Source organism: Streptomyces sp. NPDC001137 (assembly GCF_040298885.1).
Taxonomy (GTDB): domain Bacteria; phylum Actinomycetota; class Actinomycetes; order Streptomycetales; family Streptomycetaceae; genus Streptomyces.
The window spans coordinates 1-114,524 of sequence record NZ_JBEPBA010000013.1 but is presented as its reverse complement, the minus strand read 5'-3'; the positions used below and the strand labels follow the sequence as shown (position 1 = coordinate 114,524).

Genomic DNA, 114,524 nt, shown 5'->3' with positions numbered 1-114,524 from the left:
ACGGAGGTGTCGAAGGTGCTCGGCGCCACGGAGAAGGGGATCCGCAGCCGGGGGTCGTTGAAGCCGAAGGCCTTCGCCGCGGCCCCCATGCGCCGCACGCCCACATCCACCCCCAGCTTCGCGAACACCGTGTTGCAGGACCACGCGAAGGCCTCCCGCAGCGGGGCGTCCTCACAGCCGTCGCCCTCGTTCATCAGCAGGGTCGTGGTACCCGGCAGCCGGTACGGGTCCGGCGACTCGGTCGGCCGGTCGACGTCCAGGACGACACCGGCGTCCAGCGCGGCCGCCGCGGTGACCACCTTGAACGTCGAACCCGGCGGATAGGTCTGCCGCACCGCCCGGTTGAGCATCGGCTTGTCCGGATCCTCGTTCAGCCGGACCCAGGACCGCTCCGTCGCCGCGGCGTTCCCCGACAGCACGGCCGGGTCGTACGACGGACTCGACACCAGCGCCAGCACCCGCCCCGTCGCCGGCTCGATCGCCGCCACCGCGCCCCTGCGCCCGTCGAGCCCCACGTACGCCGCCCGCTGCGCCGCCGGGTTGAGCGTCGTCACGACGTTGCCGCCCCGGCCCAGGGCCCGCGTGAGGTCGCCCACCAGGGGGAACGGCGAGAGCATCGGGTCGGTGCCGGACAGCACCGAGTCCCCGGTGTGCTCCAGCAGCGTGGTGCCGTACACCTGCGAGGCGAAGCCGGTGACGGGCGCGTACAACGGGCCGTCCGTGTACGTCCGTTCGTAGCGGAGCTGCTCGCCGGAGTCCCGGGAGCCGGTGACGCTCCGCCCGCCGACCAGGATGTTGCCGCGCGGCCGCTCGTAACGGGCGATGGTGGCACGGCGGTTGGCGGGATTGGAGTCGAAGGACTCGGCGCTGAAGACCTGGATGCGCACGGCGTTGACGAGGAGCGCGACGAGCAGGAGGGCGCAGAAGAAGGCGGCGTGCCGGATGTGCTTCGCCATCAGGGCGCCACCTCCCCGTTGTACTGCCGCCGCGCCGAATGGCTCACCCGGATCAGCAGCGCCACGATCGCCCAGTTGGTGACCAGCGAGGAGCCGCCCTGCGCGAGGAACGGCATCGCCATGCCGGTCAGCGGGATCAGCCCGGTCACTCCGCCCGCGATCACGAACACCTGGAGCGCCACGATCGAGGCGAGCCCGACCGCCAGCAGCCGGCCGAAGGGGTCGCGCAGGGTGAGGCCGGCCCGGTAACCGCGCTCCACGAGGAGGCCGTAGAGGAGGAAGAGCGCGGACAGGCCGACCAGACCCAGTTCCTCCCCGGCCGTCGCGAGGATGAAGTCGGACTTCGTGGCGAAACCGATGAGGATCGCATGGCCGAGGCCGAGGCCGGTGCCGAGGACGCCGCCCGCCGCGAAGGCGAACAGCGACTGGGCGACCTGGCCCGGACCCTGCCCCGCCTCGATGGTCGCGAAGGGGTGCAGCCAGTCCTGGACCCGGCTGTTGACATGCGGTTCCAGCCAGCCGACGGCCACCGCGCCCGCGGCGGCCAGCAGCAGGCCGACCGCGATCCAGCCGATGCGCCCGGTGGCGACGTACAGCAGGACCACGAACAGACCGAAGAACAGCAGCGAGGTGCCGAGATCCCGCTCCAGCACCAGCACCCCCACGCTCACCAGCCAGATGGCGAGGATCGGCCCGAGCGCCCGGCCCTTGGGCAGCTGGACCTTCCTGAACCGCCAGACCTGACGCCCGGTGTACGCGAGCGCGCTGCGGTTGGCCGCCAGATACGCGGCGAAGAACACCGCGAGGAGCACCTTCGCGAACTCGCCCGGCTGGATGGAGAATCCCGCGATCCGCACCCAGATACGGGCGCCGTTCACGGCCGGGAAGAGGATCGGGAGCGCCAGCAGGAAGAGCGCGGCGACCACCCAGACGTACGCGTACCGCTGGAGCCACCGGTAGTCCCGCAGCATCAGCACCAGCGCGATGAACAGGGCCACGCCCAGCGTGGACCACACGAGTTGGGTGGGGGCGGCCTGGTCGTGGGGGGTCTCCAGGTCGAGCCGGTGGATGAGCACCAGGCCGATGCCGTTGAGCAGCACGCCGATGGGCAGCAGCAGCGGGTCGGCGTAGGGCGCCCGTATCCGCACCGCGCAGTGGGCGAGCAGCGCGAGCACGCCGAGCCCGGCGCCGTAACCGGCGGCGCCGGGCGGGACGGTGCCGTTCCTGGCCAGGCCCACGGCGCAGTAGCCGTACACGCAGAGCAGTACGGCGACGACGATGAGGGTGAGTTCGATGCCACGGCGCCGGGGCAGACGGGTCACGGGAGGAACGGGGGTGTCCGGGGTGTCCGCCTGTGCCACGGTGGGTCCGGCGTTGATCATGTCCGGAACCTACCCAAATAGTCGGTCTTGTGATCTCAGGGTGTCAGCACCAGCGCGGTTGTTCGTGGCTGATGACGTCGATGAAGCGGGCCGAGCCCCACGCCCAGGTGCCGTCCGGGAGGAGGTACCAGATGTTGTCGCCGTCGACGCTCTGGCCCGGGGTCTTGCAGAAGATCGAGACCCGCTCGCCCCGGTGCGCCACCCGGATCACCTGGCTGCCGCGGTTCGGCGCACTGCGCAGAAACAGCGTCTCCGCGGTGACGACGCCCCGCGCGAGCCGGTCGTGGTCGTGGTCGTGCTCGCCCCCCTGGCCGAAGCCGGGGTCCCCGCCACCGTCACCCCACTCGTCGTCCGCGAGGGCGGGGGAGACGGCTACGGAACTGACGAGGGCACAGGCGGCGGTGGCGGTGGCCAGGCGTATGAGGGTGGAGCGCAGGGACATGGGGGATACCTCCATGAACGGGGGCGAAGCTGACTATTCGCCACATTAGGAGGAGGGGGCGGGGGCCGCCTGTCCTGCTGGTCCATAGGAGCGCCCCCTTAGGGGCGCGGGGAACTGCGCGATCAACCCGAACGGACTCGCGCCCAACGAACCACCTGAAGTCCCGAGCTCCTAGTCCCCCAGACCCAGGGTCAAAATCGCAACCGCCCCGCCATCCACCGCATTGGCGAACTCCAGCCGCGCCCCCAACACCTCGGCCTGCCCGACCGCAATGGTCAACCCGAGCCCGTGCCCCTTGGCACCACCCTCCGTGCGGAACCGCTGCGGCCCGTGCTCCAGCAGATAGCCCGGGTACCCGTCCCCGTGATCCCGCACGGTCACCACCGCCCCGTCCACTGTCAGAGACACCGGCGCCCGCCCGTGCTTGTGCGCATTGGCGACCAGATTCCCCAGCACCCGCTCCAGCCGCCGCCGGTCCGTCTCCACGCGGGCGTCCCGCAGGACGACGACCTCCGTGTCGGTCCCCGACGCCCGCACCACCCGCATCGCCAGCGCGCCCAGCTCCTCCGCGTCCAGCTCCAGCTGCTCCCGCCCGGTGTCCAGCCGGGAGATCTCCAGCAGGTCCTCGGTGAGCGTGCGCAGCGCGGCCACCCGGTCCCGCACCAGCTCCGTGGGCCGGCTCGGCGGCAGCAGCTCGGCCGCCGCGTGCAGCCCGGTCAGCGGGGTGCGCAGCTCGTGCGCCACGTCCGCGGTGAACCGCTGCTCGCTCAGCAGCTTGCCCTGCAACGAGGCCGCCATCGAGTCCAGTGCGGCCGCGACGGCGGCCACCTCGTCCTGGGGGTGCGTCGGATCCTTCGTACGGGGGTCGTCGACGCGCGCGTCCAGGTCGCCGGCGCTGATCCGCCGGGCCACCTGCGCCGTGGCGTGCAGCCGCCGTGTCACCCGGGTCACCGCGAACGCGCCCACCAGCAGCGTCACCGTGATGGCCAGGCCCGACGACCACAGGATCGACTGGTCGAGCGCGGCGATCGTACGGGACTGCTGCGAGTAGTCGACCTCGACGGCGAGCGCCCTGTTCCGGTCCGCGGGGCCCGCCGCCCACATCGTGGGATGCCCGTGCTGCTCGGAGACCATCGTGCCGCGGTCCCCGTCCGCCGCCAGCTCCCGCAGCGCCCTCGGCAGCCCGGGGGGATCGACGCCCGCCCCGGGCAGCAGCGAGTCCCCGGCCTCGTACGCCTTCGTCGCGTCCGTCAGGCGCGACAGCGCGAGGTCGCGGGCCTGGCCGACGGTCTGGTTCGTCACCGACACATGCACGAGCACGCCGAGCAGCGCGGCGAGCGCACAGCACATCACGGCGATGAAGACGGCGGCCTTCAGGGCGAGCGTGCCCGCCCACTGGGGGAGCGCGAGCCTCCTCATGGGGTCGCCGAGGGGGAGGGGGAAGGGGAGGCGGAGCGCGATCCGGAGGGGCGCGTCAGACGCTCGCGCTTGCCGATGTGCAGCATCTCGTCGTGGGTCAGCAGCATCACGCGCTGGTTCGGGTCCCAGGTCCACTGGAAGCGGTACTCGTAGTCGGCGAGATCGGACGGCGCGTGGATGATGACGGAACGCCCGGCCAGTTCGACCCCGCTCACCGCGTCGTTGTTCGACATGACCTGGACCACCCGGCCCGCCTCGACGGTGTAGACGCGCACCGCCGTCTGGTTGCCGGGCAGCAGCCGGAAGCCCAGCGTGAGGTCGGGGCGCCCATCACCCGTGATGTCCCGGTAGTACGCCTTGAGCAGCGGACACTTCGGGTTCGCCGGCTGCTTGCCGCAGTAGGCCATACGGCGGGCCGTCTCGCGGTACGGCGCCTTGGAGCCGGAGTAGTCGTCCGGGTGCTGGGACATCTCGGCCCTGACGACGGCCGGCGGGTCCACCTTGCGGATGTCGCCGCCCGGAGCCGTGATGCCCTTCATGGCCTCGGCCTCGCCGTTGTCGTAGTCCCAGGCGGGACTGGCCGCCGGGCTCAGGCTCGGCCACAGCTTGTCCGGACTCGTCGCGGTCGGGGTCGACCCGGCGCCCTGCAGTCCGCCCGCGTCACCGCAGCCCGCCGCCAGCAGCGCGCAAAGGGCTGTGGCGAGGGCTGCACATGCGGCGCGAGTGCGGAGCACTGTACTCCTGTGGCTGAGAACGATCGGTGACCCGGTACACCCTATTCGTCCGGCGAAACGATTACCTCGCCACTCGGCTCCCTGGCGAAACGGCTGCTCGGCGACCTGATCGCCCGGCTACTCGGCGAGTTCCTCAAGCAGCCGTGCCGTGGACAACCCCGCCCGCAGATAGTCCACGAACAGTTCGTTGTGCAGCGCCCAGGGCGAGCGGCGGGACCGTATCAGCCGTATCGCCTCCTCGGTGGCGTGCCCCCGGCGGACCAGGGTGTGCGCGACGACCAGCCCCGAGCGGTTGTACCCGTGATAGCAGCGGACGAGGACCTTGCGGCCCCCGTCCAGTGCCTCGCCCGCGGCCTGCGCCAGGCGCATCACACCCGCGAGCTGGGTGCCGTCCAGCGGCCCGTCCGGTATCGCCCACACATGGTGCTCCACACCGGGGTCGGGGCCGTGCCCGGGCAGTCTCAAAAGAGTCTGTACGAGATCGAACTCGCCCCGCACGACGGCGAACTCCAGTTGCCCGGTGCGGCCCCTGAACTCGTGCCCGCCCATCCACAGTCCGGGCACTATCTCGCTCCACGGACTGTCCGGTGCCGGTACGTCGGGCTGCTTCCTGCGGGTACGCAATCACGCCTCCCCAAGCGCCGCTTCCGTGGAGCCCAACTCCTCTTCAAAGGTAGCCGGGTTCTTGCCCGGGGAGCACCCCGCCTGTTCCCATGGTCAAGGGGTGATGGCGCATGACCGGACTACGCGTCGTACCGTCCTGGCGGCACGGTCAGGAACGGCTCTACGTATGCCTCACGGACGGGCGGAACGTCGCCTGGTACGACAAGGAGGCCGCCAGGGTCAACCTGCTCAGCGAGGACGAGCGGGAGGGCGTGCTGCGGGCCCTGGGCCCCTTCCTCACCGGCCCGGTGACCGTCGGCCCGCCGCCGGTCCCGACCCCGGCCGAGCTGGCCCGGCTCTCCCTCCACCCGGACGACGACCTGGCGCCCAACCGCCCCGGCGAGGCGCTGCTGGTCGCCCTGGACCGGGAACCCGGCCCGCCGCACCGGCTGCGTCCGGACCCGCGCCGCCGGGCGCTGGCGGCGGAACAGGCGGTGGGCGAGGCCCTGGACCGCCTCGACGGGGCGGGCTGGCACGCCCTGCACTCGGTACCGCTGCCCGGCGGCGACCGCATCCACCACCTGGCGATCGGCCCGGGCGGACTGTTCGCCGTCCATACGGTGTACGCGCGTAAGCAGAAGGTGACGGTGGCCGACCCCATGGTCGCCCTGGGCCGCCGCGAGCCCCACCCGCTGCTGCGCCGCGTCCGAGCGGACGCCGACCGGGCGTCGCACGCGCTGACCGCCGAGGTCCACCCGGTCCTGGCCCTCGCGGAGCCCGCGGAGGTCACGGTCCCGGCTCCGCTCCGCGAGGTCCGGGTCCTCAAGGACACGGACATCGAGGGCCTGGCCCGCCTCGGCGGCGTCCTCAAGCCGGCGGACGTGGAGGCACTGCACGCGATGGCGCGGGACCGGGGGACGTGGACGCGGGTGTGACCCCCGGTCCGTGCGGCGTTTGAGGACGAGGCCGTCAGGCCGAAGGGGGGTCCGGGGGCGCAGCCCCCAGGGAGAGCGGGTTCAGGGCAGAGGCGCCGCACCGGCGGGGTCGAGCAACGGGGCGAGCAGATCGCCGTAGTCCTGAAGGCGGGGCGCAAGGTCAGGTGCCTGGAACGTGAGCTGCGCAGCTGACCTGCACTCCTCGACCTCGGTCCAGGTGACGGGCGCGGAGACGGTGGGCTCGGGGCGGGCGCGCAGGGTGTAGGGCGTGGCGGTGGTCTTCCGGGCGGCGTTCTGGCTCCAGTCGACGAAGACCTTGCCGGGTCTCAGGCTCCGGGTCATCCGGTGCAGGGCGAGCCGGGGCATGGCCCGCTCGGCCTCGACGGCGAGCTGCTTGGCGTACTCGCTCACCTGCTCGGACGGGGTGGGCCGTACCGCGGCGAGCAGGTGCAGCCCCTTGGAGCCGGAGGTCTTGGCGAAGGCGTCGATGCCGTCGGCCGCGAGCCGTTCCCGCAGCCAGAGGGCGATCTCACAGCAGTCGACGACGTTCGCGGGCGCCCCCGGATCGAGATCGAAGACGATCCGGTCGGCGACACCGGCGTCCTGGACGACCCACTGGGGCGTGTGGAACTCGGTGACGAGATTCGCGGCCCACATCAGGCTCGCCAGGTCCTGGACGAGCACCATCCGCGCCGGCCCCTCCATCCGCGGCACCTCGGCGGTGGTGACCCAGTCGGGCGTACCGGGGGGCACGTTCTTGGCGAAGAACACCTGTCCGTCCGGCCCGTCGGGATACCGCAGGAAGGAGACGGGCCGGTCGCGGAGATGGGGGAGCAGGTGGTCGGAGGTGGTGGCGTAGTAGTGCAGCACCTCGCCCTTGGTGAACCCGGTCGCGGGATACAGCACCTTTTCGAGGTTGCTGAGCGCGAGCCGTCGCCCCTCCACCTCTGTGATCGGCGTCATACGATGAGAATCTCACGCAGACTGCGATGAAACATTGCGAACTCCGTAAAGCGTTCAAAACAGACCGAAAGGGTGCTGCACGTGCGATCCATATGGAACGGCGCCATCTCGTTCGGCCTGGTCAGCATCCCGATCAAGCTGGTGAACGCCACCGAGAGCCACTCGATCTCCTTCCGCCAGATCCATGTGGAGGACGGCGGCCGCATCCGCTACCGCAAGGTCTGCGAACTGGAGGACAAGGAGGTGAGCGGGGCGGAGATCGGCAAGGGCTACGAGGACGCGGACGGCACGATCATCCCGATCACGGACGAGGACCTGGCCCATCTGCCGCTCCCCACGGCGAAGACGATCGAGATCGTGGCCTTCGTTCCCGCGGACAGCATCGACCCCCTCCAGATGGACGCGGCGTACTACCTCGCGGCGGGCGGCGCCCCGGCCGCGAAGCCGTACACCCTCCTGCGCGAGGCCCTCAAACGCAGCAACAAGGTGGCGATCGCCAAGTTCGCCCTGCGCGGCAGGGAACGGCTGGGCATGCTGCGGGTGGTGGAGGACGCCATCGCCATGCACGGCCTCCTGTGGCCGGACGAGGTCCGCGCCCCCGAGGGCGTGGCCCCCGACGCGAAGGTCAGCATCAACGACAAGGAACTCGATCTGGCGGACGCCCTGATGGACACCCTGGGCGGGATCGAGCTCGACGAACTCCACGACGAGTACCGCGAGGCGCTGGAGGAGGTCGTGGCGGCGAAGGCGGCCGGTGAGGCACCGCCGGAGGCCCCGGAACCGGCGGCGGGCGGCAAGGTGCTGGACCTCATGGCGGCGCTGGAGAAGAGCGTGAAGGCCGCCAAGGAGTCGCGCGGCGAGGAGGAGCCGGCAGACGTCAGACGCCTCCCGGCCCGAACGGCCCCGAAGCAGTCGGGTGGGAAGAAGTCGACGTCAACGGCCAAGAAGACGACCGCGAAGAAGACGACGGCATCGGCCTCGGCGAAGAAGTCGACGGCGAAGTCCACGCAGGCGACGAAGAAGACGGCGGCAAAGTCGACCACCGCGAAGAAGACGCCCGCGAAGAAGACGACGTCCCGCAAGCGCACGGCCTGACGCGGCGCGGTGAGGTCCGCTGGGGGATTGGTGGTCGACTCGCCCCATGCGGCAGAGACCTCCGCTAGCATGATCGTCCAAAATGATAGCTTTTGCGGGCGCTCAGCTGGGTGGGGATCGAGGTCACATGCACTTCTCGATAGACGAAGTTGTCGATGAGCTTGCCGTGGAGGGGTTTTCGTTCGACCGTGCATCCATCGAACTGGAGAGAATCATCCGAGGTGCGGATGATGATGAATTCTCTGCCTTGCTGGTGAGGGCCGGATGTATTCCGGAGCGGTACAGTCACGACTCCACCGAGGAAAAGCTGTACGCCAAGGCAATGGATTCGATCGTTGCCGAGTCCCTTCGTCGACTCGGGTATGAGGCCCAGGTCTCGCAGGAAAGAGCAAATTCGGCGGACGTGGTGGCATACGGGGGGCCGCCCGCACACTCTCTGGTCGCGGATGCCAAGGCCTTCAGGCTTTCTCGCACAGCCCTGAATCCCAAGGATTACAAGATCGAGGCCCTCAACGAGTGGCGGAACGGAGCCGATTACGCGATCCTGGTTGCCCCCATAGCGGGCTACCCGGAGGGTGAAAGCCGCCTTTATGAGGAGGCCGACAGATATCAGGTGACGCTACTCTCCTACTCGCATCTTGCCCTGATGATCGACTCGCGGTCGGGGCCGCCTCAGCTTCAGAGTATTTGGGAGCGTGGCGTCGAGCCCACATCATTCACCCGCAGCGCTCCGAAGTACTGGAGTGCACTGGACAGCGCATTGCGTGAGGCTCTGTCGTGGGACCGGGTGAATTGGGCGGAGGCGAGAAGGCAATACTTCGAAAGCCTTCTGCTCAATGCGGAGGAAGAACTCGCCTACTTCGATCAAGTGGCACGGAGAATTTCCGCCATGAGTCGTGAGGAGCTCGTCGACATTGCCGTGGACGCACTCAAGATCGACAGCAAAAGGCGCACCATCCTGGCGCGAGTGGCAAAAACCAGGGCCCTCATGAACGAGGTGGAAGTTCAAGAACGGTAACTGCCTCAGCGTGATGTGAAGCTGAAATCCGGGATGCTTTCGTAGATTTTATCGGCAATCTCGCGGCATGCGGAGTTCACCGTGTCCTGCCGGCTCAACATCTCCTCGGTGAACTGACTGAGCCGGGCCTCGACGGCGGATACGAAAGCCAGAGTCGCTGCCACATCATCCGGCCAGTCGGCTGCGGTCGCGCGTTCCAAGGCCGCCTTGATCAGCTTGTCGATATTGGGAGAATCGGGTACCAGACCCATCGCGCTCGCTGCCTCATGAGGCCTGGCGACCAGGACGAGAGAAGTGTTGATCGCGGCTGATTTCATCGAGCGAGGCCGGTGCGTTCGCTCGATCGTCATGGGCCATAGTTGCGTGATTTTCAGTCCTGCCCGCACATAAGCCGCGATCAGCGACGACCAGCCGCTGATGGAACTGTGCGCGTAGCAGACCGTGATCACGCCGTCGTGCTTGATGACGCGTCGCGATTCTCGCAGGACCTGCGCCATGCCTGTACTGAAGTAGTTCCAGGCTTCCCCGGGGCCTCCCTGGCGCCGGGGAGCCGCGGTGAGCTCCCTGGTCGAGTCGGTTCTCGGCTCGCTGAAGATCTCGGGAAATCCGCCGATCAACGCCATCCTTTTGAAGGAATAGATGCAGTCGGCGAGGATGCTGTAGTAGAGGTTGTCGTAGTACGGAGGGTCGGTGACCACAGCATCGAAGAAGGCGTCCGGGTAGGCCATGGAGCGGGAGTCGCCACGCGTGATCCTCTCCTCCTGGTCCGGCGGCATCGGGATCTGGTCCACGCCGGCAGCGATTCGCTCAAGTTTTCCATAGAGATTCGCCGGACCGCGCAACAGCGGATCGATCTCGACGAAGTCCCACAGCATGGGCATACCCGGGCCGGAGAGACCACGGCCTACCTGCTCATTCTGTGAGATCCACATGCACAGTCGGGAATTCCAGTCGGCCAGTTGGTCGATGAGACCTGAAAGGAAAGCCGCGATCGCTTTTGATTGAGGCTCTCCGTATGCTTCTTCCCAGATCTTCTGGCGCTCACTCAGGATCCTGCAGAGGCGGATGGTGACTGCGAGTTGCCGCTCCGTGAACAGGGAAGCAATGGTGTCATGACCGTACACGGTGGGATTCGTGATGCCCGACCAGGCTGGGATTTCGACGTCAGGAAGCTGCAGGTCGAGCGCAGCGCAGTCTTCCTTGATCATCCGCTCCGCGACACCATCGGCGATGTAGTGCTGCGGCTTCGTCGCGGGAAGGAAGTGCTTTCTCTTGTCGAGTTTTGTAACTGCCGTGAGCTTGTCGGCCGAAGCCGTTCGGATCAACTCGGCCGTTCGCTGTCTGTCGTATTCCTGCCCGCAGAAGAGGCACCGCAGAGAGTTTCGCCCGCTCCAGGCCGAGTGATCGGCTACTGCCCCAGAGGCCGATTCGACGACGTGCACATCGAATGACTTCGTCTCAAAATTCGGCTCCTGCACGACGGCTCGTTGCTTCCCGGCCTTCTTGGAAAGCCAGGGTCGCTTCTGGAGCGGCATCTCGTTACCGCAGCCGGTGCATGTGGCGGAACGGCTCCAGAAGTAGCAGATGATGTTTTCGGCGTCACGGGCCGGATACAGTTCACTGGTCTCAGCTTTTAGCTGGTCCAGGACCTGCATTCCCTCCAGCATCAGGAGATGCCGGAGCTGCCGGCCGGCGGACCTGCTGAGATCGAGGAGCGCCTTCGCCGTGAAATAAGCGAGCTCGTTGTTCTCCATCCCGTACATCTTGACGCCCAGGCGCGTACCGGCGAGGGGGAAGGTGGCGCCCCCCACGAACGGATCAAGTACCTTCGATTCCGCTGCCGTTCGAGCCGGGTCGAGAGAGGCGGAGATCAGCTCTCTTGCCGTGGAGAACGGGCGGCGAGCCCACCAGGTGAAGACGGTGTGGGGGGAAGAGGCGCGCTGGTACCTTTCGGAGGTGCCCGCTTCGGAGATCGACGCGACATCGAGATGCTGTTCAATCGGACGCTTCTGGATCTCCGACACTAATTCTCCTCAGGGCATTTTAATCAATGCAGTGTCTCATATTCCTGAAGGGGAGAGCATGCCGTCAAGGCGGGGAGCGGCTTTGGCCGGACCATAATCCGCGAGGCTCGCCCCGGCCTCAGCGGCAGGGGCGGCGCGCTCGGCGCTGTCGACCTGGCGCAGACACGCGAAGACCCCGCACTCAGCGAACTCGCTGGTGGCGGGGTCTTTAGGCACCTCTGAAAGGGTGCCCCCGGCAGGATTCGAACCTGCGCACACGGCTCCGGAGGCCGTTGCTCTATCCCCTGAGCTACGGGGGCGTGTCCGCTGCGCTGTGTGCGCGGCGACGGGTAGAACCCTACCAGTTCATCGGGGGTGTTCATGAACGGGTTTCCGGCGTCGCCCGGCGCGGCCGCGGAGGGCCGAGGGCGTCCCCCGCAAGGGCCGGAAGTGGGGAAAACCCGGACGCGGTGGCCGGTCCGCACCTACTCTCGAGTTGTGCCAGGCGCGTCGGGCCGGGTGCTTGTTGTGGACGACAACAAGGTCATCCGGCAGCTGATCAGGGTCAATCTCGAGCTGGAGGGTTTCGAGGTGGTGACCGCGGCTGACGGTGCCGAGTGTCTGGATGTCGTTCATCAGGTGCGGCCCGATGTCGTGACCCTCGATGTCGTCATGCCCCGGCTGGACGGGCTGCGGACCGCCTCCAGGCTCCGCTCCGATCCGCTGACCCGTGACCTTCCCCTCGTCATCGTCAGTGCGTGCACCACGTACGAGGTCGAGACCGGGCTCGACGTGGGGGTCGACGCCTTCCTGGCCAAGCCCTTCGAGCCTGCCGAACTCGTGCGCCTCGTGCAGCAGTTGATCGAGCGGAGGAGGAGTACGAGGGGCCGGGGAGAGGATGGTGGGTCCGGGCTCGGGAGTGTTCTCGGGTTCGGGGAGGCCGAGCGGGCCGGCCGCGCCGGCGGCTGACCGGGGCGGACGTCCGGCGTTCACCCGCCCGTCCACATCGCGGACCCTCGCCCAAATCGGCTCGCCCACCCACCCCCCTCCTCCCATACGCTGTTGCCGTGACCCCCGTCGAGCTCTCCCGCACCGTGCTGCGCGCGGTGCGTCGTGCTGTCGACGAGGGGGAGCTGAGCGTGGCCGTGCCGCAACGGGCCGTGGTGGTGCCGCCAGGTCCGGGTGGCTGTGGCGACTACGCCACCAACATCGCCCTGCAGCTCGCACGGCCCGCCGGACAGCCACCCCGGCGTGTTGCCGAGATCCTGCGGCAGCACCTCGCCCGGACGGACGGCGTCGCGGACGTCGTCGTCACCGGGCCCGGCTTCCTCAACATCAGTCTGCGGGAGGCGGCCGCATCCGCGGCCGCGCTGACGCGCGAGATCCTCCGGGACGGCACGGCGTACGGTCACACCGACGCCCTCGCCGGGCAGGTCGTCGAGTTGCGCATCGCGTACGACGTCCGGGCCGAGGTCGTCGCCGACGCCCTCGTGCGCATCGTCGGCTCCCAGGGCGGCCGCGTCGAGGTCGACCACCGCGAGCCGGTGAACCTCCGGCCGGTCCCGGCTCCCGACGATCCCGCCCTGCTGGGCCCCGACGCCGCCCGCTGGGCACTGCTGCACCCCGCCGCCCACGACCGGCCCCGTATCACCGCCGATCACCTGGTCCAGCGCGAGAGCAACCCTCTCTTCCGCGTCCGTTACGCCCACGCCCGCACCCGGGCCCTCAGCCGTAACGCCGCCGACCTGGGCTTCACCCCCGAGCCCGGAGACGTACAAGAGGACATGGCCGCCCTGCTCGCCGTCCTCGCCGACCACCCCCGCGTTCTCGCCCGTGCGGCTGCACAGCGCACGCCCGACAGTCTCGCCCGGCACCTCGTCACCGTCGCCGACGCCGTTCTCGCCGTCCTTCCGGTGGTGCTGCCGCGCGGCGACGAGAAACCCTCGGCCGCCCACCGTGCCCGGCTCGCGCTCGCCGAAGCCGCCGGGGCGGTGCTGGCCGGCGGCCTGTCCCTGCTCGGCATCGACGCACCCCAACACCTCTAGAGAGCCAGCGAAGAAGATGAGCCGTTCCGCACACCCCGCCGGGCCCCGTCACGCCGACGTCCTCCCCGAGGGCCACTACTCCGCCCCGCCCAGCGACCTCAACGTCCTCGACCCCAAGGTCTGGGCCCAGACGGTCACCCGTGACGAGGACGGGGTGGTCACCGTCGGCGGCATCGACGTGAAGACCATCGCCGAGCAGTACGGCACCCCCGCCTACGTCCTCGACGAGGCCGACTTCCGGGCCCGGGCGCGGGCCTGGCGCAGCGCCTTCGGAACCGACGCCGACGTCTTCTACGCCGGCAAGGCGTTCCTGTCGCGTGCCGTCGTGCGGTGGCTGCACGAGGAGGGGCTCAATCTGGACGTGTGCTCCGGGGGCGAGCTCGCCACCGCTCTCTCCGCCGGCATGCCCGCCGACCGCATCGCCTTCCACGGCAACAACAAGTCGGTGGAGGAGATCGAGCGGGCCGTCCGCGCCGGTGTCGGGCGGATCGTCCTCGACTCCTTCCAGGAAATCGTGCGCGTCGCCCACATCGCGCAGGAACTCGGCAAGCGGCAGCGGGTGCAGATTCGTATCACCGTGGGTGTGGAGGCGCACACCCACGAGTTCATCGCCACCGCGCACGAGGACCAGAAGTTCGGGATCCCGCTGGCCGGCGGGCAGGCCGCCGAGGCCGTGCGGCGGGCGCTTCAGCTCGACGGGCTCGAACTCATCGGGATCCACAGCCACATCGGGTCGCAGATCTTCGACATGTCCGGGTTCGAGGTCGCCGCGCACCGGGTGGTCGGGCTGCTCAAGGACATCCGTGACGAGCACGGCGTCGAGCTGCCCGAGATCGACCTCGGAGGCGGGCTCGGGATCGCGTACACGAGCGACGACGATCCCCGCGAGCCGCACGAGATCGCCAAGGCGCTCACCGAGATCGTCACGCGTGAGTGCGAGTCGGCCAGGCTGCGCACCCCGCGCATCTCCGTCGAGCCGGGACGGGCCATCGTCGGTCCGACGGCCTTCACGCTGTACGAGGTCGGCACCATCAAGCCCCTCGACAACCTCCGTACCTACGTCTCCGTCGACGGCGGTATGTCCGACAACATCCGCACCGCGCTGTACGACGCCGAGTACAGCGTCGCGCTCGTGTCGCGGACCTCCGACGCCGCACCCATGCTCGCCCGCGTCGTCGGCAAGCACTGCGAAAGCGGGGACATCGTGGTGAAGGACGCGTTCCTGCCCTCCGACCTGGCACCGGGTGACCTCGTCGCCGTGCCCGCCACGGGTGCGTACTGCCGGTCCATGGCCAGCAACTACAACCACGTGCTCCGGCCGCCCGTCGTCGCCGTGAACGACGGTGAGGCGCGGGTCATCGTCCGCCGCGAGACGGAAGAGGACCTTCTGCGTCTCGACGTCGGATGAGCCGGACGTCCGGGAAACTCCCGGCGGGGTGGAAGATCTCCTGTCTTCCACCCCCGTACAAATGAAATAGATGTCTCACGATCCGGACATAGGACAGAAACTCCCGTCCGGTGAGTGAGACTGGTCCAACCGTAGACGGTATGAGGAAACGAGGTCGGATGATGCGTACGCGTCCGCTGAAGGTGGCGCTGCTGGGCTGTGGGGTTGTCGGCTCAGAGGTGGCGCGCATCATGACGACGCACGCCGAAGACCTCGCCGCCAGGATCGGGGCGCCCGTCGAACTGGCCGGTGTGGCCGTGCGCCGGCCCGACCGGGTCCGTGAGGGCATCGACCCGAATCTCGTCACCACCGATGCCACCGCGCTCGTCAAACGCGGCGACATCGACGTCGTGGTCGAGGTCATCGGCGGCATCGAGCCGGCCCGCTCCCTCATCACCACCGCCTTCGAGCACGGCGCGTCCGTCGTCTCCGCCAACAAGGCGCTGCTCGCCCAGGACGGCGCCGCTCTGCACGCCGCCGCCGAGGAGCACGGCAAGGACCTCTACTACGAGGCCGCCGTCGCCGGCGCCATCCCGCTGATCCGCCCGCTGCGCGAGTCCCTCGCCGGCGACAAGGTCAACCGCGTGCTCGGTATCGTCAACGGCACCACCAACTTCATCCTCGACAAGATGGACAGCACGGGGGCCGGGTACCAGGAGGCGCTCGACGAGGCCACGGCGCTCGGTTACGCCGAGGCCGACCCCACCGCCGACGTCGAGGGCTTCGACGCCGCCGCGAAGGCCGCCATCCTCGCCGGTATCGCCTTCCACTCGCGGGTGCGGCTCGACGACGTCTACCGCGAGGGGATGACCGAGGTCACCGCGGCCGACTTCGCCTCGGCGAAGAACATGGGCTGCACCATCAAGCTCCTCGCCATCTGCGAGCGGGCCCAGGACGGCGGCTCGGTGTCCGCGCGCGTGCACCCCGCCATGATTCCGCTGAGCCACCCCCTCGCCTCCGTGCGCGGCGCGTACAACGCCGTGTTCGTCGAGTCCGACGCGAGCGGTCAGCTCATGTTCTACGGGCCCGGTGCCGGCGGTTCGCCGACCGCGTCCGCCGTGCTCGGCGACCTCGTCGCCGTCTGCCGCAACCGGCTCAGCGGGGCAACGGGGCCCGGCGAGTCGGCGTATGCCGCGCTGCCCGTGTCGGGCATGGGTGACGTCGTCACCCGCTATCACATCAGCCTCGACGTGGCGGACAAACCGGGTGTTCTCGCCCAGGTGGCGACCGTCTTCGCGGAGCACGGTGTGTCGATCGATACGGTTCGCCAGCAAGGCCGGCCAGAGGGGGACGGCGACGCATCGCTCGTCGTCGTCACCCACCGCGCGTCCGACGCCTCCCTCTCCGGGACCGTCGAGGCGCTGCGCAAGCTCGACACCGTGCGGGGTGTCGCCAGCATCATGCGGGTTGAAGGAGAGTAACCAGCAATGACCCACCAGTGGCGCGGAATCATCGAGGAGTACCGGGACAGACTGCCGGTGTCCGACACCACGCCGGTCGTGACGCTCCGCGAGGGCGGCACGCCCCTCGTGCCCGCGCAGGTGCTCTCCGAGCGCACGGGCTGCGAGGTCCACCTGAAGGTGGAGGGCGCGAACCCCACCGGGTCCTTCAAGGACCGCGGTATGACCATGGCCATCACGCGGGCCAAGGAGGAGGGCGCGAAGGCCGTGATCTGCGCCTCCACCGGCAACACGTCCGCGTCCGCGGCCGCGTACGCCGTGCGGGCCGGCATGGTTTCGGCCGTTCTCGTCCCGCAGGGCAAGATCGCCCTCGGCAAGATGGGACAGGCGCTCGTGCACGGCGCCAAGATCCTCCAGGTCGACGGCAACTTCGACGACTGCCTCACCCTGGCCCGCGCGCTGAGCGACAACTACCCCGTGGCGCTGGTGAATTCGGTCAACCCGGTGCGCATCGAGGGCCAGAAGACGGCCTCCTTCGAGATCGTCGACATGCTGGGCGACGCCCCGGACATCCATGTCCTCCCGGTCGGGAACGCGGGCAACATCACCGCGTACTGGAAGGGCTACAAGGAGTACGCCGCCGACGGCGTCGCCGCCCACACCCCCCGCATGTGGGGCTTCCAGGCCTCCGGTTCCGCCCCGATCGTGCGCGGCGAGATCGTCAAGGACCCCTCGACCATCGCCACCGCGATCCGCATCGGCAACCCCGCCTCCTGGCAGTACGCCCTGGCCGCGCGGGACGAGTCCGGCGGCTTCATCGACGAGGTGACGGACCGTGAGATCCTGCGCGCCTACCGGCTGTTGGCCGCTCAGGAGGGCGTCTTCGTCGAGCCGGCGTCCGCCGCGTCCGTCGCCGGTCTGCTGAAGGCCGCCGAGCAGGGCAAGGTCGACCCGGGCCAGAAGATCGTGTGCACGGTCACCGGAAACGGTCTGAAGGACCCCGACTGGGCCGTCGCCGGCGCCCCGCAGCCGGTCACCGTCCCGGTCGACGCGGTGACGGCGGCCGAGCGCCTCGGTCTGGCCTGACGTACGGCCTGACGTCCTGCCGGACGGGGAACTCCCTCCGAGGGGTGCACAGGGGGCTTACGGCACGCATCGTGCGCCTCCTGTGCGCCCTATGTCGCCACAGAAGCATCCTTCGATAGGCTGTACCGAACCCGCCCGCCGCATATGCCTCCGCCCATGGAGCGTCTGGACGGTGCCGCGCCGTCTCCGCGGCCTGAGGGTCTCCCCGTACGTAGCCGATGTCGTATCGAATGTTTTCGACCATCACGCAGCTCAAGGAGAGTCATCGAGAGATGGCCGGTCCCGCCTTCCGCGCCGCCGCCGTAAGGGTGCGCGTCCCCGCCACCAGCGCCAACCTCGGTCCGGGCTTCGACGCCCTCGGTCTGTCGCTGGGGCTCTACGACGACGTCGTCGTCAGGGTGGCCGACTCCGGGCTGCACATCGACATCGCGGGCGAGGGCAGCGAGACGCTGCCGCGTGACGAGAAACACCTTCTCGTACGTTCCCTGCGCACCGCCTTCGACCTGCTCGGCGGGCAGCCGCGCGGCCTCGAGATCGTCTGCGCCAACCGCATCCCGCACGGCCGTGGCCTGGGATCCTCCTCGGCCGCCATCTGCGCGGGCATCGTCGCCGCGCGCGCCGTGACCATAGGCGGGGAGTCGAAGCTGGACGACACGGCCCTGCTCGAGCTCGCGACCGAGATCGAGGGCCACCCCGACAACGTGGCGGCCTGTCTGCTCGGCGGCTTCACCCTCTCCTGGATGGAGGCGGGCGCCGCCCGCGCCATCAGGATGGATGCCGCCGATTCCATCGTTCCGGTGGTTTTCGTGCCCGGAAAGCCGGTCCTCACCGAGACCGCGCGCGGCCTGCTCCCGCGCACCGTGCCGCACGTCGACGCCGCCACCAACGCGGGCCGTGCCGCCCTGCTCGTCGAGGCCCTCACCAGGCGCCCCGAGCTGCTGCTGCCCGCCACCGAGGACCGCCTCCACCAGGAATACCGCGCGCCCGCCATGCCGGAGAGCGCCGCGCTGGTGGAGCGGCTGCGGGCCGACGGAGTCCCGGCAGTCATCTCGGGTGCGGGACCCACCGTGCTGGCGCTGGCCGACGCCGACAGCGCCGACAAGGTCGCCCATCTGGCAGGCGCGGGCTGGGCCGCGAACCGGCTCGAACTCGACGCCCAGGGAGCGAGCGTGCTGCCGCTCGCCACCCAGGGTGTTGATTAAAAAGCCTGCGGTTGCCGGATTTCGAGAGGGGGAATGTTTGTTGGATCCGGTAGTGTTAATCTCAAGTCTGCACCCGACCCCACCATGGCGAGGTGCTTCGTGTCCCCGTCCGGGACAGACATTCTTCCGGGAGCCTCCCAAGCCGCACTGTGTTCCGTACGACGTACGCGGGCAGTACCTCGTACGCGGGCACTGAGCGACTTGCCGGGCACGCTCCGGAATCGGTGCGACCAAGCCACGTGACACCGACACTCGGTGCCACGGCCACGGCTTTGGGAAGCGCCATCCCAGATATTGCCTCCGCCACCTTTGGCGGACCACCGCCCCGGCACGGTCCACACAGCAAGGACCGAAGCCGGAAGCACAACCGGTCGCCGAGCCAGACAGGCCGACGTCCGCTCCAGGGAAGGACCCTTCGTGAGCGACACCACCGATCTGATGGGCGCACGTGTCGAGGAGACCGCTGCCGCGCCCGCCACGGACGCCTCCGCGCCTGCCACCGGTGCAGGCTCCCGGCGGCGCCGCGGTACCGGCCTCGAGGGCATGGTGCTGGCCGAGCTGCAGCAGGTCGCATCCGGCCTCGGCATCAGGGGCACCGCGCGCATGCGCAAGAGCCAGCTGATCGAGGTCATCAAGGAGGCGCAGGCGGGCGGGGGTGCCGCCCCGGCGAAGGCTGCGTCTTCCCCCGCCGGGGACGCCACCGAGACCAAGCCCAAGCGCCGTGCCACCTCCAAGGCACGTACGGGCGAGGACGCCGCTCCCGCCGCCGAGAAGAAGGCGGCCGAGAAGGCCGTGGCCCGGCAGCAGATCGAGATCCCCGGCCAGCCGGCCAGCGAGGACGCCCCCGCCGAGCGGCGCCGTCGTCGCGCCACCGCCGAGGCGGGCAGCCCCGAGACGGTCGCCGCCGAGGCGAAGAGCGAGCCGAAGGCCGAGACGCCCGCCCCGCAGGCGCAGGGCGACGCCGGTGACGGCGAGGGCCGCCAGGGCCGCCGTGACCGCCGTGACCGCGACCGCGGAGGCCGGGACCGCTCGGGCCGCGGCAACAAGGGCGACGAGCAGCAGGGCGGCCAGGGCGGTGGCCAGCAGCGCCAGGACCGTCAGGACCGGGGGGACCGCCAGCAGGGCGGCGCCCGCCAGGACCGCCAGCAGCGTGACAACGGCCCGCAGGACGACGACGACTTCGAGGGCGGCCGCCGCGGCCGTCGGGGCCGTTACCGGGACCGCCGTGGCCGTCGTGGCCGTGACGAGATCGGCAGCGAGCCGCAGATCGGCGAGGACGACGTCCTGATCCCGGTCGCGGGCATCCTCGACATCCTGGACAACTACGCCTTCATCCGTACGTCGGGCTACCTGCCGGGCCCCAACGACGTGTACGTCTCCCTCGCCCAGGTCCGCAAGAACGGCCTGCGCAAGGGCGACCACGTCACCGGCGCGGTCCGTCAGCCCAAGGAAGGCGAGCGGCGCGAGAAGTTCAACGCGCTGGTGCGTCTCGACTCCGTCAACGGCATGGCGCCCGAACACGGCCGCGGCCGCCCGGAGTTCAACAAGCTCACCCCGCTGTACCCGCAGGACCGCCTCCGCCTGGAGACGGACCCGGGCGTGCTCACCACCCGCATCATCGACCTGGTCTCGCCCATCGGTAAGGGCCAGCGCGGTCTGATCGTGGCCCCGCCGAAGACCGGTAAGACCATGATCATGCAGGCGATCGCCAACGCGATCACGCACAACAACCCCGAGTGCCACCTGATGGTCGTCCTGGTCGACGAGCGTCCGGAAGAGGTCACCGACATGCAGCGGTCGGTCAAGGGCGAGGTCATCTCCTCGACCTTCGACCGCCCGGCCGAGGACCACACCACGGTCGCCGAGCTCGCCATCGAGCGCGCCAAGCGCCTGGTGGAGCTGGGCCACGACGTGGTCGTGCTGCTCGACTCCATCACCCGTCTGGGCCGCGCCTACAACCTGGCCGCGCCCGCCTCCGGCCGCATCCTGTCCGGTGGTGTCGACTCGACCGCGCTGTACCCGCCGAAGCGCTTCTTCGGTGCGGCGCGGAACATCGAGGACGGCGGCTCGCTGACCATCCTCGCCACCGCCCTGGTGGACACCGGGTCCCGCATGGACGAGGTGATCTTCGAGGAGTTCAAGGGCACCGGCAACATGGAGCTCAAGCTGGACCGGAAGCTCGCCGACAAGCGCATCTTCCCGGCGGTGGACGTCGACGCGTCCGGTACCCGTAAGGAAGAGATCCTGCTCGGCAACGAGGAGCTCGCGGTCGTCTGGAAGCTCCGCCGTGTCCTGCACGCGCTGGACCAGCAGCAGGCCATCGAGCTGCTCCTCGACAAGATGAAGCAGACGAAGTCGAACGTCGAGTTCCTGATGCAGATTCAGAAGACGACGCCTACGCCCGGCAACGGCGACTGAGGTCCGGTTCTTCTCAGGTTCCTCTCAAAAGGGCGGCTCCCGTGACGGGAGCCGCCCTTTTGGCGCTGATAGGAACGGGCGCGCTTTTGCGCCTCTCCCATCACTGTGTCCCCGGGGGGAACACCCTTGTCCACATCCCTGTCCGGCAGCGGTCGTCACCGACGCCGGATTCGTCTCGTCCTGCCCGTGGCCGCCGCCGGCATCGCCGCCGCCGTGGCCGCCGCGCTGGTGGGTACCTCGGCCAACGCCGCGACCTCGGTGCCCACGCCGACCGGCAAGCCCGCCACCAGCTCCGTGTCGACCGCCGAGCTGAAGAAGCGCATCGCGGGGGCGCTCGCCACCGACGGCACCGCGGGCAAGGCGACGCCGAAGTCGTCGTACAGCGCGAGCACGACCGACTCCACGGGCTCCACGGTGAGCCCCTACGTCATCGGCGGTACCGACACCGCCATCACCTCGGCGCCCTTCATGGCGCAGCTCTGGTACTACGACGACCAGGGCACCACCGACGAGAGCGACGACCTCGGCTTCTTCTGCGGCGGCACGGTCGTCTCGCCGACGAAGATCCTCACCGCCGCGCACTGCGTCAAGGACGAGAACGGCACCAGCTACAACTGGAAGGCCTACGGCGCCGTCCTGACCGGCACCTCGCAGCTGCCGACCACGGACAGCTCCGGCAACACCGACCTGCACGGCGGCACCGTCTCGCTGCCGCTGCGGCAGTGGAACCACCCGTCGTACAGCCCGTCGACGATCAACAACGACATCGCCGTCCTCACCCTGGCCTCGCCGATCACGGCCACCCCGATCAGGATGACGACCTCGGGCGACACGGCCTCCTACGCGGGCGGCACCAGCGCCAAGCTCTACGGCTGGGGGCGCACCAGTTCCACCAGCAGCGACATCTCCGAGACCCTGAAGTCGACCACGCTGACCATCCACACCGACACCACCTGCTCCGGCGTGTACGGCAGCGAGTACGTCAAGGGCCACATGATCTGCGCCGGCACGCAGAGCGGCACCGACTCCGGCACGAAGGCGGCCTGCAACGGTGACTCCGGTGGGCCGCTCGTCGTCAACAACCGTATTGTCGGCGTCGTTTCGTGGGGTGTCGCGAACTGCGTGAGCAAGGGCTACTACAGCGTCTTCTCGAAGGTCAGCACCTACATCGGTGCGGCCTACGCGAACGTCGACGACACCAACCTCAGCCGCACCGACGGCAAGGCCGACCTGTTCCTGCGCCGTGCCTCCGACGGCACGGGCTACGAGGCGGACTCCAAGGGCAGCGCGTTCTCCCCGGTCGTGAACCTGGGCAGCTTCTCTGGCCTCAACGTCGTGCTGCAGACCGACCTCAACCGGGACGGCTACCAGGACTTCGTGGTCCGGCAGAGCTCCACCGGCGACGTCTACTGGATGCACTACGTGCCCGCCAGCGCCTCCTGGGCCAACTCGAAGCTGTACAGCGACTGGAGGACCCGCCTGCGGATCATCACGCCCGGCGACGTCACCGGTGACTACCTGCCCGACCTGCTCTCCGTCGACTCGGGCGGCACCCTGTGGATCTACCCGGGCAAGGGCAACGGCACCTTCGGGGCGCGCGTATCCGTGGGCACGGGCTGGAACCAGTACAACATGGTGCGCGGACACGGGGACTTCAACGGTGACGGCAAGGCCGACCTGCTGGCCCGCAAGAGCAGCACCGGCGACCTGTACCTGTACAAGGGCACCGGCAAGTCCGGCACGGGCGCCTTCTCGGCCCGCGTCAAGGTGCGCAGCGCCTGGACCGGATACAACGCCTTCGCGGCCGTCGGGGACGTGAGCGGCGACGGCAAGGCCGACTTCCTGGCCCGTACCTCGGGTGGCACGCTGTACCTGTACAAGGGCACCGGCAAGGCCACGACGGAGATCTTTGCCACAAGGATCTCCGTCGGCAGCGACTACAAGCAGTACGACGTCTTCGGCTGAAACCGCTGGTGAGCCTGGTCCAGCCGTAAACGCCGGTGACGCTCTGTGCCCAATCCTCCACGGGTTGGGCACAGAGCGTTGTGCAACCCTTTCTCGAGTTCCTCCGTCTGACCCGACGGAGTGACGATGGTGCGGTACGACGCGTATCCGTGACCGACAGGCCTGTCCCTGAACGCAGGGGGTAACCGACCGGACGAGAACGAGGAGCACATGTCCGCCGAGAGCACGCCGGAACCCGGAATACCGGGGGAGCCCGGCACCAACGGCACGCGCGGCCGCGCCAAGGGCCGCCGCCGCAAGCCCCGCAGCACGCGCCGCAAAGGCCTGCTGATCACGGCGTGGACCGCCGCGGGCATCGTCGTGCTGGGCGGCACCGGAGCCGGATACCTGTACTTCAAGCTCAACGGCAACATCAAGAGCGTCGACATCGACTCGGCCCTGGGCACGGACCGGCCGACCAAGGTCGACAACGGCTCCGAGAACATCCTGGTCCTCGGTTCGGACAGCCGCTCGGGCAGCAACAAGAAGCTCGGCGGCGGCACCGACGACGGCAGCGCCCGCTCCGACACGGCGATGATCGTGCACGTCTACAAGGGCCACAAGAAGGCCAGCGTGGTCTCCATGCCGCGCGACACCCTCATCGACCGCCCCGAGTGCACCGACACGAACGGCAGGACGCATCCCGCCGCGACCGGCGCCATGTTCAACACCGCGTACTCCACCGGCGGCGCCGCCTGCGCAGTGAAGACCGTGGAGTCGATCACCGGGCTGCGCATGGACCACTACCTCGAGGTCGACTTCAGCGGCTTCGAGAAGCTCATCGACGAGCTCGGCGGTGTCCCGGTCACCACGACCAAGAACATCAAGGACTCCCAGAGCCATCTGAACCTCAAGGCCGGCACGCACACGCTCGACGGCGAGCAGGCCCTCGGCCTGGTCCGCACCCGGCACGGCGTCGGCGACGGCTCCGACCTCGGCCGTATCCAGCTCCAGCAGGCCTTCATCAAGGCCCTGGTCGAGCAGGTCAAGCACGTCGGCATCTTCACCAGCCCGAAGAAGCTCTACGACCTCGCCGACACCGCCACCAAGGCCGTGACGACCGACTCGGATCTTGGCTCGGTCAACTCCCTCATGGGCTTCGCCAACGGCCTGAAGAGCATCAGTTCCAGCAACATGCACATGATCACGATGCCGGTCCAGTACGACCCGTCGAACCCGAACCGCGTGATCGTGGAGAAGGCCAAGGCTGAGCAGGTCTGGGACGCTCTCAAGAACGACCGCACGATCCCGAAGTCGGCGACTGAAGGAACGGCAAGTGGCGAAGCAAAGGGTGTGGTGAGCGCCCCTTGAGGGGCGCGGGGCCGTGTCGATTTGCGGCTGGGCGGCGTGGGCGCGAGCAACCCCCACCGGCCCGCAGGGAATAGATCACCGCAACCCCCGGTTTGGGGGGATGGCCCCAGTCCTGGCAGACTGGTACGTCGGCCCCGGTTCACGCGACCGCACCCCGCGGGAGCGACCCGGCGCCCTCCCGAAACTAGGAGACACCTTGAAGCGCGACATCCACCCCGAGTACGTCGAGACGCAGGTCAGCTGCACCTGTGGCGCGTCGTTCACCACCCGCAGCACGATCTCCAGCGGCACCATCCGCGCCGAGGTCTGCTCCGAGTGCCACCCGTTCTACACGGGCAAGCAGAAGATCCTCGACACCGGTGGCCGTGTGGCCCGCTTCGAGGCCCGCTTCGGCAAGGCTGCTGCCGGCTCCAAGAAGTAGCTGGCTCCCATTCGCCGGTCCACGGCCGCGCCCTTCTCAGGCGTGCCGGGACCGGCGTTTTTGGTCGCCCGCCTTCCCCCTTCTTCCACGCAGTACAGGAGCCCAAGATGTTCGAGGCCGTCGAGGAACTCGTCGGTGAGCACGCCGACCTGGAGAAGAAGCTCGCCGACCCGTCGGTCCACGCCGACCAGGCCAACGCGCGCAAGCTGAACAAGCGCTATGCGGAGCTCACCCCGATCGTCGCCACGTACCGCTCCTGGAAGCAGAACGGCGACGACATCGAGACGGCGAAGGAATTCGCCGCCGCCGACCCGGACTTCGCCGCCGAGGTCAAGGAGCTGGAGAAGCAGCGCGAGGAGCTGACGGAGAAGCTGCGCCTGCTGCTCGTGCCCCGGGACCCGTCCGACGACAAGGACGTGATCCTCGAGATCAAGGCCGGCGCCGGCGGCGACGAGTCCGCGCTCTTCGCCGGTGACCTGCTGCGCATGTACCTCCGGTACGCCGAGCGCGTCGGCTGGAAGACCGAGATCATCGACGCCACCGAGTCCGAGCTGGGCGGCTACAAGGACGTCCAGGTCGCCGTGAAGACCAAGGGCGGCCAGGGCGCCACCGAGCCCGGGCAGGGCGTCTGGGCCCGGCTGAAGTACGAGGGCGGCGTGCACCGCGTGCAGCGCGTGCCGGCGACCGAGTCCCAGGGCCGTATCCACACCTCCGCGGCCGGTGTGCTGGTCACGCCCGAGGCCGAGGAGGTCGACGTCGAGATCAACCCGAACGACCTCCGCATCGACGTCTACCGCTCCTCCGGACCCGGCGGCCAGTCCGTCAACACCACCGACTCCGCGGTGCGCATCACGCACATTCCGACCGGAGTCGTCGCCTCCTGCCAGAACGAGAAGAGCCAGCTGCAGAACAAGGAGCAGGCGATGCGTATCCTGCGCTCGAGGCTGCTCGCAGCGGCGCAGGAGGAAGCGGAGAAGGAAGCCGCCGACGCCCGCCGCAGCCAGGTCCGCACCGTCGACCGCTCCGAGAAGATCCGCACGTACAACTTCCCGGAGAACCGCATCTCGGACCACCGCGTCGGCTTCAAGGCCTACAACCTGGACCAGGTCCTGGACGGCGACCTCGACGCGGTGATCCAGGCCTGCGTCGACGCGGACTCGGCGGCGAAGCTGGCGGCTGCATAAAGGCACCTGCGCACCACCCAGTACGACACGGAGGAATGCGTGAACCTGCTGCTCGCAGAGGTGGCACAGGCCACCCAGCGGCTGGCCGACGCCGGCGTGCCCTCGCCGCGCACCGACGCGGAGGAGCTCGCCGCGTTCGTGCACGGCGTGAAGCGCAGCCAACTGCACTCCGTGAAGGACTCGGACTTCGACGCCCGCTACTGGGAGGTCATCGCCCGGCGTGAGCAGCGCGAGCCGCTGCAGCACATCACCGGGCGGGCCTACTTCCGCTACCTCGAACTCCAGGTGGGGCCGGGCGTGTTCGTGCCGCGGCCCGAGACCGAGTCCGTGGTCGGGTGGGCCATAGACGCCGTACGCGCCATGGATGTCGTGGAGCCCTGCATCGTCGACCTGTGCACCGGCTCCGGCGCCATCGCGCTCGCCCTCGCCCAGGAGGTGCCGCGCTCGCGCGTGCACGCCGTGGAGCTGTCCGAGGAAGCGCTCCAGTGGACCCGCAAGAACGTCGAGGGTTCGCGCGTCGACCTGCGCCAGGGCAACGCCCTCGACGCCTTCCCGGACCTCGACGGCCAGGTCGACCTGGTCATCTCCAACCCGCCGTACATCCCGCTGACCGAATGGGAGTACGTCGCTCCCGAGGCGCGGGACTACGATCCCGAACTCGCCCTGTTCTCGGGGGAGGACGGCCTCGACCTCATCCGCGGTCTGGAACGGACCGCACACCGGCTCCTGCGCCCGGGCGGTGTCGTCGTCGTCGAGCACGCCGACACCCAGGGCGGCCAGGTGCCGTGGATCTTCACGGAGGAGCGGGGCTGGGCCGACGCGGCCGACCACCCGGACCTCAACAACCGCCCCCGGTTCGCGACGGCCCGCAAGGCACTGCCATGACCGCCCCGACGACCCACTTCCCGATGTACGTGTACGAGGAGGCCCGCTAGACATGGCTCGGCGATACGACACCAACGACGCGACGGACCGCACGACCGGTCTGCGCGAAGCCGCGTCCGCCGTCCGCCGTGGCGAGCTCGTGGTCCTCCCGACCGACACGGTGTACGGCATCGGCGCCGACGCCTTCTCCTCGGAGGCGGTCGCCGACCTGCTGGAGGCCAAGGGCCGGGGCCGCAACATGCCCACCCCCGTGCTGATCGGGTCCCCGAACACCCTCCACGGTCTCGTCACCGACTTCTCCGAGATGGCCTGGGAGCTCGTCGACGCCTTCTGGCCGGGCGCGCTCACGCTCGTCGCCAAGCACCAGCCGTCCCTGCAGTGGGACCTGGGGGACACCCGGGGCACGGTCGCCATCCGGATGCCGCTCCACCCGGTCGCCATCGAGCTGCTGACCGAGGTCGGCCCCATGGCCGTGTCCTCGGCGAACCTGACCGGCCACCCCGCCCCCGAGGACTGCGACGCCGCGCAGGAGATGCTCGGCGACTCGGTCTCCGTCTACCTCGACGGCGGCCCGACCCCCGGCAACGTCCCGTCCTCCATCGTCGACGTCACCGGCGCGGTGCCGGTGCTGCTGCGCGAGGGCGCGATCTCGCCGGAGGAGCTGCGGAAGGTCGTACCCGACCTCGAGGTGGCGAATTGACGGCCCCTGACGCGGGGCGTGGCATAGGCAACGGGGAAGAGAAGGGGAACCTGTTCGAACAGGGCGTCCCCATGACCAACTTCCGCATCCTCCACGTCAGCACCGGCAATGTGTGCCGCTCGCCGATCACCGAGCGGCTGACCCGCCATGCCCTGGCGGCCCGGCTCGGCGACCCCCTGTGGGGCGGGCTGATCGTGGAGAGCGCGGGCACCTGGGGCCACGAGGGCGCGCCCATGGAGGCCAACGCCGAGGCGGTCCTCGCGGACTTCGGCGCGGACGCCTCCGGCTTCATGGGCCGCGAACTCCTCGACGAGCACGTCATCATGGCCGACCTCGTCCTGACGGCGACCCGCGACCACCGCGCCCAGGTCATCTCCATGGGCCACTCGGCGGGCCTGCGCACCTTCACCCTGAAGGAGTTCACCCGCCTGGTGAAGGCGATAGACCCCGCGACGCTGCCGCCCCTGGAGGACGGCGTGGTGGCACGCGCGCGTGCCCTGGTGCGGGCTGCGGCGGCTCTACGCGGGTGGCTCCTGGCCCCGACCGCCGAGGCGGACGAGGTGTACGACCCGTACGGGGCGCCGCTGACCTTCTTCCGGTCCATCGGCGAGGAGATACATCAGGCGCTGGATCCGGTGGTGACGGCGCTGACGGGGGTGCCCGCGCGCGCCTGACGCCGGACGCGTCGCGTCACAGCGCTCACCGGGGTCCCTGTGAAGGCGTAACAGCCGAGCACCTCACCGGTACCGGGCCTACATTGGTCGTACGTCACCGTCGACGCCCCCGGAGCCCATCATGCCGGTCACTCACACCCTCGAGGCCGATGTCCTGCGCCGGCAGGACCCCGAGCTGGCCGAGATCCTGCTCGGTGAGCGCGACCGGCAGTCGACGACGCTGCAGCTCATCGCCGCCGAGAACTTCTCCTCGCCCGCCGTGCTGGCCGCGCTGGGCTCGCCGCTGGCCAACAAGTACGCCGAGGGGTATCCGGGCGCCCGCCACCACGGCGGCTGCGAGATCGTCGACGTGGCCGAGCGGCTCGCCGTGGACCGCGCGAAGGCCCTGTTCGGCGCCGAGCACGCCAACGTGCAGTCGCACTCCGGGTCTTCGGCCGTCCTCGCCGCGTACGCGGCACTCCTGCGGCCCGGCGACACCGTCCTCGCCCTCGGCCTCCCGTACGGCGGCCATCTCACGCACGGCTCGCCCGCCAACTTCTCCGGCCGCTGGTTCGACTTCGTCGGCTACGGCGTCGACGCCGAGACCGGGCTCATCGACTACGACCAGGTGCGCACCCTCGCCCGTACGCACCGCCCCAAGGCGATCGTGTGCGGCTCCATCGCCTACCCCCGGCACATCGACTACGCCCTCTTCCGCGAGGTCGCCGACGAGATCGGTGCCTATCTCATCGCCGACGCAGCCCATCCCATAGGGCTCGTCGCCGGGGGAGCGGCGCCGAGTCCGGTGCCGTACGCCGACGTGGTCTGCGCGACCACGCACAAGGTGCTGCGCGGGCCGCGCGGCGGGATGCTCCTGTGCGGCGCCGAGCTCGCCGAACGGGTCGACCGGGCCGTCTTCCCCTTCACCCAGGGCGGCGCGCAGATGCACACCATCGCCGCCAAGGCCGTAGCGTTCGGTGAGGCGGCAACACCGGCGTTCAGCTTGTACGCCCATCAGGTGGTCGCCAACGCCCGGACGCTGGCGGCGCTGCTGGCCGCCGAGGGCCTGGTGGTCACCACGGGCGGCACGGACACCCATCTGATCACCGCCGACCCGGCGCCCCTCGGCGTCGACGGACGCACCGCGCGCGGACGCCTCGCCGCCGCCGGAATCGTGCTGGACTGCTGTGCGCTGCCGCACGGGGACGCCCGTGGCCTCAGGCTCGGCACGGCGGCCGTGACCACGCAGGGGATGGGAGAGGAGGAAATGGCCTCGATCGCCTCGTTGCTCGCGGATGTGCTGCGCGGCGGGACCGAGAGCCAGAAGGCGCGTGATCAGGTGCGCGAGCTCACCGGTAGATTTCAGCCGTACACCGGCTGAGCGGGGGTAGACGCACCTGCGTACCACTGGGTGCAGCCTGCGTGCACAGGCACGCGTGCAACCATCGTCGCTACCCGGCAGTCCCCATTCATATGCGTGCGTCGCTAGGGTGTGGGGCTGAGATGGCCAGCGAGACCTGTGGGGAAGCCTGTGCGTGAATACCTGCTGACGCTCTGCATCACGGCCGCGGTGACGTATCTGCTGACAGGGCCGGTACGGAAGTTCGCGATCGTGGCCGGAGCCATGCCGGAGATCAGGGCCCGTGACGTGCACCGGGAGCCCACTCCGCGCCTCGGCGGGATCGCCATGTTCTTCGGCCTGTGCGCGGGCCTGCTGGTCGCAGACCATCTCACCAACCTCAACGAGGTCTTCGAGAAGTCCAACGAACCGCGGGCGCTGCTCTCCGGAGCGGCGCTCATCTGGCTCATCGGCGTCCTGGACGACAAGTTCGAGATCGACGCCCTGATCAAGCTGGGCGGCCAGATGATCGCCGCCGGCGTCATGGTCATGCAGGGTCTGACGATCCTGTGGCTGCCGATCCCGAGCGTGGGCACCGTCGCGCTCACCCAGTGGCAGGGCACCCTGCTGACGGTGGCGCTGGTCGTCATCACCATCAACGCGGTCAACTTCGTCGACGGCCTCGACGGCCTCGCCTCCGGCATGGTGTGCATCGCCGCAGCCGCGTTCTTCATGTACGCCTACCGCATCTGGTACTCGTACGGCATCGAGGCCGCCGCCCCCGCGACGCTGTTCGCGGCCATCCTGATGGGCATGTGCCTGGGCTTCCTGCCGCACAACATGCACCCCGCGCGCATCTTCATGGGCGACTCGGGCTCGATGCTGATCGGGCTGGTGCTGGCCGCGGGCGCGATCTCCATCACGGGGCAGGTCGACCCGGACAGCCTGTTCGGCGGGTCCCAGCGCCAGGCGGTGCACCAGATGGTGCCGGTCTACATCCCCCTGCTGCTGCCGCTGACGATCATCGCGATCCCCGCCGCCGACCTGGTGCTGGCCATCGTGCGCCGCACCTGGCGCGGCCAGTCGCCCTTCGCCGCGGACCGCGGGCATCTGCACCACCGGCTGCTGGAGATCGGGCACTCGCACAGCAGGGCCGTCCTGATCATGTACTTCTGGTCGGCGCTGATCGCCTTCGGCGCCCTCGCCTACTCGGTCAACTCGGCCTCCATGTGGATCGTGCTGGGCATCGTGGTCCTCTGCGCCATCGGCCTGCTGCTCCTGCTGCTGCCGCGCTTCACCCCGCGCGCCCCGCGCTGGGCCGAGCACTTCGTGCCGCCGCGCTACCGCCGCCGCAGGGCCGTCGCGGAATCGGCCTCGACCCCCGCTCACGCGGCCGCGGTCGAAGAGGAGCAGCGCCCACCGGTCGTGGCCGGTGTGGCAGGGGTCAACGGGGCGACCGCCCTCGGCTCCCGTCCGCGCTTCCTGGACCGGCGCAAGGCCGGTACCTCGCGCTGACCCTCGCGTTGACCGGCAAGGTAAGAATCTGACTAGAGCATTGCCAACTCGTGGGGGAGCAAAGTCTCCCAATACCAGACAAGTCGGTTCTGTTTCTGCACAGACGCGCACTGTCACTCTCATGTGTGACAGCAAGCACACCGACTAGGTAAAGACCGCATCAAATAGTTTGTGATACGGTTCACGAGAACCCCGGAGAGAGCTGAAGGACCGTAGTGCGACGGTCCATTGGCCGTGAGTTCCCCTCTCGATCCGGGACTACGCTCGTCCATGACGACACCTGCCCCCCTGTGAAAGCGGAGTTGCCGCCATGCCGTCCAATGACGCCCGGAACCTCTTGCATACCGCTGTGCCCGCAGCGGCTGCCGGCGCGATCGTCGTCGCCGTCAGCGCTGGGGTCGCCGGCGGCAAGGGCGCGCTCGGCGCGGCGGTCGGCACACTGCTCGCGATCCTGTTCATGGGAATCGGTCTGTACGTCCTGCAGTGGACGGCAAAAACGCTCCCGCAGTTGTTCCAGGCCATGGGGCTGATGCTTTACGTCGCTCAGCTCCTGCTGCTCCTGATCTTCGTCGCTGTCTTCAAGGACACCACCCTCTTCAATGCGAAGACGTTCGCCGTCTCGCTCGTCGTCGCAACCGTCGTGTGGATGGCCGCGCAGGCCCGTGCGCATATGAAAGCCAAGCTCTTCTACATCGACCCCGACTCCGAGAAGAGTGGAAAGTCCGAGAAGACAGGGTCGTCGTCGTGAGGGATAGGGGCGGGATAAAGGCTTGTGGGATCTCCTGCTATCGTCCGGTGCCAACTGCGGCATCGCGGGCGCGGGCATCTGAGCTGACGCCTGATCGATCGCGAGGCTTGATGCCCCCCAGCCGCCCTCACATCCGAAACACCAGTCCAGTGCCGACCCGCGGCTGCGCGCCGCGCCGACACAACGAGGTTGCCGTACCCATGCGTCACGCCGAAGGAGCCCGCGGTGAGTGCTGACCCGACCCAGCTCGCCTTTGAGTGGGATTGCCGCATTCTGTCCGACAACGGATGTGGCTTCCCGGCTCCGGGCCTGCACTCGTTCCTGTTCAAGCCGATCGTCACGGTCGGCGGGTTCGAGTTCAACAAGGTGATGCTGCTGGCCCTCATCACCACTCTGCTCGTCGTCACGTTCTTCACGTTGGCGTTCAGCAAGGCGAAGGTGGTCCCGGGCAAGCTGCAGATGGTCGCCGAGGCCGGCTACGACTTCGTGCGCCGCGGCATCGTCTACGAGACGCTCGGCAAGCGCGAGGGCGAGAAGTACGTCCCGCTCATGGTCTCGCTGTTCTTCTTCATCTGGATCATGAACATCTGGTCCGTGATCCCGCTGGCCCAGTTCCCGGTTTCCTCGGTTTTCGCCTTCCCGGTGGTGCTGGCCGCGGTCGTCTACATCACGTGGGTCTCCCTGACCTTCAAGAAGCACGGCTTCGTCGGCTTCTTCAAGAACGTCACGGGCTACGACAAGTCGCTCGGTGGCGTCCTGCCGCTCGTCATGGTCATCGAGTTCTTCTCGAACCTGCTGGTCCGCCCGTTCACGCACGCGGTGCGACTCTTCGCCAACATGTTCGCGGGTCACCTGATGCTGGTGATGTTCACCGTCGCCTCCTGGTACCTGCTGAACAGCTACATGATCCCGGCCGCCGGCGTCTCGTTCGTGATGACCGTGGTCATGATCCTCTTCGAGCTTTTCGTACAGGCCGTCCAGGCGTACGTCTTCGTGCTGCTGGCCTGCTCCTACGTTCAGGGCGCTCTCGCCGAGCACCACTGAGCCGAGTACCACCCGCCCGCACCCCCGAGACGTCCGGTGGCCAACCCCCACCGGTCCAAGAAAGAGAAGGAAGAACCGGCATGTCCGCTCTCCAGACACTTGCTGCTGACACCGTTCACGGCTCGCTCGGCTCCATCGGCTACGGCCTTGCAGCCATCGGCCCCGGCGTCGGCGTCGGCATCATCTTCGGTAACGGCACGCAGGCCCTGGCCCGTCAGCCCGAGGCGGCCGGCCTGATCCGCGCCAACCAGATCCTGGGTTTCGCCTTCTGTGAGGCGCTCGCCCTCATCGGCATCGTCATGCCGTTCGTGTTCGGTACCTGATCCGCCTTACCTGACACGTTCCGACGAAAGGCACTGATGTGATCGCCAACCTGGTAGCGCTCGCGGCCGAGGAGAAGCAGAACCCGCTGATCCCGGCCGGCCCCGAGCTGCTTGTTGGAGCCATCGCCTTCGCCATCGTGTTCTTCTTCTTCTGGAAGAAGCTGCTCCCGAACATCAACAAGGTTCTGGAGGAGCGCCGCGAGGCGATCGAAGGTGGCATCGAGAAGGCCGAGGCCGCTCAGGTCGAAGCCCAGAGCGTTCTCGAGCAGTACAAGGCCCAGCTCGCCGAGGCCCGGCACGAGGCCGCGCGTCTGCGCCAGGAGGCGCAGGAGCAGGGTGCCGCGCTCATCGCCGAGATGCGCGCCGAGGGCCAGCGGCAGCGCGAGGAGATCGTCGCCGCCGGTCACGCGCAGATCGAGGCCGACCGCAAGGCCGCCGCGTCCGCGCTGCGGCAGGACGTCGGTCACCTCGCGACCGAGCTGGCCGGCAAGCTGGTCGGCGAGTCCCTCGAGGACCACGCCCGGCAGAGCCGCGTCATCGACCGCTTCCTCGACGAGCTCGAGGAGAAGGCCGAGGCCACCCGATGAACGGAGCGAGCCGCGAGGCCCTGGCAGCCGCACGCGAGCGTCTCGACGCGCTGACGGACTCCACGTCCGCCGACGCGACGAAGCTCGCCGACGAGCTGGCCGCCGTCACCGCGCTGCTCGACCGCGAGGTGTCGCTGCGTCGGGTCCTGACCGACCCGGCGCAGGCCGGTGAGGCGAAGGCCGAGCTGGCCCGGCGTCTGCTCGGCTCCCAGGTCGGCGGCGCGACTGCCGATCTGGTGTCCGGCATGGTGCGCTCCCGCTGGTCGCAGTCCCGTGACCTGGTGGACGCGCTGGAGGAGCTGGCGGACACCGCCGAGCTCACCGCCGCGCAGAAGAGGGGCGCGCTCGACGACGTGGAGGACGAGCTGTTCCGCTTCGGGCGGATCGTCTCCTCGAACACCGAGCTGCGCGCCGCGCTGACCGACCGCGCCGCCACCACCGCGGCCAAGATCGAGCTGCTGCACCGGCTGCTCGGCGGCCGGGCCGTCCCGTCGACCGAGCGTCTTGTGACGCGCCTTGTGACCGCGCCGCGGGGACGTAGCCTGGAGGCGGGACTTGAGTCCCTGTCCAAGCTGGCCGCAGAGCGCCGGGACCGGCTGGTCGCCGTCGTGACCTCGGCGGTGCCGCTGAGCGACGCGCAGAAGCAGCGCCTGGGCGCCGCCCTCGCGAAGCTCTACGGCCACCAGATGCACCTCAACATCGACGTGGACCCCGAGGTCCTCGGCGGGATCCGGGTGCAGGTCGGCGACGAGGTCATCAACGGCTCGATCGCGGACCGCATCGAGGACGCCGGCCGCCGCCTGGCGAGCTGAGCAGCAACTTCATAAGCAGAACAGCAGTACAGCAGTACGTACCTACGGCCCGGTTGGGTCGTGCAGAGGATTCCTGGGGGTCGCCCCCAGACCCCCAAGTTGAAACTTCGGGCCCAACAAGGAGAGCAGGGAACCCAGATGGCGGAGCTCACGATCCGGCCGGAGGAGATCCGGGACGCGCTGGAGAACTTCGTCCAGTCGTACAAGCCGGACGCGGCCTCGCGCGAGGAGGTCGGTACGGTCACCCTTGCCGGCGACGGCATCGCGAAGGTCGAGGGTCTGCCCTCGGCCATGGCCAACGAACTGCTGAAGTTCGAGGACGGCACCCTCGGCCTCGCGCTGAACCTGGAAGAGCGCGAGATCGGCGCCATCGTCCTCGGTGAGTTCAGCGGTATCGAGGAGGGTCAGCCGGTGCAGCGCACCGGTGAGGTGCTCTCCGTGGCCGTCGGCGAGGGCTACCTCGGCCGCGTTGTCGACCCGCTCGGCAACCCGATCGACGGCCTCGGCGAGATCGAGACGTCCGGTCGCCGCGCCCTCGAGCTGCAGGCCCCCACGGTCATGCAGCGCAAGTCGGTGCACGAGCCGATGGAGACCGGCTACAAGGCCGTCGACGCGATGACCCCCGTCGGCCGTGGTCAGCGTCAGCTGATCATCGGTGACCGCCAGACCGGCAAGACCGCCCTGGCCGTCGACACGATCATCAACCAGCGTGACAACTGGCGCTCGGGCGACCCGAAGAAGCAGGTCCGCTGCATCTACGTCGCCATCGGCCAGAAGGGCTCCACCATCGCGTCGGTCCGCCGCGCGCTGGAGGAGAACGGCGCGCTGGAGTACACGACCATCGTCGCCGCCCCCGCGTCCGACCCGGCCGGCTTCAAGTACCTTGCGCCGTACACCGGTTCGGCCATCGGTCAGCAGTGGATGTACGAGGGCAAGCACGTCCTGATCATCTTCGACGACCTGTCGAAGCAGGCCGACGCCTACCGCGCCGTGTCGCTGCTGCTGCGCCGCCCGCCGGGCCGTGAGGCCTACCCGGGTGACGTCTTCTACCTGCACTCCCGTCTGCTGGAGCGCTGCGCGAAGCTCTCCGACGACATGGGCGCCGGCTCGATGACGGGTCTGCCGATCGTCGAGACCAAGGCCAACGACGTCTCGGCGTTCATCCCGACCAACGTCATCTCCATCACCGACGGCCAGTGCTTCCTGGAGTCGGACCTGTTCAACGCCGGTCAGCGCCCCGCGCTGAACGTCGGTATCTCCGTCTCCCGAGTCGGTGGTTCCGCGCAGCACAAGGCGATGAAGCAGGTCGCGGGCCGCCTCCGCGTGGACCTCGCCCAGTTCCGTGAGCTGGAGGCGTTCGCCGCCTTCGGTTCCGACCTGGACGCCGCGTCGAAGGCGCAGCTGGAGCGCGGTCAGCGCATGGTCGAGCTGCTGAAGCAGGCCCAGTACCAGCCGATGTCCACCGAGGACCAGGTCGTCTCCGTCTGGGCCGGCACCACCGGCAAGATGGACGACGTCCCGGTGGCCGACATCCGCCGCTTCGAGAAGGAGCTCCTGGAGTACCTGCACCGCAAGGAGCAGGGCCTCATGACCTCCATCCGCGAGGGCGGCAAGATGTCGGACGACACCCTCACCGCTGTCGCGGACGCGATCGCCGAGTTCAAGAAGCAGTTCGAGACCTCGGACGGCAAGCTTCTCGGCGAGGACGCCCCGGCCGCCGCCAAGTGACGTAAGGAAGGGACCTGACTCATGGGAGCCCAGCTCCGGGTCTACAAGCGTCGCATCCGATCCGTCACCGCGACCAAGAAGATCACCAAGGCGATGGAGATGATCGCCGCCTCGCGCGTCGTCAAGGCGCAGCGCAAGGTGGCGGCCTCCACGCCGTACGCGCAGGAACTGACGCGTGCGGTCACGGCGGTCGGTACCGGCTCGAACACGAAGCACCCGCTGACCACGCAGGCCGAGACGGTCACGCGGTCCGCGGTGCTGCTCCTCACGAGCGACCGCGGTCTCGCCGGTGCCTTCAACTCCAACGCCATCAAGGCGGCGGAGCAGCTCACCGAGCGGCTGGAGCGCGAGGGCAAGGAGGTCGAGATCTACATCGTCGGCCGCCGTGGCCTCGCCCACTACAACTTCCGTGAGCGCAAGGTCACGGAGTCGTGGACCGGCTTCACCGACGAGCCCACGTACGCGGACGCCAAGAAGGTCGCGGCGCCGCTGATCGAGGCCATCGAGACCGAGACGGCCGAGGGCGGCGTGGACGAACTCCACATCGTCTTCACCGAGTTCGTGTCGATGATGACGCAGACGGCGCTCGACGACCGTCTGCTGCCGCTCAGTCTCGAAGAGGTCGCGAAGGAAGCAGCCCCGCAGGGCGAGATCCTTCCGCTGTACGACTTCGAGCCCTCGGCGGAGGACGTCCTCGACGCCCTGCTGCCGCGCTACGTGGAGAGCCGTATCTACAACGCGCTCCTCCAGTCGGCCGCTTCGAAGCACGCCGCCACGCGGCGCGCGATGAAGTCGGCGACCGACAACGCGGGAGAGCTCATCACCACGCTCTCCCGACTTGCCAACGCGGCCCGCCAGGCCGAAATCACCCAGGAAATCAGCGAGATCGTCGGTGGCTCCGCAGCCCTGGCCGACGCGACCGCGGGGAGTGACCGCTAATGACCACCACTGTTGAGACCGCGACGGCCACGGGCCGCGTCGCCCGGGTCATCGGCCCGGTCGTCGACGTGGAGTTCCCCGTCGACGCGATGCCGGACATCTACAACGCGCTTCACGTCGAGGTGGCCGACCCGGCCAACGCCGGCGAGAAGAAGACGCTGACCCTGGAGGTCGCCCAGCACCTGGGTGACGGCCTGGTCCGCACCATCTCCATGCAGCCCACCGACGGTCTGGTCCGCCAGGCCCCGGTGACCGACACCGGCAACTCCATCACCGTTCCGGTCGGCGACTTCACCAAGGGCAAGGTGTTCAACACCCTCGGTGAGGTGCTGAACGTCGACGAGAAGTACGAGGGCGAGCGCTGGGGCATCCACCGCAAGGCCCCGAACTTCGACGAGCTCGAGTCGAAGACCGAGATGTTCGAGACCGGTGTCAAGGTCATCGACCTGCTGACCCCGTACGTCAAGGGCGGCAAGATCGGTCTGTTCGGCGGCGCCGGCGTCGGCAAGACGGTGCTCATCCAGGAGATGATCTACCGCGTCGCCAACAACCACGACGGTGTCTCCGTGTTCGCCGGTGTCGGCGAGCGCACCCGTGAGGGCAACGACCTCATCGAGGAGATGTCCGACTCGGGCGTCATCGACAAGACCGCGCTGGTCTTCGGCCAGATGGACGAGCCCCCGGGCACCCGTCTGCGCGTGGCCCTCGCGGGTCTGACCATGGCGGAGTACTTCCGCGATGTGCAGAAGCAGGACGTGCTGTTCTTCATCGACAACATCTTCCGCTTCACCCAGGCCGGTTCCGAGGTGTCGACCCTGCTCGGCCGTATGCCCTCCGCGGTGGGCTACCAGCCGAACCTGGCCGACGAGATGGGTCTCCTCCAGGAGCGCATCACCTCGACGCGTGGTCACTCGATCACCTCGATGCAGGCGATCTACGTCCCCGCGGACGACCTGACCGACCCGGCCCCGGCCACCACCTTCGCCCACCTCGACGCGACGACGGTTCTCTCCCGTCCGATCTCCGAGAAGGGCATCTACCCGGCCGTGGACCCGCTGGACTCCACGTCCCGCATCCTGGACCCGCGCTACATCGCGCAGGACCACTACGACGCCGCCATGCGCGTCAAGACGATCCTGCAGAAGTACAAGGACCTCCAGGACATCATCGCGATCCTCGGTATCGACGAGCTCGGCGAGGAGGACAAGCTCGTCGTCCACCGTGCCCGTCGCGTGGAGCGCTTCCTGTCCCAGAACACCCACGTCGCCAAGCAGTTCACCGGCGTCGACGGGTCGGACGTCCCGCTGGACGAGTCGATCGCGGCCTTCAACGCGATCTGCGACGGCGAGTACGACCACTTCCCGGAGCAGGCGTTCTTCATGTGCGGTGGCATCGAGGACCTCAAGGCCAACGCCAAGGAGCTGGGCGTCTCCTGAACTCCCTGAGTTCGAATTGAGCCCTACGGCTCATGTGTGAGGGGGCGGGGTACGTCCCGCCCCCTCTTTCACGCCCATTAGACTTGTAACCAACACCCGGCAGGAGACGCCGGGTGGTGACCCGAGGAGCCACCTTGGCTGCTGAGCTGCACGTCGCGCTGGTCGCGGCCGACCGAGAGGTCTGGTCCGGCGAGGCCACCCTGGTCGTCGCGCGCACCACGTCCGGCGACATCGGCGTCATGCCCGGTCACCAGCCGCTGCTCGGTGTGCTGGAGTCGGGCCCGGTGACCATCCGTACGAGTGAAGGTGGAACGGTCGTCGCCGCGGTGCACGGCGGTTTCATCTCGTTCGCGGACAACAAGCTCTCGCTGCTGGCCGAGATCGCCGAGCTGTCGGACGAGATCGACGTCCAGCGTGCGGAGCGCGAGCTGGAGCGCGCGAAGGCGGAGGGCGACGCCGCCGCCGAGCGTCGCGCCGATGTACGACTGCGCGCGGCGGCGACGAGCTGAGCCCGCGCGGAGCTGTATGAATTCACTCAGCCGCGGTCGGCACCGGAGCAATCCGGAGCCGACCGCGGCTGAGGCAGATATAGGTGTTTTTTCCGTTCCGTTACCTATTTTCGGTACCTAGGAGACGAGGAGGTCGGTGTCGATGGTCCTCGCTCTGACTGTGTGCGGAGTCGTGGTCGCCCTGGTGGTGCTGGGGCTGTTCGTCTTCGGGCTGCGCCGCAGACTCATCCAGCGCTCCGGGGGCACCTTCGACTGTTCGCTGCGCTGGGACGTCCCCGAGAAGACGGACACGAGCGGAAAAGGCTGGAGCTACGGAGTCGCCCGGTACAACGGCGACCGCATCGAGTGGTACCGCGTCTTCTCCTACGCCTACCGCCCGCGCCGCATCCTGGAACGCGCCGCGATCGAGGTCGCCGGCCGTCGCCTCCCCGAGGGGGAGGAGGAGCTGGCGCTGCTCTCCGACGCGGTGATCCTCACCTGTCTGCACCGGGGCACGCGTCTCGAACTCGCGATGAGCGAAGACGCGCTGACCGGTTTCCTCGCGTGGCTGGAGGCAGCCCCGCCCGGACAGCGAGTGAATGTGGCGTAGCCACATTGACGCTCCCCCGGACGACGTCCGGGGGAGCGTCAACGTCGCTCAGGTGCTTACAGGTTGTTGCTGATGGCGCTCACCAGCTCGCCGTTGCTGGTGTCGCCGCTGAACTCCCAGAAGAACGCTCCGCCGAGACCCTGGGACTTGGCCCAGCTCATCTTCCCGGCGATGGTCGACGGGGTGTCGTACGACCACCAGTTGCTGCCGCAGTGCGCATACGCCGTGCCGGCGACGGTGCCGGTGGCCGGGCAGGACGTCTTGAGCACCTTGTAGTCCTCGATGCCCTGCTCGTAGGTGCCCGCGGCCGGGCCCGTCGCGGTGCCGCCGGGGGCGTCCTGGGTCACGCCGGTCCAGCCGCGCCCGTAGAAACCGATGCCGATCAGCAGCTTGCTCGCGGGGACGCCGGCCGCCTTGTACTTGGCCATCGCGGCGGCCGTGGTGAACCCGGCCTTCGGGATGCCGCTGTACGAGGTGAGCGGGGAGTGCGGGGCGGTCGGGCCCTGGGCGTCCCAGGCGCCGAAGAAGTCGTACGTCATCACGTTGTACCAGTTGACGTACTGGGCGGCGCCCGCGTAGTCGGCGGCCTCGATCTTGCCGCCGGACGAGCCGTCCGCGGTGACCGCGGCCGTCACGAGCGCGCCGGAGCCGAACTTGGCGCGCAGCGCCGACATCACGTTCTTGAAGGCCGCCGCGCCGCTGGTGTCGCAGGACAGACCGCAGGCGTTCGGGTACTCCCAGTCGATGTCGATGCCGTCGAACACGTCCGCCCAGCGCGGGTCCTTGACCAGGTTGTAGCAGGAGTTCGCGAAGGCGGTCGGGTTGGCCGCCGCCTGCCCGAAGCCGCCGGACCAGGTCCAGCCGCCGAAGGACCACAGGACCTTGATGTTCGGGTACTTGGCCTTCAGCTCACGCAGCTGGTTGAAGTTGCCGCGCAGCGGCTGGTCCCAGGTGTCGGCCACGCCGCTCACCGACTGGTCGGCGGTGAACGCCTTGTCGTAGTCGGCGTAGGAGTCGCCGATCGCGCACTGGCCGTTCGTCACGTTGCCGAAGGCGTAGTTGATGTGCGTGATCTTCGACGCGGATCCCGACGTCACCAGGTTCTTGACGTTGTAGTTGCGGCCGTAGATGCCCCACTCGGTGAAGTAGCCGAGCTTGACCGTGGAGCCGGAGGTCGGGGGATTGGTCGTGCCGCCCGTCGTGTGCACGGCGACCGAGCCGCTGACCGGGCCGGTCTGGCCGGCGGTGTCACGGGCCTGGACGGTGTAGGAGTAGTCGCTGCCTGCGGTCAGGCCGGTGTCCGTGTACGAGGTCGTGGTGACCGTCGAGACGACCTTGCCGTCGCGCAGGACGTCGTAGTTCTTGATGCCCTTGTCGTCGGTGGCGGCCGACCAGCTCAGCTTCACCGAGGTGTCGGTGACGGACGAGGCGGTCGGGGTGCCCGGCGCGGAGGGGGCCGCGTCGCCCGGGACCGTCGCGCCGTCACAACTGTCGCCGTTCAGCTTGCAGTTGGAGGGTGAGCCCGAGCCCGCTCCGTTGAAGCCGAAGGAGACGGAGGCGCCCGGGGCTATGGAGCCGTTGTAGGACTTGTTCTTGGCGGTCCAGTGGGTGCCGGAGGACGTGACGTCCGCGTCCCAGGCCGAGGTGACGGACGTACCGGAGGGGAAGTCCCACTCGACCGTCCAGGAGCTGATGGCCGTGGTGCCGGTGTTCTTCACCGTCCACTTGCCTTCGAAGCCGGTGCCCCAGTCCTGGGTCTTGGCGTAGGTCGCCGTCGCGGTGGTCGCGGCCTGGGCGGGGCTTGCGAGGCCGACGAGGCCGGCCAGCGGCAGCAACAGGGTCGCGAAGCCTGCCGCGGCTCTGTGTCCGAAGCGCATGGTGCGCCTCCTATGGGGAGTTGGGGGGGCATGACTGAGCCTTCACGCCCACAGTGCCGCGAGAATAGAAAGGTCTGGACCATCGGTCAATAGGTCTGGACCACTCCGGGCAGCCGTGCTAGATCCCCAACTCCTGCGCGAGTACGGCCGCTTGGACCCGGCTGCGCAGTTCCAGCTTCCCGAGGAGGCGGCTGACGTGCGTCTTCGCCGTGGCCTCCGCCATGTCGAGGCGGCCCGCGATGGCGGCGTTGGACAGGCCCTCGCCGAGGCAGGACAGCACCTCGCGTTCACGGCGTGTGAGGCTGTCGAGGACGGCGGGATCAGCCGTGGGTTCGCGTACGGACGTGGTGGCGAACTCGGCGATCAGACGGCGGGTGACGGCCGGGGCGATCAGGCCCTCCCCGCGCGCCACGGTCCGTACCGCCTCCAACAGGTCCTTCGCCTCGGTGTTCTTGAGCAGGAAACCGGCGGCGCCGGCGCGCAGCGCCCCGAAGACGTACTCGTCGAGGTCGAAGGTGGTGAGGACGAGGACATCGGACAGCCCCTCCCCGACGACCTGCCGGGTGGCCGACACTCCGTCCAGGCGCGGCATCTGGACGTCCATCAGTACGAGATCCGGACGCAACTCCCGTGCCAGCGCCACCGCCTGCTCGCCGTCCGCCGCCTCCCCGACCACCTCGATGTCGGGTGCGCTGCCCAGGATGAGGACGAGCCCGGCGCGGACGGCGGACTGGTCCTCGGCGACGAGGACGCGGATCATTCGGAATCTCCTTCGGGCAGGGGGAGCGTGGCGTGTACGGTCCAGGAGTCGCCGTCGGGTCCGGCCTCGAACGTGCCGCCCAGCAGCGCCGTCCGCTCCCGCATACCGACCAGGCCGGCGCCGGAGCCGGGTGCGCGCGGGCCGTCCCGGTGGCCGTACGGGCTGGTCACCTGTACGTCGAGCACGCCGTCCCGCTGGGTGAGGGCGACGGTGACCTTCCCGGGGCAGGCGTGCTTGAGGGCGTTGGTCAGGGATTCCTGGACGATGCGGTAGGCGGCGAGTTCGACCGGCGCGGGGACCGTGCCGTGGTCGGTGTCGAGGCGGATGTCGAGGCCGTTGGCGCGGGCGCCGTCGACGAGGGCGGCGAGGCCGTCGAGGGTCGGGACCGCGCTCGGCTCACCGTCGCCGTCGCGCAGGATGCCGATCAGACGACGCATCTCCGCGAGCCCCTCGACGCTGTTCTCGCGGATGACCAAGAGGGCCTCCCTCGACGTGACGGGATCGTCGATGGACAGCGCGGCCGTGGAGTGGATGGCGATCGCGGAGAGATGGTTGGCGACCATGTCGTGCAACTCCCTTGCCATCCGGGCCCGTTCGGCAATGACCGCCTGGCTGCGGTCCATCTCCGCGAGCAGCGCGGTCTGTTCGGCGCGCAGCCGCTCGGCGTCGGCGGTGTCACGGTGGTCGCGTACGACCCAGCCCGTCGCCGCGGGCGCCAGGGTGACGAGCGCGACGCCCGCCCCGATGAGCAGGGCCTGCGGTACGCGCCAGGCCACATACGGGACGACGGTCCCGATCACCGTGAGCAGGCCGCTGATCCAGGTGATGCGGCGGGCGGAGGCGAGCCTGCCGTACAGGACGGCCGCATAGACGAGGTCCGTGAACATCACGATGGTGGCGAGGTTGCCGCGGGTCACCAGGTCCGCGGTGATCGCGACCGTGCCGACGAGCAGGGCGGTGCGCGGGCGGGTGCGGCGCAGCAGTTCGCAGGCCGCGGTGACGACGAGCGGCACGAGGACCGCCCGGCGGGCGTCGACCACGGCGATCGGATCGTCCGCCGTGCGGCTGTAGAGGCCGACGGCACACAGCAGCAGCCCGCCGACCAGTCCGCCCAGGGCGATGAGGACGTCGTCGCGGTGCGGGCGGGTGAGTCGTGCGGCCATGGCTCCATCCAACACGGCCCGCGCACCTCGCGCTTGATGCCGGGGGAGGGTCCCGAACTGCATCTTTCGATGTACGGCGACTTCGTCATCGTCGACGACGAAAGCCGCCGGCCCGGTCGCGAGCCTGGAAGGGGACCGAGAGGAGCGAACCGTGGTCGTCACGCTGATCATCGCCTGCGAGGTCGGATTCTGGGTGTTGCTCGTCGCCGGGCCGGCCGTCCGCTACCTGCTGAAGTGGCACCGGACGAGCGTGGCGCTGCTGCTGTGCGAGCCGCTGCTGGAGCTCGTGCTGTTCGCCGTCACGGCCGTCGACCTGAAGAACGGGGCGAAGCCCGGCTGGGAGCACGGACTGGCCGCCCTGTACATCGGGTTCACGGTCGCCTACGGCCGCGATCTGGTACGTCGGCGACGGCGACACCTCGTCGCTGCGGGCCGTCGAGTGGACGGCGCTGCGGGTCGTCGTGATCCATGGACTGATCGCGCTGACGTATCTGATCTGGCCCAAGAAGGCCCCGGCAGACGCTGCCGCGCCGTCCGAGGAGAGCCGTACCCTGACCAGACGCTGAGGGGAGGGGTGCATGACCGAGACGGGCAGCCCGGGAGCCGTGCTGGTCGTGGACGACGATCCGGCGATCCGGCGTTCGCTGGAGCGCGGGCTGCGGCTGAGCGGCTTTCGGGTACGGACGGCGGACGGCGGTCGTGAGGCGCTCGCGGTGATCGAGGAGACGCCCCCGGACGTCCTCGTCCTCGATGTGTCGATGCCCGGCATGAGCGGTATCGAGGTGTGCGAACGGCTTCGCGACGACGGCCGGGATCTTCCCGTCCTGATGCTCTCGGCGCTCGACGAGACCTCGGACCGTATCGCCGGGCTCCAGGCGGGCGGCGACGACTACCTGGTCAAGCCGTTCGCCCTGCAGGAACTGGTGCTGCGGCTGCGGGCACTCCTACGGCGAAGGCCGCCCGCGGGCGAGGTGCTGAGGGTGGCCGGCCTGGTGATCGACCCGGCGGCCCGCACCGCCGAGCGGGACGGCCGGCCCCTGGAGCTGACCCGGCGCGAGTTCGAACTGCTTGAGGTGCTCGCCCGCAACGCCGGGCTCGTCCTCACCCGCGACCAGCTCCTCGAACGGGTGTGGGGTTACGACTTCGACGTGCGGACGGACGCCGTCGACACCTTCGTCAGCTATCTGCGCCGCAAGCTGGAGGCCGACGGCCGGCCCCGGCTCGTCCACACCGTGCGCGGGGTGGGATTCGTACTGAGGGCCGAGCCGTGAGGCTGTCCACGCGCATCGGGCTCGCCGTCGGGGGCACCGTGCCGCTTCTCGTGCTCGCCTCCGGCTGGCTGCTGCTGCAGCTGGTCAAGCACGATCTGCACGTCGCCGAGGACGACCATCTGCGGATCCGCGCCACGGCCGTCGCCCAGGACGCCCGTGCTCTGCTGAGGGCCGGCGCCAGCAACCGGCCCAAGGCCGCCGACAACCGCGAGCGTCAGCTCTACAGCGCCGCCCTGGACGTCGGCGTACGCGTCATCGGACCGGACGCCACCTTCAGCGGCGGCCCGCAGCCGGACGCCTCGGTGCCGTTGCCGGCGCGGGCGAGCGCGCCGGTGACCGTCCGGGACGGCGGCAGCAGCTGGCGCGCGCTGTCCGTGCCGATCACCACGGCTCGCGGTGCCGGGACCCTGTGGGTGTTCTCGCCCGACGCCGCCGACCAGGCCCAACTCCGGCTCGTACGGCGCCGGGTGGCGGTGACGACGCTGCTCGCCGCGCCCCTGTCCGGCCTCCTGGCCTGGGGCATCGCCACCGGCGCGACCGGCCCGCTGCGGCGCCTTGGCCGCCGTACCGCCGGACTCGACCCGCGCACCAGCTCGGCCCGGCTGCCCGAGGAGCCGAGCGGGGTGACCGAGGTCGACGAACTGGCCGCCACCCTGCGCACGGTCCTCGCCCGCTACGACGAGCAGGCCGCCCGCACCGCCGAGGCACTGGACACGGCCCGCTCCTTCTCCGCGGCCGCCTCCCACGAACTGCGCACCCCGCTGATGAGCATGGGCACCAACCTCGACATCCTCGTCGACCACCCCGACCTGCCGGAGCCGGACCGCACGGAGGTCCTGACCGATCTGCGCGGCGAACACGCCCGGCTGCTGAACCTGCTGGTGATGCTGCGCGAACTGGGCCGCGGCGACCTCGTCGAGGTGGAGGCCTTCCGGCCCGTGGACGTGACGGAGACGGCTGACGCGGCGGTGGCCGAGGCCCGGCGCCGAGCCCCGGACGCCCGCATCGTGCTGGAGGCGGCACCCGGACCGACTGTTCACGGCTGGGCACCCGGCATCCGCCTCCTCCTCGACAACCTGCTGGCCAACGCCCTGGCCCACGGGCGGGACGCGGCCGGGCAGGCGACCGTGACCGTCGGAGTACGGCAGGCGGGCGAGCAGATCGTGATCACGGTCGACGACCGGGGCCCGGGCGTGCCCGAGCCGACCCGCGCCCGGATCTTCGAGCGCTTCGCCCGCGGACCCGGCAGCTCGGGCTCCGGTCTCGGCCTGACGCTGGTCGCCCAGCAGACGGCCCTGCACCGGGGGAGCGTCACGGTGACGGACGGACCGCAGGGCGTCGGTGCCCGCTTCGAGGTACGGCTGCCGTCCACGGGCGCGGCCCCGCCCGGCCGCCGGGACTGGCTGATCGGCACAGCCGGGGCAAAACGGTCACAGAGTTTCCCCAAAGAGCCTTCCTAGCCTCCACGGCATGCGGACGGACCAAGGGGGCCGTCCGCGGAACGGAGGCTGAGATGTATGTACGACGACACCGGCGCATGCTCGTGGTCGGAGCGGCCGTAGCGGCGATGCTGGTCGGCGGCGTGGGAGCGGCCGTGGCCGAGAGCACGCCCTCGCCCGCGTCCACGGCCGCCCGGACCGGGGACGGGGCCGAGGCCCTGTGCAAGCGGGCACCGAAGATCGACCACCGTATCGACCGCGCCCTGGAGCGGCTGAACGCCGGCGCCGACAGGCGCGGTTCGATCGCCCGGCTGCAGCAGCGGGTGGACAACGCGAAGGCGGCGGGTCACAGCGAGATCGCCACCTATCTCCAGGACCGGCTGACCTTCCGCAAGTCCCTTCTCACCACACTGCAGCAGCGGCAGAAGGACCTGGCCGACGTGCGGACCTGGTGCAAGGACAACAACCGGGGCACGAGTTGATGCGTGCCGGGGTGACGGCGGCAGCGGTGCTGCTGGCTGTCGGGCTCCTCGCGGGCTGCGCCCGGGAACACGGCTCGGCGGCCACCACGCCGTCCTCGTCCCCCATCCCGTCCGGCTACTCGGAGATGCAGAAGAAGGTGGCCGCCGCCGAGTCCGCGGTCGCCCGGGCGGACAATGACGCCGCCGCGGACCGCTAGCGTTCCCCGCCCGGCACCCACAGCACGTCCCCGACCTCCTTGTTGGCCGTGCGGGCCAGGATGAACAAGAGGTCCGACAGACGATTCAGGTAGGTCGCGGTGAGGGGGTTCATCACCTCACCGTGGACCTCCAGCGCCGCCCACGTCGAGCGCTCCGCCCGCCGTACGACCGTGCAGGCCTGGTGCAGCAGGGCCGCGCCCGGGGTGCCGCCCGGGAGAATGAAGGAGCGCAGCTTCTCCAGCCGCTCGTTGAAGCGGTCGCAGTCCGCCTCCAGCTTGTCGACGTAGAACTGCTCGACCCGCAGCGGGGGGAACTCCGGGTTCTCGACGACCGGTGTGGACAGGTCCGCACCCACGTCGAACAGGTCGTTCTGGACACGGGTGAGGACCTTGACGATCTCCTCCTCGAGACCGCCCAGCGCGATCGCCGTACCGATCACCGCGTTCGCCTCGTTGGCGTCCGCGTACGCGGAGATCCGCAGATCGGTCTTGGCGACCCGGCTCATGTCGCCGAGGGCGGTGGTGCCCTGGTCGCCGGTCCTGGTGTAGATGCGCGTCAGATTGACCATGTGACCAGCGTAGTTACGCTCCGGCCGTCCGGAACACACGTGTGCCCACTGTCACGGCGAGCGCCGCGAAACCGAGGGCGACCAGGACGCCGTACAGCATGTGATCCGTCGCGTACGAGCCGACGTATGCGTCCCGCACGGCGTCCACCAGATAGCGGAACGGCATGAAGTGCGAGAGCACGTCCAGCCAGACCGGGGCCAGGGACATGGGCAGCATCAGTCCTGACAGCAGCATCGACGGCATGGTCATGGCGTTGACCAGCGGCCCGAACTCCTGAGGGGTGTGCACCTTCATCGCCAGCGCGTACGACAGCGAGCCGAGCGAGACGGTGAGCAGGGCGACGAACCCGAAGCCGATCAGGACCCCGGCGAGCGGCGCCCGCAGCCCCATCGCCACGGCCGCGACCACCAGCAGCACCGCCTGGAAGACGAACACCGTGGCCTCGCGCAGCACACGGCCCAGCAGGAGCGCGAGGCGGCTGACGGGCGTCACGCGCATCCGCTCGACCACCCCCTGACTTTTCTCGATGATGATCGAGAAGCCCGCGAACGACGCCCCGAACAGACCGAGTTGAAGCAGCAGCCCCGGCACGAGGAGCTGCCAGGAACTGCCCCGCCCGCCGAGCGGCAGGCCCGTCAGCAGCGGTCCGAAGAAGAGGAGATAGAGGAGCGGCATCAGCACGCCGAAGAGCAGCGCGAAGCGGGAGCGCAGGGACTGGCGCAGGTAGCGGCCGTAGATCAGTGCGGTGTCGTGGAGCAGCATCGGATTCCTATACGGCTACGGGGGCGGCGTCGGCGGGGGCGGGACCGCGGCCGGTGATCGCGAGGAAGGTGTCCTGGAGGCTCGCGTCGATCGAGCCGCCGTACCGGAGCTTGAGCGCGGTGGGCGTGCCCTCCGCCACGACCACTCCCTTGTCGACGATCACCAGGCGGTCGGAGAGGGCGTCGGCCTCGTCCAGGTAGTGGGTGGTCAGAAAGACCGTGGTGCCGTGCTCGTCGCGCAGGCGGCGGATCAGGTTCCACAGGTCGGCGCGGCTGCCGGGGTCGAGGCCTGTCGTCGGCTCGTCGAGGAACAGCACCTTCGGGCGGTGGGTGAGGGCCATCGCGATGTCGAGGCGGCGCCGCTGACCGCCGGAGAGCGCGGAGGTCCTGCGGTCGAGGAGGCCGGTGAGGCCGAGGTCGCGGGCCAACTCCTCCGCGCGCGCGATCGCCTGGGGCTTGGTCAGGCGGTAGAGGCGGCCCTGGGTGACCAGCTCCTCCCGCACGCTGATCTGCGCGTCGACCCCGCCCGACTGGGCGACGTAACCACAGGCCTTCCGTACCCCCTCCGGGTCGGCGGCGAGGTCGTGGCCCGCGACGGTGGCCGCGCCGCCGGTCGGGGCGAGCAGGGTCGTGAGCATGCGCAGGGTGGTGGTCTTGCCGGCCCCGTTCGGGCCGAGGAAGCCGAGGATCTCGCCCTCGCGGACGGTGAGGTCGATACCGCGGACGGCCTCCACGGGGCCCCGTTTGGTCTGGAAGGTGCGGGCCAGTCCGGCCGCGCTGATGACTGCCATGCTCCACAGAAAAACAGAGACTCACCAATTTTGCAATGACTCCAAGTTTTCAGTGGGCCCACCGAAAGCTAGGATTCGGACATGGCAGAGGGGCTCAGGGAGCGGAAGAAGCGGCAGACCCGGCAGTACATCTCCGACGTCGCCACGGGACTGTTCGTCGAGCGCGGCTTCGATGCGGTGACGGTCGCGGAGATCGCCGAGGCCGCCGACGTCTCCGTCAACACCGTCTACAACTACTTCCCGGCGAAGGAGGACCTCTTCTTCGACCGCTCCGCCGGCCTCGTCGAACGGATGGGCCGCTGGGTCCGGGCCCGTAACAAGGGGGAGTCCGCCGCGGCCGCGGTCCTGAGGGAGCTCCGCGAAGAAGTCGAGGCGGTCTCGCCGAGGGTCGGGCTGATCCCGGGATACGCCGCCTTCATGCGCGTCATCGAGAACGCTCCCGCCCTGCGCTCCCGGCTGTGGGCGATCGGGCAGGAGGTTCAGGCCAATCTCGAACAGGCCCTGCGCGAGGACATCGGCGCGGCCGACGACGACCCAATGCCGCATCTGATCGCGGGTCAGCTCGGCTGGGTGCACAGCTGTGTGATGGGCGTCATCGGCCGTGAGATGGTCAAGGGGCGCAATCCGCACGAAGTGTCACGAGAGGTGCTGGTCCTCCTCGACGACATCGAGGAGCTGTTGGGCGAGAAGGTGCTCAACTACGCCGTCCGAGCCACGGAATGACCCGCCCCGGTGTGATGTCCGTCAGATGAGACGTGACGCGCATTACTTACCGGTCACACAGCACCTCACGAGCGCTAAGGTCCGCCGAAGAGGCAGACATAAACGGTGTGTAAGGCGTTTCAAAGGGGAGTCGTAAACGTGGCACGGAAGCTCGCCGTCATCGGCGCCGGCTTGATGGGTTCCGGCATCGCCCAGGTCTCCGCCCAGGCGGGCTGGGACGTGGTCCTTCGCGACGTCACCGACGAAGCGCTGAAGCGTGGCACCGACGGCATCAAGGCCTCGTACGACAAGTTCGTCAGCAAGGGGAAGCTGGAGGCGCACGACGCCGACGCCGCCCTCGGCCGCATCACCGCGACCACCGACCTGGACGCCGCCGCCGACGCGGACGTCGTCGTCGAGGCCGTGTTCGAGAAGCTGGAAGTCAAGCACGAGATCTTCCGGGCGCTCGACAAGATCGTCCGTCCGGACACCGTGCTCGCCTCCAACACCTCCGCGATCCCGATCACCAAGATCGCGGCGGCCACCGAGCACCCCGAGCGGGTCGTCGGAGTCCACTTCTTCTCGCCGGTTCCGATGATGCAGCTCGTCGAACTCGTCCGCGGCTACAAGACGAGCGACGAAGCCCTCGCCACCGCGCGGGAGTTCGCCGAGTCCGTCGGCAAGACCTGCATCGTCGTCAACCGCGACGTGGCGGGCTTCGTGACGACCCGTCTCATCTCCGCCCTCGTCGTCGAGGCGACCAAGCTCTACGAGTCGGGCGTGGCGAGCGCCGAGGACATCGACCTCGCCTGCAAGCTGGGCTTCGGCCACGCGATGGGGCCGCTCGCCACGGCGGACCTGACCGGCGTCGACATCCTGCTGCACGCCACCAGCAACATCTACACCGAGTCGCAGGACGAGAAGTTCGCACCGCCGGAGCTGATGCGCCGGATGGTTGACGCCGGTGACATCGGGCGCAAGAGCGGGCAGGGCTTCTACACGTACTGACACATCAGTACGTACAGCCACTGAAACCGCACAGGCCCCGCGGGTATCACCCGCGGGGGTGAATTCGGTATCGGTTCGCTTACAGACGGCAACCTGGTCGCCGCTGAAGCAGTCAGACGTTGCACAGCCACCGTCACGGAGTACGTCACCGCACTCTCGGGGAGCGCATATGTACATCAGGGGCGACCACGCCGAGCTGGTCGTCGGGGGCCGCCTCGACGTCCGCAGCGCGGCGGACGCCCGTACGGTCCTGCACTCGGCCGTCGACGACGGAGCCGGCGACCTGGTGCTGGACCTGTCCGAACTGGACTCCTGGGACGCCACCGGACTCGGGGTGATCATGGGCGTCCACCGGCGGGCCGGCCGCTGCGGCCGGCGCCTGGTGCTGCGCGACGTTCCGCCGCAGATGCAGCGCCTGCTGGTGGCCACCCGGCTGCACCGGATCCTGGCGATCGAGGGTGGCATCGGGGTGGAGTCACTGCCCCGCGTGTGACCCATCAGTGTGATCCTCGCAAGACTGTGACGTCTCGCACGGCGCGGTACTCCGGACTGTCGTAGATACTGAGCGAAGGTTTAGGGTTCGGTCGCCCGCTGCCTGACATCCCTGCAAGCGGGTCCGGACCAGAAGCGACAGCGCGGTGTGCAGCAAGGCCGGGAGGGGCTCGAGGCACACACGACGCTTTTGGGGGGCTTGAACCTATGGACCCGAACACGCGGGGACCCGAGGAGTACGGCCATGAAGGCGACGGCAGCGCGCCGCGCCAGCGCCCGCCCAGGGACCCCCTCACACCCGACTTCGGCCAGCACTCGCCCGCGCTCGCACGCACGGTGCAGCTCGTCACGGGCGACTACCTGCTCACCGTCAACCCCGTCGACGGCAGTGAGATAGAGGCCTGCCCGCCGGGCGAGCGCCCGGGGCGGCCCGAGAAGTTCACGGCGGCCGAGCGTGCCGAGGTGAACCGCGCGGCCAAGCCGCCCGTCCCGCCGGGACCGGCCCGGCCCTCGCTGCACCTCCTGGAACGCCAGGACGAGCGCGAGCGGCTGGTCCGGCTGCTGGCCCGCGGCCGTTCCGTGCGTCTCACCGGCCCCGCCGGCTCCGGCCGTACCGCGCTCCTCGACCTGGTCGCCGAGGACTGCACGGACCTGGCCCCCGACGGCGTCGTCCGCCTCAGCGGCTTCCACCGCACGGCGAGCGACCTGCTGTACGACCTCTTCTACGCCGTCTACAACGCGCCCCTGCACCGCCCGGAACGGGACGAACTGCTCGAACTGGTCCGGGAGATCGGGGCGGTCGTCGTCCTCGACGACGTCGAGTTCGGCGGCGCCGGTCTCGACGAGCTGCTGGACGCGACGCCCGAGTGCGCCTTCGTGATCGGCGCGACGCCCGAGGTGCCCGCGCCCTCCGCCGACTCCACCCTCGAAGAGGTCTTCCTCGGCGGTCTCGACCGTGCGGGCGGTGTGGAGCTCATCGAGCGCGCCGTCGGCCGGGTGCTGACGGAGGAGGAGGCCAACTGGGCCGGCGACCTCTGGTTCGAGTCCGAGGGCCTGCCGCTGCGGTTCGTCCAGGCCGGTGCCCTGCTGCGCCAGGGCGACCAGCAGCGTGCCGGGACCAGCGCCGTCGAGGCCTTCGGGGTGTTCGAGGACGCGATCCCCGCGGACGCGCCCTTCGACGTCTCGCTCGACACCGAGGACGGCGACGAGGTACCCCTGCCGTCGCTCGGCGAGGCCGCCGCGCCCGCGCCGCTGCTGGCCTCGCGGCTCAGCGCCTCGGCGCGTGCCACGCTGCGGTTCGCCGTCGCGCTCGGCGGCGAGGTGCCGCACCAGGCGCATCTGCCCGCGCTGGTCGGCGACACCCATGCGGACGCCGCCCTCGGCGAACTGGCCTCCTGCGGACTGGTCTCCGCGGTCGGTTCCCGCTACCGGCTCGCCGCCGGGGTCCTCGCCCAGCTCGAGGCCGCCGGATACGGCGACGACATCGAGACGCAGGCCCTGGCCGCCGCCCAGCACTACGCCTGGTGGGCGGGGCACCCCTCGGTCACCCCCGAGCGGGTGTGCGCCGAGGCCGACGCCCTGCTCGCCGCGCTCGGCGTCCTGGTGCCGGGCACGACCGCGCCGGCCGAGGACGAGGAGAGCATCACCGTCCGGCTGGCCCGCACGGCGGCGCCCGCGTTCGCCGCCGGCCTGCACTGGGGCGCCTGGGAACGGGCGCTGCGGTCCGGTGCCGAGGCCTCCCGGCTCGCCGGCGAGGTGTCCGAACAGGCCTACTTCCACCACGAGTTGGGCATCCTGGCGCTCTGCGGCGGACAGCTCGACCGGGCCCGCGCCGAGCTGGAGTCCTCCATCGGGCTGCGCGGCGCGCTCGCCGACAAGCGGGGCACGGTCGCGGGCCGCCGCGCCCTCGCCCTGGTCTCCGACCGCTCCGGCACCACGCCGGGCCTCGGCTCGACGGCCGGTGAGGAGGTCCCGGACGCACGCTACGAGGAGTCCCAGTCGCCGCCCGGCGGAGTGCCGGCCGCGTTCGCGGCGAGCCCGCCGCCCTCGTCCGGCGAGACCTCGACCATCGTCGTCAACCGGGCCATGTCCGGTCACCCGGCCAAGAGCCACCGCGGCGGCATCCGCGGCCTCGCCCGGCGCAACCTCGTCGCGGCCGGCGCGGGCGCACTGCTCGCCGCCGTGCTCGGCACCGTCGTGACACTCGGCGCCACGTCCAACAACGACGCCAACAACCCCTCCGACAAGGTCGGGGTCAACCCGTCCGCCAGCCAGGGCATCGACGACGGCAGCCTGGGCGCCGACACGCCGAAGAACGACTCCGGCAACGGCGACACGGGCACCGCGACCAGCCGCCCCACGGACCCGGGCCCCGACGGAACGTACGGCACCTCGGACGACCCGACGCCGCCGTCGAGCACGACTCAGCCGTCGGACAAGCCGAGCGGCACGAAGGGCTCGGGGGGCGGTTCGTCGAGCTCGCCTTCGCATACGGCGACTTCGAAGCCGCCGTCGTCGAGTCCGACGACCAAGCCGCCGACGACGCCGCCGTCGTCCACGCCTCCGTCGTCTCCCTCCCCGACGCCCACGCCGACCTCGGCGCCGCCGTCGTCCCCGACGACGTCCACGTCGGCCAGCGGCCCGGCGTCCAGCGCCCCCGCGTCCTCCAGCGCCCCGGCGTCGACGACCAGTTCGGCGAGTGCACCGCAGAGCAGCAGCTCCAGCGCGGTGATGTGACGTCCTGAGCACGCAAGAGGGCCGGGTCCGTCTCCACGGACCCGGCCGTCTTCGTCGTGGCAATCGAGCCGAAGGCTAGAACAACCGCAGCTTGTCGTCCTCGATGCCCCTGAGGGCGTCGTAGTCCAGCACCGCGCAGCCGATTCCGCGGTCCGTGGCGAGGACACGGGCCTGCGGCTTGATCTCCTGGGCCGCGAAGATGCCGCGGACCGGGGCGAGATGGGGGTCGCGGTTCAGCAGCTCGAGATAGCGGGTGAGCTGCTCGACGCCGTCGATCTCGCCGCGCCGCTTGATCTCGACCGCGACGGTCTGCCCCTCGGCGTCCCGGCACAGGATGTCGACCGGGCCGATGGCCGTCATGTACTCGCGGCGGATGAGCGTGTAGCCGTCGCCGAGCGTCTCGATGCGGTCCGCGAGGAGCTCCTGAAGGTGTGCTTCCACGCCGTCCTTGATCAGGCCCGGATCCACGCCCAGTTCGTGCGAGGAGTCGTGGAGGATCTCCTCCATCGTGATGATGAGCTTCTCGCCCGCCTTGTTGATCACGGTCCAGACGCCCTCGTCGTCGCCCGCGCCCTCCTTCAGAGTGCAGGGCGGGGACATCCAGTTCAGGGGCTTGTAGGCGCGGTCGTCCGCGTGGATGGAGACGCTGCCGTCGGCCTTCACCAGGATAAGACGGGGTGCCGAGGGGAGATGGGCGGTGAGCCGGCCCGCGTAGTCCACGGAGCATCGGGCAATGACGAGACGCATGGTCGGCAACGCTACTCGACGGGTGTGGGTCCACGCGATTCGCCCCGGAAGACCCGAGACAACCCATGTTCGTTAGTGGCTGATTGTGTGCCTAATGAGGGCTCTCCATGTACGCATTTTCCTGGTGCCGTCACCGTCCGTTGCTTACCGTAGAAACGGGAGGTCGCGAGACGAGTACTCAGCGTGTTCGGTATCGCGAACTCCCTTATCTGTCCGGCAACCCCTGTCGACCACGGGGGTGCGAGAGGAGAACCCATGTCGCTCGACGTCTCACCGGCCCTACTCGAGAAGGCCGAGCGAGGCGAGGTCGACGAAGCAGAATTCGTCGACTGCGTCCGGACCTCCCTGCCTTACGCATGGGAGATGATCAGCTCCCTGGTGGCCCAGCTGAAGGTCGACGGCGGCAATTTCGCCGACAACCAGACGCCCCCGCCGGACGAGCAGGCACGCGGACAGCTGCTGCGTGCGCTCGCGAGTGACGCGATACGCGGCGCGCTGCAGAGGCATTTCGGTGTCCGGCTGGCCTTCCAGAACTGCCACCGGGTGGCGGTGTTCCCATTGGACGCCTCGGTCGACGAGACGCTGGCCCGCTTCACCTCGGTCCGCAGTCAGGTACTCAACCAGTCCCCGGAGTTCCGGGACTGCTGAGGAGCATGCCGCTTGCTTGCCGCTCCGTACGCGGGAGGTGCATTCAGTACTGGGGCGGCAAGCTCCGCAGCCGGAGCGGCACGTTTCGCAGCCGGGCAGGCCCGTTCAACCGAGGTGCGGGAGCACCTCGGCGCCCAGCCGCCGTACGTTCTCCTCGGTGGCCGCCAGGTCTCCCGAGCCCTCCACGAGCAGGGCGAAGCGGGAGATGCCGGTCCGCTCGCTGGTCGCCGCGAGCCGGTCGGCGCACAGGCGCGGGGTGCCCACCGGGTGCAGTCCGCAGAGCAGTTCGGTGTACGCCAGCGGGTCGCGCATCCGCCGGGTGCGGCCGTCCACCGTGACATGTGCCTCCAGCCCCTGCTTCAGCCAGCCCGGCATCGCCTTCGTCAGCGCCTCCACGGCGTCCGTGCGCCGGTCCGCGATCTGGCAGACGCCGGCCGAGACATGGGCCGCGCCCAGGACCGCCTCCGCGGAGTGTCCGGAGGCGCGCGCGAGCTGCCGCCACAGGGCGACCATCTCGGCCTTCTCCTCGTCACCCACATGCATGCCCAGCAGCATCGGCAGTCCGCGCTCGGCGGCCTGCCGCACACTCGACGGCGAGGTGCACGCGAGGACGACCTCCGGACCCGCCACCTCCGCCAGGGACTCCGACGGCCTTGGTACGACGGGCACTTCACGGAAGGCGAAGCGCTCGCCCTCGGCCCCGACCGACGGCTCGCGCAGCCAGCGCAGCAGCAGATCGAGTGATTCGGGGAAGCCCTCCTCGTACGCCTTGATGCCGGAGCCGAAGACCTCCAGGTCGACCCACGGTCCGCCGCGCCCGACGCCCAGCGAGAAACGCCCGCCGGAGGTGAGGTGCAGCAGCGCGGCCTGCTCGCCGACCGCCACGGGGTGGGCGGTGGGCAGTACGGTGACCGCCGTACCGACCCGGAGCCTGCGGGTCCGGCCGAGGAGTAACGCCGCCAGGGTGATCGCCGACGGGCAGGTGCCGTACGGCACGAAGTGGTGCTCGGCCAGCCAGACCGAGTCGAGGCCCGCTTCCTCGGCGACCTCGGCCGAGCGGACCGCGCGGTGCAGCGCCTCCCCCTGGCCCTGCCCCGGGAACTGGGCCGCCAATACGAAACTTCCAACGCGCATTGCTTTTCCTGCTTCCTTGGCTCCGACGCGGAGCTCCCCCACCCGCATAACCGCCTGACACGTGCCGAGGACACGGCCTGGCGAAGAGATTTGCGGATTGTCTGGAGAATGGGGGGTCGCGGCGGGGACGGGGCCGGCCGGTGGTCTACGCGTACCCCGGTCCGCGCCCCGTAGGCTGGACACGGCCCGTGCTTCCTGTATAGCCCCGTGAGGTGTCCCGTGTCTCCGCGTCGCAACCGACCCAAGGGTGCCGATCCGTCGGGCACGTCCGGCCGGAGCGGCGAGGACGACCGGCCCGGCCGGTACGGCGGCTGGCAGTCCACCGAGAGCTGGCAGGGGGAGGAGTGGAGCGTGCGGCACGTGGCGGGTGCGAGCGCGCAGGGCAAGACGTACCGCTGCCCCGGCTGCGACCAGATGATCCCCTCCGGTGTCCCGCACGTGGTGGCCTGGCCCGAGCACTCGGGTGTCGACGAGCGCCGCCACTGGCACAAGGCGTGCTGGAACGCGAAGGACCGCCGCACCACGCGGGTGCAGCGGTCCCGTAACGCGCCGAAGTTCTGAGGCCTGCTTACACGTCGCGCTTCTGCAGCAGCGCGACCGCGCCGGCGAACGCGGCGGCCGTCACGCCGAGGGCGATCCACACCGGGTCCCAGCCGGTCGGGCCGGTGTCGCTCAGGGTGTTGGTGTAGAAGGCGCTGAGCTGGTTCGGGATCGAGTAGTCGAACAGGGCCTGGCGCACCTTCTCCAGGGCCGACGAGAACATGAACAGCGCGATCACCAGCGGTGCCAGCACCAGGGCGATCATGATGGTGATGGCGCCCGCCGAGTGCCGGATGATCGAGCCGACGAGGAGCGAGAGCAGTCCGAGCAGCGCTATGTAGAGCGAGATGCCGAAGGTGCCCTTCAGCCACTCGCCGCCGGACGGGTCCTTGGCGCCCTTCAGCATGGCGACGTCCACGACGGCGACGAGGAGCACCGAGGCGAACGTGACGGTGAACGCCACCGCGAAGAACACGATGGCCTTCGCCGCCAGCACGCGCGCGCGTGACGGGCACGCGGTCATCGTGGTGCGGATCATGCCGGTGCCGTACTCCGAAGCGGTGGTCAGCACGCCGAGCGTGATGATGCACATGCTGCCGAGGAGCAGCCCGAACACGCCGAAGGACAACGGGTTCTGGCCCTTGAGGCTCTCCTCGCCCTGATTGGCGGCGACCAGCACGGCGACCAGCAGCCCGATGCCGACGACGAGCAGCAGGAACACCCCGAGCGTCCACATCGTGGAGCGCACCGATCTGATCTTCGTCCACTCCGAGGAGATCGCGTGCCCCAGGTGGGTGCGCACGACGGGGATCGGCGAGGTGTAGGTCGGGTACGGCGAACCGGGCGCCGCCGCCTGCCAGTCGGGTGCGGCGGCCTGCGGCATCGGGGGCTGCGGGGTGCTCATCGGGCGTCCTCGGGCTTGGTCAGGTCGGCGGGTGCGGCGGAGGCGGGGGGCTGGGGCGGCGCGGCCGGCGCCTGGGGCGCCGCGGGCGCCGGCTGGGCGTACGGGTTGGGCAGGCCCGCGCCCGGGGCGCCCGGAGCGCCGTACGGGCCCGCCGGGGGCTGCCCGGCGCCGTACGGGCCCGGCCCTGCCTGCGGCATGGCGAAGGGCTGCCCGCCCTCCTGGGGCGACGGCGGGGCGTACCAGTCGGGCTGGCCCTGCCCGGGCACCGGCATCGGCGGCTGCACCCCGGGCGGCAGCGGCTGCTGCAGCCCCGCCTTCTGGTCGATGGTCGAGCGGTAGTCGACGGCCCCCTGCGTCATCCGCATGTACGCCTCCTCCAGGGAGGCCTGGTGCGGCGACAGCTCCCACAGGCGTACGTCGGCGTCGTGCGCGATGTCACTGATGCGGGGGAGCGCCAGTCCCGTGATCCTGAGGGCGCCGTCCTGCTCGGGCAGCACATGCCCGCCCGCCTCGGTGAGCGCGGCGGTCAGCTTCTCGCGCAGCTGCGGCTCGGTGTCCGGCGTACGCACGCGCGCGAAGTCGGCCGAGTTCGCCGAGATGAAGTCCTTGACACTCATGTCGGCCAGCAGCTGTCCGCGTCCGATCACGATGAGGTGGTCGGCGGTCAGCGCCATCTCGCTCATCAGATGGGAGGAGACGAAGACCGTGCGTCCCTCCGCGGCGAGCGCCTTCATGAGGTTGCGCACCCAGAGGATGCCCTCGGGGTCGAGGCCGTTGACCGGCTCGTCGAACAGCAGCACCTGGGGGTCGCCGAGCAGTGCGGCGGCGATGCCGAGCCGCTGTCCCATGCCGAGGGAGAAGCCCTTGGAACGCTTCCTGGCCACCTCCTGGAGGCCGACCACGCCCAGCACCTCGTCGACCCGGCGGGCCGGGATGCCGGACAGCTGGGCCAGGCACAGCAGATGGCTGCGGGCCGAGCGGCCGCCGTGCACGGCCTTGGCGTCGAGCAGGGCGCCCACCTGGCGGGGGGCGTTGGGCAGCTTCGGGTACGGGTAGCCGCCGATCGTCACCTGCCCCGCGGTGGGGTTGTCCAGGCCGAGGATCATGCGCATCGTCGTCGACTTGCCGGAGCCGTTCGGGCCCAGGAAGCCGGTGACGGCACCCGGCCGCACCTGGAAGGAAAGGTTGTACACGGCGGTCTTGTCGCCGTAGCGCTTGGTCAGGCCTACAGCCTCGATCATGCTCCGCACCCATCGAAAGGTTCAGGACAGCGGGGCACACGCCCCCGTAAGGGTTAGGAGGATATCGAGGAGCTGACGGTTCCGCTCAAGCGAAAGCAAAGCAATGCGACTCCGCTTCCCGGCGGGGAGCCATGTGCGGACAGAGCGCTACGCGTCCCGCTTCTTCAGCAGCACATAGCCGCCCGCGAGGGCCGCGACCACCCACAGCACCATGATCCCGAGACCGCCCCAGGGCCCGTACGGGGTGTCCTCGCCGATCCGCGGGACCACCTGCATGATCTTGCTGCCGGCCTGGTCCGGCAGGAACCGGCCGATCTTCTTCGTCGCGTCGACATTGCCCAGGATGTTGGAGATCAGGAAGAAGAACGGCATCAGGATGCCCAGCGACAGCATCGGCGAACGGAGCATCGTGGCGACGCCCATCGAGAACACCGCGATGAGGGTCATGTAGATGCCGCCCCCGATCACGGCGCGCAGCACGTGCGGGTCGCCGATCGAGGCGCGGTGCGCGCCGAGCATCGCCTGTCCGAGGAAGAAGGCGACGAGGCTGGTCGCCATGGCGACGAGGAGCGCGAGACCGGTCGCCACGGCGATCTTGCTGAACAGGAAGGTGCCACGCTGCGGTACGGCGGCCAGCGAGGTGCGGATCATGCCGGTGCTGTACTCGTTCGAGACGACGAGCACCCCGAACACGATCATCGCCAGCTGACCGAGGCTCATGCCCGCGAAACTGATGAAGGTCGGGTCGAAGGTCAGCCGGTCCTGCCGGCTCATCCTGTCGAACTGGCGGCCGGACAGCGCCGAGATCAGCATGCCGAGGGCGATGGTGACGACCACGGCGAGGGAGAGCGTCCACACCGTGGATGCCACGGACCGGATCTTGGTCCACTCGGACCGTACGACCTGCATCGCCGCCATGCTCATCTCCTGTTCCAGTCCTCGCCCCAGTGCTGCCGCTGCGGGTACGCCTCGGGGGGCGTCTCGAAGCGCCTCTCCAGGGGTGTGCCGGCGTGCGCGTGGTACTCCACCGCCCCTGCGGTCAGCTGCATGAACGCCTCCTCCAGGGAGGCCTGCTGCGGGCTCAGCTCGTGCAGCACGATCTGGTGCTGCGCGGCCAGCTCGCCGATCTGCTCGGCCTTGCCGCCGTCCACCTCCAGCGCCCCGCTGCCGGACTCGATGACGGTGACGCCCTCCTCGTGCAGCACGTCGAGCAGCCGTTCACGCTGCGGGGAGCGGATCCGGATGTACGAGCGGGAGTTCCGCTCGATGAAGTCGGCCATGGAGGTGTCGGCGAGCAGCCGCCCCTGTCCGATGACCACGAGATGGTCGGCGGTCAGCGCCATCTCGCTCATCAGATGGGACGAGACGAAGACCGTGCGCCCCTGGGCGGCCAGGGACTTCATCAGATTGCGGATCCAGTGGATGCCCTCGGGGTCGAGGCCGTTGACCGGCTCGTCGAACATCAGGATTTGTGGGTCGCCGAGCAGCGCACCAGCGATCCCGAGCCGCTGCCCCATGCCCAGCGAGAACCCCTTGGCCTTCTTCCCGGCGACCGCCGCGAGGCCCACCGTGTCGAGGACCTCGGCCACCCGCCGTCTCGGGATGCCGTTGCTCTGCGCGAGACACAGCAGATGGTTGAAGGCGCTGCGGCCGCCGTGCACGGCCTTGGCGTCCAGCAGGGCGCCGATGTACCTCAGCGGGTCCTTGAGGCGGTCGTAGTGCCTGCCGTCGATCCGGACGCCCCCCGCGGTGGGCCGGTCGAGCCCCAGCATCATCCGCATGGTCGTCGACTTGCCGGCCCCGTTCGGCCCGAGGAACCCGGTCACCATGCCGGGTCTGACGGTGAAGGTGAGGTTGTTGACCGCCAGTTTCTCGCCGTAGCGCTTGGTCAGGCCCTCGAGTTCGATCATGAAGTCACGCTAAGACCCGGGTTCGGGGGCTGCCACTCGAGCGGGCTCGGGGCTCGTCTCCCCGTGCCGGCAGGGCGCCTGGGGCACGAGCAGCAGCCCCGCGTCGACCACGCTCTCGTGCCGCACCTGCTGGAAACACGCCAAAGGCCCGCACCCTCGGGGGAGATGGTGCGGGCCTTTGGCTGCCGTCAGGCGGTGTTACCGGGTCTGCTGCGCCGGAACCCCACGGGAGATCGGCTCGTCCTCGGCCGGCGAACCGGCGGCGGCCACCGCGGCGCCCGTGAGCGTCGCGAGCATCTCGCGGACGTTCGTCAGCTGGGCGTTGATGCTGTCGCGGCGGTTGGTGAGGGCGGCCAGCTCGCGCTCGGATTCCGAACGGATCCGGTCGGCCTTGGCGTTCGCGTCGGCCACGATGTCCTCGGCCTGGCGCTGGGCCGTCTCCACCGTCTGGCGGGCGCGGCGCTCGGCGTCGGTGCGCAGCTTCTCGGCCTCCAGGCGGAGCTGCTCCGCGCGGTGCTCGATCTCCGCGAGGCGCTTCTCGGCCTTGGCCTGACGGGACGCCAGGTCACGCTCCGACTGCTCGCGGCGCTTGGCGAGGTTCGTCTCGAAGTCGGCGGCGGCCTGTGCGGCCTTGGCGCGGGTCTCCTCGAAGAGGGCGTCGGCCTCCTCGCGCTTCGACTGCGCGTCCTTCTGCGCCTCGGAACGCAGCTGCGAGGCGTCACTCTTGGCCTTCTCGACGATCCGGACGCCCTCGTCCTCGGCCTTGGCCTTGCGTTCCGCAGCGAACGATTCTGCGTCGTTGCGGACCTGCTGGGCCGCCGACTCCGCCAGCTCGCGGTGCTGCTCGGCCGCGCGACGGGCCTCCTCGCGCAGATCCTTGGCCTCTTCCTCGGCGAGGCGGAGGATCTTCTCGACACGCGCGCCGAGACCGGCGTACGACGGCTCCGCGTCGGTTACCTGGGCCTGGGCGTTCTGCGTCTCGAGGTGGAGCTCCTCGATGCGCTTTTCCAGAGCGGTGATGCGGGCGAGAGCGCTGTCACGGTCGGAGACGAGCTTGGAGATTCGTTCGTCCACCTGAGCGCGGTCGTACCCACGCCGCACAAGCTCGAAGCCGTAGGGGGAAGTGTCGCTCATGGGGTTCCTGTCAAATGAGACCGGTGAGGTGATAGGGGGAATCCTAGGGGCCGAAGCGGTGTGTCATCGAGCGGATACGTGTTTGATCTGGAGAATGAGACCCCTTTTGGGTGGCTAACCCTCGGACCACTTGCCAAAAATTTGGTCAAAGGCCCCAGATGGCGCAGCATTTGACCCTGTCGATCAGCTGTCCGACGGCTTACCCGAACGGGGGGCGCCGACCGTGGCGCCCGCCTTGACGCCACCGTCCTTGCCCGCGCCCGGAGCCTCGAAAGACTCCAACGCCTCCAGGACGTCCTGGACACGGGAGATCTCGGCGTTGATGTCCTCGCGCCGGCGCACCAGGATCTCCAGCTCGCGCTTGCCCTCCTCGACCGTGCGCTTGGCCTCGCGGATCGCCTCGGCCTTGAGCTCCTCGGCCTCCCTGACGAGCGCCGACTTCTTCTGCTCGGCCTCCTTCAGCAGGCCCTCGGCCTTCTTCACGGCGGCGATACGGACTTTGCCCGCCTCGGAGTTCGCCTCCGAGACCAGCTCCTTGGCCTTCGCCTGCGCCTTGGCCAGCTGCTCCTCGGCGGCCTTGATGAGCGCGTCGCAGCGGTCGCCGGTGGACTTCATCGTCTCGGCGGCCTCGCGGCGGGCCCGCTCGTGCAGCGCCTCGATCTCACCGGTGATGCGGTCGCGCAGCTCCTCGGCGCGCTCCCGGATCTGGGTGGCGTCCCGGCGGGCGCCGACGAGCAGTTCGTCCGCGTCCGTACGGGCCTTCTCCACCCGTGCGTTCCCCTCGACCGTCGCCTCCGAGACCAGCCGCTCGGCCTCCTTGCGGGCCGCGCCCACCATGGTGTCGGCCTGCGCCTCGGCGTCGGCGGTGGTCTTGTGGGCCTGCTGCTGCGCCTCGGAGAGCAGCTTGTCGGCCTCGGCCGTGGTCTCCGTGATGAGGGTGTCGACCTGCTCGGCCACGTCCTGGCGCCGCTTGTTGGCGTCCTTGCGGGCCTCGTCGAGGGTCCGCTCGGCCTCCTCGCGCGCGGCGTTGACCAGCCGCTCGGCCTCCGCCGCGGCCTCCGCCTTGACCCGCTCCGACTCGCTGCGGATCCGCTCGGCGTGCTGCTGCGCCGCCCCGACCGTGTCGGCGGCCTCGGCGCGCAGCCGCTCCGCGTCCCCGGTGGCGTCCGAGATGAGCTTCTCGGCCTTGGCGACCGCCTCGAGCCGCACCCGCTCGGCCTCCGTGACCGTCTCGGTGCGCAGTTGGTCGGTGTCCCGGACCGTCTCGGTGGTGAGCCGCTCGGCCTCCGTGCGCGCCTCGGTGATGAGGGCGTCCGCCTGCGCCGCCGCGTCCGAACGGATGCGGTTGGCGTCCTCGCGGGCGTCCGCCCGGGTGCGCGCCGCCGCCTGGTCGGCCTCGGCGATCGCGTCCGAGGCCTCCGTACGCACCCGCTGCGCGTACTCGGCCGCGTCCGAACGCAGCCGCTCCGACTCCGCGATCGCCTCCGCGACCGTGCGCTCGGCAAGCGACTTGGCGGCGTCGGTCTCCTCGTTCGCCTCGCGCCGGATGCGGGCCGCGTCCTCGCTCGCCCGCTCCCGCTCGGCATAGGCGTCGGCGCGGACCCGGTCCGCCTCCTCCTGCGCCTCGCGCCGGGTACGGTCCGCCGCGTGCTCGGCGGCGCTGCGCAGCCCGGTGATCTCCTCCTGGGCCTGCTCGTGCAGCCCGGCCACCGAGTCCCGTACCTGCTGGGCGTGTTGCTCGGCGCCCGACACCATCTCGGTCGCGCGCCGGTCGGCCTCCTCGACCAGCCGTACGGCCTCGGTCTGCGCCTCCTCCACGCGCTTGCGCGCCGAGGCCAGCAGCTCCTCGCTCTGCTCGCGCGCCCGCTCGCGCTCCTGGTCGGCCTCGGTGCGCGCGGCGCCGAGGGTCTCCTCGGCCTCGCGGCGGCGCCGGTTGGCCTCCTCCTGCGCGGCGGCCAGCGTCTCGGACGCCTCGGTGCCGAGCCGCTCGGCGGCGGCCAGCGCCTCCGCCCGCATCCGGTCGGCGCTCTCCTGCGCCTCCGACTTCAGCCGCTCGGCCTCCGCGGCCGCCTCGGACCGCAGGCGTACGGCGATGGCCTCGCCCTCGGCCCGGGAGGCGGACGCGTCCGACGCGGCCTCGTTGCGCAGCCGGTCGGCCTCCGCCTCGGCCTGCGCCTGCAGCGTGCGGATCCGCTCGGCGGCCTCGGCGCGCAGCCGCTCGCTCTCCTCGGCGGCCTCGCGGCGGATCCGCGACGCCTCCTCGCGGGCCTCCGTCAGTGCCTGCTCCGCGGCGGCGAGGCGCTCCTCGGCCTCCGTGTGCAGCCGCGTCAGCTCCTCGGCGGCCTCCGCGCGGCGGGCCTCCATGGCCCGCTCGGTCTCCTCCCGCAGCTCCCGGGCGGCCCGCTCGGCCTCCGCCTTGATGCCCTCGGACTGCTCGACGACCTCCTCGCGGTGCCGCTGGGCCTCCTGACGGGTGCGCTGGAGGGTCTCCTCGGCCTGCCGGCGCAGCGTGGTGGCGCGCTCGATGGCCTCCGTACGGACCTTCTCGCTGTCCGTGGTGGCCTTCTGGCGCAGCTCGTCGGCGTCCTGGCGGGACTTCGCGAGCAGTTCCTCGGCGGTCTTGGCCGCCTCCTCGATCTGCTGGACGGCCTCCTTGCGGGCCTCCGCGCGGATCTTCTCGCCCTCGGCGACCGCCTCGGCACGCAGCTGCTCGGCCTCGCCGCGCAGCCGGCGCGCCTCCTCCTGGAGCTCGACCGTCTTGGCGCGGTACTCCTTGGTGTCGTCCTTGGCGGCGCCCTTGAGCTGCTCGGCCAGGTCGTGCGCCTCGGCGCGCAGCCGGTCCGCCTCCGCCTCGGCCTCGGAGCGGATCCGCTCGGCCTCCTCGGCGGCGGCCTTGGTGGTGTTCTTCGCGTCCTCCTGCGCCCGGTTGAGGACGTCCTCGGCCGTCTTGGCCGCCTTGGACAGCTGGGTCGCGCTCTCCTCGGCCGTGATCGTGCGGGCCTTCTCGGAGGCCTCGGCGACGATCCGCTCGGCCTCGGAACGGGCGTCCGCGACGACCTGCTCGGCGTCCGACCTGGTGGCCTCGGCCTCCTTGGTGGCCTCCTCGACCAGCCGGGCGACCTGCTCCTTCGCCGTACGCGTGCGCTGCTCGTTCGTCGACTCGGCGCTGGCGAGGGCCTTCTCGGCCGCCGCCGTGGCCTCGGTGACCAGCTTGTCGGCCTCGGCCTGCGCCTTGCGCAGCGCCTCCTCGGCCTCCGCCATGCGCTGCTCGGCGGCCCGGCTCAGCTCCTGCGCCTGGCGGCGGGCGGAGTCCGACTCGGTGGCGGAGGAGCTGCGCAGCTGCTCGGCGTGGTCGGTGGCCTCCTGGGCCTGCGTGGACGCGGCGTTCAGCAGCCGCTCGGCGTCCGCACGCGCCCGGCGCAGCAGCTGGTCCGCCTCCGCGCGGGCCTCCTCGGCCTCGCTCTGGAGCCGCTGCCTGGCCTCGCTGGCGACCCGCTCGGCCTCCGCGCGGGCGGCGGCCAGGGCCTGCTCGGCCTCGGCACGGGACTCGTCGAGCAGCCGGCGCGCCTGGGACTCGGTACGGGCGCGCAGCTGCTCCGCCCAGGCCACGTTCTCGTTGACGTGCGACTCGACGGTCTGTCGGCGCTCGGCCAGCTCCTGGTCCAGCTGCTGGCGGCGGGTGACCGCCTCCTGGTGCAGCTCGGCCTGCAGCCGGGCGGCCTGCTCCGCGTGCTCCTGGAGGATCCGCTGGGTCTGGGCGCGGGCCTGGCTGAGCTCGCGCTCGGCGTCCAGACGCAGTTGGTCGGCCTGGATCTGGGCGTTCCGCAGCAGCTGCTCGGCCTGGTAGCCGATGTCACCGCCGTCGAAGGAGGGCCGGGACATGATGGTGCGGCGCGCCTCGTGCAGCTTGGCGCGCAGCACCTCGACCTGGTAGCCGAGGTCCTCGGCGTGCTGGATCGCCTTTTCCCGCTCGGTCTTCAGCCGCTCCATCTCGGCCTCGAACCGAGAGAGGTGGTCGACGTCAGCCGCCGGCTCTCGCTCCTGGCGTTCGTAGCCCCGCACTGCGCGGTCCCATCCGTCCCCTGGTCGCAAGTCTGGCCAAACGAGCTCCGTCCATCCGCCGAACGGGGCCCCCGGGGAATGGTGTCAGATCAACGGCGGAGCATGGGCTGCTGCCCCGACGCTCGCCCCTCGAAACCCGGACCCCGGCGTGCGGTCACCCCCCACAGAAGCGGCGACCGCCCCCAACCCTACCGGCCCATATGTACGGGGGTCAGTGCTCAGGTGACTCAACAGGCGCGGAAGTGACCAGTTCTGTCAGAACACCGTGGCAGTCCTTCGGGTGCAGGAACGTGATTCGTGACCCCATGGAGCCGCGCCGGGGCTCTTCGTACAGAACGCGTACGCCCTTTTCCTTGATGTCGGCCGCGTCGGCGTCGACATCCGCCGTACCGAAAGCGATGTGGTGGACACCCTCGCCGTTCTTGTCGAGCCACTTCGCGACGGTCGAGTCCGGGCGCGTCGGCTCCAGAAGCTGCAGGTAGGAGGCCCCGCCGTCGGAGGTATCGTTGATCTTGAGCATGGCCTCGCGGACGCCCTGCTCCTCGTTGACCTCGGAGTGGAACACCTCGAAGCCGTATGTGGCCCGGTAGAACTCGACGGTCTTGTCGAGATCGAAACAGGCGATTCCGATGTGGTCGATTCGCGTCAGCATGGTGTTAGTGCAGCGCTCCTGGAATGGTTACGCAACGTGCCAGCGATCACACCGACTGCCGGGTGACGGCACGGAGTGCCACTCAGTACATTCGAAGTAAACCCTCGTTCACTCCTCGGCAGTGCAGCCGGAAGGGGATCGCAGCTCATGTCTGGATCGAACAGCACCACCTCGGTGATCGTCGCGGGGGCGCGTACGCCCATGGGACGGCTGCTGGGCTCCCTCAAGTCCTTCTCCGGAGCCGACCTCGGCGGCTTCGCGATCAAGGCCGCTCTCGACCGTGCGGGGATCGGCGGCGACCAGGTGCAGTACGTGATCATGGGTCAGGTGCTGCAGGCCGGGGCGGGGCAGATCCCGGCACGCCAGGCCGCCGTCAAGGCAGGCATCCCGATGAACGTCCCGGCACTGACCGTCAACAAGGTGTGTCTGTCCGGCCTCGACGCCATCGCGCTCGCCGACCAGCTGATCCGCGCCGGCGAGTTCGACGTGATCGTCGCGGGCGGCCAGGAGTCCATGACCAACGCGCCCCACCTGCTGCCGAAGTCCCGCGAGGGCTTCAAGTACGGCGCCATCGAGATGCTCGACGCCATGGCGTACGACGGCCTGACCGACGCCTTCGAGAACATCGCCATGGGCGAGTCGACGGAGAAGCACAACACGCGCCTGGGCATCCAGCGCCCCGAGCAGGACGAGATCGCCGCCCTGTCCCACCAGCGGGCGGCGGCCGCTCAGAAGAACGGCATCTTCGAGGCCGAGATCACCCCGGTGGAGATCCCGCAGCGCAAGGGCGAGCCGGTCCTCTTCAGCAAGGACGAGGGCATCCGCGGCGACACGACGGCGGAGTCCCTGGGCAAGCTGCGCCCGGCGTTCACCCGGGACGGCACGATCACGGCCGGTTCCTCCTCGCAGATCTCGGACGGTGCGGCGGCCGTGGTCGTGATGAGCAAGGCCAAGGCGCAGGAGCTGGGCCTGGACTGGATCGCCGAGATCGGCGCCCACGGCAATGTGGCGGGCCCGGACAACTCGCTCCAGTCGCAGCCGTCCAACGCGATCCTGCACGCCCTGAAGAAGGAGGGCCTGGAGGTCGAGGACCTGGATCTGATCGAGATCAACGAGGCCTTCGCCGCCGTGGCCGTGCAGTCAATGAAGGACCTCGGAGTTTCAACGGAAAAGGTGAATGTCAACGGCGGCGCGATTGCCCTGGGCCACCCCATCGGCATGTCCGGCGCCCGGCTCGTCCTGCATCTGGCGCTGGAGCTCAAGCGCCGGGGCGGCGGTGTGGGTGCGGCCGCGCTGTGCGGTGGCGGCGGTCAGGGTGACGCACTGATCGTGCGGGTACCCAAGGCCTGAGTTCTCCTTCGTACGTCGATCTCTGAACGGAGCTGTGATGCAGGACGTCTCCACACTCGTCGCCCAGGCGAGGGAAGGCCGGCCGCGGGCCGTGGCCCGGCTGATCTCCCTGGTGGAGGGGGCGTCCCCGCAGCTCAGGGAGGTCATGGAGGCGCTTGCTCCGCTGACGGGCAATGCGTATGTGGTCGGTCTGACCGGTTCGCCGGGTGTCGGCAAGTCCACCTCGACCTCGGCGCTGGTGACGGCGTACCGCAAGCAGGGCAGACGGGTCGGCGTCCTGGCCGTCGACCCGTCGTCGCCCTTCTCCGGCGGCGCCCTGCTCGGCGACCGGGTGCGGATGTCGGAGCACGCCTCCGACCCCGGCGTGTACATCCGCTCGATGGCGACCCGTGGCCACCTGGGCGGGCTCGCGTGGGCCGCCCCGCAGGCGATCCGGGTGCTGGACGCGGCGGGCTGCGACGTGATCCTGGTCGAGACGGTCGGCGTCGGCCAGTCGGAGGTCGAGATCGCCTCCCAGGCGGACACCTCCGTGGTGCTGCTGGCCCCCGGCATGGGCGACGGCATCCAGGCGGCCAAGGCCGGAATCCTCGAGATCGGTGATGTCTACGTCGTCAACAAGGCCGACCGCGACGGCGCCGACGCCACCGCCCGCGAGCTCAACCACATGCTGGGCCTGGGCGAGTCCCGCGGCCCGGGCGACTGGCGCCCGCCGATCGTCAAGACGGTCGCCGCGCGCGCCGAGGGCGTCGACGAGGTCGTGGAGGCCCTGGAGAAGCACCGCGCCTGGATGGAGGAGCGGGGCGTCCTGGCGGAACGCCGCCTGGCCCGCGCCTCCCGCGAGGTCGAGACCATCGCCGTGACGGCCCTGCGCGAACGCATCGGCGACCTGCACGGCGACCGCCGCCTGAGCGCCCTGGCGGAACGGATCGTGGCCGGGAACCTGGACCCCTACCGCGCGGCGGACGAACTGGTGGCGGGACTGACGCAGGGCTGAGGCGCGCTGTCGCGTGCCCGGCTCCCGGCCCGCGCTGTTGCGTCGATGCGCGGGCCGCGGGCGTGAGCGGGGGGTCGAGGGGTTCGAGGGGGTTGTGCAACGGCAGGCGGGGCCCGGTTCGGGTCCCGCCTGCAGTTTGTGCACTCGAAGCACCCAGGGGCGCTAGGGGCGTCCCCGCTGCCCGCGCAGGTGCTCCGCGATGGGCTTCAGGGCCTTGTCGAGTTCCGCCATGGCCTCGGGGGACAGCAGATCGATGAAGTGCCTGCGCACGGACGCCACATGGTGCGGGGCGACCTTCTTCATCGTCTCCATGCCGTGCTCCGTGAGGACCGCGTAGAGCCCGCGGCGGTCGGACTCGCAGTTCTCACGGCGGACCAGGTTCGCGTTCTCCATCCGGGTGATCTGGTGGGAGAGGCGGCTCTTGGACTGGAGGGTGGCGGATGCGAGGTCGCTCATCCGCATCCGTACGTCCTCCGACTCGGAGAGGTTCACCAGGATCTCGTAGTCGTTCATTGTCAGGCCGAACGGCTGCAGGTCCCTCTCGAGCTGGTACGTCAACAGCCTGTTGACCTCCAGGTGGGTGCGCCAGGCGCACTGCTCCGCATCGGTCAGCCAGCGGGTGGCCGTCTCGGTCTCCATGAATGAAGTCTACCTAAAATGTTGAAAGGCGAACTAGTGAGGGTGGTGTGATGTCGGCGCGCACACGTTCGACGTCACACTCCGCAGACTACCGCTCACAGCCCGAAGCGACGCTGGAGGTCTCCCAGCTGTCCGGGAAGGCGCGGTGCGCCGGCTTGCGGTGAAGGGCCCGTGTGTGGCCCGCCGCCGGGCACGCCGGGCTCCGGCGGAACCATCCCCGTGGCCTGCTCGGCCATGAGGGTTTCCGAGGACTGGAGCAGGACCGTGCCGGCCCCTACGAACTCGAACTGGTGCTCCTCCCCGGAGGCCCCGCCGAGGCCTGTCATCGCACGTAGACCGCCCATCAGGCCCGTCATGTAGCCGTGGTCGTAGTGATGGCACGGCGACGGGCAGTCGGCCCAGCCGACGAGCGCCTGCGGGTCCACCCGGATCGGCGGTTCCATGAACACCACCGGACCGTTAGATGCGGCCACGAACTTTCCGGTTCCGATCAGGGTCAGAAAACCCGGCACAATCGATTGCTTGAGCGCGAGACTTGGCTGAAAAGCGAGCAGATTGCCCGAGCGAATGGTCAGATTGCCGTCTTCGAGGTCGTACGAGTTCACATCGAAGGCCCGGTCGGCGAGGAGCATCTTGCCCGAGCCCTCCGCCACGACCCAGTCGCTCGCGTGCAGTGGCGAATGAAAGGACGTACGGACAAGTCGGTCGAGCCGGCCGTGTCCGATGCCGTTGAACTCCATCGAGCCGTAGTAGGCGATCATCTTCCCCTTTTGCAGGAACCACTGGCTCCCCTTGAGCTCCACGCAGAAGGTGTACTTGTTGACGTTGTCGTCGACCGGCAGCGTCATCGGGTCGAAGACCGTCGGGCCGCCCGGAGTCCCGTACGCGCTCACAGCTTCTCCTCCGAGGCCTGGACGTACACCGCGCCGTTGCCGCTGAGCTCCAGCTGGAAGGCCTCGCCGGAGCCGCGTCCCACCATGTCGCGCCAGCCCAGCGCCGTGGACAGCTTGTTGCGGACGTCGCCGTGGTGCGCGACGTACGCCTGCGGGTCGACGTGCACGGGCCGCTGGGGGGTGATCGGGATCTCGAAGACGCCGCCGTGCGCCATCACGGCCACCGAGCCGTGTCCCTTGAGGGTGGTCGTGAACAGCCCCTGGCCGGTGACCTGGCCGCGGACCATGCCCATGACGCCGCCCTGCGAGCCCATGAACATCGTGCCCTGCTGGAGCGTGCCCTCGAAGGCGAGCAGCCGGTCCGCCTCCACGTAGAGGGTGTCGCCGGTGAGGTTGATGACCTGGACGTGGTGACCGCCGTGCCCGAACATCACCGTGCCGTTGCCCTCGACGCTCATCAGCGGCGTCGCCTCGTTGGCCACCCGGCGCCCGATCATCGACATGATCCCGCCCTGGCCGCCCTGGATGTTGGGAGTGAAGGACACCTCGCCCTTGTAGGCGAGCATCGCGCCGCGCTGGCTGAACAGCCGCTGGCCGGGCAGCACCGTCGCCTCGACCATCTTGGAGTTGATCTCACGGAAGGGCATGTCACACATCCCCCGCGATCGTGTTCCGCTCGCTCGGCTGTATGTACACCAGCCCGTCCCCCTCGAACCGGATCTGGAAGGCCTCGCCGCCGCCCTCGCCGAAGAACGTGCGGAACGTCACACCGGACTGGAAGGACTGCCGCAGATTCCCCTGGTGCGCGATGTAGGCGCCGGGGTCGACCGTCAGCGGGTACTGCGCGCTCACCCGCAGCACCACCGCCGGGCCGTCCGACATGATCGCCGCCTGGCCGTGGCCCTCGACGGTCGTCGTGAACAGCCCGTTGCCCTGCGAGGCGCCGCGCAGTCCGGTGAAGGTCGTGCCGGTCCTGAGGCCGGCGTCGGTCGCGAGCAGATTGCTCGACTCCACATACAGCTTGTCCCCCTGGAGACTCACGAGATTGATCTCGGAGGCACGGTCGGCGAACCAGCACGTCCCGTGCCCCTTCACCTCCATCACGGTCATCTGCTCACCGGTGAGCCGCCGGGTCACCATGCCCCGGATGCCCTCACCGCCGCCGCTCAGCTTCTTGAAGGCCATCTGCCCGTCGTACGCGACCATCGAGCCGTTCTTCGCCTTCACGGCGTCCCCGGTCATGTCGACGGCGAGCACCTTGCTGCCTTGAAGTCGGAACATCGCCACGCTGCGAAAGGTAGCCGCCCGGCGGGTGCAGCGCACAGGGCCCGTGGGTGGAGAGCACCCTGAGCGCACCCCTAGGGGAACCGTTTGTCACAATGGGCGGGACGCTTGTGCGTGCGTTCACAAACCGGCAGACAGCCGTCGCAACTCCCGAAGGTGACCCGTGGACCTCAAGACAGCCTCCGCCATCCGCCGCCTCCGACTGATCTCCGTGCCGGAGGGTGTGTCCTGGATCATTCTCTTCACCTGCACGGTCATCAAGTACACGATCAACCCCGACGTCGACGTCGCCCGAGTGCTCGGCCCGATCCACGGCGTGCTGTTCATCATCTACGTGCTCTTCTGGGCCGACGCCTGGAACCGCACCAAGTGGGACAAGGGCAGGGCCGCCCTCTACTTCGCCTACTCGATCATCCCGGGCGGGGGCTTCGTCATCGAGCGCACGCTGCGCCGCGCCGCCGAGGACGAGGTCATCGCGGCTCGCGCGCGCAAGGAGAAGGAAGGAACCGTGAACGCATGATCGTCGCCTTCTCCGTCACACCGCTGGGCGTCGGCGACGACGTGGGGGAGTACGTCGCCGAGGCCGTCCGCGTCGTACGCGAGTCCGGCCTGCCCAACCGCACCGACGCGATGTTCACGAGCATCGAGGGCGAGTGGGACCAGGTGATGGACGTGATCAAGCGCGCCGTCGCCGCCGTCGAGGAGCGGGCACCGCGCGTGTCCCTGGTCCTGAAGGCGGACATCCGCCCCGGAGTGACCGACGGTCTCACCGCCAAGGTGGAGACGGTGGAGCGGTACCTCGCCGACTAGGACGCCGGGGCTGCCACCAGGGCGGCTCGGCGGACGAACTGCTCATGGTGGGGCGGGAGATGCGGCCGCCCCACCCGCCTGGACGTCTCCAGGTCGCCCTGCCCCCGAAACTCCAGTTTCGTAGGGGGTGATCGGTACTCCTCTGCCGGTCACACCTCACTCACTGGAGGGCGCCGTGCAGTCGGAGGGCTACGCATACGACACCCACAGCCGACTGGCCGGACCTCTCACGGAGCCGAGCGACGCCTCGTACCAGGTGCAGTACACCTCGCTGCTCTCCAGTGAGCCGCGCCGAATACAGGCCGTCCTGCTGATGACCCTCGCCCCGGTGCTCACCGGGACGCTGCTCGTCTACCTCGTCTGGCCCACGCACTGGGTGGAGCGGGACGGCGGGGAGAGCTGGCTGGTCGGGCTCGATGTCACGATGCTCATATCCATCGGGCTCATCGAGCTGTTCATGGTGGTCAATGTCGCCTCCGTCGCCCATGCCACGCTGGTCGCCCGCGATCCCGTCCCGGTGGTCCCCGAAGCCGGTACCCGCGTCGCGTTCCTCACCACGTACGTCCCCGGCAAGGAACCCCTCTCCATGGTCCGCGCCACCCTCGAGGGAGCCGTCCGGATCACCCACGTCGGGCCCGGCAGCGTTCTCGACGTCTGGCTCCTCGACGAGGGTGACGACGAGCAGGCGAAGGCCCTGTGCGCGGAGCTCGGAGTCCGGCACTTCACCCGGCGCGGCGTTTCGCAGTGGAACCAGGCACACGGCCCCCACAAGGCCCTGACCAAGCACGGCAACTACAACGCCTGGATCGCCAGGCACGGCGACGAGTACGACTTCTTCGCCTCCGTCGACACCGACCACGTTCCGCGCCCCAACTTCCTCGAAAGGATGATGGGGTACTTCCGGGACCCCGATGTCGCCTTCGTGGTCGGGCCCCAGGTGTACGGGAACTATGCCGACCATCCCGTCACCAAGGCCGCCGAGTCGCAGCAGTTCCTCTTCCACGCGCTGATCCAGCGAGCCGGGAACCGGTATCGCTCACCCATGTTCGTCGGTACGAACAACGTGGTGCGGATCGCCGCCGTGAAGCAGATTGGCGGGCTGTACGACTCCATCACGGAGGACATGGCGACCGGGTTCGAGATACACCAGCGGCGCAATCCCCTCACCGGCAATTACTGGCGGTCCGTGTACACACCGGACGTACTGGCCGTCGGGGAGGGTCCCGCCTCCTGGACCGACTTCTTCACGCAGCAGATGCGCTGGTCGCGGGGGACCTACGAGACGCTGCTCAAGCAGTACCGCAAAGCGCTGTTCCGGATGCCTTGGGGGCGTCTGTTCTCGTACACCCTGATGCTCGTCTACTACCCGATGACGGCGGTCAACTGGCTGCTGGGCATCCTCAGTTGTGTCCTCTTCCTCTGGTTCGGGGCCTCGGGGACGCAGGTCGCCTCCTCGGTGTGGCTGATGCTCTACAGCGATGCCGCCGCCCTGCAGATCGGGCTGTATCTGTGGAACCGGCGGCACAACATCTCGCCCCACGAGCCGGAGGGGTCCGGCGGGCTCGCGGGCATGGCGATGTCGGCCCTGGCCGCGCCGATCTACCTCAAGTCCTTCGGTGAGGCCCTCCTCCGCCGGCCCAGCAGGTTCGTCGTGACCCCCAAGGGCGCGGACGCCAGTGCCGACCGTCTGCTCACCTTCCGTATCCATCTCTTCTGGGCGGTCCTGCTCGCGGCCTCCCTGACCGCCTCGGTCGTTCTGGACCACACCCATGCGGCCATGCGCACCTGGGCGGTCCTGGCCATGGTCATCGCCCTCGCACCGGTCGCGGTGTGGTGCTCCACGCTCCTCAGGGAGCGGCGGGAGCGGCAGGCACCGCACCGGACCACTCGTGCCGTCGACGGCACGGAGCCCGCACTCGCCACCAGCGGCGCGGGCTCCCCGGTCTCCGGAACCACGACAGGAGGCAGCTAGCGCCATGGCCCGGAACGCTGAGAACAAGTACCGCGGGAGCCGCGGGAACAGGACGACCAGGAGGGCCGTCCTCGGAGTCGGGGGCGTGATGGTCCTGGCCGGTCTCAACGCCCCCGCAGCGGTCGAGTTCGCGGGTGAGGAGTACCACGAGTACAAGATCGCCCAGCCCGAGTACCAGGCCGAGTACGGCTCCTGGCAGCGGGTCGACATCCCCGCGAAGTACCGCACCAACGCCATCCACGCGGCGCTCCTGCACACCGGCAAGGTGCTGATCGTCGCCGGTTCGGGCAATGAGCAGAAGAAATTCAACGCCGGGTCCTTCGACACCGTCCTGTGGGACCCGAAGGCGAACACCTTCAAGAAGATCCCCACCCCCGCCGACTTCTTCTGCTCCGGCCACACCCAGCTCCCGGACGGGCGGCTCCTGGTGGCCGGCGGCACCGCCCGCTACGAACTCCTCGACGGCGAGGTCAAACGGGCCGGCGGCGGTATGCGGGTCAAGAACGAGAACCCCCTCAAGTCGGTCTTCCTGAAGAAGGGCACCCGCTTCCGCTCGCCCGCCGGCGTCGAGTACGTCAGCCGCTTCGACGTCACCGTCCCGAGGGCCAAGCCCGCAGCCGGTGCGGTCGGGGCCGGCGCGGTGCGGCCCGGGCAGGCCCCGGCCCCCGCCCCGGTGGTGGCGGGGGAGGCCCGGGTCTTCGTCGAGGCGGTGGAGGCCGGTCCGCTGTCCGTCACCGAGAAGCAGGCGCAGTACGACATCGTGGGGCTGACCGGCAAGGACGCGGCCAACACCTATGGGCTGAGCGAGAAGATCACCCTCGACAAGCAGGACTTCCAGGGCATCCGTGCCGCCTACGAGTTCGATCCCGTGGCGGAGCGGTATGTGCCGGTCGCCCCCATGCAGAAGGCCCGCTGGTATCCGACGCTCGTCGGACTCGACGACGGGCGGGTGCTCGCCGTCTCCGGACTGGACGACGTCGGCATGATCGACCCCGGGGACAACGAGATCTACGACCCGAGGACCAAGAAGTGGTCGCCCGGCCCCAAGCGGTACTTCCCGACGTACCCCGCGCTCTTCCTGACCAAGGGCGGCAAGCTCTTCTACACGTCCTCCAACGCCGGTTACGGGCCCGCCGACCAGGGGCGGGAGCCGGGGCTGTGGGACCTGAAGACCAACACCTTCCGGAGGGTTTTGGGGCTGCGCGACCCCGACGAGACGGAGACCTCCTCCTCCCTGCTGCTGCCGCCCGCGCAGGACCAGAAGGTGATGATCCTGGGCGGCGGAGGCGTCGGCGAGTCCAGGAGGTCCACCCCGCGCACGGCCGTCGTCGATCTGAAGCAGGACAACCCGGTGTTCAAGGACGGGCCCGACCTCCCCCAGGGTACGCGGTACCTGAACAGCGTGATCATGCCGGACGACTCGGTGTTCACCACCAACGGCTCCGAGGACTACCGCGGCCGCAGCGCCAGCAACATCTTCAAGGCGCAGTTCTACGACCCGAAGAGCAACGCCTTCCGCGAGGCGGCCGCGCCCACCGTCGGCCGCAACTACCACTCCGAGGCGCTGCTGCTGCCCGACGGGCGGGTCGCCACCTTCGGCTCCGACCCGCTCTTCGACGACCAGCAGAACACCAAGCTGGGCCACTTCGAACAGCGCATGGAGGTCTTCACCCCACCCGCGCTGCACCGGGGCGGCAAGAACCGCCCGGTGCTGGAGGGCGGCCCTCGGGAGCTCGGCAAGGACCGCCGCGCGACCTACCGCACCGACCACCCCGAACGGGTGACGAAGGCCAGGCTCATGCGGCCCAGCGCGGTCACCCACACCACCGACGTCGAGCAGCGCTCCATCGCGCTCGGCCTGACCAAGGACGCGCACTCGGTGACGGTCGACGTACCGGACGACCCGGCCCTGGTGCCGCCTGGCTGGTACATGCTGTTCGTGACGGACGCGCAGGGCACGCCGTCCGAGGCCAGATGGATCCACGTGAAATGACCCGGCCGGCCCGTCCGACCCGTTCCTCGGCCGTCGGCTATGGCCTGGAGTTGCGCGCGAGCTCCAGGGCGTACTCCGGCCACCAGGTGCCCGCGGCCGGCCCGCTCCCGCACGTCCCGTCGGACTCCCCGGGCCGCTTGATCCACAGGTAGGCGTCGAGGGTGGGGTCGCCGGTGTCGGTCGTCGGGCGGGTGCCCAGCGCACGGCCCGGCGGGTTGCACCAGGCGCCGGGCAGCGGGCCGTTTCCGTTGCGGCTGGTGTCGACGACGAAGTGCTTGCCGCCGAGGTCGGCGGAGAGCTCCAGGCCGTACGCCTTGGTCAGCTCGTCCGTCTGGAAGTTGGAGACGTTGAGGGCGAACCCGTCGGCCTTCTCGATGCCGGCCTGCTTCAGCGGGTCGACCAGCTTCCACGGATCGCGGATCCAGGCCGGGTTGCCCGCGTCCAGATACACCTTGGTGTTCGGCTGCTGCTTGAGGCGGACGACCGCCTCGTTCAGCAGCTGCACGCGCTCGTCGTGGTACCCGGCTGGTGTGCACCCGTCCACGATGTGGGCGACCGCGTCCGGTTCCAGGACGACCAGGGCCTTGCCGTCCCCGAGCGCGTCCGCGAACTTGCCGATCCAGTCCCGGTAGGCGTCCGCGTCGGCGGCGCCGCCCGCGGAGTGCTGGCCGCAGTCGCGGTGCGGGATGTCGTACGCCACGAAGAGCGCCGTGCGGTTCTCCTCGGCCGCGGACTCGACGGCCGCCCTCACCTTGGGGCCCGGGTCGATCTCGCCGGCCGGCCACAGCGCCTCCGGTTCGTCCGCGATCCGCTTGAGCAGGTGCGCGTCCTGGGCGCGGCCCGCCCGCCGCCACTCCTTGATCTGCTTGGCGGCCGGGCTTTCCGGGTCGACCCAGAAGTCGAGGGCGCCTGCGCGGGCCGCCTTCTTCGAGGCTCTGCCCGCCGCGGCGGCCGTGTCGATGTCGGACGCGGACGAGCAGCCCGCCGCAAGCCCGAGGACCGCGACAGCCGTGAGGATGTGGATCAGCCGGGACATGCTGCTCCCTGGAGCGAAGGTGACATTTACTGATGATTCGTCAGTAATCGTTGCACAAGGGATTTCAGGCTGCAGGGTTAGACATGGCAGCCGTGCCCCGCAAACGCGGGGGACCGATGGGCGAGACGGGGCTGACCAGCATGTGACCGGCCGGTAAGGTCGGTTCCGTGCCGAAGCCGCTCAGTCTTCCTTTCGACCCGATCGCCCGCGCCGACGAGCTCTGGAAGCAGCGCTGGGGAAGCGTGCCGTCCATGGCCGCCATCACCTCGATCATGCGTGCGCACCAGATCCTGCTCGCCGAGGTCGACGCGGTGGTCAAGCCGTACGGACTGACGTTCGCACGCTACGAGGCGCTGGTGCTGCTCACCTTCTCCAAGGAGGGCGAGCTGACGATGTCGAAGATCGGCGAGCGGCTCATGGTGCACCCCACCTCGGTGACGAACACCGTCGACCGCCTGGTGAAGTCGGGCCTGGTGGCCAAGCGCCCCAACCCCAACGACGGACGCGGCACCCTCGCCTCGATCACGGACAAGGGCCGCGAGGTCGTCGAGGCGGCCACCCGCGACCTGATGGCGATGGACTTCGGCCTCGGTGCGTACGACGCCGAGGAGTGCGCGGAGATCTTCGCGATGCTGCGCCCGTTGCGGGTGGCGGCGAACGACTTCGCCGAGGACTGACCCGGCCCAAGATCTCCCGGAACGGGCGGTTACGCTCGACGCCATGAAGAAGAGCGTGCTGACCCGCTACCGCGTCATGGCCTACGTCACCGGTGTCCTGCTGGTCCTGCTGTGCCTGAGCATGATCGCCAAGTACGGCCTGGACGTCAGCGGTGCCGCGGACTTCACCCGCGTCGTCGCCATCGCGCACGGCTGGCTCTACGTGGTCTACCTGATCTTCGCCTTCGACCTGGGCTCCAAGGCGAAGTGGCCGGTCGGCAAGCAGCTGTGGGTGCTGCTCGCCGGGACGATCCCGACGGCCGCCTTCTTCGTCGAGCGGAAGATCAGCCACGAGCTGGAGGCGAGGCTCACGGAGGGCTCGCCCGCGGTCGCCAAGGTCTGACAATCACCGATGTGACGGCTGCCGAGCCGCCGTCGGCCGCGCCCTTGTCGGTCACGGTCCGTGATGGCCCCAGGTCGTTCGCCGTGCCCGCGACCGGGGCGCGGCACGCGGTGCCGACTCCGGACGGCCGCCCGCCGACTGCCCTCGACATTTACTAGGACGTCCAAGTAAATTCGAGGGTATGGACGCTGACGCCATCGAGGAGGGCCGCCGTCGCTGGCAGGCCCGGTACGACGCTTCGCGCAAGCGTGAGGCCGACTTCACCACGCTCTCCGGGGACCCCGTGGAGCCGGTGTACGGGCCCCGGCCCGGGGACACGTACGACGGCTTCGAGCGGATCGGCTGGCCCGGGGAGTACCCCTTCACGCGCGGGCTGTACCCGACCGGCTATCGAGGGCGTACGTGGACCATCCGGCAGTTCGCCGGGTTCGGGAACGCCGAGCAGACCAACGAGCGCTACAAGATGATCCTCGCCAACGGCGGGGGCGGTCTGTCCGTCGCCTTCGACATGCCGACCCTCATGGGGCGCGACTCCGACGATCCGCGCTCGCTCGGCGAGGTCGGGCACTGCGGGGTCGCCATCGACTCCGCCGCCGACATGGAGGTCCTGTTCAAGGACATCCCGCTGGGCGACGTGACGACGTCCATGACCATCAGCGGGCCGGCCGTTCCCGTCTTCTGCATGTATCTCGTCGCCGCCGAACGGCAGGGTGTCGATCCCTCGGTGCTCAACGGCACGCTCCAGACGGACATCTTCAAGGAGTACATCGCCCAGAAGGAGTGGCTGTTCCAGCCGGAGCCCCATCTGCGGCTGATCGGCGACCTGATGGAGTACTGCGCGGCCGGGATCCCCGCGTACAAGCCGCTCTCCGTCTCCGGCTACCACATCCGCGAGGCCGGGGCGACGGCCGCGCAGGAGCTGGCGTACACGCTGGCCGACGGGTTCGGGTACGTGGAGCTGGGACTCTCCCGCGGGCTGGACGTGGACGTGTTCGCGCCCGGACTGTCCTTCTTCTTCGACGCGCACGTCGACTTCTTCGAGGAGATCGCCAAGTTCCGTGCGGCGCGGCGCATCTGGGCGCGCTGGATGCGGGACGTGTACGGGGCGAAGTCCGAGAAGGCGCAGTGGCTGCGCTTCCACACGCAGACCGCCGGTGTCTCCCTGACCGCCCAGCAGCCGTACAACAACGTCGTGCGTACGGCGGTGGAGGCGCTCGCGGCGGTGCTCGGCGGGACCAACTCGCTGCACACCAACGCCCTGGACGAGACCCTCGCGCTGCCGAGCGAGCAGGCGGCGGAGATCGCGCTGCGCACCCAGCAGGTGCTGATGGAGGAGACCGGGGTCGCCAACGTGGCCGATCCGCTGGGCGGTTCGTGGTTCGTCGAGCAGCTGACGGACCGGATCGAGGCGGACGCGGAGAAGATCTTCGAGCAGATCAAGGAGCGGGGGCTGCGGGCGCACCCCGACGGCCGGCACCCCATCGGCCCGGTCACCTCCGGGATTCTGCGCGGGATCGAGGACGGCTGGTTCACGGGCGAGATCGCCGAGTCGGCGTTCCGGTACCAGCAGGCGCTGGAGAAGGGCGACAAGCGGGTCGTCGGCGTGAACGTCCACCACGGCTCCGTCACCGGGGATCTGGAGATCCTGCGGGTCAGCCATGAGGTGGAGCGGGAGCAGGTGCGGGTGCTGGGCGGCCGCAGGGCCGCGCGGGACGAGGCCGGGGTGCGGGCCGCGCTGGACGCCATGCTCGCCGCGGCCCGCTCGGGCACCAACATGATCGAGCCGATGCTGGACGCCGTACGCGCCGAGGCGACCCTGGGCGAGATCTGCGGGGTGCTGCGGGACGAGTGGGGGGTGTACACCGAGCCGGCGGGGTTCTGAGAGCCGGCACCGCGGACGCGTTTATGAAAATGTGACCTGCCTCCTTTTCCACGATCGTTCCCGTGCATAGCATCGGCCCGTCGACACTGCCGATCCTCAGGGGAACTGACGGTGCGTAGGCTTTTCAGACCCAGGGCGGTACGGGCCGCCATCGCCTTCGCAGCGGCCCTGCTGCCGTGCGCAGCGCTCGCGCCGGTCGCTGCCGCCCATGGCGGTCCGCCTCCGGTGAACCCGCTCGCCGCGCGGCTCGACGCCTACTGGAGCGCCGCTCGGCTCACGGCCGCACGGCCCGTCGACACCGGCCTGGACGCGGACTCCGCACCCTCCAGCCTGGAGACGGACTCGGTCTCCAGCACCGCCTCCTCGGCGGTGGACGGCCCCCGGCCCGGCGAGTACATCCCGCCGAGCCACAGCTTCGACGGCATGTCCCAGGCCGGAACCTTCTTCTGGACCGACGTCAGCGGCACCGGCCGCACCTGCAGCGGCTCCGTGGTGCGCAGCCCCGGGCACAACCTGGTGCTGAGCGCCGGGCACTGTCTGCGTGGCTACTCCGGCAGCTCCCCGCGCCGCAACCTGGCCTTCGTGCCGCGCTACCACGACGGCCAGAAGCCGTACGGAGTCTTCCCGGTCCGCCCGAACGGCGTCTACGTCCCGCAGAAGTACTACGACCTGGGGGAGCACGCGGGCGCCGAGTACGACTACGGCTTCGCCGTCACCGAGCCCAACCAGGACGGGACGCGGCTGGAGGACGTGACCGGCGGGGTGCAGCTGCTCACCGGTACCGGGTACCACCACGCCGCCGTGCGGATGATCGGCTACCCGGGCGGCGCCGAGAAGCCGCTGGAGTGCTGGAGCCGCACCACCCGCTGGGACAGCGACGACCCCGCCGAGCCTGGCAGTTACCCGCGCATCGCCTGTGACGCGTTCGTGGACGGCACCAGCGGCGGACCCATGCTGGTGCCGTGGCCGGGCGGCTGGGCGGTGATCGGGGTCATCGGCGGCTACCACACCGGTGGTTACACCCCCCAGATCTCCTACAGCGCCTACTTCGGCAAGAACGTCCGGGCCCTGTACGGCGACGCGGTCGCCGGCGCCCCGCCGGCGGGCCCGAAGTCGTAGCGGCGCACGCCGCTACGGCTGCGGGGGTTCCGCTCCGAGGCCGGCCAGGAGCAGGGCCGTGAAGTCGCGTACCCAGCCCTCGTCGGCGGCGCAGCCGCTCACCAGCGTGCGGTGGACCACGGCGCCCGCGACCACGTCGAAGATGAGGTCGACCGTGCGGACGGCATCTTCGGGGCCGGTCTCGGGGGGCAGTTCGCCGCGGGCCTGGGCGCGGGCGCGGCCCTCCAGGACCAGTCTCTTCTGACGTTCCACGATCGAGGAGCGGATGCGCTCCCGCAGGGCGTCGTCGCGGGTCGACTCCGCCACGACCGCCATCAGGCCGCTCGCGGCCTCCGGGCGGGCCAGGATCGCCGCGAACTGCAGGACCACGCCCTCGATGTCGGCGGCCAGGCTGCCGCGGTCGGGCAGGACCAGTTCGTCGAAGAGTTCGGCCACCGCGTCGACGACGAGCTCGTTCTTGCCGGACCAGCGGCGGTAGAGCGTGGTCTTTGCAACCCCTGCCCGCAACGCGACGTCTCCCAGGGTGAGCTTCGACCAGCCCAGCTCGACCAGGGCCTCCCGGGTCGCCGCGAGGATCGCGGTGTCCGCCTCGGCGCTGCGCGGGCGTCCCGAGGCGCGGGTGGCGGGAGTGCGGCTCTGCATCCCACGACCATAACCGGCGGTTCCTGTGAGGCCGTGAGGGAGATCACCGAGGGGTGGTGTCGGAGAGGCACTCGGTGCCATTACGCTACGACTCGTAGCGAAAGCTCGTGAGCGACTCCACGGGCGACAACCACTGGCGCAGGGTGGGGACCCGGCGCCGAACAGAACGCAACAGGACCGGCTTTCTCAACGCTTTTCTCTGATACGCGGGAACGGGGGAGGATAGACGCATGCAGCCACGGAACATGTCCATGAGCGGAGTCGTCGACCTCGCCGCGGTGAAGGCGGCCCAGGAGGCCAAGGCGAAGGCGGAGCAGGCGCGTGCCGAAGCGGCCCGGCAGGGCGGCGGCCCTGGAGCCGTCTCCCCGGCCGATCTCGTCATCGACGTCGACGAGGCCGGGTTCGAGCGCGAGGTCCTGCAGCGGTCCACCGAGGTGCCCGTCGTCATCGACTTCTGGGCCGAGTGGTGCGAGCCCTGCAAGCAGCTGAGCCCCGTCCTCGAGCGGCTCGCCGTCGAGTACAACGGGCGCTTCCTCCTCGCGAGGATCGACGTCGACGCCAACCAGATGCTGATGCAGCAGTTCGGGGTCCAGGGGATCCCCGCCGTCTTCGCCGTGGTGGCGGGGCAGGCGCTGCCGCTCTTCCAGGGAGCCGCCGGCGAACAGCAGATCCGCCAGACCCTGGACCAGCTCGTGCAGGTGGCCGAGCAGCGCTTCGGCCTGACCGGACTGACGGTCGACCCCGACGCCGAGCCGGGCGGCGGCGGGGCCGCGGCCGAGGCGGCGCCGGCCGGACCCTACGACGCGCTGCTCGAAGCGGCCGTACGGGCCCTGGACTCGGGGGACTTCGGCGGTGCGGTGCAGGCGTACAAGAACGTGCTGAGCGAGGACCCCGGTCACCCGGAGGCCAAACTGGGCCTCGCGCAGGCCGAGTTGCTGCAGCGCGTCGGCGCCCTCGACCCGCAGCAGGTGCGCAAGGACGCCGCCGAGAAGCCGGCCGACGTACAGGCGCAGATCGCCGCGGCCGATCTGGATCTGGTCGGCGGTCATGTGGAGGACGCCTTCGGGCGGCTCATCGACGCCGTCCGGCGCACTGCGGGTGACGACCGCGACACGGTACGTCTGCGACTGCTGGAGCTCTTTGAGGTCGTTGGGGCGGATGATCCGAGGGTGGCGGCCGCTCGCAGGGCGCTCGCCCGCGCCCTGTTCTGAGCAGGGCAGCGGCCCGGTTCTGACCAGTCGCTAAACGCCAGGGCATGTGATGCCCGAGTGAAAGATTTGCCGAAGGAACGTCAGTGCGGCCGCGCTTTACCAAATCTTGGTAAACGCGGCCGCTGTTACTGGGAGTAAGTTCCGGCCGTTGATCTGTCGGTTTCTGTCCAACGATCAATAGTTTTGTCCGGGCCCCTGGCTGCACCCTCCGTCGCCACCCGAGACCTGTGGGTCGTCCTTCGGTTATCCCGCCGTTACTACCCAGTAACGAAGCCCCTTGTGCGGGCGGCGAGAATGCACCACGATCGGCCACGCTCGGTCCTTTCCCGTACCCCGACAGCCGGTTGGGTCGCGGGAGTTCCTGGGTCCCCACCGAGCAGAGCCTGTGCCGCTGGCGCCGGCTCTTGGGCAGGGGGGTCTTCGCCGCTCGGCGAAGCCTGTCCAGCAAGGTTGTGCGTGATGTGTGTCAGGCGCGACCAGTGGTTGTCGCTCGGGGGTGATCGCCGGTGATCGGTGCGCGGTTTGCGCCTCCGAGTGCGGGCGCTCTCCTTCCCGAGGACGTAGCACTTCTCCCATCCCTGCCCGGCTGAGCCGCCGACAGGCAGCAGTCAGGGCCAGGAGATGTACGTCCGAGAAGGAGGAAATATGGAGTCCCAGGTGCGTGGCGGGACCAGATGGAAGCGGTTCGCTGTGGTCATGGTGCCCAGCGTCGCCGCTACGGCCGCGATAGGTGTCGCCCTCGCGCAGGGCGCTCTCGCCGCGTCGTTCAGCGTGTCCGGCCAGCAGTTCAAGGTGTCGGCCGACCAGCTCGAAGGTGACGGCTTCTCGCAGTACGGGGCCATTGACTCGGGGTACACCCTCGATGGCAAGAAGACCGCCCACCCGGTGGCGGTCTCGGCGTTCAAGTCCGCGACCATCAAGGGCCTGTGCCAGTCGGTGGTCACCCCGAACATCCCGTTGCTGGGCAGCGTCAGCCTGATCCTGCACGCGGGTGGCGGCGACAAGCCGGTCGAGGCCGACAACCTGTACATCGACCTCGATGACCTGAGCGCCGACGCGACGTTCTCGAACATCGACATCGGTGTGGCCGCCGGGAACGCCAGCAAGGGCCCCGGCATCAAGAGCGGTGACACCGCGAACCCGTACGGATTCGCACAGCAGGCCGAGCACGCCTCGCTGAGCGGTGTGAAGCAGACGGCGTGGGCGACCACCGCCGGAACCTTCAAGCTCAGCGGGCTGAAGATGTCCGTCTCGACGGGCACCCACGAGTGCTACTAGGCACTTGGTGACGGGCGGGGGAGCCGATGGCGCCCCCGCCCGTCCACCTTCCACCACATTCTTCACACGTAGTGCAACTCACCACCACAGCACCATCACCACAGCAAAGCCGCACCAGGGAGCTGTTTTCCATGAGCGCCGAGACTCCTGCCGTACCCGCCGGCCAGTTCAGTCGCCGGAGGGTGCAGTTCCGCGCCTGGCGGGGCACGCGGCCGTTCTGGGCCGGCCTGTTCGTCATGCTTGCCGGACTCCCCATCGCCTACTTCCCGTACGCCCACCTGCAGGTGGGGCATCTGACGCTGGCGATGGCCACCACCGCCGGTGCCGGGTCCCTGATCATCGGCGTGCTGCTGATCGTGCTGGGCTTCAGCCTCTGGTTCCAGAAGCACGTGCGCACCTTCGCGGGCATCGCGGCGATCCTGCTGGGGCTGGTGTCCATCCCCGTGTCCAACCTCGGCGGCTTCCTGATCGGCTTCCTGCTCGCCCTGGTCGGCGGGGCGATGGCCGTGGCCTGGTCGCCGGGCGAGCCGCCGGCCGAGGCGGCGCAGGAGGACGTGCCGGGAGCGGGCGGTGCCCCGCAGGCGCACGACCCGGACACCACGATCCTCAAGCCCGTGGTGGGTGAGCCGAACGATCTGTCAGGAACGAGCCCGGCGAACGGGGCGAACGGGAGGCACAGTGCCGGCTGACGAGGTGACCCACGGGACTGATGTGGACGAGTCCCGTGTGAGAACCGGGCCGCGCCATGCGGCACCCAAGAAGCCGCTGTTCACCAGGTTCCACATGCCGGCCGGCAAGGCGATAGCCACGGTGGCGATGCCGACCGCGGTCCTCATGGGAATGGGGTTCACGTCGTCGCTCGCGCTCGCCGACAGCGGAGGCGGCTCCGCGACGACCAACAGCCAGAAGGCCGACGAGTACAAGGACTGCGTCACGGCGCTCGACGGCTCCACGGCATCGCCGTCGCCGTCCGCCTCGGCGAGCTCCGGTGACACGGCCGACAAGGCGACGCCCTCGCCCTCGTCCTCCACCGGCACGTCCAAGGACTCCTCGGACACGACGTCGGGCAAGACCGGTTCGTCGGATTCAGGTTCCGACGACAAGGCGACGCCCACGCCCTCCGCCTCGGAGAGTTCGGGCAAGGACACCTCGGGCGGCGACACCGCCACGCCGAGCCCCTCGGCGTCCGCGAGCAGCGGCGGCGGTCTGCTCGGCGACCTGGGCGATGCGATCACCGGCATCTTCACGGGCGGCAGTTCCACGTCGAGCGCGAGCCCGACGCCCACGCCGTCCGCCTCGGCGAGCACCAGCAAGGACTCCGCGTCCTCGGGGTCTTCGGGTACGAGCGCCTCGGACACCGTCAAGGAGACGACCAAGAAGGCCACCGACACGGTGGGCAAGACCGTGAAGGACACGACCGACACGGCGACCAAGGCGGCTGAGGAGGCCACCAAGGCGGCCCAGAAGGCGGCCGATTCGGCCACCTCCGCCAGCCCCTCGCCGAGCTCGTCCGCGGACGCGGCGAACTGCGACGCCGCCACGGACGACACCGGCGGCGTCGACAACAAGGTGCCGGTGGCGGACGCCCCCTGGTACCTGAGCGCCAGCTCGCTGACCCTGAACAAGGCCGACTATCAGGGCATCGTGAAGGTGAGGACGGCCAACGGCACCGTCAAGAAGGTGCTGAAGTACGTCATCTCCGGCGGCACCGACATCGGCGACCTGCACCAGACGGTCAAGGACACCGACATCAACAAGACCTACCATGTGCAGGCCGCGAAGGGTTCGCATTCCACGATCACCGGCGGCACGACGACGATGTACACGGAGTCCATCTCCGGCAACCTGTTCGGTCTGATCCCGCTCACGTTCACCCCGGACAGCCCGCCGCCGCTGAACATCCCGTACATCTACTTCACCAACGTGAAGGTCGTCCAGGCCGCCCAGTTCGGCGGCACCCTGCACGTGCCGGGCATGCACGTCTACACGACCGACGGAACCGGCTGACCGCCGTCACAGACCCGTCCGGGAGCCGCAGAAAGACTGAGGGCGCCCCCTGTTCGCAGGGGGCGCCCTCAGTGCCGTACAAGAGCCTTGGCGGCTGGGTCAGTTGGCGCCGCCGGCGATGTGGTGGACGCGGAGCATGTTGGTGGTGCCGGGGACGCCGGGGGGCGAGCCGGCGGTGATGATGACGATCTCGCCCGGGTTGAAGCGGTTGATCTTGGCGAGCTCCTGGTCGACCATGTCGACCATCTCGTCCGTGGTGTTCACGAACGGGACCACGTGGGACTCCACGCCCCAGCTGAGGGTGAGCTGGTTGCGGGTGTTCTCGTCGGTGGTGAAGGCGATGATCGGCTGCTGGGCGCGGTAGCGCGACAGCCGGCGGGCCGTGTCACCGGACTGCGTGAAGGCCACGAGGCCCCGGCCGCCGAGGAAGTCGGCGATCTCGCACGCGGCGCGCGCGACCGAACCACCCTGCGTACGCGGCTTCTTGCCCGGCACCAGCGGCTGCAGGCCCTTGGAGAGCAGCTCCTGCTCGGCCGCGGCGACGATCTTCGACATCGTCTTCACGGTCTCGACCGGGTAGGCGCCCACGCTGGACTCCGCGGACAGCATGACCGCGTCCGCGCCGTCCAGGATCGCGTTGGCCACGTCGGAGGCCTCGGCGCGCGTGGGGCGGGAGTTGGTGATCATCGACTCCATCATCTGGGTCGCCACGATCACCGGCTTGGCGTTGCGGCGGCACAGCTCGATGAGGCGCTTCTGCACCATCGGGACCTTCTCGAGCGGGTATTCGACGGCGAGGTCGCCGCGGGCGACCATCACGGCGTCGAACGCCATCACGACGGCCTCCATGTTGTCGACCGCCTGCGGCTTCTCCACCTTGGCGATGACGGGGACGCGACGGCCCTCCTCGTCCATCACCCGGTGGACGTCGTCCACGTCCTTGGCGTCGCGGACGAAGGACAGCGCGACCATGTCGGCGCCCATGCGGAGCGCGAAGCGGAGGTCCTCGACGTCCTTCTCGGACAGCGCCGGCACGTTGACGGCCGCGCCGGGCAGGTTGATGCCCTTGTGGTCGGAGACGACACCGCCCTCGATGACGATCGTCCTGACCCGGGGGCCCTCGACGTCCAGGACCTTCAGCTCGACGTTGCCGTCGTTGATCAGGATCTGGTCGCCGCGGTCGACGTCGCCGGGCAGGCCCTTGTAGGTCGTACCGCAGATGGACTTGTCGCCCGGGACGTCCTCGGTGGTGATGACGAACTCGTCACCGCGCTCGAGCTCGACCGGGCCTTCCGCGAAGGTCTCCAGTCGGATCTTCGGGCCCTGGAGGTCGGCGAGGACACCGATGGCACGGCCGGTCTCCTTGGACGCGGCCCGGACGCGGTCGTACCGGCCCTGGTGCTCGGCGTGGGTGCCGTGGCTGAAGTTGAACCTGGCCACGTTCATTCCGGCCTCGATCATCGAGACCAGCATTTCGTGGGAGTCGACCGCGGGGCCGAGAGTACAGACGATTTTCGAACGGCGCATGGGGCGATCCTATCGGTTTGTTTCGCCGCGGAATATTCCGTCTGGCGGAAGATACAAATGGGCGGGTCCGCGCTCAGGCGTGTTACTGCGGTGTATTCCTCGGGGTTCTTCAGCCGGTCATGCGGCGAGGCCGCATATCGTTACTGCCCGACCAGTGCATAGGTCTGTGTGGCGATCTCCAGTTCCTCGTCGGTCGGCACCACGGCGACCGCCACGCGCGCCTGCGCGGGCGAGATCAGCCGCGGTTCGTCACTGCGTACGGCGTTCAGCTCGCTGTCCACCGCCAGGCCCAGCTCCTGAAGGCCCGCAACGGCAGCCTCCCGTACCGGGCCCGCGTTCTCCCCGACTCCCGCTGTGAAGGCGACCGCGTCCACCCGGCCGAGTACGGCGTAATAGGCGCCGATGTACTTCTTCAGCCGGTGAATGTAGATGTCGAAGGCGAGTTGCGCCTCTTCGTCACCTTCGTCGATCCGGCGGCGGATCTCCCGCATGTCGTTGTCACCGCACAGCCCGATCAACCCGCTCTTCTTGTTGAGAAGAGTGTCGATCTCGTCCGTGGACATTCCGCCAACACGCATCAAATGGAAGATGACGGCCGGATCCATGTCGCCGGATCGCGTACCCATCACGAGCCCCTCCAAAGGCGTCAGCCCCATGGAGGTGTCCACGCACTTCCCGCCCCGTACGGCGGAGGCGGACGCCCCGTTGCCGAGGTGCAGCACGATGACGTTGACCTCCTCGGGCGCCTTCCCGAGCAGCTCGGCGGTGGCCCGGGACACATACGCGTGCGAGGTCCCGTGGAAGCCGTAGCGCCGGATCCGGTGCTCGTCGGCGGTCTTCACGTCGATCGCGTAGCGGGCGGCCGACTCCGGCATCGTGGTGTGGAAGGCGGTGTCGAAGACGGCGACCTGCGGCAGGTCGGGCCGCAGCGCCTGCGCGGTACGGATACCCGTCAGGTTGGCCGGGTTGTGCAGGGGGGCCACCGGTATCAGCCGCTCGATCTCGGCGAGCACGGCGTCGTCGATCACGGTCGGCTCGGTGAAGGACTGCCCGCCGTGCACGACCCGGTGCCCGATCGCGGCGAGCTCGGGGGAGTCCAGCCCGAGGCCGTCCTTCGCCAGCTCCTCCGCCACGGCCTTCAGGGCCGCCTCGTGGTCGGCGACGGTCCCGCTCCACTCACGGGTCTCGCCGCCCGTCCCGAGCGGCGTGTGCCTGAGCCGTGAGGTCTCCTCGCCGATCCGCTCGACGAGGCCCGCGGCGAGCCGGCTGCCGTTCCGCATGTCGAGCAGCTGGTACTTCACCGACGAGGAGCCGGAGTTGAGGACGAGGACACGGGACGGGCTCACTGGGCGGACGCCTTCTCGTTCGGGAGCTGGGCCTGTATGGCGGTGATGGCGACGGTGTTGACGATGTCCGAGACGAGAGCGCCCCGGGACAGGTCGTTGACGGGCTTGCGCAGACCCTGGAGCACCGGCCCGACGGCGATCGCGCCGGCCGAACGCTGCACGGCCTTGTAGGTGTTGTTGCCTGTGTTGAGGTCGGGGAAGATCAGAACCGTTGCCTGCCCGGCGACCTCGGAGTCCGGCAACTTGGTCGCCGCGACCGTCGGCTCCACGGCGGCGTCGTACTGGATCGGCCCCTCGATCTTCAGGTCGGGGCGCCTCTCCCGGACCAGTTCGGTCGCCTCGCGCACCTTGTCGACGTCGGCGCCCGAGCCGGACGTACCCGTCGAGTACGACAGCATCGCGATCCGCGGCTCCACACCGAACTGCTCGGCGGTGGCGGCCGACTGGATGGCGATGTCGGCGAGCTGCTGGGCGTCCGGGTCGGGGTTCACGGCGCAGTCGCCGTAGACGAGGACCTTGTCGGCGAGGCACATGAAGAAGACGGACGAGACGATGTCGGCGTCCGGCTTGGTCTTGATGATCTCGAAGGCGGGGCGGATGGTCGCGGCCGTGGAGTGCACCGAGCCCGACACCATGCCGTCCGCGAGGCCCTCCTGGACCATCAGCGTGCCGAAGTAGTTGACGTCCGAGACGACGTCGTACGCCAGCTCCACGGTGACGCCCTTGTGGGCGCGGAACTGCGCGTACTTCTCCGCGAAGGAGTCGCGCAGCTCGCTGGTGGCCGGGTCGATCAGTTGGCACTCGCCCAGGTCGATACCGAGGTCGGCGGCCTTCTTGCGGATCTGCTCCACCGGGCCGAGCAGGGTGAGGTCGCAGACCCCGCGGCGCAGCAGCACCTCGGCGGCGTGCAGGACGCGCTCCTCGGTGCCCTCCGGGAGGACGACCCGGCGCTTGTCGGAGCGGGCCTGTTCGAGCAGCTTGTGCTCGAACATCATCGGGGTGAGACGGTCGCTGCTGGGCGCGGAGACCCGCTTGTTGAGGTCGCCGGTGTCGACGTACCGCTCGAACAGGCCGAGCGCGGTCTCCGCCTTGCGAGGCGTCGCCGCGTTCAACTTCCCCTCCAGGGCGAAGAGTTCCGCGGCGGTCGGGAAGCTGTTGCCGGACACCGAGAGCACCGGGGTGCCCGGGGCGAGGCGGGCGGCGAGGGTGAGGATCTCGTCGCTCGGCACCTCGTTCAGGGTGAGCAGCACGCCGGCTATGGGCGGGGTGCCGGCGCTGTGGGCGGCCAGCGAGCCGACGACCAGGTCGGCGCGGTCGCCCGGGGTCACGACCAGACAGCCCGGGGTCAGGGCGGGCAGGAAGTTCGGCAGCATCGCACCGCCGAAGACGAAGTCCAGCGCGTCGCGCGCCAGCCCCGAGTCGTCGCCGAGGACGACCTTCGCGCCGAGCGCCTGGCCGATCTGGGAGACGGTGGGGGCGGCGAGGGCGGGGTCGTCCGGGACGACGTAGCACGGCACGGGCAGGCGGGAGCCCAGCTTCTGCGCGATCTCCTCCCGGTCCTCGCGCGCGACCCGGTTGGTCACCATGGCCAGGACGTCGCAGCCCAGGCTCTCGTACGCGCGGTAGGCGTTGCGCGTCTCCGCGAGCACGGACTCGGTGGTCTGCCCACGGCCGCCCACGACCGGGAGCACGGACGCGCCGAACTCGTTCGCCAGCCGCGCGTTGAGGGAGAGCTCGTCGGGGAGCTGGGTGTCGGCGAAGTCGGTGCCCAGGACGAGGACGACCTCGTAGTCGCGTGCGACCACGAGGAAGCGTTCCACGAGGGTGGACACCAGTTCGTCCGTCCCCCGCTCGGCCTGGAGGGCGGACGCCTCGTGGTAGTCCATGCCGTAGACCGTGGTCGGGTCCTGGGAGAGCCGGTAGCGGGCGCGGAGCAGCTCGAACAGGCGGTCGGGCTGGTGGTGGACGAGCGGCCGGAACACCCCGACCCGGTCGACCTGCCGGGTCAGGAGCTCCATGACCCCCAGTTCCACGACCTGACGGCCGTCGCCTCGGTCGATCCCGGTCACGTACACGCTGCGCGTCACGCGTGCTCGCCCCTTCCTTGCGCCGTTATAAAAATCGCCCACCGAGGTGAGCAGAACCCTCTTGACAATACCCCTGACGCTGGATAAGGCGCCCGTCAGGATCGGGGCCCGGGCCGACGTCCCGATAGGGCCAATCGGGTCATAGCTGACAGAACGGATATCGTCCTGTCGGGCATGAAACAATCGGACCGGCTCACCAGAAACCACCGGGCTGGCTCACCGGTAACGACAGCGAGCAGGAGACACAGCACGATGCGCATCGGAGTTCTCACCGCAGGCGGCGACTGCCCCGGCCTGAACGCCGTGATCCGGTCGGTCGTGCACCGAGCGGTCGCCCAGTACGGCGACGAGGTCATCGGCTTCGAGGACGGCTACGCCGGTCTGCTCGACGGCCGTTATCGCACCCTGGATCTCGATGACGTCGGCGGCATCCTGGCCCGCGGCGGCACCATCCTCGGCTCCTCCCGGCTGGAGCGGGACCGGCTGCGCGAGGCCTGTGAGAGCGCGGCCGACATCGCCCGTGACTTCGGCATCGACGCGCTGATCCCGATCGGCGGCGAGGGCACGCTGACCGCGGCCCGCATGCTCAGCGACGCGGGCCTGCCCGTGGTCGGCGTCCCGAAGACGATCGACAACGACATCTCCTCCACGGACCGCACCTTCGGTTTCGACACCGCGGTCGGGGTCGCCACGGAGGCGATGGACCGCCTGAAGACCACGGCCGAGTCGCACCAGCGCGTGATGGTCGTCGAGGTCATGGGCCGGCACGCGGGCTGGATCGCCCTCGAGTCCGGCATGGCGGCCGGCGCGCACGGCATCTGCCTGCCCGAGCGCCCCTTCGACCCGGCCGACCTCGTCAAGATGGTCGAGGAGCGCTTCTCCCGCGGCAAGAAGTTCGCGGTCGTCTGCGTGGCGGAGGGCGCCCACCCCGCCGAGGGCACCATGGACTACGGCAAGGGCGAGATCGACCAGTACGGCCACGAGCGCTTCCAGGGCATCGGTACGGCACTGGCGTACGAGCTGGAGCGGCGGCTCGGCAAGGAGGCCAAGCCGGTCATCCTCGGCCATGTGCAGCGCGGCGGCGTCCCCACCGCCTACGACCGCGTCCTCGCCACCCGCTTCGGCTGGCACGCGGTGGAGGCGGCGCACCGGGGCGAGTTCGGCCGGATGACGGCCCTGCGCGGCACGGACATCGTGATGGTGCCGCTCGCGGAGGCGGTGACCGAGCTGAAGACGGTCCCGAAGGACCGGATGGACGAGGCGGAGTCGGTCTTTTAGGCCTTCGGTCTTGTAGGTCTTCCTTCGGGGCTCCCGCCTTTTCGGCCTGGACGGCCTCGCCCTCAAACGCCGGGCGGGCCGAGTCGGACCGCTGCCCAGAAGTGGTCGACGATCCGGTCCAGGAACTCGCGGCCGGAGTCGCTCGACTCACTGGCCGCGTTCCCGTCGCCCCAGCTCAGCGAGGCCACCATCTGCCCCTGGTACTCCTGGTGCAGCGCCTGGAGGGCGTCCTCCAGGAGGTGCCGGTCCAGGGGTACGTTTTTGGCCACCGGGCGGACGTACGCCTGCCAGCGGGTGGTCACCGCGCTGCGCAACAGCTCGGCCAGCTTCGGCTCGCGTCCCGTGACGGTGACGAAGTCCGGGAGCGAGAGGTCGAGCACATCGGCCAGGGCGGCCGACTGGCGTTCGTTGCCGCGCCAGGCGTTGTGCTCCTCCATGTGCATATAGGCGAGGAACTCCAGGCCGACGGTGCGGGCGAGGTCCTCCGGGGCGAGGCCGCGGGCGATGCGGTGCTCGCGCAGGGTGCGCGGCGGACCGGTGATCTCACTGGGGGAACACCACAACACGCCTGCCAGAGCGGTGAGTTCGGGACTGGAAGGGGCGACGGAACCGCGCTCCCAGGCGAGGACGAGATCCGGGGAGACATACGGCAGCCCGTACGAGACACGCAGGCCGTAGGCGACATGTTCGGGGCCCATGTTGAGGGCCGTGCGGAGCCGGCGGGCGGCGGGGGCGTTGAAGGGCGGGGCGGGCTGGTTCGAGCGGGCTGGACGATGGCGCACGGCCCACAACGTAGGCGCGCTGTGACGCGATGACTACGGTCTGTTCGGCCAGGATCACGGATTGTAGGAACGTACGGATTCGGCCACCCGTGCGGATTGGACGGGGGTGGCCGAAGATCGTCTGTCGTGCCGGCGGGCGCCCTGGCGAGGATGACGCGAAGCCGCCCGGGCGGGCGGCCCTGAAAGCGGTGACTTTGTGAATGTCAAGCTCGAGGGGCATATTCGCGAGCGTCTGCCGGCGCCGAACTTCTGGCATCTCGCCACGGTGGGCGCGGACGGGATGCCGCACGTCTCGCCCATGTGGGCGGACATCGAAGACGAGTGCGCCATGGTCAATACGTCGATCGGCCGTGTGAAGATCGACAACCTGCGGCTCAATCCGAACGTCTCGCTCGCCCTCCACGAACCGCACGACCCGCCCCCGGATCTCGGCCCGGTCGTACGGGTTGCCGGCGTCGTGGGGGTGGAGCCGTTCCGGGCGGGTGTGCTGCCGGAGGCGTGAGCGGGGTTCCCGGACCGGCTCACCCCTTGACCGCGCCGCCCAGCGCGAACCCGCCGCCCAGCCGCCGGGCGATCAGCACGTACAGCAGGATCACCGGCGTCGAGTAGACGATCGAGAAGGCCGCCAGCTGCCCGTAGGCCACCATGCCCCGGTTGCCGAAGAACTCGTTGATGCTCACCGAGGCCGGCATCTGGTCGGGGGTCAGGAGCAGCATGAAGGGGACGAAGAAGTTCCCCCACATGACCACGAACGAGAACACCGTCACCACCGCCACCCCCGGCCCCATCAGCGGCAGCACGATCCGGACCAGTGACTGCATCGAGGACGCCCCGTCGGTCCACGCCGCCTCCTCCAGCTCCTTCGGGACGCCGTCCATGAAGTTCTTCATCAGCCAGATGGCGAAGGGGAGTTGGGAGGCGGCGAAGAAGAGGATCGTGCCCTGCACGGTGTCGATCAGGTTCACCTGAACGAACAGCGCGTACACCGGCACCATGATCGCCGTGATGGGCAGACTCGTCGCGAAGAGGATGGTCAGCAGGAACGGGCGGTTGAGCCGGGACCGGAAACGGGAGAGCGGGTACGCCGCCAGGGCCGCGCACACCACCGTCAGCAGCGTCGCGCCGCCGCACAGGACGAGGCTGTTGAGCAGCGGTGTGAAGGTGATGTCCGAGGTCAGGATGGCGTCGAAATGGGACCAGGTGAAACCGTCGGGGGCCTTCACCTTCAAGTTCGCATGCGGGTCGACCGACGACAGCAGCACCCAGGCGAGCGGGAGCGCGAAGGCGGCGGCCACCACCAGCAGACCGGCGTCGGCGGCCAGTCGGCGGCCGCGGCGGCGGGAGGCGAGTGTGCGGGCCATGGTGGGGGTCAGACCTCCGTCCGCAGCAGGCGCAGATAGACGAGGGAGAACAGCGAGCCGACCAGGAGCAGCAACAGGGCGACGGCGGTGCCGTAGCCGATCATGCTGTTCTGGAAGGCCTGCTCGTACATGAACAGGGGCAGGGTCTGGCTCTTGTTGCCCGGGCCGCCTCGCGTCATCACCCAGATCAGGCCGAAGACGGACAGGGTCTGGAGGGTGTTCAGCATCAGGTTGGTGCCGATGGAGCGCCGGATCATCGGCAACGTGATGTGCCACATACGGCGCCGGCCGCCCGCGCCGTCCACCTCGGCGGCCTCAGTGATCTCCTTCGGGATCTCGTTCAGTGCCGCCGAGTAGACCAGCATCGAGAAAGCCGTGCCCCGCCATACATTGGCGAACGACACGGCCAGGATCGGAAGGGTGAACAGCCAGTTCTGGGACGGGAGATGGAGCCGGTCCAGGATGGCGTTCAGGGTGCCCTCGCGGCGGAAGAAGGCGTAGAGGAGGAACCCGGCGACGACCTCCGGCAGGACCCACGCCGTGACCACGATGCCGCCGGTCAGGGTGCGGACGGGCTTCGACGCGCGCTGCATCAGCACCGCCAGCGCCAGCCCGAGGGTGTTCTGGCCGAGCAGCGACGACAGGACCGTGAACACCAGCGTCAGCCATACGGCGTTGAGGAACTCCTCGTCCTGGAAGGCCTTGCGGAAGTTCGCGAGGCCGACGAAGGACGCGTGGGCCTGGCCGGTGAGCTGGAGGTCGGTGAAGGCGATGTAGGCGCAGTAGGCGATCGGGCCGGCGAGGAACAGGAGCAGAAGGGTGACGGCGGGGGAGAGGGGAAGCAGGCGGGCGAGGGCGCGGGGGAGCGTCCGGCGGGGCCGGCGCTCGGACGGGGCGGGCGGGCGCGAGGGCGGCTCGGCGGCCTTCGCGCCTGCCGCATGCGGGGTCGCTGCGGTCATGTGTGGTCTCCGCCGCTCACTTCTTGACGACCTGGTTGTCCGTGGCGTCCTTGAGCGCGTCGTCGTACCCGCTCGCCGCCTTGTCGACGGACATGTCGCCCGTCGTCACGCCCTCCATGGCTTCCTGGATGGCGGTGGACACCTTCGGGTACGCCGGGTAGGCGGGCCGGTAGTGGGTGCTCGACACGAGGCCCGTGAAGAACTTGATACCGGGCTGGGCGCTTGTGTACGACGGATCGCGCGCCACGTCGTCGCGTACCGCGATACCGGAGTTGGTGATGTACCACTTCTCCGCGTTCGCCTTCGTCTGCATCGTCCTGATGAAGTCGAAGGCGAGGTCGGGGTTCCCGGCCTTGGAGGGGATCGCCCAGGTCCAGCCGCCCGACATGCTCACCTTGCCGGGGGCCTGGCCGTGCTGGGTCGGCATGTACGCCAGCCCCAACTCGCTGGACCACTGCGGCCATTCGTGGCCGCTGCCCTTCAGCCAGGCCTGCGGCAGCCACGAGCCGTCGAGGGCGATGCCCAGCTTGCCCTTCGGCAGCAGCTCGCCGGCCACGATGGTCTGGATGTTGGGGTCCAGGGCGTCGGAGACGTCCGGGCCGAGCTTCTCCCTGTAGACGGTCTCGACGAACCGGAGCGCGTCCTTGAAGCCCTGGCTCCCGGCGATCCACTTCTTGGCCGACCTGTCGTAGAGGGGGTCGGTGGTCCCGTCGCCGGTGCCGTAGAGGAGCATCTCGAAGGTCTGCATGGTGGCGGCCTCGCCGGCGGGTTTGCCGGTGTAGACGTTGAGCGGGGTGACGCCCGGGACCTTCTTCCTGATCGTGCGGGCCGCGGCGAGGACGTCGTCCCAGGTCTTCGGCTGCCAGTTCGCCGGCAGACCGGCCTTCTTGAAGATGCCCTTGTCGAACCAGAGCCCGCGGGTGTCGGTGCCGTCCGGGACGCCGTACGTCTTCCCGTCCTCGGCCTTGGCGGCGGTCCTCGCCGTGCCGATGAACTGCTTCCAGTCCGGCCACTTGTCGAGGTACGGGTCCAGCGGCCTCAAGTACCCGCTGGTGATGTCCGAGTTGATGAGGAAGGTGTCCTCGTAGACCAGGTCGGGGGCGGTCTTGGGGGAGCGGAGCATCTGCTGGAGCTTGGTGTAGTACTCCGAGTCCGGGGCCTTGATCGGGACGAGTTCGACCTTCTTGCCGGGGTACTTCTTCTCGAACTGCTTCGTGATGTCGGCGAGGAAGCCGTCCATCACCTTGATGGAGTTGTCCGTGGACTGCTTGAAGGAGACCCGGACGGTGTCCGGGTCGCTGCCGGAGCCGTTGCCGCAGGCTGTGAGGGTGGTCGCGGCGAGGGCGGTGGTGAGGAGGACGGGGAGGAGGGGGAAGGCGGCGGTGGGGCGCACGGGCGTGACCTCCTGCGGGCTCAACTTCGTTGTCGGCCGAGATGGTTGCCCGGTGAAGGTAGGAGGAGTGGTCTAGTCAGGTCAATGAGTGTGCGGCGACCTAACGTCCCCGATCCGCTTCCCCCTTCTCGTTCCGCACCCACCGGTACTGCAACTCCGGCCGCCCCACGGTCCCGTACTGCGGAGCCCGCGCCGCCCGTCCCGCGTCCACCAGATGCTCCAGATACCGCCGGGCGGTGATCCGGGAGATCCCCACCGCCTCCGCCAGCGCCGCCGCGGTCAGCCCCTCCCCGCAGTCCCGCAACGCCACGGTCACGCGCTCCAGGGTCGGCGCGCTCAGCCCCTTGGGCAGCGCGGCCGGCGAGGGCGCCCGCAGCGTGGCCAGCGCCCGGTCCACCTCGTCCTGCCCGCTCGCCTCGCCCACCGCCGCATGGAACTCGGCGTACCGCACCAGCCGGTCCCGCAGGGTCGCGAAGGTGAACGGCTTCAGCACGTACTGCACCACTCCCAGCGACACGCCCTCCCGCACCACGGTCAGATCCCGTGCCGACGTCACCGCGATCACGTCCGCATGGTGACCGGCCGCCCGCAGCGACCGGGCGAGCTGCAGCCCGTGCACATCCGGCAGATGCAGATCCAGCAGCAGCAGGTCCACGGGCGTACGCTCCAGCAGCCTCCGCGCCTCCGCGCCCGTGTGCGCCTTCCCGACGGCCACGAAGCCGGGAACCCGGCCGACGTACATGACGTGCGCGTCGGCGGCCACCGGATCGTCCTCCACGACCAGGACACGGATGGGCTGCTGGGTCGTCATGCGTCACCTCTCGTGGCGGCGCGCCCGGTCGCTCGGGTGGGGCGGGGGGTTGTGAGCGGGGGCAGCGGTGCTCCGGGGGCGGTGCCGCGTGCCTGCCTGTCCGCGGCAGGCCATGTGCGCTGGTCCCGTCGGCCGGCGGTGTCCGGTGCCGGGCCGGTGTGCGGGTCCGGAGCCGCGGGGGTGTCCGCGACGAGGACGCGGAGGGGCTGCTGGGTCGTCATGCGTCACCTCTCACCGTGGCGCGCCCGGGCGCCTCGGCCGGAGTGACGCCCGTACCCAGAGGCAGCCGTACCTCGAACACCGCGCCGCCCGCCCCATCCTCTGCGCCTTCCGTCACCGTCAACGTGCCCTTCTGCCGGGTGACCGCCTGCCGTACCAGGGCCAGCCCGAGGCCCCGGCCGCCCGGGCCGGCCGGCTTCGTCGAGAACCCCCGTTGGAATACCAGCTCGGCATGGGCGGGATCCACCCCCGTGCCGGAGTCCGCGACCCGCATCACCAGCTCCGTGCCGCCCTCCGCGTACGCCGTCACCGTCACCCGGGCGCCGATGCTGCCCTGCGCCGCGTCCACCGCGTTGTCGATCAGATTGCCGAGGATCGTCACCAGATCGCGGGCCGGGAGGCTCGGCGGGAGCAGGCCGTCGTCGAGGCGGCTGTCCTCCGACACCACCAGTTCCACGCCCCGCTCGTTGGCCTGGGCCGTCTTGCCGAGCAGCAGGGCCGCCAGCACCGGCTCGCTCACCGCCGCCACCACCTGGTCGGTCAGTGCCTGGGCCAGTTCCAGTTCGGCCGTCGCGAAGTCCACGGCCTCCTCGGCCCGCCCGAGCTCGATCAGCGACACCACCGTGTGCAGGCGGTTGGCCGCCTCGTGCGCCTGCGAGCGCAGGGCCTGGGTGAAACCCCGCTCGGAGTCCAACTCGCCCATCAGGGACTGGAGTTCGGTCACGTCGCGGAGGGTGACCACGGTGCCCCGCCGCTCGCCGCCCGACACCGGGGAGGTGTTGACGACGAGGACACGGTCCGCGGTCAGATGCACCTCGTCCACCCGGGGCTCCGAGGCCAGCAGCGCCCCGGTCAGCGGGCCGGGCAGCCCGAGGTCCGCCACCGACCTCCCGACCACCTCCCCCTCCGGGCCGACGCCCAGCAGCTCCCGGCCGCCGTCGTTGATCAGGGCCACCCTGTACTGCCCGTCCAGCATCAGCAGCCCCTCCCGCACCGCGTGCAGCGCCGCCTGGTGGTAGTCGTGCATCCGGCTGAGCTCGGTCGCGTTCATGCCGTGGGTGTGCCGGCGCAGCCGGGCGTTGACGACGTACGTACCGATGGCACCGAGGCCGAGCGCCCCGGCCGCGACGCCGATCAGGGCCGTCACCTGGTCCTGCACCCGCTGGCTGATCGCCTCCACCCGGATGCCGGCGCTCACCAGCCCGATGACCCGGTTGCCGTTCCACACCGGTGTGACCGCCCGCCAGGACGCGCCGAGCGTGCCGGTGTACGTCTCGGTGAAGGTGTCGCCGTGCTGGGCGGGACCGATGTGGCCGAGGAAGCGCTTGCCGATCTGCGTCCGGTCCGGATGGGTCCAGCGGATCCCCGAGGGGCTCATGATCGTGATGAAGTCCACCCCGGTGTCCTTCTGGACCCGCAGGGTGTACGGCTCCAGCCGCGCCGTCGGATTCGAGGTGCCGATCGCCTCCCGCACGGAGGGCGAGTCCGCGACCGAGCGGGCCACCGCCGTGGCCTGGCGGCGCGCGGCGTCCTCGGCCTGGCGCTGGTCGCTGACGTAGGTGAACAGCGCATACCCGGCGACGACGACCGCTATCAGGACGGCCTGCATGGCGAAGAGCTGGGCGGCCAGGCTGCGGGGGCGCGGCAGGGGGATGCGCATGTCGTCAGTGTGCCCCCACGGTTAAGCGTGAACTAAATGAACGGAAGGGTGACCGCCCTCACAGGGCACGACATAGTCACGGCATTGAGGGAGCGAGTGGAAGCGGGGCATCAGGTTCCAGCCACCGTTCCCGGCACAGAGATCCGCACCCCCATCCCCATCTCCACCCGGACGTGAGCCGCACGCCGGTGATGCCGACGAAGACGTCAAGGAGGGCAGCCGTGGCCGCCAGCACCCCCGATACGGCACCTGCCGCACCCGCTGGGAAGCGGGACCGCACCCACTATCTCTACATCGCCGTCATCGCAGCGGTGGCCCTCGGTATCGCCGTGGGTCTGATCTGGCCGAGCGTGGGCGTCGAACTCAAGCCGCTCGGTACGGGCTTTGTGAGCCTGATCAAGATGATGATCGCCCCGATCATCTTCTGCACGATCGTGCTCGGCATCGGCTCGGTGCGCAAGGCCGCCAAGGTCGGCGCCGTCGGTGGTATCGCGCTCGGCTACTTCCTGGTGATGTCGCTGGTCGCGCTGACCATCGGTCTGGTCGTCGGCAACATCCTGCACCCCGGTGACGGCCTGCACCTCACCGACGCGATCAAGGCCGCCGGTCACGACCAGGTCTCCGACGAGGCACTGCCGCCGGTCGAGTTCGTCCTGTCGATCATCCCGGTCACGTTCCTCTCCGCCTTCGCGCAGGAGCAGGTGCTGCAGGTGCTGCTGATCGCGCTGCTCACCGGCTTCGCGCTGCAGGCGATGGGCTCGACCGGCCAGCCGATCCTGCGCGGTCTGGAGCACATCCAGCGGCTCGTCTTCCGCATCCTCGCCATGGTGATGTGGGCCGCTCCGATCGGTGCCTTCGGCGCCATCGCGGCCGTGGTCGGCTCCGCCGGTCTCGACGCGCTCAAGAGCCTCGCCGTACTGATGCTCGGCTTCTACGCGACCTGCGTGCTGTTCGTCTTCATCGTGCTCGGCACGCTTCTGCGGGTCGTCGCGGGCCTGAACATCTTCGTGCTGTTCAAGTACCTGGCCCGGGAGTTCCTGCTGATCCTGTCCACCTCCTCCTCCGAGTCCGCGCTGCCGCGGCTCATCGCGAAGATGGAGCACCTGGGCGTCAGCAAGCCCGTCGTCGGCATCACCGTCCCGACCGGCTACTCCTTCAACCTCGACGGCACCATGATCTACATGACCATGGCGTCCCTCTACATCGCCGACGCCCTGGGCACCCCGATGTCCATCGGAGAGCAGATCCCGCTGCTGCTCTTCCTGCTCCTCGCCTCCAAGGGCGCGGCGGGTGTCAGCGGTGCCGGTATGGCCACGCTGGCCGGTGGTCTGCAGTCGCACAAGCCCGCCCTGGTCGACGGCGTCGGCCTGATCGTCGGCATCGACCGCTTCATGAGCGAGGCCCGCGCCCTGACGAACTTCGCGGGCAACTCCGTCGCCACCATCCTGGTCGGCACCTGGACCAAGGAGATCGACAAGGAGCGCGTCAAGCTGGTCCTCGCCGGCGAGCTGCCCTTCGACGAGACGACCCTCCAGGACGAGCACGAGGACATCCGCGCCGAGGTGCCGGAGCAGGGCGGCGAGAAGGAGCTGGCGAAGGCCTGAGCCCCGCCGGGACTCCGGGCGGCCGAACGCTCCCCCGTCGGTCGGCCGCCCGGCACAGCAGCCGAGCGGTCGGGTTCCTCCCCCGTGGACCCGACCGCTCGGCTTCGTCATTTCCTCCGGCCGGGAAGACGCCCCGGTGATCCTCACCGATCTCTTACCGAAGTCCACTAGCGTGCCGCGCCGGTGCAGTACACGCGCGGCGCGGTTCGTTGGTTGGAGGCACGGGGGATGAAGGTCGACTGGGATCGGCGCACATGTGCCCGCAAGGGGCATGTGACGTATGCGCCGGACGAGCCGGGGCTGAAGGCGCGGCTGCACGCACGGACCTCGCTCGGGGACGTCTGGCGCTGTCTGCGCTGCGGCGACTTCGTGCTCGGCGAGCCGCACGGTTCGGGACCGGCCGGGCAGGCGCCCCTCGTGCCGCGCGGCAAGGTCCTGCGCGACCTGTTCATCCTGCGCTTCCTGGCGATCGAGCGGGCCGTGCGCGGCGTCTTCATCGTGCTGGTGGCTCTGGCCGTGTGGAAGTTCAGCAACAGCCAGGACTCGGTGCGCCGGCTCTTCGACGAGTACCTCGACGTCTTCCGGCCCGTCTTCCGGCACTTCCACTACGACCTCGACCACTCGCCGATCGTCGGCACGGTACAGAAGACTTTCGGCTACAAGCACTCCACGCTGCTGCTGGTGGCCGCACTGCTGCTGGCGTACGCCCTGATCGAGCTCGTCGAGGCGGTCGGCCTCTGGTACGCCAAGCGCTGGGCGGAGTACCTCACGGTGGTCGCCACCGCCGCCTTCCTCCCCCTGGAGATCTACGAGCTCACCGAGCACATCAGCTGGCTGAAGATCGGCACGCTGGTCCTCAACGTCCTCGCCGTCCTCTACATCGCCCTCGCCAAGCGGCTGTTCGGGCTCCGGGGCGGCCGCAGGGCGTTCGACGAGGAACGGCAGAGTGCGTCCCTGCTGGAGGTCGAGGAGTCGGCCGGGATGCCGGCCCACACGGCGCAGGCCGTCTGAGCCGTCCGGGTCCGCCGGGCGACCGTTTGGCGACACCTGCCCTAAATCCTTTGCCCGGCGAGCCGGTTGCGCCCACGCTGGAGAGCCTCGGAGCGCACGGCCGGACGCACGGAGGCGACATGGGGGAGTCCGAACGGGTCGAGATCGTCAGCTCGGCCGAGTACGAGCGGCGGTACGGCGCGGACCGCGAGCCGTCGCCGCTGTCGATGGAGCAGGTCAGCGAGCTGTTCCACGAGTTCCTCACCGCCGTGGCCCACCCCCGGCGCAAGGAGGGCGACGACCGCCGCAACCTCACCAAGCGGCTGCGCGAGCACCTGGGTACGGCGCCGACCGACCGCCCGGTGGTCAAGGCCGCCTATCCGCCCTACGACCTGCCCAATGTGCACCTGGCGCTGGAGCGCTGGTTCGCGGCGGACGGCCGTTCCCACGACCTGATCGGCATGCGCGGCGCGCAGCACCACGGCGAGCTCACCCTCGGCGACATCCTCGAAGCAGCCGACCGCTATGACCGCTTCACGATCGGCGCGGTCGACTACGCGCACCTGCCCGTCTCCTCGGACGAGGAACTGGCCTGCGTCTCCTGCGGCTTCTACCTCGGGACGGCCGGCGACGAACGGTTCGCGGTGCTGCTGCGCGGACCGGCGGACGAGTACGGGCGCAACAAGGTCGAGATCGAGGTCCTCGCGCAGGACAAGGCGTTCGCGGACCGGCTGCTGGCCGAGATCGACGCGATCGTGCGCGAGCACAACATCTTCCGCGGCCAGGTCCTCTCCTTCGAGGGCTCGGAGTTCGGCCACGGCCTCGGCCCGTTCCGCTTCCACCGCCGCCCGGGCCTCACCCGCGAGGACATCGTGCTGCCGGACGGCCTGCTGGAGCGGGTCGAGCGCCAGGTCGTCGGTGTGGCCAGGCGCCGGGAACAGCTGCGCGCCGCGGGCCAGCACCTGCGCCGCGGTCTCCTCCTCTACGGCCCTCCCGGCACCGGCAAGACCCACACCGTCCGCTATCTCCTCTCCCACCTGCCGCAGTTCACCGTGGTGATCCTGTCCGGCGAGAGCATCAACGCGATCGGCCCCGCCTGCGCGCTGGCCCGGATGCTGCAGCCCGCCCTGGTGGTGCTGGAGGACTGCGACCTGATCGCCGAGGCCCGCGACTACGGCGGCGGGGAGCAGCCCCTGCTCTTCCAGGTGCTGAACGAGATGGACGGCCTCGGTGACGACGCCGACGTCGCCTTCCTCCTCACCACCAACCGCGCCGACCTGCTGGAGCCGGCCCTCGTGCAGCGCCCCGGCCGCGTCGACCTCGCCGTGGAGATCCCGCTCCCGGACGCGGCGGGCCGTGCCGCCCTGCTCGCCCTCTACGGCGCCGGTCTCGGCCTCGACGAGGACATCACCGAGGAGGTCGTGACCCGGACGGAGGGCACGACGGCCTCCTTCACCAAGGAACTCGTACGGCGGGCGGTCCTGATCGGCGCGGAACGCGAGGCCCCCCGCACCGAACCGGCCGACGTACGGGAGGCCCTCGACGAGCTCCTGTCCGACCGTGACCGGCTGACGCGCCGGCTGCTCGGGGTGCGGGACGGCAGCGAGGACGAGGACTGGTTCTCGCAGGACGACGAGGACGACGAGGACGACGCGCCGCCGCACGGGGGACCGCCCTCGGGGGAGTGGTTCCTCGGCCCGCGTCCCGGCCCGTCGCCCCGCCGCTGACCTTCCGCCCTTGCCCTGACGTCGGCGTCAAGGATTACGTTCGTGGCATGCGAATCGGCGAGCTGGCCGAACGGGCCGGGACCACGACGCGGACGCTGAGGTACTACGAGTCGCGCGGGCTGCTGCCCGCGCGGCGCGGCGGAAACGGCTACCGCACCTACGACGAGAGCGACCTGAAGCTGCTCCGGCAGATCCGGACGCTGCAGGACTTCGGGTTCGACCTGGAGGAGACGCGCCCCTTCGTGGAGTGTCTGCGGGCCGGGCACCCGGAGGGCGACTCGTGTCCGGCCTCGCTCGCGGTCTACCGGCGCAAGCTGGACGAACTCGACGCGTTGATCGGCGAGCTGCAGGCCGTGCGGGCGCGGATCGCGGTGCGGCTGGCCGTGGCCGACGGGGAACCACCGTTGTGCGAACTGGGAGGGCAGGAACTGTGATCGATGTGACGGACGAGGATTTCGCGGCGCAGGTGATCGGGTCCGAGTTGCCGGTGCTGGTGGAGTTCACGGCGGACTGGTGCCCGCCGTGCCGGCAGATGGGGCCGGTGCTGCACGCCCTGGCCGCCGAGGAGGCCGACCGCCTCAAGGTGGTGCAGCTGAACGTGGACCGCAATCCGGAGACCACGAACGCCTACAAGGTGCTCTCGATGCCCACGTTCATGGTCTTCCGGGGCGGTGAGCCGATCAAGGCGATGGTGGGGGCGCGGCCCAAGCGACGGCTGCTGGCGGAGCTGGCGGACGTCCTCTGATCTCACGCAGTACAGAAGAAATCCCCCGGGCAATTGCGCTCGGGGGATTTCTCTGTGTAAGTTTAATGATTCGCGACTTCAAGGGGATTGGGTCGCAAAGAAGTTCACTGGCGTCATTGTATCTGCCCGGGAGTGGAATTGTCAAACAGCGATGAAATTCGCAGGGAACAGGAATTCATCGACGCCCTGTATGCGCGCGTGGACGCCCTGCGCGGCCACACCGAGGCCGGCGTCACGGATGCGCTCGCCCAGGGCAACACGCCCATGCAGGCCCGGCTGGAGCGGGACATCCTGGTCGCCGAGCGGTCCGGGCTGCTCGCCGCGCTGAACGCCGTCGACGGTTCGCTGTGCTTCGGCCGTATCGACTTCACCTCCGGCACCCGGCACCACATCGGCCGGATCGGGCTGCGCACCGACGACGCCGAGCGCACACCGGTCCTGATCGACTGGCGTGCCGGTGTCGCCCGCCCCTTCTACCTGGCCACCGGCCACACCCCGATGGGCCTGCGCCGACGCCGGCACCTCACCACGGAGGGGCGCCGGGTCACCGCCCTGCACGACGAGATCCTCGACCTCGGGGACCAGGAGCGGACCGGCCACGAGGACCCGACCGGCGACGCGGTGCTGCTCGCCGCCCTGGACGCCGCGCGCACCGGCCGTATGCACGACATCGTGCAGACCATCCAGGCCGAGCAGGACGAGATCATCCGGGCGCCGCACCGGGGAGTGCTGGTGGTCGAGGGCGGTCCGGGCACCGGCAAGACGGCCGTCGCCCTGCACCGGGCCGCCTATCTGCTCTACGAGCACCGGGAACTGCTCGCCAAGCGGGCCGTGCTCATCGTCGGCCCGAACCCCGCCTTCCTCGGCTACATCGGCGAGGTGCTGCCCTCGCTCGGTGAGACGGGCGTGCTGCTCGCGACGGTCGGGGAGCTTTTCCCCGGGGTGAGGGCGACGGCGAGCGACAGCCGCGCGGCGGCCGCGGTGAAGGGCCGCGCCGACATGGCGGACGTGCTCGCCGAGGCCGTACGCGACTGGCAGGCGCTGCCCGACCCGGTGATCGCGATCGAGCACGACCGGGAGGTCCTGATGCTCGACGACGGCCTGGTGAAGATGGCCCGTGAGCGCACCCGTGCGGCCAGGCTGCCGCACAACGTGGCCCGGGAGCACTTCGAGGGGCACATCCTCAACACGCTCACCGAGATGTACGCCGAGCGGGTCGGGACGGACCCCTTCGACGGCAGCAGTCTGCTGGACCCGAGCGACATCACGCAGATCCGCGACGAGATCGCCGAGAACCCCGAAGTGTGGGCCGCCATCGACCAGTTGTGGCCGCGGCTGACCCCGCAGCGCCTGGTCGCGGACTTCCTCGCCGATCCCGTCGGCTATCTCCCCGACGAGGACGCGGCCGCGATCCGCCGTCCGGTGACGCGGGCGTGGACGGTGGCGGACGTACCGCTCCTCGACGAGGCGGCCGAACTGCTCGGCGTGGACGAGCGGGTGGCGCGGGCGCGGGCCGAGCGGGAGCGGGAGACGCAGGTCGCGTATGCGCAGGGCGTGCTCGACGTCTCGTACGCCTCGCGGACCTACGAGTTCGAGGACAAGGACGAGGAGGACTCCGAGGTCCTGTCCGCGCACGACATCATCGACGCCGAGCGGTTCGCCGAGCGGCAGGAGGAGGACGACCACCGCAGCGCCGCCGAGCGGGCGGCGGCCGACCGGACCTGGGCGTTCGGGCACATCATCGTCGACGAGGCGCAGGAGCTGTCGCCGATGGCGTGGCGGCTGCTGATGCGGCGCTGCCCGACGCGGTCGATGACGCTGGTCGGGGATCCGGCGCAGACCGCGGAGGCGGCGGGGGTCGGTTCCTGGGCGGGGATTCTCGAGCCGTATGTCGAGGACCGCTGGGAGCACGCCCGGCTGGGGGTCAACTACCGGACTCCGGCCGAGATCATGGAGGTCGCGGCGGCGGTGGTGCGGGCCGAGCAGCCGGGTTTTGAACCGCCGAGTTCTGTGCGGGCCACTGGCGTTCGGCCCTGGGCGCGGGCGGTTGATGATCTGCCGGATGCGGTGGCGAAGGCGGTGGAGGAGCTGACGCCCGCGGAGGGGCGGCTCGCGGTGATTGCGCCGCGGCATCTGCACGGGAAGCTGGCCGCTCGACTGGACGGGGTCGTGGCGGGGGGCGAGCCCGATCTGACGCGGAGTGTGGTGTTGCTCGATCCTCGGGGGGCGAAGGGGTTGGAGTTCGACTCGGTGCTGGTGGTGGAGCCGGGGCTGTACGGCACGAGTGATCTGTATGTGGCGTTGACCCGGGCCACGCAGAGGTTGGGGGTGCTGCACAGTCGGGCGCTGCCTGCGGCCTTGGCTGCGGCGCTGGCGTAACGGCTGATTTCGCCCCCGCCGCCCCACCCCCGCTCCTCAAACGCCGGAGGGGCTGGATTTTTTCAGCCCGTCCGGCGTTTGAGGACGAGGCCGTTCAGGCCGAAGCGGGGGTCTGGGGGCGGCAGCCCCCAGGGGAAAAGCTAGGCCGGGCGGAGCCAGACTGTTGCAAGGGGTGGCAGGGTCAGCCTGATGCTGGCCGGGCGGCCCTGGTGGGGGTGGGGTTCCGGCTTGATGATGTCGGGGTTGGTCACGTCGCTGCCGCCGTATTTTCCGATGTCGGTGTTGAGGGATTCGTGCCAGGCGGGGACGTCGTCGGGAACGCCCAGACGGTAGTCGTGGCGGACCAGGGGGGAGAAGTTCGAGACCGCCAGGAGCGGGGTGCCGTCGGCAGCGAGACGCAGGAACGCGAAGACGTTGTCCTCGGCCGCGTCCCCGACGATCCACTGGAAGCCGGACGGGTCGGTGTCCCGCTGCCACAGGGCGGGCGTGTGGCGGTAGACGATGTTGAGGTCGCGGACCAGGTCGCGGACCCCGCGGTGGTCGGCCTCGGCCCCGTACGCCGGATCCAGCAGCCACCAGTCCGGACCGTGCGCCTCCGACCACTCCGCGCCCTGCGCGAACTCCTGCCCCATGAAGAGGAGCTGCTTGCCGGGGTGGGCCCACATGAAGCCCAGATAGGCGCGGAGATTGGCGCGCTGCTGCCACCAGTCGCCCGGCATCTTCGAAACCAGTGAGCGTTTGCCGTGGACCACCTCGTCGTGCGAGATGGGCAGCACGTAGTTCTCGCTGTAGGCGTACACCATCGAGAAGGTCATCTCGTTGTGGTGGTACTTGCGGTGGATCGGATCGTGGCTGATGTAGTCGAGGGAGTCGTGCATCCAGCCCATGTTCCATTTGAGGCCGAAGCCAAGGCCGCCGAAGCCGCCAGGCCCCCGGTGGTGCGTGGCCCGGGTGACGCCGTCCCAGGCCGTGGACTCCTCGGCGATCGTGACCACGCCCGGCACCCGCCGGTACACCGTCGCGTTCATCTCCTGCAGGAACGCCACCGCGTCCAGGTTCTCCCGGCCGCCGTGCTCGTTCGGGGTCCACTGGCCGGGCTCGCGCGAGTAGTCGAGGTAGAGCATGGAGGCGACCGCGTCGACGCGCAGGCCGTCGATGTGGAACTCCTCGCACCAGTAGATGGCGTTCGCGACCAGGAAGTTGCGCACCTCCCGGCGGCCGTAGTCGAATTCCAGCGTGCCCCAGTCGGGGTGCGCGGCGCGGAGCGGGTCCTCGTGCTCGTACAGGGGGCGGCCGTCGAATTCCGCCAGGGCCCAGTCGTCGCGCGGGAAGTGCGCCGGCACCCAGTCCATCAGGACGCCGATGCCCGCCTGGTGCAGCGCGTCGACCAGGTACTTGAAGTCGTCGGGGGTGCCCAGGCGGGCCGTGGGCGCGTAGAAGCCGGTGACCTGGTAGCCCCAGGAGCCGCCGAAGGGGTGCTCCGCGATCGGCATCAGTTCGACGTGGGTGAAGCCCAGGTCCTTGACGTAGGCGGGGAGCTGCTCCGCCAGTTGACGGTACGTCAGACCCGGTCGCCAGGACGGGAGATGGACCTCGTAGACCGAGAACGGAGCCTCGTGTGCGGGCACGTTCGCGCGCTGCTCCAGCCACTGCGCGTCCTGCCACTCGTGGTGGGACGCGGTGACGATAGACGAGGTGTTCGGCGGGGCCTCCGTGCGGCGGGCCAGCGGGTCGGCCCGCAGCGTCTTCGAACCGTCGGCCCGGGTGATCTCGAACTTGTACAGCTCGCCCTCGCCGATCCCCGGCGCGAACAGCTCCCAGACACCGGAGGAGCCGAGCGAGCGCATGGGATGGCCGGTGCCGTCCCAGAAGTTGAAGGTGCCCGCCACATGCACACCGCGGGCGTTCGGCGCCCACACGGAGAAACGGGTGCCGGACACGCCCTGGTGCGTCATCGGGTGCGCGCCGAGCACCTGCCACAGATACTCGTGCCGCCCCTCGCCGATCAGGTGCAGGTCGAGCTCGCCCAGCGTGGGCAGGAAGCGGTACGCGTCCTCGGTCTCCAGGGTCGTGCCCTCGTACCGCACGAGGAGCCGGTACTCGGGGACTTCGGTCAGGGACACCAGGGCGGAGAAGAACCCGTCCCCGTCGTCGTGCAGCTCGGCCCGCAGGTCCGCGGCGACGACCGTCACGGACAGCGCGTACGGCCTGAAGGCACGGAAGGCGACCCCGCCGGGGACCGGGTGGGCGCCCAGCACCGTGTGGGGGTCGTGATGAGTTCCGGCGAGCAGCCGCTCGCGGTCACCGACGGGTACCTCCGGCGACACGGCCGGAACCGGCGCGGTGACCTTCTGCGCCGCGGCGACGGTCTTTTCGGCGGGAGTCCTCGTGGCCGTCGCTTTCTTGGCCGCGGTCTTCTTGGCTGCTGTCTTCTTGACCGTCGTCTTCTTGGCCGCTGTCCGTTTGGCGGCCGTCTGCTTGACCGCTGTCTGTTCGGTGACTGTCTTCTTCGCCGTGGCCTTCTTCGCCGTGCTCTTCTTCGCCGTTGTACCGGCCGCCGTGGTCTTCGCCGCGACCGCCTTTTTCGCGACGGCCTTTTTGGTGACCTCCTTCTCGGCGGTGGTCTTCGCCGCCGCCTTCTTCACCGATTTCTTGGGCTCGGTCGCCTTCTCCGCGGCCTTCGCGGCCTTCTTCTTCGGATCCGAACCGCTGGGCGTGGGGCGGGGGGTCACGGGCGGCGCCTCCTCGGCGAAGGTGAGGTCGGGTCAGTGAGGGTCGGATGCGGCGTAACGCTCTATCGCCGCCATGGGAACGGGCAGCCAGTCGGGGCGGTGACGGGCCTCGTAGACGACTTCGTAGATCGCCTTGTCCGTCTCGTAGGCGCGCAGCAGTACCGGATCCATGCGTGGATCCTGGCCGCTGACCTCGGCGTACCCGGAACAGTAGGCGGCCCGGCACGTCTGCGCCCAGCCCTCTGCACGAGGGGTGGCGGAATGGGCCGCGTAGTCGAAGGACCGCAGCATCCCCGCGATGTCCCGCACCGGGGGCTGCGGCATCCGCCGTTCCGCCAGCGGTTTGGACGGCTCGCCCTCGAAGTCGATCAGCCACCACTGACCGGCCGGCGAGCGCAGGCACTGCCCGAGGTGCAGATCGCCGTGGATGCGCTGCGCGGTCCAGGTGCGGCCCTCCGCGGCCAGGTCGGCGAGCGCGGTGAACGCGGAGTGCAGGGCGGGGGCGTACGGCCGCAGTGCGGGCACCGCCTGCGCGGCCACCTCCAGGCGCTCGATCATGCCGTCGGCCAGCGGCTGCAGCTGGGTGTGGCCCAGGGTGACGGTCGGCAGGGCGCGGGCGAGTGCCGTGTGCACCTCGGCCGTGGCGCGGCCCAGCGCCCGTGCCTCGGCGGCGAAGTCCTCGCCCTTGGCCAGCTCGCGCAGCGCCAGCTCCCAGCCGTCCGTGGCACCCTGCAGAAACGGCTGGAGCACGCCGAGTACATACGACTCCCCGGCCAGCTCCGCCCGCAGCCACGCCGTCGGCGCGGGCACCCGGGGGCAGCCCTCGCGGGCGAGCGCCAGCGGCAGTTCCAGGTCGGGGTTGACACCGGGGACGACCCGGCGCAACAGCTTGAGGATGAACGTATCTCCGTAGACGACCGACGAGTTCGACTGCTCGGCCGTCACCAGCCGTGGGACGAGCCCGGTGCGGATCTCCTCGCCGGGTTCCCGCTCGAAGCGCAGCCCGCCGATGCGGGCCTGGGCGCGGAGCGCCTCCAGGAGCACCTCGGCGGGCCGGGAGTCGTACAGGGCGTCGTACACCGTGTGTCCGGCGAGCGGGCCCTCGTCCACGTGTCCGATCAGCGCGGGCGCCAGCCGGGGCGGCAGCGCCTCGCGCACGCCTATCAGCAACTGGTAGCAGTCGCCGGGGTGGGCTTCGGCGCCGAGCATGAGCGGCTGATGGGCGCGCACCAGCAGGTGGAACAGGCCCAGCCTGCCGTCGGCCGGCAACAGTTCGGTGGCCGTGACCAGCGAGAACCCGGTGACCGGCCGTCCCTTGCCCGCGAACCAGCGCTGCCGTGGCAACCATTCGCGCAGGAGGGGATCGAGGGACGCGAGCAGGCCAGGACTTGTCTTGCCGGAAAGTGTGACAGTTTCCGCCATGGTGTCACATTCCTTTCCCCGGGTGGGCGGGGTGTTACTGATGCGTGCCCCGGGTGGGACAGGGGAAACCGCCCCACCCCGGGTTCTGCGCGGCGCAGCGCGGCGCTACGCGGGGTCCTTGCGGAGCCGGAACCAGTAGAAGCCGTGTCCCGCCAGTGTCAGCAGGTACGGCAGCTCGCCGATGGCCGGGAAGCGCACCCCGCCGAACAGCTCGACCGGATGCCGACCGTTGAAGATCCGCAGATCCAGCTCCGTCGGCTGCGCGAACCGCGAGAAGTTGTGCACGCACAGCACGAGATCGTCCTCGTACTCCCGCAGGAAGGCCAGCACCGCCGGATTGGAGGACTGGAGTTCCGTGTAGGACCCGAGGCCGAAGGCCGGGTTCTGCTTGCGGATCTCGATCATGCGGCGGGTCCAGTGCAGCAGCGACGAGGGCGACGACATCGACGCCTCGACATTGGTGACCTGGTAGCCGTAGACCGGGTCCATGATGGTCGGCAGGAACAGCCGCCCGGGGTCACAGGACGAAAAACCTGCGTTGCGATCCGGTGTCCACTGCATCGGGGTGCGTACGGCGTCGCGGTCGCCGAGCCAGATGTTGTCGCCCATGCCGATCTCGTCGCCGTAGTAGAGGATCGGCGAGCCGGGCAGTGACAGCAGCAGGGCGGTGAACAGCTCGATCTGGTTGCGGTCGTTGTCGAGGAGGGGGGCGAGCCGGCGGCGGATGCCGATGTTGGCGCGCATACGCGGGTCCTTGGCGTATTCCGCCCACATGTAGTCGCGTTCCTCGTCGGTGACCATTTCCAGGGTCAGCTCGTCGTGGTTGCGCAGGAAGATTCCCCACTGGCAGCCCGCGGGGATGGCGGGGGTCTTGGCGAGGATTTCCGAGACGGGGTAGCGGGATTCCCGTCGTACCGCCATGAAGATGCGGGGCATGACGGGGAAGTGGAATGCCATGTGGCATTCGTCGCCGCCGCTCTGGAAATCGCCGAAGTAGTCGACGACGTCCTCCGGCCACTGGTTGGCCTCGGCCAGCAGGACCGTGTCCGGGTAGTGCGCGTCTATCTCCTTGCGCACCCGCTTGAGGAACTCATGGGTGGCCGGCAGGTTCTCGCAGTTGGTGCCCTCCTGCTGGTAGAGGTACGGCACCGCGTCCAGGCGGAAGCCGTCGATGCCCAGGTCCAGCCAGAAACGGAGGGCGGAGATCATCTCCTCCTGGACGGCCGGGTTCTCGTAGTTGAGGTCCGGCTGGTGGGAGAAGAAGCGGTGCCAGTAGTACTGCTTGCGGACCGGGTCGAAGGTCCAGTTGGAGGCCTCCGTGTCGACGAAGATGATCCGCGCGTCCGGGAACTGCTTGTCGTCCTCCGCCCAGACGTAGTAGTCGCCGTAGGGGCCGTCGGGGTCTTTTCTCGATTCCTGGAACCACGGGTGCTGGTCGCTGGTGTGGTTCATGACGAAATCGATGATGACGCGCATGCCGCGCTGGTGGGCGGCGTCGACGAACTCGACGAAGTCGGCCAGGTCACCGAACTCCGGGAGGACGGCCGTGTAGTCCGAGACGTCGTAACCGCCGTCGCGGAGCGGTGACTTGAAGAAGGGCGGCAGCCACAGGCAGTCGACGCCCAGCCACTGCAGATAGTCGAGTTTGGCGGTGATCCCCTTGAGGTCGCCGACTCCGTCGCCGTTGCTGTCCTGGAAGGAACGGACGAGGACCTCGTAGAAGACCGCACGCTTGAACCAATCAGGGTCCCGGTCCTTGGCGGGAGTGTCCTCGAAGGTGTCCGGAACGGGTTCGTTGACGATCATGTTGTGGGTGACCCTCCGATCTGCGGGGTGGACGGTCGCAGGACGGTGCATACGTGCGCGGGACGGGTGCCCGGTTCCAGGCGCACATAGTTGGACCTGCCCCAGTGATAGGTCTCGCCGGTGAGCTCGTCGCGCACCGGCACCGACTCGTGCCATTCCAGGCCGAGTTGCGGCATGTCCAACGAGACCGTGGCCTCCTGGGTGTGGTGCGGGTCGAGGTTGGCGACCACCAGAACAGTGTTCGATCCGCTCCGCTTCGAGTACGCGATCACCGCGTCCTTGTCCGCGTGGTGGAAGTGGAGGTCGCGCAGCTGACGCAGGGCAGGGTTCGCGCGCCGGATGGCGTTGAGCCGGGTGATGAGGGGGGTGATGGTGCGGCCTTCGCGTTCGGCTGTTTCCCAGTCGCGGGGGCGCAGCTGGTATTTCTCCGA

General features: G+C 69.6%; 103 protein-coding genes, 1 tRNA gene and 1 pseudogene (1 of these 105 running past the window's edge). 62 read left to right on the top strand and 43 right to left on the bottom strand.

Translation table 11 applies throughout. The features are described 5' to 3' along the window. The 6 genes from ABT254_RS25565 to ABT254_RS25540 form a co-directional block, all read right to left on the bottom strand. A protein-coding gene (locus ABT254_RS25565) for a penicillin-binding transpeptidase domain-containing protein (protein WP_351474365.1) crosses the window boundary here: on the bottom strand, positions 1-956 show its 5' portion. 520 nt of this gene lie to the left of the window's left edge; the window shows 956 of its 1,476 coding nt (coding positions 1-956); it begins with the start codon at positions 954-956; its stop codon lies beyond the left edge, outside the window. Continuing rightward, entirely contained in the window at positions 956-2,338 is a 1,383-nt protein-coding gene (locus ABT254_RS25560) for an FtsW/RodA/SpoVE family cell cycle protein (RefSeq protein ID WP_351474363.1), read from the bottom strand. The genes ABT254_RS25565 and ABT254_RS25560 overlap by 1 nt, the downstream gene beginning before the upstream one ends. 43 nt (positions 2,339-2,381) lie before the next feature. Continuing rightward, the gene (locus ABT254_RS25555; RefSeq protein WP_351474360.1) at positions 2,382-2,780 is read right to left on the bottom strand and encodes an SH3 domain-containing protein; all 399 of its coding nucleotides are present in this window, start codon (positions 2,778-2,780) and stop codon (positions 2,382-2,384) included. A 171-nt stretch (positions 2,781-2,951) separates the two neighbouring features. Next, positions 2,952-4,199, bottom strand: a complete 1,248-nt coding sequence (locus ABT254_RS25550; RefSeq protein ID WP_351474357.1) for an ATP-binding protein — start codon at positions 4,197-4,199, stop codon at positions 2,952-2,954. Continuing rightward, positions 4,196-4,933, bottom strand: coding sequence for a hypothetical protein (locus ABT254_RS25545; RefSeq protein ID WP_351474354.1), 738 nt, complete (start codon positions 4,931-4,933; stop codon positions 4,196-4,198). Before ABT254_RS25545 ends, ABT254_RS25550 begins: the two co-directional genes overlap by 4 nt. Positions 4,934-5,050: 117 nt before the next feature. Then, a complete protein-coding gene (locus ABT254_RS25540; protein WP_351474352.1) occupies positions 5,051-5,557 on the bottom strand; it encodes a protein-tyrosine phosphatase family protein in 507 nt (168 codons plus the stop codon). 110 nt (positions 5,558-5,667) lie between these two features. Between ABT254_RS25540 and ABT254_RS25535 the strand changes: the two genes are divergently transcribed. Further along, the gene (locus ABT254_RS25535) at positions 5,668-6,471 is read left to right on the top strand and encodes a nuclease-related domain-containing protein (RefSeq protein ID WP_351474349.1); all 804 of its coding nucleotides are present in this window, start codon (positions 5,668-5,670) and stop codon (positions 6,469-6,471) included. Positions 6,472-6,552: 81 nt separating this feature from the next. Here the strand turns inward: ABT254_RS25535 and ligD are convergent, their stop codons facing one another. Beyond that, entirely contained in the window at positions 6,553-7,434 is an 882-nt protein-coding gene (gene ligD, locus ABT254_RS25530; protein ID WP_351474346.1) for a non-homologous end-joining DNA ligase, read from the bottom strand. An 81-nt stretch (positions 7,435-7,515) separates the two neighbouring features. On the opposite strand from ligD, the gene ku reads away from it, so the two are divergent. Beyond that, entirely contained in the window at positions 7,516-8,529 is a 1,014-nt protein-coding gene (ku, locus tag ABT254_RS25525) for a non-homologous end joining protein Ku (RefSeq protein WP_450751326.1), read from the top strand. Positions 8,530-8,656: 127 nt separating this feature from the next. Beyond that, entirely contained in the window at positions 8,657-9,547 is an 891-nt protein-coding gene (locus ABT254_RS25520; protein WP_351474341.1) for a HindIII family type II restriction endonuclease, read from the top strand. A gap of 5 nt (positions 9,548-9,552) precedes the next feature. On the opposite strand, the gene ABT254_RS25515 is transcribed toward ABT254_RS25520, so the two are convergent. Continuing rightward, positions 9,553-11,571: a DUF1156 domain-containing protein gene (locus tag ABT254_RS25515; protein ID WP_351474338.1), complete on the bottom strand. Its 2,019-nt coding sequence runs from the start codon at positions 11,569-11,571 to the stop codon at positions 9,553-9,555. Positions 11,572-11,798: 227 nt separating this feature from the next. After that, a tRNA-Arg gene (locus tag ABT254_RS25510) sits at positions 11,799-11,870 on the bottom strand. A gap of 61 nt (positions 11,871-11,931) precedes the next feature. Between ABT254_RS25510 and ABT254_RS25505 the strand changes: the two genes are divergently transcribed. The 26 genes from ABT254_RS25505 to ABT254_RS25380 all read left to right on the top strand — a co-directional run bounded on the left by ABT254_RS25505 (position 11,932) and on the right by ABT254_RS25380 (position 39,875). Then, complete coding sequence (locus tag ABT254_RS25505; protein ID WP_351474683.1) at positions 11,932-12,519, top strand: response regulator; 588 nt, start codon at positions 11,932-11,934, stop codon at positions 12,517-12,519. 98 nt (positions 12,520-12,617) lie between these two features. Then, positions 12,618-13,595, top strand: a complete 978-nt coding sequence (gene nrtL, locus ABT254_RS25500) for an ArgS-related anticodon-binding protein NrtL (protein ID WP_351474336.1) — start codon at positions 12,618-12,620, stop codon at positions 13,593-13,595. A 16-nt stretch (positions 13,596-13,611) separates the two neighbouring features. After that, entirely contained in the window at positions 13,612-15,003 is a 1,392-nt protein-coding gene (gene lysA / locus ABT254_RS25495) for a diaminopimelate decarboxylase (protein ID WP_351474333.1), read from the top strand. Between the two features lie 161 nt (positions 15,004-15,164). Next, positions 15,165-16,463: a homoserine dehydrogenase gene (locus ABT254_RS25490; protein ID WP_351474680.1), complete on the top strand. Its 1,299-nt coding sequence runs from the start codon at positions 15,165-15,167 to the stop codon at positions 16,461-16,463. A 6-nt stretch (positions 16,464-16,469) separates the two neighbouring features. Next, positions 16,470-17,528 (top strand): threonine synthase, encoded by a 1,059-nt coding sequence (gene thrC, locus ABT254_RS25485; protein ID WP_351474330.1) that lies wholly within the window; start codon positions 16,470-16,472, stop codon positions 17,526-17,528. A gap of 272 nt (positions 17,529-17,800) precedes the next feature. Next, entirely contained in the window at positions 17,801-18,730 is a 930-nt protein-coding gene (gene thrB, locus ABT254_RS25480; protein ID WP_351474327.1) for a homoserine kinase, read from the top strand. 417 nt (positions 18,731-19,147) lie between these two features. After that, positions 19,148-21,148, top strand: a complete 2,001-nt coding sequence (gene rho, locus ABT254_RS25475) for a transcription termination factor Rho (protein ID WP_351474324.1) — start codon at positions 19,148-19,150, stop codon at positions 21,146-21,148. 126 nt (positions 21,149-21,274) lie between these two features. Beyond that, positions 21,275-23,113 (top strand): trypsin-like serine protease, encoded by a 1,839-nt coding sequence (locus ABT254_RS25470; protein WP_351474322.1) that lies wholly within the window; start codon positions 21,275-21,277, stop codon positions 23,111-23,113. 210 nt (positions 23,114-23,323) lie between these two features. Then, positions 23,324-24,463, top strand: coding sequence for an LCP family protein (locus tag ABT254_RS25465; RefSeq protein ID WP_351474319.1), 1,140 nt, complete (start codon positions 23,324-23,326; stop codon positions 24,461-24,463). A 196-nt stretch (positions 24,464-24,659) separates the two neighbouring features. Continuing rightward, complete coding sequence (rpmE, locus tag ABT254_RS25460; RefSeq protein WP_019753312.1) at positions 24,660-24,884, top strand: 50S ribosomal protein L31; 225 nt, start codon at positions 24,660-24,662, stop codon at positions 24,882-24,884. A 107-nt stretch (positions 24,885-24,991) separates the two neighbouring features. Beyond that, positions 24,992-26,068, top strand: coding sequence for a peptide chain release factor 1 (gene prfA, locus ABT254_RS25455; RefSeq protein WP_351474316.1), 1,077 nt, complete (start codon positions 24,992-24,994; stop codon positions 26,066-26,068). A 39-nt stretch (positions 26,069-26,107) separates the two neighbouring features. Then, complete coding sequence (gene prmC, locus ABT254_RS25450; protein ID WP_099931305.1) at positions 26,108-26,953, top strand: peptide chain release factor N(5)-glutamine methyltransferase; 846 nt, start codon at positions 26,108-26,110, stop codon at positions 26,951-26,953. A 52-nt stretch (positions 26,954-27,005) separates the two neighbouring features. Next, on the top strand, positions 27,006-27,653 hold the full coding sequence (locus ABT254_RS25445) for an L-threonylcarbamoyladenylate synthase (protein ID WP_351474315.1): 648 nt from the start codon (positions 27,006-27,008) through the stop codon (positions 27,651-27,653). After that, positions 27,650-28,327, top strand: a complete 678-nt coding sequence (locus ABT254_RS25440) for an arsenate reductase/protein-tyrosine-phosphatase family protein (protein WP_351474312.1) — start codon at positions 27,650-27,652, stop codon at positions 28,325-28,327. Before ABT254_RS25445 ends, ABT254_RS25440 begins: the two co-directional genes overlap by 4 nt. A gap of 121 nt (positions 28,328-28,448) precedes the next feature. Continuing rightward, entirely contained in the window at positions 28,449-29,687 is a 1,239-nt protein-coding gene (gene glyA / locus ABT254_RS25435) for a serine hydroxymethyltransferase (RefSeq protein WP_351474309.1), read from the top strand. A gap of 150 nt (positions 29,688-29,837) precedes the next feature. Then, positions 29,838-31,160, top strand: coding sequence for an MraY family glycosyltransferase (locus ABT254_RS25430; RefSeq protein WP_351474307.1), 1,323 nt, complete (start codon positions 29,838-29,840; stop codon positions 31,158-31,160). A gap of 310 nt (positions 31,161-31,470) precedes the next feature. Then, positions 31,471-31,908: a Cg1360 family ATP-synthase-associated protein gene (locus ABT254_RS25425; RefSeq protein ID WP_351474305.1), complete on the top strand. Its 438-nt coding sequence runs from the start codon at positions 31,471-31,473 to the stop codon at positions 31,906-31,908. A gap of 225 nt (positions 31,909-32,133) precedes the next feature. After that, on the top strand, positions 32,134-32,952 hold the full coding sequence (atpB, locus tag ABT254_RS25420) for a F0F1 ATP synthase subunit A (RefSeq protein ID WP_502972036.1): 819 nt from the start codon (positions 32,134-32,136) through the stop codon (positions 32,950-32,952). Positions 32,953-33,032: 80 nt separating this feature from the next. Further along, on the top strand, positions 33,033-33,275 hold the full coding sequence (locus tag ABT254_RS25415; protein ID WP_099931312.1) for an ATP synthase subunit C-like protein: 243 nt from the start codon (positions 33,033-33,035) through the stop codon (positions 33,273-33,275). Positions 33,276-33,313: 38 nt separating this feature from the next. Then, positions 33,314-33,862, top strand: coding sequence for a F0F1 ATP synthase subunit B (locus tag ABT254_RS25410; protein ID WP_099931313.1), 549 nt, complete (start codon positions 33,314-33,316; stop codon positions 33,860-33,862). After that, entirely contained in the window at positions 33,859-34,674 is an 816-nt protein-coding gene (locus tag ABT254_RS25405; RefSeq protein WP_351474301.1) for a F0F1 ATP synthase subunit delta, read from the top strand. The genes ABT254_RS25410 and ABT254_RS25405 overlap by 4 nt, the downstream gene beginning before the upstream one ends. Before the next feature lie 138 nt (positions 34,675-34,812). Next, complete coding sequence (gene atpA / locus ABT254_RS25400; RefSeq protein WP_351474298.1) at positions 34,813-36,402, top strand: F0F1 ATP synthase subunit alpha; 1,590 nt, start codon at positions 34,813-34,815, stop codon at positions 36,400-36,402. A gap of 21 nt (positions 36,403-36,423) precedes the next feature. Next, positions 36,424-37,341 carry a F0F1 ATP synthase subunit gamma gene (locus ABT254_RS25395; protein WP_351474295.1) on the top strand — a complete coding sequence of 306 codons (918 nt, stop codon included), beginning with the start codon at positions 36,424-36,426 and terminating at the stop codon, positions 37,339-37,341. Then, positions 37,341-38,777, top strand: a complete 1,437-nt coding sequence (gene atpD / locus ABT254_RS25390) for a F0F1 ATP synthase subunit beta (protein WP_351474293.1) — start codon at positions 37,341-37,343, stop codon at positions 38,775-38,777. The genes ABT254_RS25395 and atpD overlap by 1 nt, the downstream gene beginning before the upstream one ends. A 134-nt stretch (positions 38,778-38,911) precedes the next feature. Further along, positions 38,912-39,286, top strand: a complete 375-nt coding sequence (locus ABT254_RS25385) for a F0F1 ATP synthase subunit epsilon (RefSeq protein WP_351474290.1) — start codon at positions 38,912-38,914, stop codon at positions 39,284-39,286. 142 nt (positions 39,287-39,428) lie between these two features. Then, complete coding sequence (locus tag ABT254_RS25380; protein ID WP_344399113.1) at positions 39,429-39,875, top strand: DUF2550 domain-containing protein; 447 nt, start codon at positions 39,429-39,431, stop codon at positions 39,873-39,875. A gap of 56 nt (positions 39,876-39,931) precedes the next feature. On the opposite strand, the gene ABT254_RS25375 is transcribed toward ABT254_RS25380, so the two are convergent. From ABT254_RS25375 to ABT254_RS25365, 3 genes are all read right to left on the bottom strand, one after another. Continuing rightward, on the bottom strand, positions 39,932-41,752 hold the full coding sequence (locus tag ABT254_RS25375) for a glycosyl hydrolase family 18 protein (protein WP_351474287.1): 1,821 nt from the start codon (positions 41,750-41,752) through the stop codon (positions 39,932-39,934). 118 nt (positions 41,753-41,870) lie between these two features. After that, on the bottom strand, positions 41,871-42,512 hold the full coding sequence (locus ABT254_RS25370; protein ID WP_351474285.1) for a response regulator: 642 nt from the start codon (positions 42,510-42,512) through the stop codon (positions 41,871-41,873). Then, positions 42,509-43,675, bottom strand: coding sequence for a sensor histidine kinase (locus ABT254_RS25365; RefSeq protein WP_351474282.1), 1,167 nt, complete (start codon positions 43,673-43,675; stop codon positions 42,509-42,511). The genes ABT254_RS25370 and ABT254_RS25365 overlap by 4 nt, the downstream gene beginning before the upstream one ends. 151 nt (positions 43,676-43,826) lie before the next feature. Here ABT254_RS25365 and ABT254_RS25360 point away from each other — a divergent pair. The 5 genes and pseudogenes from ABT254_RS25360 (at position 43,827) to ABT254_RS25340 (ending at position 47,064) form a co-directional block, all read left to right on the top strand. After that, positions 43,827-44,241, top strand: a pseudogene (locus ABT254_RS25360) (hypothetical protein). Between the two features lie 12 nt (positions 44,242-44,253). Then, a complete protein-coding gene (locus ABT254_RS25355; RefSeq protein ID WP_351474279.1) occupies positions 44,254-44,946 on the top strand; it encodes a response regulator transcription factor in 693 nt (230 codons plus the stop codon). Continuing rightward, entirely contained in the window at positions 44,943-46,406 is a 1,464-nt protein-coding gene (locus ABT254_RS25350; RefSeq protein WP_351474276.1) for a sensor histidine kinase, read from the top strand. The genes ABT254_RS25355 and ABT254_RS25350 overlap by 4 nt, the downstream gene beginning before the upstream one ends. Positions 46,407-46,459: 53 nt before the next feature. Beyond that, positions 46,460-46,867 carry a hypothetical protein gene (locus tag ABT254_RS25345; protein WP_351474273.1) on the top strand — a complete coding sequence of 136 codons (408 nt, stop codon included), beginning with the start codon at positions 46,460-46,462 and terminating at the stop codon, positions 46,865-46,867. A gap of 11 nt (positions 46,868-46,878) precedes the next feature. Next, positions 46,879-47,064, top strand: coding sequence for a hypothetical protein (locus ABT254_RS25340; RefSeq protein ID WP_351474270.1), 186 nt, complete (start codon positions 46,879-46,881; stop codon positions 47,062-47,064). On the opposite strand, the gene ABT254_RS25335 is transcribed toward ABT254_RS25340, so the two are convergent. From ABT254_RS25335 to ABT254_RS25325, 3 genes are read right to left on the bottom strand one after another with little or no spacing between them, the layout of a single operon-like run. Beyond that, positions 47,061-47,633 carry a cob(I)yrinic acid a,c-diamide adenosyltransferase gene (locus ABT254_RS25335; RefSeq protein WP_351474268.1) on the bottom strand — a complete coding sequence of 191 codons (573 nt, stop codon included), beginning with the start codon at positions 47,631-47,633 and terminating at the stop codon, positions 47,061-47,063. The two genes, ABT254_RS25340 and ABT254_RS25335, sit on opposite strands and share 4 nt — an antisense overlap. Positions 47,634-47,646: 13 nt before the next feature. Then, positions 47,647-48,396 carry an ABC transporter permease gene (locus ABT254_RS25330; protein ID WP_351474265.1) on the bottom strand — a complete coding sequence of 250 codons (750 nt, stop codon included), beginning with the start codon at positions 48,394-48,396 and terminating at the stop codon, positions 47,647-47,649. A 7-nt stretch (positions 48,397-48,403) separates the two neighbouring features. Then, positions 48,404-49,186, bottom strand: a complete 783-nt coding sequence (locus ABT254_RS25325) for an ABC transporter ATP-binding protein (RefSeq protein WP_351474262.1) — start codon at positions 49,184-49,186, stop codon at positions 48,404-48,406. Positions 49,187-49,267: 81 nt separating this feature from the next. Between ABT254_RS25325 and ABT254_RS25320 the strand changes: the two genes are divergently transcribed. The 4 genes from ABT254_RS25320 to ABT254_RS25305 all read left to right on the top strand — a co-directional run bounded on the left by ABT254_RS25320 (position 49,268) and on the right by ABT254_RS25305 (position 54,124). Continuing rightward, positions 49,268-49,909: a TetR/AcrR family transcriptional regulator gene (locus tag ABT254_RS25320; RefSeq protein ID WP_351474260.1), complete on the top strand. Its 642-nt coding sequence runs from the start codon at positions 49,268-49,270 to the stop codon at positions 49,907-49,909. Positions 49,910-50,047: 138 nt separating this feature from the next. After that, positions 50,048-50,896, top strand: a complete 849-nt coding sequence (locus ABT254_RS25315; RefSeq protein ID WP_030928606.1) for a 3-hydroxyacyl-CoA dehydrogenase family protein — start codon at positions 50,048-50,050, stop codon at positions 50,894-50,896. 169 nt (positions 50,897-51,065) lie between these two features. Beyond that, positions 51,066-51,389 (top strand): STAS domain-containing protein, encoded by a 324-nt coding sequence (locus ABT254_RS25310; RefSeq protein WP_016438220.1) that lies wholly within the window; start codon positions 51,066-51,068, stop codon positions 51,387-51,389. Positions 51,390-51,595: 206 nt separating this feature from the next. After that, positions 51,596-54,124, top strand: coding sequence for a P-loop NTPase family protein (locus ABT254_RS25305; RefSeq protein ID WP_351474256.1), 2,529 nt, complete (start codon positions 51,596-51,598; stop codon positions 54,122-54,124). A 75-nt stretch (positions 54,125-54,199) separates the two neighbouring features. On the opposite strand, the gene nucS is transcribed toward ABT254_RS25305, so the two are convergent. Beyond that, positions 54,200-54,871, bottom strand: a complete 672-nt coding sequence (gene nucS, locus ABT254_RS25300) for an endonuclease NucS (RefSeq protein WP_099931327.1) — start codon at positions 54,869-54,871, stop codon at positions 54,200-54,202. A gap of 255 nt (positions 54,872-55,126) precedes the next feature. Here nucS and ABT254_RS25295 point away from each other — a divergent pair, with 255 nt between their 5' ends. Beyond that, the gene (locus tag ABT254_RS25295) at positions 55,127-55,519 is read left to right on the top strand and encodes an SCO5389 family protein (protein WP_030928593.1); all 393 of its coding nucleotides are present in this window, start codon (positions 55,127-55,129) and stop codon (positions 55,517-55,519) included. 105 nt (positions 55,520-55,624) lie between these two features. Here the strand turns inward: ABT254_RS25295 and ABT254_RS25290 are convergent, their stop codons facing one another. Continuing rightward, positions 55,625-56,653, bottom strand: coding sequence for an LLM class flavin-dependent oxidoreductase (locus ABT254_RS25290; RefSeq protein WP_351474252.1), 1,029 nt, complete (start codon positions 56,651-56,653; stop codon positions 55,625-55,627). Between the two features lie 219 nt (positions 56,654-56,872). Between ABT254_RS25290 and ABT254_RS25285 the strand changes: the two genes are divergently transcribed. Further along, complete coding sequence (locus tag ABT254_RS25285) at positions 56,873-57,214, top strand: Rv1322 family protein (protein ID WP_351474251.1); 342 nt, start codon at positions 56,873-56,875, stop codon at positions 57,212-57,214. Positions 57,215-57,221: 7 nt separating this feature from the next. Here the strand turns inward: ABT254_RS25285 and ABT254_RS25280 are convergent, their stop codons facing one another. The 7 genes from ABT254_RS25280 to mce form a co-directional block, all read right to left on the bottom strand. Next, entirely contained in the window at positions 57,222-58,097 is an 876-nt protein-coding gene (locus ABT254_RS25280; protein WP_351474249.1) for an ABC transporter permease, read from the bottom strand. Next, positions 58,094-59,338 carry an ABC transporter ATP-binding protein gene (locus ABT254_RS25275; protein WP_351474246.1) on the bottom strand — a complete coding sequence of 415 codons (1,245 nt, stop codon included), beginning with the start codon at positions 59,336-59,338 and terminating at the stop codon, positions 58,094-58,096. The genes ABT254_RS25280 and ABT254_RS25275 overlap by 4 nt, the downstream gene beginning before the upstream one ends. Positions 59,339-59,485: 147 nt before the next feature. Next, positions 59,486-60,262 (bottom strand): ABC transporter permease, encoded by a 777-nt coding sequence (locus tag ABT254_RS25270; RefSeq protein ID WP_351474244.1) that lies wholly within the window; start codon positions 60,260-60,262, stop codon positions 59,486-59,488. Next, on the bottom strand, positions 60,259-61,248 hold the full coding sequence (locus ABT254_RS25265) for an ABC transporter ATP-binding protein (RefSeq protein WP_351474241.1): 990 nt from the start codon (positions 61,246-61,248) through the stop codon (positions 60,259-60,261). The genes ABT254_RS25270 and ABT254_RS25265 overlap by 4 nt, the downstream gene beginning before the upstream one ends. 198 nt (positions 61,249-61,446) lie before the next feature. Beyond that, a complete protein-coding gene (locus tag ABT254_RS25260; protein WP_030950047.1) occupies positions 61,447-62,382 on the bottom strand; it encodes a coiled-coil domain-containing protein in 936 nt (311 codons plus the stop codon). 183 nt (positions 62,383-62,565) lie between these two features. Then, complete coding sequence (gene scy, locus ABT254_RS25255) at positions 62,566-66,444, bottom strand: polarized growth protein Scy (protein ID WP_351474238.1); 3,879 nt, start codon at positions 66,442-66,444, stop codon at positions 62,566-62,568. A 211-nt stretch (positions 66,445-66,655) separates the two neighbouring features. Next, on the bottom strand, positions 66,656-67,096 hold the full coding sequence (mce, locus tag ABT254_RS25250; protein WP_099931336.1) for a methylmalonyl-CoA epimerase: 441 nt from the start codon (positions 67,094-67,096) through the stop codon (positions 66,656-66,658). Between the two features lie 147 nt (positions 67,097-67,243). Here mce and ABT254_RS25245 point away from each other — a divergent pair, with 147 nt between their 5' ends. Then, positions 67,244-68,446 (top strand): acetyl-CoA C-acetyltransferase, encoded by a 1,203-nt coding sequence (locus tag ABT254_RS25245; RefSeq protein WP_351474235.1) that lies wholly within the window; start codon positions 67,244-67,246, stop codon positions 68,444-68,446. 37 nt (positions 68,447-68,483) lie between these two features. Next, entirely contained in the window at positions 68,484-69,440 is a 957-nt protein-coding gene (meaB, locus tag ABT254_RS25240; protein WP_351474232.1) for a methylmalonyl Co-A mutase-associated GTPase MeaB, read from the top strand. Positions 69,441-69,602: 162 nt separating this feature from the next. Here meaB and ABT254_RS25235 read toward each other — a convergent pair whose 3' ends face one another. The 4 genes from ABT254_RS25235 to ABT254_RS25220 all read right to left on the bottom strand — a co-directional run bounded on the left by ABT254_RS25235 (position 69,603) and on the right by ABT254_RS25220 (position 72,253). Next, a complete protein-coding gene (locus ABT254_RS25235) occupies positions 69,603-70,079 on the bottom strand; it encodes a MarR family winged helix-turn-helix transcriptional regulator (RefSeq protein WP_123967520.1) in 477 nt (158 codons plus the stop codon). Positions 70,080-70,174: 95 nt separating this feature from the next. After that, complete coding sequence (locus ABT254_RS25230; protein WP_351474229.1) at positions 70,175-70,972, bottom strand: AIM24 family protein; 798 nt, start codon at positions 70,970-70,972, stop codon at positions 70,175-70,177. Further along, positions 70,969-71,619: an AIM24 family protein gene (locus tag ABT254_RS25225; RefSeq protein ID WP_351474226.1), complete on the bottom strand. Its 651-nt coding sequence runs from the start codon at positions 71,617-71,619 to the stop codon at positions 70,969-70,971. Before ABT254_RS25225 ends, ABT254_RS25230 begins: the two co-directional genes overlap by 4 nt. A 1-nt stretch (position 71,620) precedes the next feature. Continuing rightward, complete coding sequence (locus ABT254_RS25220; RefSeq protein WP_351474675.1) at positions 71,621-72,253, bottom strand: AIM24 family protein; 633 nt, start codon at positions 72,251-72,253, stop codon at positions 71,621-71,623. Positions 72,254-72,419: 166 nt separating this feature from the next. Here ABT254_RS25220 and ABT254_RS25215 point away from each other — a divergent pair, with 166 nt between their 5' ends. The 4 genes from ABT254_RS25215 (at position 72,420) to glxA (ending at position 77,031) form a co-directional block, all read left to right on the top strand. Next, positions 72,420-72,776 (top strand): DUF3817 domain-containing protein, encoded by a 357-nt coding sequence (locus ABT254_RS25215; protein WP_351474223.1) that lies wholly within the window; start codon positions 72,420-72,422, stop codon positions 72,774-72,776. Then, positions 72,773-73,066: an MTH1187 family thiamine-binding protein gene (locus ABT254_RS25210; RefSeq protein WP_351474221.1), complete on the top strand. Its 294-nt coding sequence runs from the start codon at positions 72,773-72,775 to the stop codon at positions 73,064-73,066. Before ABT254_RS25215 ends, ABT254_RS25210 begins: the two co-directional genes overlap by 4 nt. Positions 73,067-73,241: 175 nt before the next feature. After that, positions 73,242-75,038 carry a glycosyltransferase family 2 protein gene (locus ABT254_RS25205; protein ID WP_351474218.1) on the top strand — a complete coding sequence of 599 codons (1,797 nt, stop codon included), beginning with the start codon at positions 73,242-73,244 and terminating at the stop codon, positions 75,036-75,038. Positions 75,039-75,042: 4 nt separating this feature from the next. Continuing rightward, on the top strand, positions 75,043-77,031 hold the full coding sequence (gene glxA, locus ABT254_RS25200) for a radical copper oxidase GlxA (protein ID WP_351474216.1): 1,989 nt from the start codon (positions 75,043-75,045) through the stop codon (positions 77,029-77,031). A 37-nt stretch (positions 77,032-77,068) separates the two neighbouring features. On the opposite strand, the gene ABT254_RS25195 is transcribed toward glxA, so the two are convergent. Further along, a complete protein-coding gene (locus ABT254_RS25195) occupies positions 77,069-78,067 on the bottom strand; it encodes a glycoside hydrolase family 6 protein (RefSeq protein ID WP_351474213.1) in 999 nt (332 codons plus the stop codon). A gap of 167 nt (positions 78,068-78,234) precedes the next feature. On the opposite strand from ABT254_RS25195, the gene ABT254_RS25190 reads away from it, so the two are divergent. The 4 genes from ABT254_RS25190 (at position 78,235) to ABT254_RS25175 (ending at position 82,127) form a co-directional block, all read left to right on the top strand. Beyond that, positions 78,235-78,744: a MarR family winged helix-turn-helix transcriptional regulator gene (locus ABT254_RS25190; RefSeq protein WP_351474210.1), complete on the top strand. Its 510-nt coding sequence runs from the start codon at positions 78,235-78,237 to the stop codon at positions 78,742-78,744. Positions 78,745-78,787: 43 nt separating this feature from the next. Further along, entirely contained in the window at positions 78,788-79,126 is a 339-nt protein-coding gene (locus ABT254_RS25185) for a DUF3817 domain-containing protein (protein WP_351474207.1), read from the top strand. A 181-nt stretch (positions 79,127-79,307) separates the two neighbouring features. Further along, entirely contained in the window at positions 79,308-81,008 is a 1,701-nt protein-coding gene (gene icmA, locus ABT254_RS25180; protein WP_351474205.1) for a coenzyme B12-dependent isobutyryl-CoA mutase large subunit, read from the top strand. Positions 81,009-81,119: 111 nt separating this feature from the next. After that, on the top strand, positions 81,120-82,127 hold the full coding sequence (locus tag ABT254_RS25175; protein ID WP_351474202.1) for a trypsin-like serine peptidase: 1,008 nt from the start codon (positions 81,120-81,122) through the stop codon (positions 82,125-82,127). A gap of 12 nt (positions 82,128-82,139) precedes the next feature. On the opposite strand, the gene ABT254_RS25170 is transcribed toward ABT254_RS25175, so the two are convergent. After that, positions 82,140-82,769: a TetR/AcrR family transcriptional regulator gene (locus ABT254_RS25170; protein ID WP_351474199.1), complete on the bottom strand. Its 630-nt coding sequence runs from the start codon at positions 82,767-82,769 to the stop codon at positions 82,140-82,142. 230 nt (positions 82,770-82,999) lie between these two features. Here ABT254_RS25170 and ABT254_RS25165 point away from each other — a divergent pair, with 230 nt between their 5' ends. From ABT254_RS25165 to ABT254_RS25150, 4 genes are all read left to right on the top strand, one after another. After that, positions 83,000-83,980, top strand: a complete 981-nt coding sequence (locus ABT254_RS25165; protein ID WP_351474196.1) for a tetratricopeptide repeat protein — start codon at positions 83,000-83,002, stop codon at positions 83,978-83,980. A 645-nt stretch (positions 83,981-84,625) separates the two neighbouring features. Next, positions 84,626-85,258 carry a DUF6230 family protein gene (locus ABT254_RS25160; RefSeq protein ID WP_351474193.1) on the top strand — a complete coding sequence of 211 codons (633 nt, stop codon included), beginning with the start codon at positions 84,626-84,628 and terminating at the stop codon, positions 85,256-85,258. Positions 85,259-85,389: 131 nt separating this feature from the next. Then, positions 85,390-85,947, top strand: a complete 558-nt coding sequence (locus ABT254_RS25155; protein ID WP_351474190.1) for a DUF6114 domain-containing protein — start codon at positions 85,390-85,392, stop codon at positions 85,945-85,947. Next, positions 85,937-87,265, top strand: a complete 1,329-nt coding sequence (locus ABT254_RS25150) for a hypothetical protein (protein ID WP_351474187.1) — start codon at positions 85,937-85,939, stop codon at positions 87,263-87,265. The genes ABT254_RS25155 and ABT254_RS25150 overlap by 11 nt, the downstream gene beginning before the upstream one ends. Positions 87,266-87,364: 99 nt before the next feature. Here the strand turns inward: ABT254_RS25150 and pyk are convergent, their stop codons facing one another. The 3 genes from pyk to pta form a co-directional block, all read right to left on the bottom strand. Continuing rightward, complete coding sequence (gene pyk / locus ABT254_RS25145; RefSeq protein ID WP_351474184.1) at positions 87,365-88,792, bottom strand: pyruvate kinase; 1,428 nt, start codon at positions 88,790-88,792, stop codon at positions 87,365-87,367. Between the two features lie 140 nt (positions 88,793-88,932). Further along, on the bottom strand, positions 88,933-90,138 hold the full coding sequence (locus ABT254_RS25140) for an acetate kinase (RefSeq protein ID WP_351474181.1): 1,206 nt from the start codon (positions 90,136-90,138) through the stop codon (positions 88,933-88,935). After that, positions 90,135-92,225, bottom strand: coding sequence for a phosphate acetyltransferase (gene pta, locus ABT254_RS25135; RefSeq protein WP_351474179.1), 2,091 nt, complete (start codon positions 92,223-92,225; stop codon positions 90,135-90,137). The genes ABT254_RS25140 and pta overlap by 4 nt, the downstream gene beginning before the upstream one ends. Positions 92,226-92,477: 252 nt before the next feature. Between pta and ABT254_RS25130 the strand changes: the two genes are divergently transcribed. After that, positions 92,478-93,503: an ATP-dependent 6-phosphofructokinase gene (locus ABT254_RS25130; protein WP_351474176.1), complete on the top strand. Its 1,026-nt coding sequence runs from the start codon at positions 92,478-92,480 to the stop codon at positions 93,501-93,503. A gap of 62 nt (positions 93,504-93,565) precedes the next feature. Here the strand turns inward: ABT254_RS25130 and ABT254_RS25125 are convergent, their stop codons facing one another. Continuing rightward, complete coding sequence (locus tag ABT254_RS25125) at positions 93,566-94,294, bottom strand: helix-turn-helix domain-containing protein (protein ID WP_450751295.1); 729 nt, start codon at positions 94,292-94,294, stop codon at positions 93,566-93,568. Between the two features lie 187 nt (positions 94,295-94,481). On the opposite strand from ABT254_RS25125, the gene ABT254_RS25120 reads away from it, so the two are divergent. Next, entirely contained in the window at positions 94,482-94,787 is a 306-nt protein-coding gene (locus ABT254_RS25120) for a pyridoxamine 5'-phosphate oxidase family protein (protein WP_351474170.1), read from the top strand. Positions 94,788-94,806: 19 nt separating this feature from the next. Here the strand turns inward: ABT254_RS25120 and ABT254_RS25115 are convergent, their stop codons facing one another. The 5 genes from ABT254_RS25115 to ABT254_RS25095 all read right to left on the bottom strand — a co-directional run bounded on the left by ABT254_RS25115 (position 94,807) and on the right by ABT254_RS25095 (position 100,688). Continuing rightward, complete coding sequence (locus tag ABT254_RS25115; protein ID WP_351474168.1) at positions 94,807-95,646, bottom strand: carbohydrate ABC transporter permease; 840 nt, start codon at positions 95,644-95,646, stop codon at positions 94,807-94,809. A gap of 8 nt (positions 95,647-95,654) precedes the next feature. After that, positions 95,655-96,605 carry a carbohydrate ABC transporter permease gene (locus ABT254_RS25110; RefSeq protein WP_351474165.1) on the bottom strand — a complete coding sequence of 317 codons (951 nt, stop codon included), beginning with the start codon at positions 96,603-96,605 and terminating at the stop codon, positions 95,655-95,657. Positions 96,606-96,621: 16 nt separating this feature from the next. After that, a complete protein-coding gene (locus ABT254_RS25105) occupies positions 96,622-97,998 on the bottom strand; it encodes an extracellular solute-binding protein (RefSeq protein ID WP_351474162.1) in 1,377 nt (458 codons plus the stop codon). A gap of 100 nt (positions 97,999-98,098) precedes the next feature. Next, positions 98,099-98,809 (bottom strand): response regulator, encoded by a 711-nt coding sequence (locus ABT254_RS25100; RefSeq protein ID WP_351474159.1) that lies wholly within the window; start codon positions 98,807-98,809, stop codon positions 98,099-98,101. 217 nt (positions 98,810-99,026) lie between these two features. Further along, complete coding sequence (locus ABT254_RS25095; RefSeq protein ID WP_351474156.1) at positions 99,027-100,688, bottom strand: sensor histidine kinase; 1,662 nt, start codon at positions 100,686-100,688, stop codon at positions 99,027-99,029. A 191-nt stretch (positions 100,689-100,879) separates the two neighbouring features. Between ABT254_RS25095 and ABT254_RS25090 the strand changes: the two genes are divergently transcribed. The 6 genes from ABT254_RS25090 (at position 100,880) to ABT254_RS25065 (ending at position 108,133) form a co-directional block, all read left to right on the top strand. Beyond that, the gene (locus tag ABT254_RS25090) at positions 100,880-102,292 is read left to right on the top strand and encodes a cation:dicarboxylate symporter family transporter (protein WP_351474672.1); all 1,413 of its coding nucleotides are present in this window, start codon (positions 100,880-100,882) and stop codon (positions 102,290-102,292) included. A gap of 228 nt (positions 102,293-102,520) precedes the next feature. Beyond that, positions 102,521-103,303, top strand: a complete 783-nt coding sequence (locus ABT254_RS25085) for a DUF2127 domain-containing protein (RefSeq protein ID WP_351474153.1) — start codon at positions 102,521-102,523, stop codon at positions 103,301-103,303. 119 nt (positions 103,304-103,422) lie between these two features. Further along, the gene (locus ABT254_RS25080) at positions 103,423-105,009 is read left to right on the top strand and encodes an AAA family ATPase (RefSeq protein WP_351474150.1); all 1,587 of its coding nucleotides are present in this window, start codon (positions 103,423-103,425) and stop codon (positions 105,007-105,009) included. A 47-nt stretch (positions 105,010-105,056) separates the two neighbouring features. Beyond that, positions 105,057-105,443 (top strand): MerR family transcriptional regulator, encoded by a 387-nt coding sequence (locus tag ABT254_RS25075; RefSeq protein ID WP_351474148.1) that lies wholly within the window; start codon positions 105,057-105,059, stop codon positions 105,441-105,443. Next, on the top strand, positions 105,440-105,754 hold the full coding sequence (locus ABT254_RS25070; RefSeq protein ID WP_351474145.1) for a thioredoxin family protein: 315 nt from the start codon (positions 105,440-105,442) through the stop codon (positions 105,752-105,754). The genes ABT254_RS25075 and ABT254_RS25070 overlap by 4 nt, the downstream gene beginning before the upstream one ends. 156 nt (positions 105,755-105,910) lie before the next feature. Beyond that, the gene (locus ABT254_RS25065) at positions 105,911-108,133 is read left to right on the top strand and encodes a HelD family protein (RefSeq protein ID WP_351474670.1); all 2,223 of its coding nucleotides are present in this window, start codon (positions 105,911-105,913) and stop codon (positions 108,131-108,133) included. A gap of 140 nt (positions 108,134-108,273) precedes the next feature. Here ABT254_RS25065 and glgB read toward each other — a convergent pair whose 3' ends face one another. From glgB to ABT254_RS25045, 4 genes are all read right to left on the bottom strand, one after another. Beyond that, positions 108,274-110,865, bottom strand: coding sequence for a 1,4-alpha-glucan branching enzyme (gene glgB / locus ABT254_RS25060; RefSeq protein ID WP_351474142.1), 2,592 nt, complete (start codon positions 110,863-110,865; stop codon positions 108,274-108,276). Positions 110,866-110,898: 33 nt separating this feature from the next. Next, a complete protein-coding gene (locus ABT254_RS25055; protein ID WP_351474139.1) occupies positions 110,899-112,287 on the bottom strand; it encodes a maltokinase N-terminal cap-like domain-containing protein in 1,389 nt (462 codons plus the stop codon). A 105-nt stretch (positions 112,288-112,392) separates the two neighbouring features. Then, positions 112,393-114,093, bottom strand: a complete 1,701-nt coding sequence (treS, locus tag ABT254_RS25050; RefSeq protein ID WP_344399054.1) for a maltose alpha-D-glucosyltransferase — start codon at positions 114,091-114,093, stop codon at positions 112,393-112,395. Then, positions 114,090-114,524 (bottom strand): alpha-glucosidase C-terminal domain-containing protein (locus ABT254_RS25045; RefSeq protein WP_351474137.1); only part of this gene is annotated, 435 nt, incomplete at its 5' end. The genes treS and ABT254_RS25045, both read right to left, overlap by 4 nt.

Bases quoted from the DNA above. Each gene is read 5' to 3' on its own strand.
- ABT254_RS25100 (WP_351474159.1), bottom strand. From the start codon at position 98,809: ATGACGACCCAGCAGCCCATCCGTGTCCTGGTCGTGGAGGACGATCCG.
- ABT254_RS25265 (WP_351474241.1), bottom strand. From the start codon at position 61,248: ATGATCGAACTCGAGGGCCTGACCAAGCGCTACGGCGAGAAACTGGCG.
- meaB (WP_351474232.1), top strand. From the start codon at position 68,484: ATGCAGGACGTCTCCACACTCGTCGCCCAGGCGAGGGAAGGCCGGCCG.
- treS (WP_344399054.1), bottom strand. From the start codon at position 114,093: ATGATCGTCAACGAACCCGTTCCGGACACCTTCGAGGACACTCCCGCC.
- ABT254_RS25170 (WP_351474199.1), bottom strand. From the start codon at position 82,769: ATGCAGAGCCGCACTCCCGCCACCCGCGCCTCGGGACGCCCGCGCAGC.
- ABT254_RS25555 (WP_351474360.1), bottom strand. From the start codon at position 2,780: ATGTCCCTGCGCTCCACCCTCATACGCCTGGCCACCGCCACCGCCGCC.
- ABT254_RS25520 (WP_351474341.1), top strand. From the start codon at position 8,657: ATGCACTTCTCGATAGACGAAGTTGTCGATGAGCTTGCCGTGGAGGGG.
- ABT254_RS25355 (WP_351474279.1), top strand. From the start codon at position 44,254: ATGACCGAGACGGGCAGCCCGGGAGCCGTGCTGGTCGTGGACGACGAT.
- ABT254_RS25425 (WP_351474305.1), top strand. From the start codon at position 31,471: ATGCCGTCCAATGACGCCCGGAACCTCTTGCATACCGCTGTGCCCGCA.
- atpA (WP_351474298.1), top strand. From the start codon at position 34,813: ATGGCGGAGCTCACGATCCGGCCGGAGGAGATCCGGGACGCGCTGGAG.
- ABT254_RS25335 (WP_351474268.1), bottom strand. From the start codon at position 47,633: ATGGTCAATCTGACGCGCATCTACACCAGGACCGGCGACCAGGGCACC.
- ABT254_RS25310 (WP_016438220.1), top strand. From the start codon at position 51,066: ATGTACATCAGGGGCGACCACGCCGAGCTGGTCGTCGGGGGCCGCCTC.
- glyA (WP_351474309.1), top strand. From the start codon at position 28,449: ATGCCGGTCACTCACACCCTCGAGGCCGATGTCCTGCGCCGGCAGGAC.
- ABT254_RS25085 (WP_351474153.1), top strand. From the start codon at position 102,521: ATGAAGGTCGACTGGGATCGGCGCACATGTGCCCGCAAGGGGCATGTG.
- ABT254_RS25235 (WP_123967520.1), bottom strand. From the start codon at position 70,079: ATGGAGACCGAGACGGCCACCCGCTGGCTGACCGATGCGGAGCAGTGC.
- ABT254_RS25295 (WP_030928593.1), top strand. From the start codon at position 55,127: ATGTCGCTCGACGTCTCACCGGCCCTACTCGAGAAGGCCGAGCGAGGC.
- ABT254_RS25075 (WP_351474148.1), top strand. From the start codon at position 105,057: ATGCGAATCGGCGAGCTGGCCGAACGGGCCGGGACCACGACGCGGACG.
- lysA (WP_351474333.1), top strand. From the start codon at position 13,612: ATGAGCCGTTCCGCACACCCCGCCGGGCCCCGTCACGCCGACGTCCTC.
- ABT254_RS25055 (WP_351474139.1), bottom strand. From the start codon at position 112,287: ATGGCGGAAACTGTCACACTTTCCGGCAAGACAAGTCCTGGCCTGCTC.
- ABT254_RS25165 (WP_351474196.1), top strand. From the start codon at position 83,000: ATGCAGCCACGGAACATGTCCATGAGCGGAGTCGTCGACCTCGCCGCG.
- glxA (WP_351474216.1), top strand. From the start codon at position 75,043: ATGGCCCGGAACGCTGAGAACAAGTACCGCGGGAGCCGCGGGAACAGG.
- ABT254_RS25110 (WP_351474165.1), bottom strand. From the start codon at position 96,605: ATGACCGCAGCGACCCCGCATGCGGCAGGCGCGAAGGCCGCCGAGCCG.
- ABT254_RS25505 (WP_351474683.1), top strand. From the start codon at position 11,932: ATGAACGGGTTTCCGGCGTCGCCCGGCGCGGCCGCGGAGGGCCGAGGG.
- nucS (WP_099931327.1), bottom strand. From the start codon at position 54,871: ATGCGTCTCGTCATTGCCCGATGCTCCGTGGACTACGCGGGCCGGCTC.
- ABT254_RS25535 (WP_351474349.1), top strand. From the start codon at position 5,668: ATGACCGGACTACGCGTCGTACCGTCCTGGCGGCACGGTCAGGAACGG.
- ABT254_RS25080 (WP_351474150.1), top strand. From the start codon at position 103,423: ATGGGGGAGTCCGAACGGGTCGAGATCGTCAGCTCGGCCGAGTACGAG.
- ABT254_RS25330 (WP_351474265.1), bottom strand. From the start codon at position 48,396: ATGCTGCTCCACGACACCGCACTGATCTACGGCCGCTACCTGCGCCAG.
- ABT254_RS25095 (WP_351474156.1), bottom strand. From the start codon at position 100,688: ATGCGCATCCCCCTGCCGCGCCCCCGCAGCCTGGCCGCCCAGCTCTTC.
- ABT254_RS25490 (WP_351474680.1), top strand. From the start codon at position 15,165: ATGCGTACGCGTCCGCTGAAGGTGGCGCTGCTGGGCTGTGGGGTTGTC.
- ABT254_RS25220 (WP_351474675.1), bottom strand. From the start codon at position 72,253: ATGTTCCGACTTCAAGGCAGCAAGGTGCTCGCCGTCGACATGACCGGG.
- ABT254_RS25185 (WP_351474207.1), top strand. From the start codon at position 78,788: ATGAAGAAGAGCGTGCTGACCCGCTACCGCGTCATGGCCTACGTCACC.
- ABT254_RS25160 (WP_351474193.1), top strand. From the start codon at position 84,626: ATGGAGTCCCAGGTGCGTGGCGGGACCAGATGGAAGCGGTTCGCTGTG.
- prfA (WP_351474316.1), top strand. From the start codon at position 24,992: ATGTTCGAGGCCGTCGAGGAACTCGTCGGTGAGCACGCCGACCTGGAG.
- ABT254_RS25290 (WP_351474252.1), bottom strand. From the start codon at position 56,653: ATGCGCGTTGGAAGTTTCGTATTGGCGGCCCAGTTCCCGGGGCAGGGC.
- ABT254_RS25260 (WP_030950047.1), bottom strand. From the start codon at position 62,382: ATGAGCGACACTTCCCCCTACGGCTTCGAGCTTGTGCGGCGTGGGTAC.
- ABT254_RS25325 (WP_351474262.1), bottom strand. From the start codon at position 49,186: ATGGCAGTCATCAGCGCGGCCGGACTGGCCCGCACCTTCCAGACCAAA.
- ABT254_RS25405 (WP_351474301.1), top strand. From the start codon at position 33,859: ATGAACGGAGCGAGCCGCGAGGCCCTGGCAGCCGCACGCGAGCGTCTC.
- ABT254_RS25415 (WP_099931312.1), top strand. From the start codon at position 33,033: ATGTCCGCTCTCCAGACACTTGCTGCTGACACCGTTCACGGCTCGCTC.
- ABT254_RS25225 (WP_351474226.1), bottom strand. From the start codon at position 71,619: ATGCCCTTCCGTGAGATCAACTCCAAGATGGTCGAGGCGACGGTGCTG.
- thrC (WP_351474330.1), top strand. From the start codon at position 16,470: ATGACCCACCAGTGGCGCGGAATCATCGAGGAGTACCGGGACAGACTG.
- ABT254_RS25210 (WP_351474221.1), top strand. From the start codon at position 72,773: ATGATCGTCGCCTTCTCCGTCACACCGCTGGGCGTCGGCGACGACGTG.
- pyk (WP_351474184.1), bottom strand. From the start codon at position 88,792: ATGCGCCGTTCGAAAATCGTCTGTACTCTCGGCCCCGCGGTCGACTCC.
- ABT254_RS25395 (WP_351474295.1), top strand. From the start codon at position 36,424: ATGGGAGCCCAGCTCCGGGTCTACAAGCGTCGCATCCGATCCGTCACC.
- ABT254_RS25320 (WP_351474260.1), top strand. From the start codon at position 49,268: ATGGCAGAGGGGCTCAGGGAGCGGAAGAAGCGGCAGACCCGGCAGTAC.
- ABT254_RS25270 (WP_351474244.1), bottom strand. From the start codon at position 60,262: ATGAGCATGGCGGCGATGCAGGTCGTACGGTCCGAGTGGACCAAGATC.
- ABT254_RS25155 (WP_351474190.1), top strand. From the start codon at position 85,390: ATGAGCGCCGAGACTCCTGCCGTACCCGCCGGCCAGTTCAGTCGCCGG.
- ABT254_RS25130 (WP_351474176.1), top strand. From the start codon at position 92,478: ATGCGCATCGGAGTTCTCACCGCAGGCGGCGACTGCCCCGGCCTGAAC.
- ABT254_RS25305 (WP_351474256.1), top strand. From the start codon at position 51,596: ATGGACCCGAACACGCGGGGACCCGAGGAGTACGGCCATGAAGGCGAC.
- atpD (WP_351474293.1), top strand. From the start codon at position 37,341: ATGACCACCACTGTTGAGACCGCGACGGCCACGGGCCGCGTCGCCCGG.
- ABT254_RS25195 (WP_351474213.1), bottom strand. From the start codon at position 78,067: ATGTCCCGGCTGATCCACATCCTCACGGCTGTCGCGGTCCTCGGGCTT.
- ABT254_RS25345 (WP_351474273.1), top strand. From the start codon at position 46,460: ATGTATGTACGACGACACCGGCGCATGCTCGTGGTCGGAGCGGCCGTA.
- thrB (WP_351474327.1), top strand. From the start codon at position 17,801: ATGGCCGGTCCCGCCTTCCGCGCCGCCGCCGTAAGGGTGCGCGTCCCC.
- ABT254_RS25370 (WP_351474285.1), bottom strand. From the start codon at position 42,512: ATGATCCGCGTCCTCGTCGCCGAGGACCAGTCCGCCGTCCGCGCCGGG.
- ABT254_RS25550 (WP_351474357.1), bottom strand. From the start codon at position 4,199: ATGAGGAGGCTCGCGCTCCCCCAGTGGGCGGGCACGCTCGCCCTGAAG.
- ABT254_RS25275 (WP_351474246.1), bottom strand. From the start codon at position 59,338: ATGATCGAGGCTGTAGGCCTGACCAAGCGCTACGGCGACAAGACCGCC.
- ABT254_RS25090 (WP_351474672.1), top strand. From the start codon at position 100,880: ATGCCGACGAAGACGTCAAGGAGGGCAGCCGTGGCCGCCAGCACCCCC.
- ABT254_RS25560 (WP_351474363.1), bottom strand. From the start codon at position 2,338: ATGATCAACGCCGGACCCACCGTGGCACAGGCGGACACCCCGGACACC.
- ABT254_RS25380 (WP_344399113.1), top strand. From the start codon at position 39,429: ATGGTCCTCGCTCTGACTGTGTGCGGAGTCGTGGTCGCCCTGGTGGTG.
- mce (WP_099931336.1), bottom strand. From the start codon at position 67,096: ATGCTGACGCGAATCGACCACATCGGAATCGCCTGTTTCGATCTCGAC.
- ligD (WP_351474346.1), bottom strand. From the start codon at position 7,434: ATGACGCCGATCACAGAGGTGGAGGGGCGACGGCTCGCGCTCAGCAAC.
- ABT254_RS25465 (WP_351474319.1), top strand. From the start codon at position 23,324: ATGTCCGCCGAGAGCACGCCGGAACCCGGAATACCGGGGGAGCCCGGC.
- ABT254_RS25280 (WP_351474249.1), bottom strand. From the start codon at position 58,097: ATGAGCACCCCGCAGCCCCCGATGCCGCAGGCCGCCGCACCCGACTGG.
- ABT254_RS25445 (WP_351474315.1), top strand. From the start codon at position 27,006: ATGGCTCGGCGATACGACACCAACGACGCGACGGACCGCACGACCGGT.
- ABT254_RS25245 (WP_351474235.1), top strand. From the start codon at position 67,244: ATGTCTGGATCGAACAGCACCACCTCGGTGATCGTCGCGGGGGCGCGT.
- ABT254_RS25375 (WP_351474287.1), bottom strand. From the start codon at position 41,752: ATGCGCTTCGGACACAGAGCCGCGGCAGGCTTCGCGACCCTGTTGCTG.
- ABT254_RS25365 (WP_351474282.1), bottom strand. From the start codon at position 43,675: ATGGCCGCACGACTCACCCGCCCGCACCGCGACGACGTCCTCATCGCC.
- icmA (WP_351474205.1), top strand. From the start codon at position 79,308: ATGGACGCTGACGCCATCGAGGAGGGCCGCCGTCGCTGGCAGGCCCGG.
- ABT254_RS25115 (WP_351474168.1), bottom strand. From the start codon at position 95,646: ATGGCCCGCACACTCGCCTCCCGCCGCCGCGGCCGCCGACTGGCCGCC.